Annotated in this window: 117 protein-coding genes, 2 tRNA genes, 1 other RNA gene and 2 pseudogenes (2 of these 122 running past the window's edge); 46 read left to right on the top strand and 76 right to left on the bottom strand. The window is 64.6% G+C overall.

Annotated features, from left to right (window positions below):
* The 4 genes from OM960_RS02195 to OM960_RS02175 form a co-directional block, all read right to left on the bottom strand.
* Positions 1–1154, bottom strand: the 5' portion of a protein-coding gene (locus OM960_RS02195) for a 2-oxo acid dehydrogenase subunit E2 (RefSeq protein ID WP_354003536.1). Its footprint begins 523 nt before the window's first position; the window shows 1154 of its 1677 coding nt (coding positions 1–1154); the start codon lies at positions 1152–1154; its stop codon lies beyond the left edge, outside the window.
* Positions 1155–2168 (bottom strand): alpha-ketoacid dehydrogenase subunit beta, encoded by a 1014-nt coding sequence (locus OM960_RS02185; RefSeq protein WP_263332660.1) that lies wholly within the window; start codon positions 2166–2168, stop codon positions 1155–1157. It abuts the gene before it with no gap.
* A 2-nt stretch (positions 2169–2170) separates the two neighbouring features.
* Positions 2171–3403 (bottom strand): 3-methyl-2-oxobutanoate dehydrogenase (2-methylpropanoyl-transferring) subunit alpha, encoded by a 1233-nt coding sequence (locus OM960_RS02180; RefSeq protein ID WP_263332658.1) that lies wholly within the window; start codon positions 3401–3403, stop codon positions 2171–2173.
* 450 nt (positions 3404–3853) lie between these two features.
* Positions 3854–4324 carry an Lrp/AsnC family transcriptional regulator gene (locus tag OM960_RS02175; protein WP_263332656.1) on the bottom strand — a complete coding sequence of 157 codons (471 nt, stop codon included), beginning with the start codon at positions 4322–4324 and terminating at the stop codon, positions 3854–3856.
* A 194-nt stretch (positions 4325–4518) separates the two neighbouring features.
* Here OM960_RS02175 and OM960_RS02170 point away from each other — a divergent pair, with 194 nt between their 5' ends.
* The gene (locus OM960_RS02170) at positions 4519–5322 is read left to right on the top strand and encodes a Glu/Leu/Phe/Val dehydrogenase dimerization domain-containing protein (protein ID WP_264770943.1); all 804 of its coding nucleotides are present in this window, start codon (positions 4519–4521) and stop codon (positions 5320–5322) included.
* Here the strand turns inward: OM960_RS02170 and OM960_RS02165 are convergent.
* Entirely contained in the window at positions 5304–6011 is a 708-nt protein-coding gene (locus OM960_RS02165; protein WP_264770942.1) for an IS6 family transposase, read from the bottom strand. The genes OM960_RS02170 and OM960_RS02165 overlap by 19 nt on opposite strands.
* A gap of 57 nt (positions 6012–6068) precedes the next feature.
* On the opposite strand from OM960_RS02165, the pseudogene OM960_RS02160 reads away from it, so the two are divergent.
* From OM960_RS02160 to OM960_RS02150, 3 genes and pseudogenes are all read left to right on the top strand, one after another.
* Positions 6069–6191 (top strand): annotated as a pseudogene (locus OM960_RS02160) (IS481 family transposase); the annotation flags it as partial.
* A gap of 45 nt (positions 6192–6236) precedes the next feature.
* Positions 6237–6719 (top strand): annotated as a pseudogene (locus OM960_RS02155) (integrase core domain-containing protein); the annotation flags it as partial.
* A gap of 36 nt (positions 6720–6755) precedes the next feature.
* The gene (locus OM960_RS02150) at positions 6756–8597 is read left to right on the top strand and encodes an SLC13 family permease (RefSeq protein ID WP_264770954.1); all 1842 of its coding nucleotides are present in this window, start codon (positions 6756–6758) and stop codon (positions 8595–8597) included.
* A 14-nt stretch (positions 8598–8611) separates the two neighbouring features.
* Here OM960_RS02150 and nhaA read toward each other — a convergent pair whose 3' ends face one another.
* The 5 genes from nhaA to OM960_RS02125 form a co-directional block, all read right to left on the bottom strand.
* Positions 8612–9949 carry a Na+/H+ antiporter NhaA gene (gene nhaA, locus OM960_RS02145; protein ID WP_264770941.1) on the bottom strand — a complete coding sequence of 446 codons (1338 nt, stop codon included), beginning with the start codon at positions 9947–9949 and terminating at the stop codon, positions 8612–8614.
* A gap of 267 nt (positions 9950–10216) precedes the next feature.
* A complete protein-coding gene (locus OM960_RS02140) occupies positions 10217–10354 on the bottom strand; it encodes a hypothetical protein (protein ID WP_264770940.1) in 138 nt (45 codons plus the stop codon).
* 106 nt (positions 10355–10460) lie between these two features.
* A complete protein-coding gene (gene groL, locus OM960_RS02135) occupies positions 10461–12089 on the bottom strand; it encodes a chaperonin GroEL (RefSeq protein ID WP_264770953.1) in 1629 nt (542 codons plus the stop codon).
* Between the two features lie 44 nt (positions 12090–12133).
* The gene (locus tag OM960_RS02130) at positions 12134–12421 is read right to left on the bottom strand and encodes a co-chaperone GroES (RefSeq protein WP_264770939.1); all 288 of its coding nucleotides are present in this window, start codon (positions 12419–12421) and stop codon (positions 12134–12136) included.
* Between the two features lie 133 nt (positions 12422–12554).
* A complete protein-coding gene (locus OM960_RS02125; protein ID WP_264770938.1) occupies positions 12555–12791 on the bottom strand; it encodes a hypothetical protein in 237 nt (78 codons plus the stop codon).
* 149 nt (positions 12792–12940) lie between these two features.
* Here OM960_RS02125 and OM960_RS02120 point away from each other — a divergent pair, with 149 nt between their 5' ends.
* Positions 12941–13675 carry a Crp/Fnr family transcriptional regulator gene (locus tag OM960_RS02120; RefSeq protein ID WP_264770937.1) on the top strand — a complete coding sequence of 245 codons (735 nt, stop codon included), beginning with the start codon at positions 12941–12943 and terminating at the stop codon, positions 13673–13675.
* A gap of 58 nt (positions 13676–13733) precedes the next feature.
* On the opposite strand, the gene OM960_RS02115 is transcribed toward OM960_RS02120, so the two are convergent.
* The 3 genes from OM960_RS02115 to OM960_RS02105 all read right to left on the bottom strand — a co-directional run bounded on the left by OM960_RS02115 (position 13734) and on the right by OM960_RS02105 (position 14970).
* On the bottom strand, positions 13734–13922 hold the full coding sequence (locus OM960_RS02115; RefSeq protein WP_264770936.1) for a hypothetical protein: 189 nt from the start codon (positions 13920–13922) through the stop codon (positions 13734–13736).
* 212 nt (positions 13923–14134) lie between these two features.
* Positions 14135–14548: a hypothetical protein gene (locus OM960_RS02110; protein ID WP_264770935.1), complete on the bottom strand. Its 414-nt coding sequence runs from the start codon at positions 14546–14548 to the stop codon at positions 14135–14137.
* Positions 14545–14970 carry a hypothetical protein gene (locus OM960_RS02105; protein ID WP_264770934.1) on the bottom strand — a complete coding sequence of 142 codons (426 nt, stop codon included), beginning with the start codon at positions 14968–14970 and terminating at the stop codon, positions 14545–14547. Before OM960_RS02105 ends, OM960_RS02110 begins: the two co-directional genes overlap by 4 nt.
* Positions 14971–15243: 273 nt before the next feature.
* Between OM960_RS02105 and OM960_RS02100 the strand changes: the two genes are divergently transcribed.
* From OM960_RS02100 to OM960_RS02075, 6 genes are all read left to right on the top strand, one after another.
* The gene (locus OM960_RS02100; protein WP_263336927.1) at positions 15244–15558 is read left to right on the top strand and encodes a hypothetical protein; all 315 of its coding nucleotides are present in this window, start codon (positions 15244–15246) and stop codon (positions 15556–15558) included.
* Positions 15555–15941, top strand: a complete 387-nt coding sequence (locus tag OM960_RS02095; RefSeq protein WP_264770933.1) for a hypothetical protein — start codon at positions 15555–15557, stop codon at positions 15939–15941. Before OM960_RS02100 ends, OM960_RS02095 begins: the two co-directional genes overlap by 4 nt.
* Entirely contained in the window at positions 15938–16411 is a 474-nt protein-coding gene (locus tag OM960_RS02090; RefSeq protein ID WP_263336936.1) for a hypothetical protein, read from the top strand. The genes OM960_RS02095 and OM960_RS02090 overlap by 4 nt, the downstream gene beginning before the upstream one ends.
* Before the next feature lie 197 nt (positions 16412–16608).
* Entirely contained in the window at positions 16609–17412 is an 804-nt protein-coding gene (locus tag OM960_RS02085; RefSeq protein WP_264770932.1) for a hypothetical protein, read from the top strand.
* A 34-nt stretch (positions 17413–17446) separates the two neighbouring features.
* Positions 17447–18253, top strand: a complete 807-nt coding sequence (locus OM960_RS02080; protein WP_432759504.1) for a transglutaminase-like domain-containing protein — start codon at positions 17447–17449, stop codon at positions 18251–18253.
* Positions 18254–18385: 132 nt separating this feature from the next.
* Complete coding sequence (locus tag OM960_RS02075; protein ID WP_264770930.1) at positions 18386–18523, top strand: hypothetical protein; 138 nt, start codon at positions 18386–18388, stop codon at positions 18521–18523.
* Positions 18524–18643: 120 nt separating this feature from the next.
* Here OM960_RS02075 and OM960_RS02070 read toward each other — a convergent pair whose 3' ends face one another.
* Genes OM960_RS02070 through OM960_RS02060 form a run of 3 tightly spaced genes read right to left on the bottom strand, consistent with a single transcriptional unit; the run spans position 18644 to position 21044 of the window.
* Positions 18644–19210, bottom strand: coding sequence for a DUF5681 domain-containing protein (locus OM960_RS02070; protein ID WP_264770929.1), 567 nt, complete (start codon positions 19208–19210; stop codon positions 18644–18646).
* Entirely contained in the window at positions 19207–19770 is a 564-nt protein-coding gene (locus OM960_RS02065; protein WP_264770928.1) for a DUF5681 domain-containing protein, read from the bottom strand. The genes OM960_RS02070 and OM960_RS02065 overlap by 4 nt, the downstream gene beginning before the upstream one ends.
* On the bottom strand, positions 19767–21044 hold the full coding sequence (locus OM960_RS02060) for a site-specific DNA-methyltransferase (RefSeq protein WP_264770927.1): 1278 nt from the start codon (positions 21042–21044) through the stop codon (positions 19767–19769). Before OM960_RS02060 ends, OM960_RS02065 begins: the two co-directional genes overlap by 4 nt.
* Positions 21045–21235: 191 nt before the next feature.
* Here OM960_RS02060 and OM960_RS02055 point away from each other — a divergent pair, with 191 nt between their 5' ends.
* Genes OM960_RS02055 through OM960_RS02045 form a run of 3 tightly spaced genes read left to right on the top strand, consistent with a single transcriptional unit; the run spans position 21236 to position 23480 of the window.
* On the top strand, positions 21236–21475 hold the full coding sequence (locus OM960_RS02055; protein ID WP_264770926.1) for a DUF3489 domain-containing protein: 240 nt from the start codon (positions 21236–21238) through the stop codon (positions 21473–21475).
* Positions 21472–21888 carry a DUF2924 domain-containing protein gene (locus OM960_RS02050; protein ID WP_264770925.1) on the top strand — a complete coding sequence of 139 codons (417 nt, stop codon included), beginning with the start codon at positions 21472–21474 and terminating at the stop codon, positions 21886–21888. Before OM960_RS02055 ends, OM960_RS02050 begins: the two co-directional genes overlap by 4 nt.
* A complete protein-coding gene (locus OM960_RS02045) occupies positions 21885–23480 on the top strand; it encodes a recombinase family protein (RefSeq protein ID WP_264770924.1) in 1596 nt (531 codons plus the stop codon). The genes OM960_RS02050 and OM960_RS02045 overlap by 4 nt, the downstream gene beginning before the upstream one ends.
* A 487-nt stretch (positions 23481–23967) precedes the next feature.
* Here OM960_RS02045 and OM960_RS02040 read toward each other — a convergent pair whose 3' ends face one another.
* Complete coding sequence (locus OM960_RS02040) at positions 23968–24378, bottom strand: hypothetical protein (RefSeq protein WP_264770923.1); 411 nt, start codon at positions 24376–24378, stop codon at positions 23968–23970.
* A gap of 145 nt (positions 24379–24523) precedes the next feature.
* On the opposite strand from OM960_RS02040, the gene OM960_RS02035 reads away from it, so the two are divergent.
* The 9 genes from OM960_RS02035 to OM960_RS01995 all read left to right on the top strand — a co-directional run bounded on the left by OM960_RS02035 (position 24524) and on the right by OM960_RS01995 (position 38505).
* Positions 24524–26047, top strand: a complete 1524-nt coding sequence (locus OM960_RS02035) for a recombinase family protein (RefSeq protein ID WP_264770922.1) — start codon at positions 24524–24526, stop codon at positions 26045–26047.
* Positions 26047–26955, top strand: coding sequence for a plasmid partitioning protein RepB C-terminal domain-containing protein (locus OM960_RS02030; RefSeq protein ID WP_264770921.1), 909 nt, complete (start codon positions 26047–26049; stop codon positions 26953–26955). Before OM960_RS02035 ends, OM960_RS02030 begins: the two co-directional genes overlap by 1 nt.
* Positions 26952–27869, top strand: a complete 918-nt coding sequence (locus OM960_RS02025) for a plasmid partitioning protein RepB C-terminal domain-containing protein (protein WP_264770920.1) — start codon at positions 26952–26954, stop codon at positions 27867–27869. The genes OM960_RS02030 and OM960_RS02025 overlap by 4 nt, the downstream gene beginning before the upstream one ends.
* A gap of 341 nt (positions 27870–28210) precedes the next feature.
* Positions 28211–28423 carry a helix-turn-helix domain-containing protein gene (locus OM960_RS02020; protein WP_101754046.1) on the top strand — a complete coding sequence of 71 codons (213 nt, stop codon included), beginning with the start codon at positions 28211–28213 and terminating at the stop codon, positions 28421–28423.
* Positions 28420–30552, top strand: coding sequence for a type I restriction-modification system subunit M (locus OM960_RS02015; RefSeq protein ID WP_264770919.1), 2133 nt, complete (start codon positions 28420–28422; stop codon positions 30550–30552). The genes OM960_RS02020 and OM960_RS02015 overlap by 4 nt, the downstream gene beginning before the upstream one ends.
* 2 nt (positions 30553–30554) lie before the next feature.
* Positions 30555–32351 carry a GmrSD restriction endonuclease domain-containing protein gene (locus OM960_RS02010; protein ID WP_264770918.1) on the top strand — a complete coding sequence of 599 codons (1797 nt, stop codon included), beginning with the start codon at positions 30555–30557 and terminating at the stop codon, positions 32349–32351.
* Between the two features lie 40 nt (positions 32352–32391).
* Positions 32392–33438, top strand: a complete 1047-nt coding sequence (locus tag OM960_RS02005) for a phosphoribosyltransferase-like anti-phage protein (protein WP_264770917.1) — start codon at positions 32392–32394, stop codon at positions 33436–33438.
* Positions 33438–35543, top strand: coding sequence for an NADAR family anti-phage protein (locus tag OM960_RS02000; RefSeq protein WP_264770916.1), 2106 nt, complete (start codon positions 33438–33440; stop codon positions 35541–35543). The genes OM960_RS02005 and OM960_RS02000 overlap by 1 nt, the downstream gene beginning before the upstream one ends.
* Positions 35530–38505 (top strand): type I restriction endonuclease subunit R, encoded by a 2976-nt coding sequence (locus tag OM960_RS01995; protein WP_264770915.1) that lies wholly within the window; start codon positions 35530–35532, stop codon positions 38503–38505. Before OM960_RS02000 ends, OM960_RS01995 begins: the two co-directional genes overlap by 14 nt.
* 310 nt (positions 38506–38815) lie before the next feature.
* On the opposite strand, the gene OM960_RS01990 is transcribed toward OM960_RS01995, so the two are convergent.
* The 15 genes from OM960_RS01990 to OM960_RS01920 form a co-directional block, all read right to left on the bottom strand.
* Positions 38816–40741, bottom strand: a complete 1926-nt coding sequence (locus tag OM960_RS01990; RefSeq protein WP_264770914.1) for a DUF2793 domain-containing protein — start codon at positions 40739–40741, stop codon at positions 38816–38818.
* Positions 40742–40751: 10 nt separating this feature from the next.
* Positions 40752–44717, bottom strand: coding sequence for a baseplate multidomain protein megatron (locus tag OM960_RS01985; RefSeq protein ID WP_264770913.1), 3966 nt, complete (start codon positions 44715–44717; stop codon positions 40752–40754).
* A gap of 9 nt (positions 44718–44726) precedes the next feature.
* Positions 44727–45161: an NlpC/P60 family protein gene (locus OM960_RS01980; protein ID WP_264770912.1), complete on the bottom strand. Its 435-nt coding sequence runs from the start codon at positions 45159–45161 to the stop codon at positions 44727–44729.
* On the bottom strand, positions 45158–46042 hold the full coding sequence (locus tag OM960_RS01975) for a DUF2163 domain-containing protein (protein WP_264770911.1): 885 nt from the start codon (positions 46040–46042) through the stop codon (positions 45158–45160). Before OM960_RS01975 ends, OM960_RS01980 begins: the two co-directional genes overlap by 4 nt.
* A 126-nt stretch (positions 46043–46168) precedes the next feature.
* A complete protein-coding gene (locus tag OM960_RS01970) occupies positions 46169–46399 on the bottom strand; it encodes a hypothetical protein (protein ID WP_264770910.1) in 231 nt (76 codons plus the stop codon).
* 86 nt (positions 46400–46485) lie between these two features.
* Positions 46486–46716: a hypothetical protein gene (locus tag OM960_RS01965; protein ID WP_264770909.1), complete on the bottom strand. Its 231-nt coding sequence runs from the start codon at positions 46714–46716 to the stop codon at positions 46486–46488.
* A 3-nt stretch (positions 46717–46719) separates the two neighbouring features.
* Positions 46720–47385 carry a lysozyme gene (locus OM960_RS01960; protein WP_264770908.1) on the bottom strand — a complete coding sequence of 222 codons (666 nt, stop codon included), beginning with the start codon at positions 47383–47385 and terminating at the stop codon, positions 46720–46722.
* Between the two features lie 5 nt (positions 47386–47390).
* A complete protein-coding gene (locus tag OM960_RS01955) occupies positions 47391–47522 on the bottom strand; it encodes a hypothetical protein (protein WP_264770907.1) in 132 nt (43 codons plus the stop codon).
* Positions 47515–47865, bottom strand: a complete 351-nt coding sequence (locus OM960_RS01950) for a hypothetical protein (protein ID WP_264770906.1) — start codon at positions 47863–47865, stop codon at positions 47515–47517. The genes OM960_RS01955 and OM960_RS01950 overlap by 8 nt, the downstream gene beginning before the upstream one ends.
* Positions 47862–48488, bottom strand: coding sequence for a DUF2460 domain-containing protein (locus OM960_RS01945; protein ID WP_264770905.1), 627 nt, complete (start codon positions 48486–48488; stop codon positions 47862–47864). Before OM960_RS01945 ends, OM960_RS01950 begins: the two co-directional genes overlap by 4 nt.
* A gap of 3 nt (positions 48489–48491) precedes the next feature.
* Positions 48492–50927 (bottom strand): phage tail tape measure C-terminal domain-containing protein, encoded by a 2436-nt coding sequence (locus OM960_RS01940; RefSeq protein ID WP_264770904.1) that lies wholly within the window; start codon positions 50925–50927, stop codon positions 48492–48494.
* Positions 50920–51048, bottom strand: coding sequence for a DUF7697 family protein (locus tag OM960_RS01935; protein ID WP_264770903.1), 129 nt, complete (start codon positions 51046–51048; stop codon positions 50920–50922). Before OM960_RS01935 ends, OM960_RS01940 begins: the two co-directional genes overlap by 8 nt.
* A gap of 98 nt (positions 51049–51146) precedes the next feature.
* A complete protein-coding gene (locus tag OM960_RS01930) occupies positions 51147–51584 on the bottom strand; it encodes a phage-derived protein YdaY family protein (protein WP_264770902.1) in 438 nt (145 codons plus the stop codon).
* A 2-nt stretch (positions 51585–51586) separates the two neighbouring features.
* The gene (locus tag OM960_RS01925) at positions 51587–52525 is read right to left on the bottom strand and encodes a phage tail tube protein (protein ID WP_264770901.1); all 939 of its coding nucleotides are present in this window, start codon (positions 52523–52525) and stop codon (positions 51587–51589) included.
* 24 nt (positions 52526–52549) lie between these two features.
* Positions 52550–52969: an acyl-CoA transferase gene (locus OM960_RS01920; RefSeq protein ID WP_264770900.1), complete on the bottom strand. Its 420-nt coding sequence runs from the start codon at positions 52967–52969 to the stop codon at positions 52550–52552.
* Positions 52970–53091: 122 nt separating this feature from the next.
* On the opposite strand from OM960_RS01920, the gene OM960_RS01915 reads away from it, so the two are divergent.
* Positions 53092–53622, top strand: coding sequence for a hypothetical protein (locus OM960_RS01915; RefSeq protein ID WP_264770899.1), 531 nt, complete (start codon positions 53092–53094; stop codon positions 53620–53622).
* A gap of 1 nt (position 53623) precedes the next feature.
* Here OM960_RS01915 and OM960_RS01910 read toward each other — a convergent pair whose 3' ends face one another.
* From OM960_RS01910 to OM960_RS01875, 8 genes are all read right to left on the bottom strand, one after another.
* Entirely contained in the window at positions 53624–54256 is a 633-nt protein-coding gene (locus tag OM960_RS01910) for a DUF6441 family protein (protein WP_264770898.1), read from the bottom strand.
* Positions 54253–54564: a head-tail joining protein gene (locus OM960_RS01905; RefSeq protein WP_264770897.1), complete on the bottom strand. Its 312-nt coding sequence runs from the start codon at positions 54562–54564 to the stop codon at positions 54253–54255. The genes OM960_RS01910 and OM960_RS01905 overlap by 4 nt, the downstream gene beginning before the upstream one ends.
* A complete protein-coding gene (locus OM960_RS01900) occupies positions 54564–54899 on the bottom strand; it encodes a DUF2190 family protein (RefSeq protein ID WP_264770896.1) in 336 nt (111 codons plus the stop codon). Before OM960_RS01900 ends, OM960_RS01905 begins: the two co-directional genes overlap by 1 nt.
* A 74-nt stretch (positions 54900–54973) precedes the next feature.
* Complete coding sequence (locus tag OM960_RS01895; RefSeq protein WP_264770895.1) at positions 54974–57010, bottom strand: prohead protease/major capsid protein fusion protein; 2037 nt, start codon at positions 57008–57010, stop codon at positions 54974–54976.
* Positions 57011–57014: 4 nt separating this feature from the next.
* Positions 57015–58481, bottom strand: coding sequence for a phage portal protein (locus OM960_RS01890; RefSeq protein ID WP_264770894.1), 1467 nt, complete (start codon positions 58479–58481; stop codon positions 57015–57017).
* Positions 58482–58543: 62 nt separating this feature from the next.
* Positions 58544–58753 carry a phage head-tail joining protein gene (locus OM960_RS01885; protein ID WP_092763720.1) on the bottom strand — a complete coding sequence of 70 codons (210 nt, stop codon included), beginning with the start codon at positions 58751–58753 and terminating at the stop codon, positions 58544–58546.
* Positions 58754–58755: 2 nt separating this feature from the next.
* Positions 58756–60651, bottom strand: a complete 1896-nt coding sequence (locus tag OM960_RS01880; RefSeq protein WP_354003537.1) for a phage terminase large subunit family protein — start codon at positions 60649–60651, stop codon at positions 58756–58758.
* Positions 60584–61048, bottom strand: a complete 465-nt coding sequence (locus OM960_RS01875) for a terminase small subunit, Nu1 (RefSeq protein WP_264770893.1) — start codon at positions 61046–61048, stop codon at positions 60584–60586. Before OM960_RS01875 ends, OM960_RS01880 begins: the two co-directional genes overlap by 68 nt.
* A gap of 247 nt (positions 61049–61295) precedes the next feature.
* Between OM960_RS01875 and OM960_RS01870 the strand changes: the two genes are divergently transcribed.
* From OM960_RS01870 to OM960_RS01860, 3 genes are all read left to right on the top strand, one after another.
* Positions 61296–61478 carry a hypothetical protein gene (locus OM960_RS01870; protein WP_264770892.1) on the top strand — a complete coding sequence of 61 codons (183 nt, stop codon included), beginning with the start codon at positions 61296–61298 and terminating at the stop codon, positions 61476–61478.
* Between the two features lie 11 nt (positions 61479–61489).
* A complete protein-coding gene (locus OM960_RS01865) occupies positions 61490–61738 on the top strand; it encodes a hypothetical protein (protein ID WP_432759503.1) in 249 nt (82 codons plus the stop codon).
* A gap of 94 nt (positions 61739–61832) precedes the next feature.
* Positions 61833–62345, top strand: coding sequence for a DUF3489 domain-containing protein (locus OM960_RS01860; protein ID WP_264770890.1), 513 nt, complete (start codon positions 61833–61835; stop codon positions 62343–62345).
* Between the two features lie 52 nt (positions 62346–62397).
* Here OM960_RS01860 and OM960_RS01855 read toward each other — a convergent pair whose 3' ends face one another.
* The 17 genes from OM960_RS01855 to OM960_RS01775 form a co-directional block, all read right to left on the bottom strand.
* On the bottom strand, positions 62398–62622 hold the full coding sequence (locus OM960_RS01855; protein WP_264770889.1) for a DUF7220 family protein: 225 nt from the start codon (positions 62620–62622) through the stop codon (positions 62398–62400).
* Between the two features lie 9 nt (positions 62623–62631).
* On the bottom strand, positions 62632–63813 hold the full coding sequence (locus tag OM960_RS01850; protein WP_264770888.1) for a DNA cytosine methyltransferase: 1182 nt from the start codon (positions 63811–63813) through the stop codon (positions 62632–62634).
* 3 nt (positions 63814–63816) lie between these two features.
* Positions 63817–65043, bottom strand: coding sequence for a DNA modification methylase (locus tag OM960_RS01845; RefSeq protein WP_264770887.1), 1227 nt, complete (start codon positions 65041–65043; stop codon positions 63817–63819).
* Between the two features lie 370 nt (positions 65044–65413).
* A complete protein-coding gene (locus tag OM960_RS01840; protein ID WP_264770886.1) occupies positions 65414–65800 on the bottom strand; it encodes a DUF6362 family protein in 387 nt (128 codons plus the stop codon).
* The gene (locus tag OM960_RS01835) at positions 65793–65990 is read right to left on the bottom strand and encodes a hypothetical protein (RefSeq protein ID WP_154491262.1); all 198 of its coding nucleotides are present in this window, start codon (positions 65988–65990) and stop codon (positions 65793–65795) included. Before OM960_RS01835 ends, OM960_RS01840 begins: the two co-directional genes overlap by 8 nt.
* Complete coding sequence (locus OM960_RS01830) at positions 65987–66475, bottom strand: crossover junction endodeoxyribonuclease RuvC (RefSeq protein WP_264770885.1); 489 nt, start codon at positions 66473–66475, stop codon at positions 65987–65989. The genes OM960_RS01835 and OM960_RS01830 overlap by 4 nt, the downstream gene beginning before the upstream one ends.
* 390 nt (positions 66476–66865) lie before the next feature.
* A complete protein-coding gene (locus OM960_RS01825) occupies positions 66866–69139 on the bottom strand; it encodes a PriCT-2 domain-containing protein (RefSeq protein WP_264770884.1) in 2274 nt (757 codons plus the stop codon).
* Complete coding sequence (locus OM960_RS01820; protein WP_264770883.1) at positions 69139–69363, bottom strand: DUF6511 domain-containing protein; 225 nt, start codon at positions 69361–69363, stop codon at positions 69139–69141. Before OM960_RS01820 ends, OM960_RS01825 begins: the two co-directional genes overlap by 1 nt.
* Positions 69360–71096, bottom strand: a complete 1737-nt coding sequence (locus tag OM960_RS01815) for a DEAD/DEAH box helicase (RefSeq protein ID WP_264770882.1) — start codon at positions 71094–71096, stop codon at positions 69360–69362. The genes OM960_RS01820 and OM960_RS01815 overlap by 4 nt, the downstream gene beginning before the upstream one ends.
* Positions 71090–72034 carry a PD-(D/E)XK nuclease family protein gene (locus OM960_RS01810; protein WP_264770881.1) on the bottom strand — a complete coding sequence of 315 codons (945 nt, stop codon included), beginning with the start codon at positions 72032–72034 and terminating at the stop codon, positions 71090–71092. Before OM960_RS01810 ends, OM960_RS01815 begins: the two co-directional genes overlap by 7 nt.
* The gene (locus OM960_RS01805; protein ID WP_264770880.1) at positions 72034–72396 is read right to left on the bottom strand and encodes a hypothetical protein; all 363 of its coding nucleotides are present in this window, start codon (positions 72394–72396) and stop codon (positions 72034–72036) included. Before OM960_RS01805 ends, OM960_RS01810 begins: the two co-directional genes overlap by 1 nt.
* A gap of 64 nt (positions 72397–72460) precedes the next feature.
* A complete protein-coding gene (locus OM960_RS01800; protein WP_164612602.1) occupies positions 72461–72961 on the bottom strand; it encodes a DUF669 domain-containing protein in 501 nt (166 codons plus the stop codon).
* 19 nt (positions 72962–72980) lie between these two features.
* On the bottom strand, positions 72981–73727 hold the full coding sequence (locus tag OM960_RS01795; protein WP_264770879.1) for an ATP-binding protein: 747 nt from the start codon (positions 73725–73727) through the stop codon (positions 72981–72983).
* Entirely contained in the window at positions 73727–74212 is a 486-nt protein-coding gene (locus OM960_RS01790; RefSeq protein WP_264770878.1) for a hypothetical protein, read from the bottom strand. The genes OM960_RS01795 and OM960_RS01790 overlap by 1 nt, the downstream gene beginning before the upstream one ends.
* Before the next feature lie 11 nt (positions 74213–74223).
* Complete coding sequence (locus OM960_RS01785) at positions 74224–74433, bottom strand: helix-turn-helix transcriptional regulator (RefSeq protein WP_264770877.1); 210 nt, start codon at positions 74431–74433, stop codon at positions 74224–74226.
* A gap of 159 nt (positions 74434–74592) precedes the next feature.
* Positions 74593–75522: a hypothetical protein gene (locus tag OM960_RS01780; protein WP_264770876.1), complete on the bottom strand. Its 930-nt coding sequence runs from the start codon at positions 75520–75522 to the stop codon at positions 74593–74595.
* Positions 75515–76741: a hypothetical protein gene (locus tag OM960_RS01775; RefSeq protein WP_264770875.1), complete on the bottom strand. Its 1227-nt coding sequence runs from the start codon at positions 76739–76741 to the stop codon at positions 75515–75517. The genes OM960_RS01780 and OM960_RS01775 overlap by 8 nt, the downstream gene beginning before the upstream one ends.
* Before the next feature lie 161 nt (positions 76742–76902).
* Between OM960_RS01775 and OM960_RS01770 the strand changes: the two genes are divergently transcribed.
* From OM960_RS01770 to OM960_RS01745, 6 genes are all read left to right on the top strand, one after another.
* The gene (locus OM960_RS01770; protein WP_264770874.1) at positions 76903–77223 is read left to right on the top strand and encodes a helix-turn-helix domain-containing protein; all 321 of its coding nucleotides are present in this window, start codon (positions 76903–76905) and stop codon (positions 77221–77223) included.
* Positions 77220–78140, top strand: coding sequence for an ImmA/IrrE family metallo-endopeptidase (locus OM960_RS01765; protein WP_264770873.1), 921 nt, complete (start codon positions 77220–77222; stop codon positions 78138–78140). Before OM960_RS01770 ends, OM960_RS01765 begins: the two co-directional genes overlap by 4 nt.
* A gap of 359 nt (positions 78141–78499) precedes the next feature.
* Positions 78500–79036 carry a DUF2924 domain-containing protein gene (locus OM960_RS01760; protein WP_264770872.1) on the top strand — a complete coding sequence of 179 codons (537 nt, stop codon included), beginning with the start codon at positions 78500–78502 and terminating at the stop codon, positions 79034–79036.
* Between the two features lie 2 nt (positions 79037–79038).
* On the top strand, positions 79039–80370 hold the full coding sequence (locus OM960_RS01755) for a recombinase family protein (protein WP_264770871.1): 1332 nt from the start codon (positions 79039–79041) through the stop codon (positions 80368–80370).
* The gene (locus OM960_RS01750) at positions 80367–80759 is read left to right on the top strand and encodes a hypothetical protein (RefSeq protein WP_264770870.1); all 393 of its coding nucleotides are present in this window, start codon (positions 80367–80369) and stop codon (positions 80757–80759) included. The genes OM960_RS01755 and OM960_RS01750 overlap by 4 nt, the downstream gene beginning before the upstream one ends.
* Before the next feature lie 230 nt (positions 80760–80989).
* The gene (locus OM960_RS01745) at positions 80990–82045 is read left to right on the top strand and encodes a hypothetical protein (protein ID WP_147304509.1); all 1056 of its coding nucleotides are present in this window, start codon (positions 80990–80992) and stop codon (positions 82043–82045) included.
* 354 nt (positions 82046–82399) lie between these two features.
* On the opposite strand, the gene OM960_RS01740 is transcribed toward OM960_RS01745, so the two are convergent.
* From OM960_RS01740 to OM960_RS01685, 11 genes are all read right to left on the bottom strand, one after another.
* Positions 82400–83236: a protein NO VEIN domain-containing protein gene (locus tag OM960_RS01740; protein WP_264770869.1), complete on the bottom strand. Its 837-nt coding sequence runs from the start codon at positions 83234–83236 to the stop codon at positions 82400–82402.
* A 349-nt stretch (positions 83237–83585) separates the two neighbouring features.
* Positions 83586–83675: transfer RNA gene (locus OM960_RS01735), tRNA-Ser, on the bottom strand.
* Between the two features lie 56 nt (positions 83676–83731).
* A complete protein-coding gene (locus OM960_RS01730) occupies positions 83732–85669 on the bottom strand; it encodes a potassium transporter Kup (protein ID WP_264770868.1) in 1938 nt (645 codons plus the stop codon).
* A 220-nt stretch (positions 85670–85889) separates the two neighbouring features.
* Positions 85890–86612: an alanyl-tRNA editing protein gene (locus OM960_RS01725; protein WP_264770867.1), complete on the bottom strand. Its 723-nt coding sequence runs from the start codon at positions 86610–86612 to the stop codon at positions 85890–85892.
* Positions 86609–89053, bottom strand: a complete 2445-nt coding sequence (locus tag OM960_RS01720; RefSeq protein WP_264770866.1) for a DUF3772 domain-containing protein — start codon at positions 89051–89053, stop codon at positions 86609–86611. Before OM960_RS01720 ends, OM960_RS01725 begins: the two co-directional genes overlap by 4 nt.
* The gene (locus tag OM960_RS01715) at positions 89053–90084 is read right to left on the bottom strand and encodes a cysteine synthase A (RefSeq protein WP_264770865.1); all 1032 of its coding nucleotides are present in this window, start codon (positions 90082–90084) and stop codon (positions 89053–89055) included. The genes OM960_RS01720 and OM960_RS01715 overlap by 1 nt, the downstream gene beginning before the upstream one ends.
* 51 nt (positions 90085–90135) lie before the next feature.
* Positions 90136–91263, bottom strand: coding sequence for a gamma-glutamylcyclotransferase (locus OM960_RS01710; RefSeq protein ID WP_354003535.1), 1128 nt, complete (start codon positions 91261–91263; stop codon positions 90136–90138).
* A 5-nt stretch (positions 91264–91268) separates the two neighbouring features.
* Positions 91269–91709 (bottom strand): TrgA family protein, encoded by a 441-nt coding sequence (locus OM960_RS01700; RefSeq protein ID WP_263332572.1) that lies wholly within the window; start codon positions 91707–91709, stop codon positions 91269–91271.
* On the bottom strand, positions 91710–92924 hold the full coding sequence (locus tag OM960_RS01695; RefSeq protein ID WP_263332570.1) for an SAM-dependent methyltransferase: 1215 nt from the start codon (positions 92922–92924) through the stop codon (positions 91710–91712).
* A gap of 52 nt (positions 92925–92976) precedes the next feature.
* On the bottom strand, positions 92977–94401 hold the full coding sequence (locus OM960_RS01690; RefSeq protein ID WP_264770864.1) for a cryptochrome/photolyase family protein: 1425 nt from the start codon (positions 94399–94401) through the stop codon (positions 92977–92979).
* A 58-nt stretch (positions 94402–94459) separates the two neighbouring features.
* The gene (locus OM960_RS01685; protein ID WP_264770863.1) at positions 94460–95686 is read right to left on the bottom strand and encodes an aminotransferase class V-fold PLP-dependent enzyme; all 1227 of its coding nucleotides are present in this window, start codon (positions 95684–95686) and stop codon (positions 94460–94462) included.
* A gap of 285 nt (positions 95687–95971) precedes the next feature.
* Between OM960_RS01685 and OM960_RS01680 the strand changes: the two genes are divergently transcribed.
* Positions 95972–97807: a BCCT family transporter gene (locus OM960_RS01680; RefSeq protein WP_264770862.1), complete on the top strand. Its 1836-nt coding sequence runs from the start codon at positions 95972–95974 to the stop codon at positions 97805–97807.
* Positions 97808–97856: 49 nt separating this feature from the next.
* On the opposite strand, the gene OM960_RS01675 is transcribed toward OM960_RS01680, so the two are convergent.
* Positions 97857–98789, bottom strand: coding sequence for a DMT family transporter (locus tag OM960_RS01675; protein ID WP_264770861.1), 933 nt, complete (start codon positions 98787–98789; stop codon positions 97857–97859).
* A 190-nt stretch (positions 98790–98979) separates the two neighbouring features.
* Here OM960_RS01675 and ssrA point away from each other — a divergent pair.
* The 9 genes from ssrA (at position 98980) to OM960_RS01630 (ending at position 105186) form a co-directional block, all read left to right on the top strand.
* Positions 98980–99331, top strand: a transfer-messenger RNA (tmRNA) gene (gene ssrA / locus OM960_RS01670).
* An 81-nt stretch (positions 99332–99412) separates the two neighbouring features.
* Positions 99413–99838: an ester cyclase gene (locus OM960_RS01665; protein ID WP_263332562.1), complete on the top strand. Its 426-nt coding sequence runs from the start codon at positions 99413–99415 to the stop codon at positions 99836–99838.
* A gap of 96 nt (positions 99839–99934) precedes the next feature.
* Positions 99935–100567: a DUF1194 domain-containing protein gene (locus OM960_RS01660; protein ID WP_264770860.1), complete on the top strand. Its 633-nt coding sequence runs from the start codon at positions 99935–99937 to the stop codon at positions 100565–100567.
* 117 nt (positions 100568–100684) lie between these two features.
* Positions 100685–101485: a chromate resistance protein ChrB domain-containing protein gene (locus OM960_RS01655; protein WP_264770859.1), complete on the top strand. Its 801-nt coding sequence runs from the start codon at positions 100685–100687 to the stop codon at positions 101483–101485.
* Positions 101461–102720 carry a chromate efflux transporter gene (gene chrA / locus OM960_RS01650; RefSeq protein WP_264770858.1) on the top strand — a complete coding sequence of 420 codons (1260 nt, stop codon included), beginning with the start codon at positions 101461–101463 and terminating at the stop codon, positions 102718–102720. The genes OM960_RS01655 and chrA overlap by 25 nt, the downstream gene beginning before the upstream one ends.
* Positions 102721–102809: 89 nt before the next feature.
* Positions 102810–103268 (top strand): SspB family protein, encoded by a 459-nt coding sequence (locus OM960_RS01645; protein ID WP_263332554.1) that lies wholly within the window; start codon positions 102810–102812, stop codon positions 103266–103268.
* A 99-nt stretch (positions 103269–103367) separates the two neighbouring features.
* Positions 103368–104762: a class II fumarate hydratase gene (gene fumC, locus OM960_RS01640; protein WP_264770857.1), complete on the top strand. Its 1395-nt coding sequence runs from the start codon at positions 103368–103370 to the stop codon at positions 104760–104762.
* Between the two features lie 5 nt (positions 104763–104767).
* Entirely contained in the window at positions 104768–104953 is a 186-nt protein-coding gene (locus OM960_RS01635; protein ID WP_263332551.1) for a DUF4169 family protein, read from the top strand.
* Positions 104950–105186, top strand: a complete 237-nt coding sequence (locus OM960_RS01630; RefSeq protein WP_263332549.1) for a ribbon-helix-helix domain-containing protein — start codon at positions 104950–104952, stop codon at positions 105184–105186. Before OM960_RS01635 ends, OM960_RS01630 begins: the two co-directional genes overlap by 4 nt.
* Before the next feature lie 2 nt (positions 105187–105188).
* On the opposite strand, the gene OM960_RS01625 is transcribed toward OM960_RS01630, so the two are convergent.
* The 4 genes from OM960_RS01625 to OM960_RS01610 all read right to left on the bottom strand — a co-directional run bounded on the left by OM960_RS01625 (position 105189) and on the right by OM960_RS01610 (position 109155).
* Positions 105189–105458 carry a hypothetical protein gene (locus tag OM960_RS01625; protein ID WP_263332547.1) on the bottom strand — a complete coding sequence of 90 codons (270 nt, stop codon included), beginning with the start codon at positions 105456–105458 and terminating at the stop codon, positions 105189–105191.
* Positions 105459–105663: 205 nt separating this feature from the next.
* Positions 105664–107028, bottom strand: coding sequence for a cytochrome P450 (locus tag OM960_RS01620; RefSeq protein WP_264770856.1), 1365 nt, complete (start codon positions 107026–107028; stop codon positions 105664–105666).
* Entirely contained in the window at positions 107025–108248 is a 1224-nt protein-coding gene (locus OM960_RS01615; protein ID WP_264770855.1) for a hypothetical protein, read from the bottom strand. Before OM960_RS01615 ends, OM960_RS01620 begins: the two co-directional genes overlap by 4 nt.
* A gap of 76 nt (positions 108249–108324) precedes the next feature.
* The gene (locus OM960_RS01610; protein ID WP_264770854.1) at positions 108325–109155 is read right to left on the bottom strand and encodes a DUF2059 domain-containing protein; all 831 of its coding nucleotides are present in this window, start codon (positions 109153–109155) and stop codon (positions 108325–108327) included.
* 171 nt (positions 109156–109326) lie between these two features.
* On the opposite strand from OM960_RS01610, the gene OM960_RS01605 reads away from it, so the two are divergent.
* Positions 109327–109416: transfer RNA gene (locus OM960_RS01605), tRNA-Ser, on the top strand.
* A 92-nt stretch (positions 109417–109508) separates the two neighbouring features.
* Here the strand turns inward: OM960_RS01605 and OM960_RS01600 are convergent.
* Entirely contained in the window at positions 109509–109706 is a 198-nt protein-coding gene (locus tag OM960_RS01600; protein WP_264770853.1) for a hypothetical protein, read from the bottom strand.
* A complete protein-coding gene (locus OM960_RS01595) occupies positions 109703–109981 on the bottom strand; it encodes a hypothetical protein (RefSeq protein ID WP_264770852.1) in 279 nt (92 codons plus the stop codon). Before OM960_RS01595 ends, OM960_RS01600 begins: the two co-directional genes overlap by 4 nt.
* Positions 109982–110066: 85 nt before the next feature.
* Here OM960_RS01595 and OM960_RS01590 point away from each other — a divergent pair, with 85 nt between their 5' ends.
* Both OM960_RS01590 and OM960_RS01585 read left to right on the top strand, forming a co-directional pair.
* Positions 110067–110291 carry a helix-turn-helix domain-containing protein gene (locus OM960_RS01590; protein ID WP_264770851.1) on the top strand — a complete coding sequence of 75 codons (225 nt, stop codon included), beginning with the start codon at positions 110067–110069 and terminating at the stop codon, positions 110289–110291.
* Entirely contained in the window at positions 110288–110770 is a 483-nt protein-coding gene (locus tag OM960_RS01585) for a hypothetical protein (protein ID WP_264770850.1), read from the top strand. The genes OM960_RS01590 and OM960_RS01585 overlap by 4 nt, the downstream gene beginning before the upstream one ends.
* Positions 110771–110773: 3 nt before the next feature.
* On the opposite strand, the gene OM960_RS01580 is transcribed toward OM960_RS01585, so the two are convergent.
* Positions 110774–111453: the 3' portion of a hypothetical protein gene (locus tag OM960_RS01580; protein WP_264770849.1), read on the bottom strand. 130 nt of this gene lie beyond the right edge of the window; 680 of the gene's 810 nt are visible here — the last part of the coding sequence; the start codon falls outside the window, past its right edge; its stop codon occupies positions 110774–110776.

Raw genomic sequence — 111453 nt, 5'->3', positions numbered from 1 at the left:
ATGGTCAGCTTGCCCTTGGTTTCGGCCCTAGCCCGGTTCAACTGGCCGCGCAGCGCTTCAAGCTCGGTGACATCGACCTCTTCGACGATGGTGATGTGGGGGATGCGGGACTTCGACAGCGCCATGCGCTCTGCGATCTTGCGGCGCAGGCCGATCACCCTTTCCTCGGTTTCACCGCTCCGCTGCGGACGTTTGGCGACGCTTGCAGCGACCTGCCCGCCGGTCTGGTGGAAATGGGTCAGATCCTCATGGGTGATCCGCCCGGCCGGACCGCTGCCCATGACCCGACGCAGGTCGACGCCAAGCTCCCGCGCGCGCTTGCGCACGGATGGCGTCGTCAAGGGTCTTTCGCCTTCGGCGCGGCGTTGTGCGCCGGCTGGAGCGGTTGCCGCCTTCGGCGCCGGCCTAGGCGCCGAGGCCTCCGGTCTCGGCTTGGGCACGGGTTTTGACGGGATCGACGGAGCCGGCGCGGCGGCCGTGGCAGGCGCGGTCGAAGCCAGTCTCTTCGCGACATCCTCGACCGTCGTGTTTCCCGCGCCGTCCACTTCGAGCAGGATCAGCGTGCTGCCGATGGCCAGCGTGTCTCCAACGCTGCCGCCGAGATAAAGCACCTTGCCCGACGCATTGGACGGGATCTCGACCGCGGCCTTTTCGGTCATCACCTCGGCGATGATGTCGTCTTCCTTGATCTGAGCCCCGACCGAGACGCTCCAGCCCGTCAGCTCGGCCTCGGCAATGCCCTCGCCGACATCAGGGACCTTGATCTCAAAAAGCCCCTTGCCGTCTGCCACCTTCAAGTCGAACCTGGGCGCTGGGGGCGCCTCCGCAGGTCTTGCGGCGGCCGGGGCAGGCGCTTTGACGGCGGATGCCGCATCCGACGCGGCGGCCTCATCGGGGCTTGTGTTACCCTCGCCCTCGACTTCCAGCCGGATCAGATCGGCCCCGATGGCCATGGTGTCACCGGCCGCGCCGCCCAGCCAGACGACCCTGCCCGACACGGCCGAAGGGATCTCGACGGCGGCCTTGTCGGTCATCACCTCGGCCAGAGGATCGTCTTCCTTGACGACATCCCCGACCGCGACATGCCAGGCGCAGAGTTCTGCCTCTGCGATGCCTTCGCCGACATCGGGCAGCTTCATGGTGTAGAGCCCCATTTACGCCTCCATCAGTTTTAGCATGTTGCGCCCCACCCGGTCGGGCCCTGGAAAATAGGCCCATTCCTGCGCATGCGGATAGGGCGTGTCCCAACCCGCCACCCGCAGCACGGGCGCTTCGAGGTGATAGAAACATTCCGCCTGGATCTGCGCGGCAAGCTCGGCACCGAAACCCGAGGTTAGTGTCGCCTCGTGCAGGACCAGGCAGCGCCCGGTTTTCTGGACCGAGGCCATCACCGTTTCGGTGTCGAGCGGGATCAGTGTGCGCAGGTCGATGACTTCGGCGTCGATGCCCGTTTCCTCAGCCGCCGCGATCGCCACATGGACCATGGTGCCGTAAGTGACGATGCTCAACTCCTGGCCCGCGCGAACCACGGCAGCCTTGCCAAGCGGCACCTCGTAATAGCCGGGATCGACCTCGCCCAGCGGGTGGGTTTTCCAGGGCCGGACAGGACGGTCATGGTGGCCATCGAACGGGCCATTGTAGAGCCGCTTCGGTTCGAGAAAGATCACCGGGTCGGGATCGGCTATCGCTGCCAGCAAAAGCCCCTTGGCATCCTGCGGGTTCGACGGGATGACGGTCTTGAGCCCGGCGACATGGGTAAAGAGCGCCTCGGGGCTCTGGCTGTGGGTCTGTCCGCCCCAGATGCCGCCACCCGTCGGCATGCGCACGACGATCGGGCAGGTGAACTCACCGCCCGATCGGTAGCGCAGGCGTGCCGCCTCGGAAACGATCTGGTCATAGGCGGGGTACATGTAGTCGGCGAACTGCACCTCGACGACGGGTTTGAGCCCGTATGCCGCCATGCCGATTCCGGCACCGACAATCCCCAGCTCGCTGATCGGCGCGTCGAAACAACGCGAGCTGCCGTACTTTTGTTGTAGCCCCGCGGTGCAGCGGAACACGCCGCCGAAATAACCGACATCCTCGCCAAAAACGACAACATTCTCGTCACGCGCCATGGCCAGGTCATGGGCGTTCTGGATCGCCGCGATCATCGTCATCTGAGTCATGATCAATACCCCACTTCGTGGCGTTGCCGGACCAAATGCGGTGGCATCTCGGCGTAGACGTCTTCGAACATGTCGCGGGGCGACGGCACATGGCCCGAGTTAAGCGTGCCGATGGCCTCGGCGCGCTTCTGGCACTCGATCACCCTGTCGGTGATCTCGGCCTCGGCCTGCTTGTGGCGTTCCTCCGTCCAGACGCCTTTCCCGATCAGGTATTTCTTGACCCGGTCGATGGGATCGCCCAGCGGCCATGCCTCGCTCTCGGATTTCGGGCGATAAGCGCTGGGGTCATCCGACGTGGAATGCCCGCCGGCGCGATACGTCACGTGCTCGATCAACGTCGGCCCGAGATTGCGCCGTGCCCGCTCGACCGCCCATTTCGCCACCGCATGCACCGCGAGATAGTCGTTGCCGTCGACCCGCAGCGACGGGATGCCAAAGCCGTGACCGCGGGAGGCGAACGTGTGGGCGCCGCCGCGGGCGATCCCTTGAAATGTGGATATGGCCCACTGGTTGTTGACGACGTTCAGAACCACCGGCGCGGTGTAGGTGGACGCAAAGACTAGGGCGGCGTGGAAATCGTTCTCGGAGGTCGATCCGTCGCCGATCCAGGACGCCGCGATCTTGGTATCGCCCTTGATGGCCGAAGCCATGCTCCAGCCGACCGCCTGGATATACTGGGTCGCAAGATTGCCCGAGATGGTGAAGTAGCCGTGCTCCTTGGACGAATACATGACCGGCAGCTGACGCCCGTGAAGCGGGTCCGCTTCGTTGGAAAACACCTGGCACATCATGGTTTCCATCGGATAGCCCGATGCGATCAGCAAACCGGCCTGCCGATAGGTGGGAAAGTTCATGTCCCCCTTCTGCAGGGCCCGCTGAAACGCGCAGCTGATTGCCTCTTCGCCGAGGTGCTGCATGTAGAACGAGGTCTTGCCCTGGCGCTGCGCTGTCATCATGCGGTTGTCATAGATGCGAAGGGTCATCATGTCCCGCAGGCCTTGGGCGATCTCGTCATCGGTGAGACTGCCGGCCCAATCGCCTTGCGCCGCACCCTCGTCGTCCATCACGCGGATGATGGTGAAGGCCAGATCCCGCATCGCTTCGGCTTGTTCGTCGACCGCCGGCCGCCGCACGGTCCCCGCCGCGGGAATCTCGATGCCGGAAAAGTCCGGCGTGTCGCCGGGTCTGCATTCAGGCTGTGGAACCTTCAGCGAAAGCGGGGGCGTATCAGTCATGACGTCCTCGATCTGAGTGGGATTGCGGGAACAACGGCCTCACCAACTAAGTTGCAGTTGCGAACGGGCGGATGCGTGGAGCCCGGCCCGAGTTCGGGATGCCCGCGTCCGACCGCATTGACCGCGGCGAAAAAGCTGCCCGGTCCGGCGATGCCAATGCCGGTGGTTCGGCGGCCCGGCCTCCTGGCACCGCGAACCTGTGATTGCGGGCGAACGCCGTTTCGCGCCGGTATCCGCGTTCGCCGTGCAAACAGTAAGCCATCGCCCCCCTGCCTTCCAGCTGCGCAACGCGTGCTGCCTCGGCTGCAACATCATGGAGACGTATTATCCGTTTCGGCATCAAATTTCTGCCCGTTCTTCGAAGGCAACCGCCGAGAACGCGCGCAGATATTTTGCCTGGCGAGCAAAAACTAAAATATTCGTTCGATCGTTTTTTGCCGGCAATCAGCACTACAACATGTCGGGCACGAATCCGGTCTCGTTCTTGAAGCATTTCAGAGAAAAGGATGACCGGGAGTTGCGCACACCCTTGATGCGGTACAGTTTCTTGTTGAGGAAGTTCTCGTATCCCCGCGTCCCGTCGACGGCGACCTTGATGAAGCAGTCGTATTCGCCGGAGGTCAGGTGCACTTCCAGCACCTCGGGTATCTTGCTGAGTTCTTCACAGAGCTCGGCGATGCGCGTGACTTCATCGCGCGCCGCCGAAATCTCGACCAGGACGATATCGGAATAGCCGAGCAGGCGGTGGTTGATCACCGCGTTGTATCCTTCGATGTAGCCGTCGCGCTGCAGGCGCTGCACGCGCTGCCAGCATTGGCTGGTCGAGAGGGCAACGAGCTCCGACAGCTTCGTGTTCGGGATATTGCCTTCCCTCAGCAGGGTGCGAAGGATTCGGATATCTGTCGAGTCCAGAGGTTTCACGAATTTTCTTTCGTCATGTCGCGGTCTGGCGAAACCAGGTTTTGAATGTGCGCGATACTCTTTGTAAATTCCAACAGTCATTCTGGCAATGCGGAGGTAGAACAAGCGGCATCCGGTCGGAAGAGAAAGTCGCAACTTAGGCGTGCGGCAACACGGCTTTCACCGTTCCGTCCTTGCCACATGAGGGTCAACACATGAACCAGGTCGTCACCAAGCCGAATTTCGCCATCCGTGAACTCGAGCCCCGCGAGGGGTACGAAAGACTGGTCGAGGCGCGGGACGAGCAGACCGGGTTGCACGCCCTGGTGTCCATCCATTCGCTGCGCCGCGGGCCCGCGGCCGGCGGCTGCCGGATGTTCAACTACGCCAGGATCGAGGACGCAATCTACGATGTCGAGCGTCTGTCGCGGGGCATGACCTACAAGAACGCTGCGGCCGATCTGCCGCTCGGCGGCGGGAAATCGGTGATCATCGGCGATCCCAAGACGCAAAAGACGCCGGAACTGATGCGCGCCTTCGGTACGTTGATAGAATGTCTGGCAGGTGATTACTACACCGCCGAGGATGTCGGCGTGTCTCCGCAGGACATGGCGTATGTGGCGGAAAGAACCTCCTATGTCGCGGGTCTTGAAGGCGGCGAGTTCGCCAGCGGCGATCCGTCGCCGGTCACCGCGCGCGGTGTGTTCCTGTGCCTGAAGCAGACCCTGAAACATCGCCTTGGCTCTGACGATCTGACCGGCAAGACGGTCGCAGTTCAGGGGCTTGGCCATGTCGGCATGAGCCTGGCAGGAATGCTGCACGCGGCCGGGGCCAAGCTGATCGTGAGCGACATCAACGATGCGGCCGTGCGCGCGGCGGAAGTCGATTTCGATGCCATGGTTGTTTCGCCGGACGACATCTTGCGCCAGGACGTCGATGTCTTTGCCGGAGCTGTCAGACAGATTCGAACTCGTCTCCACAAGGACAGGATCGCTGCCCCTTACGCCGCGCCGAGTTGACGCCACTCGGCGAGAGCAGCGGCGCGGTTCTTCTTGAAATTTGCCCTCGAGTAGAAGCTGCGCTCCGAGTTGAAATGGTTGAAGACCGAGGCGTGGACGGCGGCGAACATCTGCAGACTTCGCATCCGCCGGAACCGTTGCATCGCCCGCTCCCGTCGTCGGAAAGGAAGGTGCGAATTCTCCGCTCGGTTGTTGAGCCAGCGGCCCGTTTCCTGCCGGTCCGCCGCGCCGACTTCTCTCAGCGCAGCACCGTAGGAGCGAAGCTTGTCCGTTACCAAGATGTGCGGCCGACCGTAGCGCTTCATTGTTTTCTTGAGGAATTTCAATGCAGCTTTCTTGTCCCGCGTTTTCGTCACGAAGCTTTCGAGGACCTCGCCTTCCTGGTCGATGGCCCGCCACAAGTAGTGTCGCTCACCGTTGATCTTCACGAACATCTCGTCGAGGTGCCATTGCCACTGCGGCCCGGAACGCAGCCGCTCAGCCCGTTTCTTGCGTATCTCGGCGGCGAACATCGGGCCGAAACGCTGCCACCAGAACCGCACCGACTCGTGGCTGATCTCGATCCCGCGCTCGTGAAGCAGGTCCTCGACGTTCCGAAGCGACAGCGGGAACCGGACATAGAGCATCACTGCAAGGCGGATGATCTCCGGGCTGCTGTGGAAATACTTGAAAGGGTCGCGTTTCGTCATGGCCGGACGCTACGAGGCCGACCTGCCAGTCTCAACCGGATTCCTTCTGACAGCGCCGCTCGCAGGCTCAAGACCCTCAGCGGCCTCACGCCCTACGAATATATCTGCAAAGTCTGGACTTCAGAGCCGGACAGATTCATCGTCGATCCGATCCACCAGATGCCGGGACTGAACACCTAGTCGGCGCCCTGCCTCGCCGCAAGCCAGGTTCCTCTGACACCGCCGAGCTATGATTTCGTCCATTGCCGCACCGATGACGGGAAGGCATTCCGCACGCTGAACATCCTCGACGAGTTCAGCCGGGAATGCCTGGCGATCCGGGTCAGGCGGAAGCTGAGTTCGGTCGACGTCATCGATGCTCTCACCGATATGTTCATCCTGCGCGGAACACCCACCTACATCAGATCCGACAACGGCCCCGAGTTCGTCGCGCAGGCGGTCCGGGACTGGATTGCCGCCGTCGGTGCCAGGACGGCCTACATCGAACCAGGGTCACCCTGGGAGAACGGATACTGCGAGAGCTTCAACGCCAGGTTCCGGGACGAGCTGCTCAACGGCGAGGTCTTTTACAGCCTCCGAGAGGCCAAGATCCTCATCGAGCAATGGAGGAAACACTACAACACGAAACGCCCCCACAGTGCTCTGGGCTATCGCCCGCCGGCCCCTGAATCCGTCATCCCGATGGACCAGAGGCAAGTCATGCACTAACAATCAAATCGGACCACTCAGGTGGGGCTGATCAGGATGGTTTGTTCCTCCGAAAGACCATCTGTGGCGAACCTATATAGCCCGGAGGATGGGTTGATCAATCTCACGAACGGCTATGAACCCTACATTGCGCTGGCAATTGTTCTTCTCTTGTTTGCGGCATTTATTTCCGAGCGCTTCGAGCCGGACGTAACCGCTGCGGGGGCTGCCGCAGTGTTTATTATCTTCGGGTTTGTCCCCACGAATGAAGTTCTGGCGGCATTCGCCAACCCTGCACCCCTCACGATCGCCGCGATGTTCGTAATCAGCGGCGCTTTGGTCCGAACCGGGCTTCTCGACGCACTCGCGAACCGGGTTGTCGCCGCGGCGAGAAAACGTCCGATTGCGGGCACAGCGGCGTTTCTCATCGTGACGCTTGTCGCCTCGGGCTTGATGAATAACACGCCGGTCGTCATTGTCTTGATACCGGTGGCCATCCGTTTGGCGCAGAGCCTCGACTTTGCTGCGACGCGCCTGTTGATCCCGCTATCCTACATGGCGGTCCTGGGCGGGACTTGTACTCTGATCGGCACGTCGACCAACCTCCTAGTTGACGGCGTGTCCCAGGCGTCTGGCTTGGAACCATTTTCAATTTTCGAGATCACGCCCGTCGGCGTGGTCGCCGCGACCACAGGCGGCCTGGCGCTCCTCCTGCTGGGTCCAGTCCTGCTTCCGAACCGAAAGGATCTTGCAGGACAGGGCTCCGACGATGAAGCAACTTTTTTGACAGAAGTACGCCCGCGAGAGGACTACCCGAGCATTGGTCGACCTATTCATGAAATCGCTTCCTTCAATCGACGAGGTATTGAGATCATAGGCATCCGCGCGCGGTCTGGGGTAAAGCGCGACGGATTGAGTGAACATGTACTCGAACCTGGCGACAGGATAATCGCCAAGGTGGCCACATCGGAATTGCTCACTCTGAGGAAAGTTCCAGGCATCGAAGTCGGGTTGCGCCAAGGGCCAACGGCGGAAAACATCCCCGAATTGATCGTCGCCGAAGCAATCGTGACGCTGTCGCGCCGAAGCCGCGGGGTACGAATTGCGCAGCTTGCCATTGGACACCGCTACGGAATGCGGGTGCTCGGTGCCCACCGACATGGCGAACTGCTTGGACCCGACCTTTCCACCGCACTTTTGCGCCCTGCAGACACGCTGCTACTGGAAGGAACTCCTGAAGGATTTGCCCGTCTGACCGAGGCGGGCGATCTTGCCGCGATCACAGCCGCGGGTGGGCGCGCGTTCCGCCGCGGGAAAGCGCCGCTTGCTCTGTTCGCACTTTTCTCGGTTGTGGTGCTCGCCGCCGCCGGGATCGCCGAGATAAGCGTGCTTTCCCTTGTCGCGGTCGCTGCCATCCTCGTGCTCCGGTGCATCGACAACGATGAGGCCTGGGCCTCCATTGACGCTAGCGTCCTTGTGCTGATCTTTTCCATGCTGATCGTCGGTACCGGAATGCAGAATGTAGGGGCTGTCAGCTTGATCGTGGAGACATTGGCTCCGGCACTCGTGGACTGGCCGCCAATTGTCACGCTCGCAGCGATCTACATACTGTCTTCGGCGCTTACCGAGGCGGTCACCAACAACGCTGTGGCTGTCGTGGTTACACCGCTCGCAATCGGTGTTGCGGCAGAACTTGGTGCCGACCCAAGGCCGTTCGTCGTCGCCGTGATGTTTGGTGCAAGCGCGAGCTTTGCGACCCCGGTTGGCTATCAGACCAACACACTGGTGTATGGCGCAGGAAACTACAGATTTGGCGATTTCCTCAGAATCGGTATTCCGATGAACATTATCGTCGGCGGATCGGTGGTGGGGGCGATCCCGATCTTCTTCCCATTCTAGATTTTCTGAACTTTCTACCCAGCTGCCGTGGCGCTTCCTGCTCGGGCTACGAGAAGCGTAAGGAGTAGCAGCATGAGGATCCCAATTGCCGCAGAGATGGCTGATCCTGCGAGAATGCCCAACTTCGCCGCATTCAGGACGGAACGGTCGAATGCGAGGCCCGCGATGAACAGTGACATCGTGAAACCAATCCCGGTCAGAAACGACCCGGCCAGAATGAACGGCCACGACAAGCCCGGCACGAGTGCCGCCAGGCCGGATCGGACGGCAATCCAGCTGAACCCGAAGACACCGATCGGTTTTCCCAACACCAGGCCGACAATGATCGCAAGCGAGATCGGTTGTGCGAAATCGACACCCTGAATCGTGATGCCGGCATTTGCCAGCGCGAAGATCGGCATGATTGCAAAGCCGACCCAAGGGTGCAGAATCAACTCGAGCCGTTCGACTGGTGAGAGCGACTCAGTGACCGCTCTGCCGGCTTGACGCAGGTCGCGGTGGCTTGCGGCATCTCGTTGTCGATGATCGCCGGCCCGAACCGCGAGTACCCGCCCAAGGATTGCACGCAGGCGGGCATCGCTCACCCATATGCGCGTTGGCGTCATCAGGCCCAGAATGACACCTGCAATGGTCGCGTGGACGCCGGAAGCATCGAAGCATAGCCAGACTGCCGCTCCCAGAAGGAAATAGACCGGTACGCTTCTGATCCCGACTCGCGAGGCGCCTGCGACGATACCAATCCCCAGAAAGCCCAATCCGAGAACTGACCAGTTCAACGCCTCACCGTAACCGAAGGCGACCACGAGGATCGCACCGACATCGTCAAAGATGGCCAGAGACAGCAGGAACAATCGCAAGGTGGGCGGGATCCGGCGTCCGAAGAGCGCCAGGCACCCGATCACGAAGGCCGTATCGGTTGCCATCACAGTTCCCCAGCCGTGCATGCCCGGCTGGCCGGACATCAACACAAGATACAGAGAGACCGGCACGATCATGCCACCCAAGGCGCCGGCGAACGGCAGGGCGGCCTGTCGAGGGTTTCGCAATTCGCCCAAAACCAACTCGCGCTTCAGTTCCAGAGAAAGCACGAAAAAGAAAAGGGTCATCAGACCGTCGTTGATCCAGTGCCGCAGAGAGCGCGTGAAGTCCAACGAGCCGAATGTTAGACCGATGGGGGTCTCCCAGAAACCAAGAAAGCCTGCTTGCCACGGCGAGTTGGCCAGCCCCAAAGCCAGCAGAACAGCCAGCAGCAGGAGCCCACCAGCTGCCGCTTCGATCTTCAGGAAGCATGCGAATGGTTTCGTGATGCTGTCGGCGACCTCATGGGGCAGGCCTTGATGAGTATCGATCACGGAAGAAGCATACCTTTTCGGGTCGTGAGAGGCTATGCCATCGCAACGCGGATGCGTTGACCACGAGAAGCAGTTGCCGGCGCCTCAGCCGCGTCCCGGACGGCTCAGGTAGCAAGCGTCCGGGCCTCCGCGAATGAAAGAAGTCTCCGGTGCTTCTCGTCTCATAAGTGCAGCCTTGCGCAGCGGAAGCTCTGCCAAAGTGTTATGCGCGTCGTCTCCCGCCGCCATCAGGCTATGTATTCAGTGATAGACAACTACTTGGCCCTCTCAATATTTTTTCTTGTGCTCGCCAAGATTGGTGAAGGCTTTGCCCTTCGTGAAGTCGGCTGTTGCAACGACCTTTTCCTTCACCTTCTTAGGTTTCTTCGCTTCACGGTTGCCGCGTTGCTTGTTACCTTTGGTCATTCCCGGGTCTCCTGATTATGAATTATTATGCTGACTAGATCGGCGTTCATATCCATCAAGAATGTGATTTCTCGTCCCGAGACTCCTGATGAAAGGGCGCGTCCATTCACATCATTCCACCCATGTCGGACGTTTCGCTACCGGCACCAGCCTCCTTGGGCTTTTGCGCGACCATCGCTTCGGTCGTGATCAATAGCCCGGCAATGGAAGCGGCGTTTTCCAGGGCGATCCGGACGACTTTTGTCGGATCGATGACGCCGGTCTTCAGCATGTCGACGTACTCCTCGGCTTGCGCGTCGAAACCGAAACTCGGGCTGTCGTTCTCGATCACCTTGCTAACAACGACCGATCCGTCGACCCCGGCATTTCCGGCAATCTGGCGCAGCGGTGCCTGGATCGCGCGGCGGACGATTTTGATGCCAGCATCCTGATCGCTGTTCTCGCCCTTCAGCGTTGCCAGCACCTTGCCGGCATGAACCAGGGCCACGCCGCCGCCGGGCACGACACCTTCCTGGACCGCAGCGCGGGTGGCATTCAGCGCATCGTTGACGCGGTCCTTGCGCTCCTTCACCTCGATCTCGGTTGCACCGCCGACCCGGATCACGGCAATGCCGCTGGCAAGCTTGGCCTGCCGTTCCTGCAGCTTCTCCTTGTCGTAGTCCGAAGTGGTCTCCTCGATCTGCGCCCGGATCTGGGTGACGCGCGCCGCGATCGCGTCCTTGTCGCCAGCACCGTCGATGATCGTCGTGTCATCCTTGGTGATCGTGACCTTTCTGGCGGACCCGAGCATGTCCATTGTGACATTCTCCAGCTTGGTGCCCATTTCTACGGAAATCACCTGACCGCCCGTCAGCACAGCAATATCTTCCATCATCGCCTTGCGGCGGTCTCCGAAGCCGGGCGCCTTGACGGCCGCGACCTTCAGCCCGCCGCGCAGCTTGTTGACGACCAGCGTCGCCAGCGCCTCGCCCTCGATGTCCTCGGCCACGATCAGCAATTGCTTGTCGGCCTGAATCACAGCCTCCAGCAGCGGCACCATGGATATGAGAGAAGTCAGCTTCTTCTCGTGAAGCAGGACGACGCAGTCATCCAGCTCGACGACCATCTTCTGAGCATTCGTGATGAAATAGGGGCTCAGATAGCCGCGGTCGAACCGCATGCCTTCGACCACTTCGGTCTCGGTCTCCAACCCTTTGTTTTCCTCGACGGTGATCACGCCTTCCTTGCCGACCTTGGCCATCGCGTCGGCAATCTGCCGACCGATCTCGACTTCTCCGTTGGCCGAAATGGACCCGACCCTGGCGATCTCGTGGCTATCACCGACCGGCCTGGACATGGTCTTGATCTCGGCCACGATTGCGGCCACGGCCCTGTCGATTCCGCGTTTCAGATCCATCGGGTTCATGCCGGCGGCGACGGCCTTCATGCCCTCCTTGACGATGGCTTGGGCCAATACGGTCGCGGTCGTGGTGCCGTCGCCAGCCTCGTCGTTTGTGCGGGACGCCACCTCCTTCACAATCTGCGCGCCCATGTTTTCGAAATGGTCCGAAAGCTCGATCTCCTTGGCGACGGTCACACCGTCCTTGGTGATGCGGGGCGCACCCCAGGATTTATCGAGAATGACGTTTCGGCCCTTCGGGCCGAGGGTAATCTTGACGGCATTTGCCAGCGTGTTGATGCCTTTCAGCATTCGGTCGCGGGCATCGGTACTGAAGCGAACTTCCTTGACGGACATGGTGTGAGTTCCTGAGACTGGGGTTGATGTGAAAGGATTCGAGCTCAGGCGATCACGCCGAGAATGTCGCTCTCCTTCATGATAAGAAGGTCTTCGCCATCGAGCTTGATCTCTGAGCCGGACCATTTTCCAAACAGGATCCGGTCGCCGGATTTGACGTCCATGGGGATGCGCTCGCCATTCTCGCGCCTTCCCCCGGCACCAACGGAGACAACTTCGCCTTCTTGAGGCTTTTCCTTGGCGGTATCGGGAATGATGAGGCCGCCCTTGGTCGTCTCGTCGCCTTCAATGCGGCGAACGAGAACCCGGTCGTGGAGGGGAGTGAATGACATCGACGTGCTCCTTGTCGAGGATTGTCAGGCGGACCTACCTTGGTCGAATGCCCCGCTTTGATGCGCGCAAGGCGGCGATACCCTGTTCGGGTTCTTCTTCGAGATTGCGGATCAAAACCGCCGTAGCATTGCATCACGGGCGTCGAACAGAGTTCCCGCCAGCGATAATTGCGTTGATCAAATCCGCGACCGAACGGTGCTGTGCCATTTCGAGTTCCGTGCCGAAGGCGTTCTGATGGGACGCCGCGGCGTCGCGAAGAACGCCCACGATCTCGTGCTCCGGCAGCAGTCCGCGATCGTTCATGGCAAGCAGGAGCGCCTCGCAGATCGATAGGGCGGCCTGGCCTGCATGTTCGCTTGCGGTGGACATCCGGGTTTCCTTCCTTGGCATTGTGAACCGGTGGAAGGTGAGGCTCAAATGCATCCGTACTTCTCGCAGGAAGTGTTCTATGCTGTACTGATTCAGAGCAGTGTCCGGGCCGATTTCCGCTCTTGGGTCGCGACTCGCCGGGAGGCCCCGTGACATCAGTTGAACACAGCCCGCTGACCCGCAAACTCTCGGCCTTCGTCGCCCTGTCGGAGGTCGAACTGGCCGTTCTTGAGCGACTGCACCAGCGTCGCCGCTCCTTTGTCGCGGGGCGGGACATGGTGCATCAGGGCCAGTCGGCTCAGGCCGCGTACATTCTGTCGTCGGGTTGGGTCTGTTCCTACAAGCTCCAGGCCGACGGGACGCGGCAGATCGTTGATTTCCAGGTGCCAGGGGATTTTCTGGGCTTGCGGAGCGTCCTCTTGCGCACGTCGGACCACAGCTTCGAACCCATCGTCGACATCGAGGCCGCCGAAGTGCTGACGAGCGATCTTCTCGATGCATTCGTGCAGACGCCGCGCCTTGCGACCGCCATCCTTTGGGCAGCGTCAAGGGACGAAGCGATGGTCGTGGAGCATCTCGTCGGGATCGGTCGGCGTGATGCGGACGCCCGCATGGCGCATTTCCTGCTGGAGCTGGGGTCGAGGCTTGCGCTGGTCGGCATAGGCAGCAGGGAAGGTTTCGACTGCCCTCTGACGCAATACCACCTCGCCGATACGCTGGGGTTGAGCGCGGTCCATGTGAACCGCGTCCTGCGGCAGCTTCGCGAGAGTGGACTGGTCACCTTTCGGGACGGCCACGTTACGTTTCATGACTATGTTGGGCTGGTGGAACTTGCCGAGTTCGATCCGGAATATCTGGACCAGACAGGGCCGCTCCTGAAATGAGAGGGCCGCCCTCTCTTGCTCGACAGGCAGCCCCAGTGTTCACGTCAGACGCCGGAGGTTACGCGAGGGCGTGGGTCGCCGCATCGAGTTCCTTGTTAGTCTCGGCGTCGTTCTTCGCGGTGTTGGCCTTCTCGGCTGCCTGGCAGTGTTTCAGCGCCGCATCCTTCTTCGGGCCAGCGGGCGCCTTGTCCCATGCGGCCTTCACGGAGGTCATCTTCTCGGCAGTCTTGTTCTGTTCGGGAGTCATTGGGATTGTCCTTTCCTGGACGCTCCGAGAATAAGAAGCGTGTCGACATGCCGTCCTTTGGGGATCGACACGCCCACACGCTTCTCGGGTACTCGGAAAGCTGCGCCACCAAACATTCGGCGGGCACGTCTCACCTAGCCGAAGTCAGCGCCACGCCGCACTGACGCAGGTTAGTCCCGGCGCCTGCGGCAGGTCGATTGCCTATGCGGTTCTCAAGTCACCGCAGTTTGCTGGTGGGAAATCCTCAGCCAGCTGTCGTCATCTTTGAGGTACGTCGAGGCGCAGAGGGCATTGTAGATCGGCACGTCGGCCTTCTCCGCCGAGACACGGTAGGTGAGAATAGCCATGTCACGACACCGCGTGACGCGCCGTTCGACCATGACAACGGAGCGCCAGCCGGTCCTTTCACGAAGATGGGTCCAGATCTGGTCACCCTGGAGGATGCCGGGCGGATAGGGGAAGACCATGACTGCGTTGGTCGCTGTCGTTGCCCGCGCGTTGTCGGCGCCACTGATCCAGAAGTGTTCCTCCATGTCCCAGAGTATGCCCTGTTCGTGTGGAGAGAGCGTACCGGACTTGTGCGCTGCATGTGTCGGTCTGCTCGCGGTCGCGATTGAGACGGTCATTCGCCTGACCCCGACCCGCCAACCATGAACATCTGATACAGCACAAAGATGATCGCGAGCACTGCCCAGATCGCGCCGCGTGTTCCCGGGCGGCCATCGGCTACCGTCGAGGCAGTGCGCTGCAGGGCACCTGACGTCCGGCCTTCAGGAAGTAGCTGGCTCAAGTCTCGTGCGACCCTGCCATGATCGCTTGCGAGCGAGGGAACATCCTGAAACTGGGCAAGCAGCGTTCCCAACCGCGCTCGCGCGCCGTCGTGTCCTAGCGTGACCAGTTCAGCGGTTTCCTTCCATGGATCGAGTCCGAGCCGCGCGAGCGTGGAGAGGACCGTCACGGCATAGCCGTTCCGGTCCTCGCCGACCGAGGCATAGAGAAACCGATCGAACTCGGGCGGGTGCGGGTTGAGAAAATTGGGGTCGGCCATCGCCAATCCTTTCAAGGGTTGCAGGAATGCAGATCATCCCTGTTTCCCAAAGGATACGCGCAGGTCGGTCTCGCCGCCCTTACACAGGTCAGTGGGGGGCGACTGCCCTCAGGGAGGTCGCAACCGGTTCGGGGCCCGAGACTAACATGCGTCAGCGCCAGTCGGACGATCTCGACGTACAAGAGAATAAATCGTTCGACTGGTCCGTCCCGGACTCCACGGGGCCGTCAACAGTGGTGAGCGACGGATCTGCCAACATCGCGGAGACCAGAGATGAACATGCGGTCGACCAGATCGACAGTGACGTTTTCAAACCCGTTTATCTTGCCGGGATACCCGGGCGATTTGCCCGCCGGCGACTACGAAGTTCTTGTCGAAGAGGAGCTCCTCCAGGGCCTCAGCTTCGAGGCCTATAGACGGACGGCGACGTACCTGACGGTGCGCGGCAAGGGTGCTCATGCGGGAAGAACTGAACTCCGGGTGACAACCGAGAGCGACCTGAAAGAGGCGCTGAGCCGGGATGCGACCACAAATGGAACGAACAATCACAGCGAGGCGGCGCTTTCCCCGCAGGAGGCATTGAAATGAACACTCCCGAATGGCTCAAACCCGGCATCTATGGCGCGCTGATCGGTGCGGTCTGTGTCGGTGTCGTCGGCTTCACCTGGGGCGGCTGGGTGACAGGCGGAATCGCGGCTGGTAGGGCCGTGACCATGGCCCGTGACGATGTGGTCGCGGCTCTGGTGCCGGTCTGTCTCAACATCGCTCGGAACGACCCGGAGCGCGCAGAAATGTTGGCTACAATCCGAGGATCTTCGAGCTACCAGAGGCGCGGTGCCGTCATGGCGGCAGGCTGGGCGACCATGCCGGGAACCGATGCCTCGAACCGGGATATCGCGCAAGCTTGCCTGTCAGCCCTCGATGTCGATGGATCACCGGAGCGCGCGGAAAGCGCGGTCGAAGGAGGATGAACCGCGCCATGCCAATAGCGTCACCCGAGACCACCGATCTGGAACGGCGTGTGCTCGCCCATGAAAAGGTGCTTCAAGCCCTGATCGCTTTCATGGCCCGCGCGGAGCCACGTTTCATCGAGCACCTGAAAGAACGGTTCGTCGAACCGATGAGTATGGCCCGGCACGAGCACGACCACCGCCAAACCGACGATTATGCGGAAGAATTCATCCGGGCCGTGATGCTGCTTGGGGAAGTCCGGACGCCTGGTCCCAAGGAAACCAACGTGATTGATGAGCAAAGCGGATCACGCAAAGGCCAAGAGAGAAAAGGATCTCTCATGGAGCACCCCGCGAAGTTTGATCGGGTTCAAGTGCGCGACAGAAATGGCATCTGGGAAGTGAAGGTCGACGGAAAGTTCAGCGGCGATTACCATCAGAAAGAGCAAGCAGTTGCGGCGGCAGCCTTACTCAAGTTGTCCCTGCGATGACCGATCGCACTCCCCCGACAGTAACGCAGGAATTCTCGATCCAGGTGGCCGAAAACGAGGGCATGCCCTCGAGACCGAATTCCAAGGGCTCCACCCCATCGGTCGTGCGCACCCGACGGCTGACCGGAACGCTCACGCTTGGGCCATCGAAGACACGGGCGGCAACGGACGGACTCTGGTCGGCAAAGGAAGCGAAAATGAGACACCTCAAAGAACCGGCGAGGCACCCGCTGGCAAGACTGATCTCGAGGATGGCAGTCGTGGCCGGTGTGATCGCGTCCATGGCCTTCCCCATCCTTGCGCAGGATGGCACCGGTCCGATGCCTCAGAGCGCTCAGGCGCGCAGCTATGGTGGCGGATGGGTCTGCGATCTTGGCTTCCGGGTGGAGGGCGCCGAGTGCCTGGCTCTCGATATCCCTGAGCATGCCTATGCAACCGGGCGCTCCTATGGGACGGGCTGGGAGTGCGGCCGCGGGTATGAGGAGGTGGACGGGACGTCCTGCAATCCCATCCCGGTGCCCGCCAATGCCTTCCTCCGGTCTTCCGGCTACAATTGGCAATGCAAACGCGGGTTCCGGCAGGAGGACGAGGCATGCGTAGCCATTGTTCTTCCCGAGCGTGCCTACTTGACAGAAGACAGCTCGGGCACGGGATGGACCTGCGATCGTAGCTATGAGGCCGTTGCAGGAACATGTACGCCGATTGCCGTGCCAGAGAACGCATATCTCACCAACGCAGACTATGGCGCCGCCTGGGCTTGCGAGAGAGGCTTCGTCAAGATCGACGACCGATGCGACGCCATTATCTTGCCTGCGAACGCCTATCTTGACCAGGCATCCTATGGACCGGGCTGGAGCTGTGAGCGTGGATACGAGCCGCTGAGCGGCGCCTGCGTCGCCATCGATCTGCCGGAGAACGCCTATCTCGACCGATCCGGCAACCGGTGGAGCTGCAATCGAGGCTTCCAGCTCTCCGACGGGGCGTGCATCCTTGCAAGATGATGGTGACAAGACGACGCGCGGCCGTGTGTCCGGCATGCGCGTCAGCATAGGGTGTCGTCTGCGATACAGCTTCCCTCAGCCGACGCCGCTGATCGCGCTGCTGAACGTGCACTACTCGCGGTTTGGCGATCTGGAGTGCGCCGATTATCTCGTGACGTCGCCGAGTGTGCCACTCGAAAGCTACCGGGATGGCTTCGGCAACTGGTGTACGCGCGTCCTGGCTCCGGCGGGCGACTTCTGCCTGTCGACGGATGGCATCTTCCGCGACACGGGCCGACCCGATCCCGTCTCTCGCGGTGCACAGCAGCACGCCGTTCAAGATCTACCGTTCGAAACTCTCGTGTTTCTGCTGGGCAGCCGGTATTGCGATACAGACCTCCTCTCGGAAGAGGCCTGGCGTCGCTTTGAGACCACCGAACCCGGATGGTCACGCGTTCAGGCGATCTGCGATTTCGTGCACGGGCATGTCCGCTTCGACTACATGCAGGCGAAATCGACGCGCACCGCATCGCAGACCCTGGCCGAGCGGCAGGGCGTCTGCCGCGACTTCGCCCATCTCGCCATCGCCCTGTGTCGCTGCATGAACATTCCGGCCCGCTACTGCACCGGATATCTGAGCGACATCGGTGAACCTCTGCCTCATCCGCCCGGGGATTTTGCCGCGTGGATGGAGGTATTCCTTGCTGGAGAATGGCACATGTTCGACCCGCGGAACAACAAGCCGCGGTATGCGAGAATCCTGATCGCGCGCGGCCGCGATGCCGCCGATGTCCCTCTGACCCAGACCTTCGGCCAGAACACTTTGGCGGAATTAAAGGTCTGGACTGATGAATTGGCCTGACTGTCGTTGGCTTCCTTCTCGACGCGCCATCGTAAATCGGGTCGCCAGCCCCCATATATGTAGTATCGATGCCAGGCATCCCGGTCCGACATGGATAAGGAGTTGGCGCCGGCCAATCAAAGGATCGATGACATGTCCTTCAAGGACCTGACCGCCAGGGCTGCGGCCGCAATGAAGCCGAAGCCTGCGGAGACCGCCACGACCCCTGTCAAGGAGAAAGAGGCGAAGGCCGCCGGCACGGAAGCACCAGCGAAATCTAGGACATCTTGAGATGTGCACCGGCCACGCGCCTCATTCTTTACGGGCGCGCGGACCACCCACAGCAACAAGGGAGAGGATCACGCCGACGGAAGAACTGACGAGCATGAGCCGTGGGGTCCGGCGGTTGCACTATTCCGGCAGTTCGGTCCACCACTCTGGCCAGTTGACCTTGCGGGGCGTGCGCGTCGCCTTCACCACCGTTCGCTGTTCCTCCCGGGTGAGCCAACGGCTGCCAAGCCGTGCGAGCGCGGTCTCGACGATCCAGGGCTCGAGCGCCATGCGCGCCGTCGGACGTTGGCGATCGAGCTTGCGTGCCATCCGCAAGGGCTCGAGCGCGGGGGTCACGCTGCCGGGTGCGACACAACTCCGGACGATGGTCATTATGGGCATGTCGTCCCGGAGCACCTGCTTCGCCCGCGCGTGCTCGATCGAGGCCAGGGCCTGGCGCGAGGCGGCGCCATCGCCTTCAAGCCCTTTCTTGGCGAGTTGCAGGAGGAACGCCTCGGCCGCCGTGACGCGTCGATCCCGCCCGTTCTCGCGGATCGTGACCGTCTGGCCGAGAACGGCGTCATAGGGAATGCCCGTCTTCCGCCCCCGGGGGCGGCCACGCGGATTGCCGCTCTGGCCTTTGGCGAACCGCGTCGCGCGCGGAGGCTTGCCGTAGCCGGTGTCGTCTTCGCCCGAGTTGCCGCTCATGCGCGCGTGCCTCGCGGCCATCGCAGGCTGTCGGGGTCCCGCGTGCAGCGCCGGATCTCGCCGATCTCCTCGTCGGTGAGCCTCGCACCACCGCGGCGTCGGCCGAGGGCGGCCTGCACGGCCCAGGGCTCGAGCAGGAGGCGCTGGTAGTTGTCGCTCGGCCCGTAGTCCCGGGTGTTCTCGCTGGCGATGCCCAGGATCAGCAGCGCGGCATTGGCATTGTCCGGGTCTTCCTCGGTCCGTTGTTTGACCTGCACCGAGGGTGCAGGCGCCATCTTCGCCAGGACCTGTTCGCGCTTCGCGATCATTTTCAGCACGTCGCGGCGCGCGGAGCGATTCCCGGCAATCGCGTCCTGGTAGGTCCGGTGCTGCAGGGCCTCCTCGACGCTCACCTCCTGCGGCACCCCGCTGCGGGTGATGGTCAGGGTCTTGTCGACGATGATGTCGAAGGCAGAGGTCGATCCGGCGCCGGCCCTCTTCTTCGGACGCCCGTTCGGATTGCCGCTCTGTCCCTTGCGGAACCGGCCGTGCTTCGGCGGCGCTGACCTTGATCCCGTCATCCCGCACCTCCGTCCCGCACGAGCTCGGGCTCCTGGCCGGTCATCGCCGACCAGCGGGCAAGGGCGACGTCGACATAAGCCGGATCAATGTCGACACCGCGGAAGTGGCGGTCGGTGCGCTCCGCCGCGATGAGCGTGGTCCCGGACCCAAGGAAGATGTCGAGGACGAGGTCCCCGCGCCGGGTGACGTCGCAGATCGCGTCGGCGACGAGGCCAACGGGCTTCACGGTCGGGTGCAGATCGAGATCGGCGCGACGGCTGCCCTTGAACGAGTTCACCGAGGCGTAGTCCCAGACATTGGTCCGGTTCCGGCCGTGCCGGCCCAGCTCCACCATGTTGGCGTGCGGCGCCCGGCCGACGCGGTAGACGAAGATCAGCTCGTGCTTCGAGCGGTAAAGCGACCCCATCCCGGCATTCGACTTGTTCCAGATGCAGAGGTTCAGGAGCTCGCCGTAGACCTTGTTCCCGACGACCGACACGTCCTCCATGTGGCGCCAGTCCATGCAGACGAAGTGCACCGCCCCGTCCCGCGAGACCGCCGTCGCCGCACCGAGGGTCGCGCCCAGGAAGGCCCTGAACTCATCCTCCGTCATCTCTCCCGAGGCCATGGCAAACTCGCGGTGCCGGCCCCGGGCATTGGCATGCCCGTTGATCCGCACATTGTAGGGCGGGTCAAGGAAGGCGGCGTCGATCCGGCCATCGCCGATGACCGCGGCCAGGAACGCCGGATCGCGGCTGTCACCGCAGCCGATCCGATGCGGCCCGAGCGCCCAGATGTCGCCGGGCTTCGTGCGCGGCGTCGTCGGTACCGCGGGGACCGCCTCGTCATCGGGATCGGGAGGCGCCCCGAGCAGCACGTCGAGCTCGCCCGTCGAGAAGCCGGTCAGCGTCAGGTCAAGCTCCACGTCGAGGCCCGCCAGCTCGCCGAGCTCCATCTTGAGGAGATCGAGGTCCCACCCGGCATTCAGCGCGATCTTGTTGTCCGCGATCCTCAGGGCGCGTATTTGGGTCTCGGAGAGGCCCGACAGCGTGATCGTCGGGACCTCGGCAAGCCCCAGCTCCTTCGCCGCGCGAAGACGGCCATGCCCGGCGATGAGCGCACCCGTCTCGTCGATCAGGATCGGATTGGTGAAGCCGAAGGCCTCGATCGCGGATTTCAGCTGGGCGATCTGGCTCTTTGGATGCGTCCGCGCGTTGCGCGGATCGGGCCGCAGGGTCTCGATCGCGCGGTACGCCACCGACAATGGCTTCGACGGGTGATTGCCTGCGTCCATGCGCCCCACAAATAGTTGTTATCACATCACTGTACCCAATATGCGGGGGTTCGAATGCGTATTCAAGAGACGAAGGTTTCAAACTGGACTTGCCGCGCCAGCAGAGCGTTTCTGTCCGCACGCCCGGCCCGCTCCCCGGGCGCGTCGCGGTAGCGGCGGAAGGTCCGTCGCCTCAGCCACGGAGACCTGTCATGGCCCGCAAATCCAAGTCCACAGCGGCGACCACCCCGCCGCCAAGCAAGACCGCCATCCTGGTGGCGCTGCTCTCCCGCCCCGAGGGGGCAACGCTCGACGATCTCGTCAGGGCAACGAAATGGCAGGCCCACTCGGTTCGGGGCGCGCTGGCCGGGAGCCTCCGGAAGAGGGGTCACCTTGTCGTCTCCGAGAAGACCGAGGGCGTCCGGCGCTACCGGATCGCGGCCGCAGGATGAGGGGGCCGGAGCGCCTTGGGCCGGAGATCGCGGCGCTGGAGCCGCTCGATCTCGACGGGCTGCGCGCCGCCTGGCGCGCCGCCTATGGCCCGCCGCCGAAGCTGCGTTCGGTCGAGCTCCTGCGGCTGGTGCTGGCCTGGCGCCTGCAGGCCGATGCCCAGGGCGGCCTCGACCGCGAGACGCGGCGCAGGCTCGCGCGCAAGGGACCGGTGCAGGCCGAAGGCCTCGATCTCGGCGCCGGCACCGTGCTGACCCGCGAGTGGCTGGGGCGGGTGGTCGAGGTCGTCGTCGAGCCGGGCGGCTTTCGCCACGAGGGCCAGCTCTATCCGAGCCTGTCCGCCGCGGCCACGGCAATCGCGGGCTCCCGCTGGAACGGTCCGCGTTTCTTCGGCCTGCGCAGGGGCGCGACATGACCCGGGCCCGGATTCGCGCCGCGATCTATACCCGCAAGTCGAGCGAGGAGGGCCTCGACCAGGAGTTCAACAGTCTCGACGCGCAGCGCGAGGCCTGCGAGGCCTATGTCAGGAGCCAGGCCGGCGAGGGCTGGCACAGCTTGCGCGACCGCTACGACGACGGCGGCGTCTCGGGCGGCACCATGGAGCGGCCGGCGTTGAAGCGTCTGCTCGCCGACATCATGCGTGGCCGCGTCGACGTGGTGGTCGTCTACAAGATCGACCGGCTGACCCGCTCGCTCGCCGATTTCGCGCGTATGGTCGAGATCTTCGAGCGCCACGCCGTCAGCTTCGTCTCCGTGACCCAGGCCTTCAACACCACCAGCTCGATGGGCCGGCTCACCCTCAATGTGCTCCTGTCCTTCGCGCAGTTCGAGCGCGAGGTGACCGGCGAGCGCATCCGCGACAAGATCGCCGCCTCCAAGGCCAGGGGCATGTGGATGGGCGGGACCCCGCCCCTCGGCTACGACCCGCCGCGCGATAGCAGCCGGGCCCTCGTCGTGAACAAGGACGAGGCAAGGGCGGTGCGCACCATCTTCCGGGCCTATCTCGAGCTTGGCTCCGTGAACGACCTCCAGCGCTGGCTCGCCTCACGCGGGATCGGCTCGAAGGATCGGAACGGCAAGGCTGGGGCGGCCGCCGGCGGCAAGCCCTTCAGCCGCGGCGCGCTCATCCACCTCCTGCGCAACCCGGTCTATCTCGGCCTCATCCGCCACAAGGACGCGTTGCATCAAGGCCTCCACGAGCCCGTCCTCGACCGCGCGCTCTTCGATGCGGTTCAGGAGCACCTTGCCGCGCACCGGACCCGCGGTGCGCGCGGGACTGGCTCCGGGCTGCCCCGCGCCCCGCTGACCGGACGGATCTTCGACGCGGCGGGCGAGCGGATGTCGCCGACCTTCGCCGTGGGGGCCCGCGGCCGCCGCTACCGCTATTACGTGTCCGCCTCGCTGCAACAGGGGCGACGGAGACCGGATGACACAATCCTGCGCCGCGTGCCGGCCGGCGTCCTCGAGCAGGCGATTGCCGAGCGTTTGCGCAGGATCGCCGGAATCGACGGCGCAGCCCCCCTTCGCACCGTCATGAGGGTCGATGTGCACCGCGACCACGTCGCCCTCACCCTGCCCAGAGACCTGCGCCGGGCGCTGAGGGCCGACCTTGCCCCCGCCGAAGACCTCTGCGAGGAGCCGTCCGACGGCCAGCAGCTTCGGCTGATCTTGCCGGTCAGATTTCCGCGCCAGGGTGGTGCGGCGTCCATCACCCCGGCACAAGTCGCCGGCCCGCAGCCGGACGCCACCCTTATCCGGGCACTGCGCGCCGCCCACGCGATGCTCGAACCCGATGCCACGGGCCGGCCGGGCCTCGCCGCGAGCCCGACCTCTCCCCACCGCCGGCGGCTGGTCAGGCTCGCCTTTCTCGCGCCAGCCCTCCAGGCCGCCATCCTCTCGGGGCACCAGCCGCCTGGCCTGACCCTGGCGCGATTGCTCGCGGCCGACATGCCGATCGACTGGAACGATCAAATGACGTATTTCGGGGCGTGCCGGCGGACAGGTTGAACTCCCCTGTTTTGCGGAAGAAACTGCCTGTTCTGCGTGACAGATCGCCCTGTTCTGCGCTTCTTGCCCCCTGTTTTGCAGAATAACAGGAAAGTGGTCCGAGAAATTCGCAAGCGATTGTAATTACATGCTTTATTGCATCACGCCACTCATCCCGTGTGCCTGAGCCCCTGTTTTTAGCAGGATTCTAAAAAAAATTCCCTGTTCCTGTCGAAACTCACCCAACCATCGGGCCGCCAGAGACCGGCCAGACAAACCGCCCCACACGGCGCCGATCAGGTCTTAAAGAATCGAGGGCAGATCCGGAAGGCGGCAGAAAACAGCGCCTGTTTCCGGGGCTTGCGAGCCCAATCCACGGGCGGAGAAAGGTGTGAGGACTGGGTGGCGGAGGAAGTGTAACAAATACCGAACTCTCTCCCGTGTCGATGGCTTCAGCGCGGGATCGCAGCGAAAATCTGCGCATCAACGAGGGACAGAAACTCGGTCTTTAGCCAGAAGAGACGCTCGGCCCGCCCTGACCATCATCCGCTCCCAACTGGCGAACGGCCACCAGAAGCTCCTCAATTGCGTGCTCTGCGGCCGCAAGCTTCACAGCCACCATCAGATCCTGTCGTCCCGCCAGCGCAAGGAATGTTCCCAGCACTTCGTCGGAGTGTCGGGCCAGCGAGACCAAGTGGTTACCGCTCGGACCGTACCGTCCGGCAAACCAATTCTTCACTGTCTTCTCGTTCGCTCCGGTCCAGGACGCCACGACCTTCGCCCCCGCCCTGCTGTCGCCGAGTGATCTGCGCAGCGCCGCTGCGATTTCGTCGGCGAACCCGTGCTCGGATTGCTGCCGATCGTTTCCACCATACCCGTTTTCTTTCGGAAAGAACTTGCCCTTTTTCGGAAACGACATTCCGGCCTCCCTCGCTTTACATGGACCGGAGGGATTCAGCCCTGGATTCAGGCGGTTCGGATGGATTTGCCAGCAATACCGAGGAGATGCATGTGTGAGCGGTCGATCTTCGACCATTTCCGGCAAGAGCGACGGTGCGCCAGAGATGGACGTCCCAGCAGTCGCCTATGTGCGGATGTCGACCGATCACCAGAAATACTCGACCGAGAACCAGCTGGACGTCATCCGCAACTACGCCGCTGCGCGGGGCTTGCAGATCCTGCGCGTGTTCGAGGACTCCGGGCGATCCGGGCTGCGACTCGACGGCCGGGAGGCGCTGCAGAACCTGATGGCCGAGGTCCAGTCCGGCCAGGCCGACTTCAAGGCAATCCTCGTCTACGACGTCAGCCGCTGGGGCCGATTTCAGGATGCCGATGAAGGCGCCTATCACGAGCATGTCTGTTCTCGCGCAGGGATCCGGGTGCATTACTGCGGCGAGCAGTTCGAGAACGACGGCAGCATCGGCTCGAACCTCTTGAAGACCGTGAAGCGCGTGATGGCCGGCGAGTACAGCCGCGAGCTGTCGGTGAAGGTCTTCGCCGGCCAGTGCCGCCTGGTGGAACTCGGCTATCGCCAGGGCGGCGCGGCCGGATACGGGCTGCGGCGCGTGCTGATCGACGAGCACGGCAACCCCAAGGGCGAACTGTCACGTGGCGAGCAGAAGAGCCTGCAGACCGACCGCGTCATCCTGGTCCCCGGCCCCGAGGAGGAGCAGCGGGTCGTCCAGCGCATGTACGAGATGTTCGTGAACAATGGGCGTGCCGAGCGGGAGATCGCGGAGGTCCTGAACGCCGAAGGACTTCGCACCGATCTCGGCAGGCTGTGGACTCGAGCAACCGTGCATCAGGTGCTGACGAATGAAAAATACATCGGGAACAATGTCTTCGCGAAGGTGTCGTTCAAGCTGAAGCAGCGCCGCGTGGTGAACCCGCGCGAGATGTGGATCCGGGCCGAGGGTGCGTATCCCGCCATCGTCGATCAGGCGCTGTTCCTGCGTGCGCGGGAGATCGTGGATGCCCGGAGCCGCCATTTCTCGGACGAGGAACTGCTCGACGCGCTGCGCGCAATCCTTCAGCGACAGGGTATGTTGTCGGGCCTGATCATCGACGAGGAGGACGACCTTCCGTCTTCCAGCGCCTATCGCAGCCGCTTCGGCAGCCTCCTACGCGCCTACCGGCTGATCGGCTACGAGCCGGACCGCGACTACAGCTACATCGAGATCAACCGCGTTCTGCGACAGGCCCATCCGCAGGTGGTGGCCCAGATCATCGCCGGGGTCACGCGGCACGGCGGGTCGGCCGTGCAGGACCTGGATACCGACCTGCTGCGCGTCAATGACGAGTTCACGATTTCCATCGTTCTGGCCCGTTGCTCTGCGACGGCAGCCGGGTCGCTGCGCTGGCGCATCCGTCTCGACACCGGACTGGCTCCCGACATCACGATCGCCGTGCGCATGGACGAGGTGAACGAGGCGCCGCGCGACTATTACGTGCTGCCCAGCATCGACATGACATTCGGGAAACTGAAATTCGCCGAGCAGAACGGGCTCGCGCTCGATGCGTACCGGTTCGACACGCTCGATTTCTTCTACGCGCTCGCCTCGCGGGCCAGGATCCCGGAGGTGGCGTGATGCCCGACGACATGGAGCCGACCAGCCAGAAGCAGGTGACCCTGATCCCGACCGAACGGATCCGGGTTCTCAATCCCCGCGTCCGCAACCGTCGCACCTTCGAGGAGATGGTGGAGAACATAGCACGGATCGGCCTGAAGCGCCCGATCACCGTGGCGCCGCGCGCCGGGACAGATCCGCAGGAATACGACCTTGTCTGCGGACAGGGTCGACTCGAGGCCTTCATCGAACTGAAGCAGGACCGGATCCCGGCCATCGTGATCGAGGCCGACGAAAGCGATTGCCTCGTCATGAGCCTCGTCGAGAACTGTGCGCGGCGGCAGCACAACCCCATCGACCTGATGCGCGAGATCGGCGCACTCCGCCAGCGCGGCTACAACGACCGCCAGATCGGCGAGAAGATTGGCGTGTCCACCGAGTATGTGAATATGATCGCTGGTCTGTTGGAGAAAGGCGAAGAGCGCCTGGTCTCGGCCGTGGAGACCGGCGTCCTCCCGCTGAACCTCGCCATCCAGATATCCAAGACGGACGCGAAGGGCGCGCAGAAGGCGCTGATGGACGCCTATACCCAGAACAAGCTGCGGGGCCGGAAGCTGGCGCTCGTGCGCCGCCTGATCCAGCAGCGCGAACTGCGCGGTCCGCAACTCCACAGCAACCCGCTCGGGCGCAAGCCTCCAAAACGTGCCCTGACGAGCGAGGGGCTTGTCCGGGCGTATCAGCAGGAAGCCACGCGCCAGAAGCTTCTGATCAAAAAGGCAGAGCTCACCCAGAGCCGGCTTATGTTCGTGCGCGAGGCCTTCCGAAAGCTCTGCGCGGATGCGCATTTCATGACCCTGCTCCGGGCGGAGGGGCTTGAGACGATGCCCGCCGATCTCGCGCGGTCCGTGACTGAGGGGACACTGGCATGAAGCGCGACGCTCGCGACACCACGAAGCGCGTCACGCTCGGGTTCGAGGACGACTGCGTGACCCTCCCCATCGACGCGATATTGCCGCTTCGCGCCTTGGGCAAGACCGCGAAGTCTAGCCGGAAATACCGTCAGATAGTGGCCTCCATCGCGCAGATCGGGATCGTCGAGCCGCCCGTCGTGGTTCGGAACCCGGACAAGTCGGCCACCTGGTTGCTGCTGGACGGCCACCTGCGGATCGAGGCGCTGAAAGACGCAGGCGAAAGCGAGGTGGAATGTCTCGTTTCCACAGACGACGAGGCTTTCACCTACAATCGGCAGGTCAGCCGCCTCGCGCCGATCCAGGAACACAAGATGATCCGCAAGGCGATCGAGCGCGGCGTGCCTGAAGAGAAGATCGCGCTCGCGCTCGATCTCAACATGAGCAGCATCCGGCGTAAGGCGCGCCTGCTTGACGGCATCTGCGAAGAAGCCGTCGCGATCCTGAAAGACAAGCCGTGCACGAACGCCGTGTTCGATGCGCTTCGCAAGATGAAGACCATGCGGCAGATCGAGGCGGCAGAGCTTCTGGTCAACGCGAACAACTATTCCGTCGCCTACGTGAACGCGATCCTCGCGGGAACGCCGCAGGCCCAACTGGTCGAGTCCTCCAAGCCGAAGAAGGTCAAGGGCATCACCCCCGAGGCCATGGCGCGCATGGAGCAGGAACTGGCCCGTCTGCAGGAGGGGATCGCCTCGATCCAGGACACCTACGGCCAGGACCACCTGCATCTGACCGTGATCAAGGGCTATGTCGGCAAGCTGCTCGGGAACGCCCGGGTCGTACGCTACCTGGCGCAGAACCATCCCGAGTTCCTCGGCGAGTTCCAGACGATCACCGAGATCACGCCGACCGAGGCCGCCGACGCCGAGTAGCCGTTCGCGGCGAATGAAGGGGACCCGGACCCGATAAGCGCGGGGACCGCGGGAGACGCCGGACTGTGGGCCGGATCGAGCGCGGCGGTGGGGATGGCGGCGAACCCGCACGGAGCCCACCAGGCTGGCTCGAGTTTTCGCCGGCCGCGCGGCCGCGCTTGCGGTTGTGTCAAACTTCGGGCGTGTCGAGTCGTTGCTCGGCTCGGCACGCTCGTTTCTGATTGAGGATTGACCTGTATTGATTGGGCTAGACCTGTAGTCTTCGACCAGCGGTAGCCAGCATTGGACTGGCTTACCCTAGCTTGCCCTGATATGTTCAGAGAAACATTGAGGGCGTTGTGATGGCGGATGCGGCTGACCAAGCCATGACCGTGCGGGATGTGGCTGGCTACCTGAACGTCGACGAAAAGACGGTTTATCGGCTCGCAAAGCGCGGCGATCTGCCGGGTTTCAAAGTGGCCGGCGCATGGCGCTTCAAGAGGTCGGACCTCGATGGCTGGATCGATCTGCAGAAAAAAGCTGCGAAAAAAGAGAGTTTGAGGGGGCCCGAGTGAGCGATCTGAACATCAGCAATTTTATCTGGAACATCGCCGATGATGTTCTGCGCGATGTCTATGTTCGCGGCAAATACCGGGACGTCATTCTGCCGATGACCGTCATTCGTCGGCTCGACGCCGTGCTTGAACCGACCAAGGACGCGGTCTTGGCCATGAAGGCGCAGCTGGACAAGGCAGGAATCGCCAACCAGCACGCGGCTCTTTGCCAGGCGTCGGGCGAAGCCTTCTACAACACATCGCAGTTCCGGCTTCGCGACCTCACGTCTCGCGCGCGCCGCCAGCAGCTGAAGTCGGACTTCGAGGCCTACCTCGACGGCTTCTCGCCGAACGTTCAGGAAGTGCTCGACAAGTTCAAGTTCCGCAATCAGATCCCAACGCTTGTCGAAGCGGACGCGCTCGGGTTCCTGATCGAAAAGTTCCTCGACCCATCGGTCAATCTCAGCCCCAAGCCCGTGTTGCACCAGGACGGAAGTGTGCGTCTGCCGGGGCTCGACAACCACTCCATGGGAACAATTTTTGAGGAACTAATCAGGCGATTCAACGAAGAAAACAACGAAGAGGCCGGAGAGCACTTCACGCCGCGCGACGTGGTGGAGCTCATGGCGTACCTGATCTTCATGCCGATCGCGGATGAAATTCAGTCCGGCACCTATCTCGTCTACGACGGCGCCTGCGGCACGGGCGGCATGCTGACAGTGGCGGAAGAGACGCTGGTCAAGCTGGCTGCAGACCATCGCAAGGAAGTGTCCGTCCACCTCTACGGACAGGAGGTCAACCCAGAGACCTTCGCCATCAGCAAGGCGGACCTCATCCTCAAGGGTGAAGGCGCCGAAGCCGAGAACATGAAGTACGGCTCCACGCTCTCCAGCGATGCATTCCCATCGCGCGAGTTCGATTTCATGCTTTCGAACCCACCCTACGGCAAGAGCTGGAAATCCGATCTCGACCGGCTCGGCGGCAAAAAGGACATCACTGACCCCCGCTTCGTGATCGAGCACGGTGGCGATCCCGAGTACAGCCTGATCACGCGCTCCAGCGACGGCCAGATGGTGTTTCTGGCCAATATGCTGAGCAAGATGAAGAAGGCCACCAAGGTCGGCAGCCGGATCGCCGAGGTCCACAACGGCTCGTCACTGTTCACCGGCGATGCGGGTTCAGGCGAAAGCAATGTGCGACGCTGGGTCATCGAGAATGATTGGCTTGAGGCAATCATCGCGCTGCCGCTGAATATCTTCTACAACACCGGTATCGCGACGTACATTTGGGTGCTCAGCAATCGCAAGGCAGAGTCCCGCAAGGGCAAGGTCCAGCTGATTGACGCGACGGCGTGGTTCAAACCTCTGCGAAAAAACCTCGGAAAGAAGAATTGCATTCTCGGGACGGATGACATCAAGCGCATCTGCGACAGCTTCCTAAACAGCGAGGAAAGCGAGCAGTCGAAGATCTTCCCGAACGCGGCGTTCGGTTACTGGAAGGTGACGGTCGAGCGGCCCTTGCGCTTGAAGGTCGGACTGTCCGCGAGCGCGCAGCGTCGCTTCGCGAAGACGTGCACGGAGGCTGCTGAAGAGCCCCTCATTGGCGTCGTGGAAGCAGTAACCGAGCGACTTGGCGAAGGCCCCCATCTCGATTTCAACCGCTTCCTTGAAGAAGCCGAAGCTGTGGCGGGCAAGCGCGGCGTCCGTATGACGGCCAAGCGCCAGAAGCTCCTGATGGCAGGGTTGGGCATCAAGGATCCCGGAGCGGAACCGGTCATCAAGAAGGTGTCCAAGATCAAGCCGGGCGCCGATGCTGAATCTGATGCGCTCTACGGCAACTATCATCGGACCGTCGGTGGCAAACCAGCGATCGTCGAATTTGAGCCGGACACGGAGTTGAGGGACACCGAACAGGTGCCGTTCTTGGAAGACGGCGGTATCGAGGCGTTCTTCCGTCGCGAGGTTCTGCCTCATGCGGCCGACGCCTGGATCGATCCGTCCAAGACGGTCATCGGCTATGAAATCTCTTTCACACGGCACTTCTACAAGCCGCAGCCGCTGCGGACGCTCCAGGAGATCGAGGCCGACATCCGGGCTCTGGAGCAGGAAACCGAAGGCCTTCTTGAAGACGTGCTGACGGGAGGCCGCTGAACATGGCCACCCAACGGTACTCGGTCACCCCCCATCCGATCGAAACCCTGCTCACCTGGGTAAAGTCCGGCGAGATCGCGATACCGGAAATCCAGCGGCCCTTCGTATGGGATGCGACCAAGGTCCGGAACCTTCTGGATTCCCTCTATCAGGGCTATCCGGTCGGCTATCTGATCGCCTGGCGTAACCCGTCGGTCCGGCTGAAAGACGGCTCCACATCCTCGGGCAAACGCATCCTGATCGACGGGCAGCAGCGCGTCACAGCGCTCATGGCCGCGTTGCTCGGCCAGGAGGTGCTGACCAAGGATTACGAGACCGTACGCATCCGGATCGCGTTCCACCCGGTCGAGGAGCGCTTCGAGGTTTCGAACCCGGCCATCCAGAAGGACGCCTCATGGATTGCGGACCTGGCGACGGTCTTTGCGCCTGACGCGAGCCTGACCAAACTCACGCGTGAATATGCAGCGCGCAATCCAGAGACTGATCAGGACCAGATTTCATTGGTGCTGGAGAAAGTTCGCAAGATCATCAACAACCAGGTCGGCATTATCGAGCTGGCCGAAGACCTCGACATCGAGACGGTCACCGAAATCTTCATCCGGGTGAATTCGGCCGGGGCATCGCTCAGCCAAGCTGATTTCGCCATGTCGAAAATCGCGGCGAACGAGACCTATGGCGGCAACATGCTGCGCAAGGCGATCGACTATTTCTGTCACCTCGCCGTCGCGCCCGAATTCCTGCCTCGCATCGAGAAGGGCGACAAGGCATTCGCCACTTCCGAGTTCCTGCCGAAGATGCGCTGGCTAAAGGACGTGAACGACGACCTCTACGACCCGTCCTACACCGACATGCTGCGCGTGGCGTTCACGTCGGAGTTCCGCAGGGGCAAGCTGCAGGATTTGGTCGCCCTGCTGTCGGGACGTAACTTCGAGACGAAGCAGTACGAGGAAGCGGTCGCCGAGGAGGCCTTCGACAAGCTGAAGACCGGTGTCCTCAACTTCATCAACAAGACCCATTTCGACAGGCTGACGATGATCCTGCGCTCGGCCGGGTTCGTCACCTCGGGCCTGATCCGTAGTCAGAACGCAATCAACTTCGCGTACATCCTCTACCTTCGTGGCCGCGCCGAAGGCATACCGGCCGCCGACATCGAGCGTCTCGTGCGGCGCTGGTATGTCATGTCGCTTCTGCGCGGGCGCTATTCGGGCAGCCCCGAGACGGCTTTCGACTTCGATATCCGCCAGATCGAGTCCCGCGGTCTTGCGGTCTATACGGACGCGGTGATCGACGCGGAGCTGCCTGAAAGCTTCTGGAACACTCTGCTACCACAGGAGATGGACACCTCCTCCGCCTCGAGCCCCTATTTCCTTGTCTATCGGGCAGCGCAGGTGAAGCTCGGCGACCTCGGCTTCCTGTCGCGGGACATCACCGTGCGTGACCTGCTGCTGAACCGCAGCGACGTGCACCATGTCTATCCGCGCAATCACCTCAAGGGCCAAGGTCTCACACGCGGCCGCTACAACCAGATCGCCAACTTCGTCCTGGCCCAGAGCGAGATCAACATTGGCATCGGTGACCGCGATCCGAAGGTCTACTTTAGCGAGCTGGCGGACCAGTGCAACGGCGGCGCCAAGAAGTATGGTGGCATCACGACGATTGAGGAGATGCGGGCAAATCTTCGAATGAGCTGCTTGCCAGAGTGCATGCTGGACGGGGAGATCCCCGCCTTTGACGACTTCTTGGAGGAGCGGCGCAAGCTGATGGCGCAGAAGATCAAGACATATTTCGAAGGACTTTAGATTGTACGCTGAATACACTGCCAGAATTGGGGAATGGTGAATGGCTGAACGGGAAGATCTTCTGGCTTCTATTGCGGCGACAACCGCCGACTATCGTGAGGGCGACCTGCCTGCGCCAACCCCGGCGCATGTTGAGCGCTGGATCAACCAGTTCGACGCTGCGGTGCAAATCCCGATCCTGCGCGAGATGGATCACGTCCTCAAGAAGACATACTTTTCCCGCGCAAGGACTGCGAAATTCCTGGCGGGCCTGTTTCAGACCAAGAAGCTGGTTGGCGATGACCCGTGTGCATTTTGGAAGGGCGTAAAGTTCCTCGACATTCAGGGCGGTGGAGCAAGCCAAACGCAGATGATCGCGCTATTCAGCAAGCTGCTTGAGGCCAACTGCGGTTTCGAGGCCTCCGAGTGCGGGAAAAACGCGGAAGTCTTCCTTTACATTGATGACGCGACATTCACCGGAAACAGAGTAAAGCAAGATATCGAGAAGTGGATCGCCGGGGACGCGCCTGCGAAAGCCACAGTGCATATAGTAATGATCGCCATGCACACAGGTGCCCGATATTATGCTGAACAGCACAACAAGGGGAATATACTGAAGGCAGCGAAAGACGCTGGGAAGGATATCACCTTTCATTGGTGGTGCGAGCTAGATCTCGAAAATCAGAGAGCTCACACAGATTCCTCAGACGTATTGCGGCCGGTTCGCATCCCGGATGATCCGGCGGTCGCGGAATACGTCGGAGCAATGACCTACAAGCCACACTTGCGAACGCCAGGACAGGTCGGTGGAAAGGGGATTTTTTCAAGCGACGAGGCGCGCCAGCTTCTGGAAGAAGAATTTCTGAAAGCTGGCGTGCGCATTCGGCAGATGTGCCCGAACCTGAATAAGTACCAGCGTCCGTTGGGAAACATGCTCCTTGAGACCCTTGGCTTCGGCTCGCTGATCGTCACCTTCAGGAACTGTCCGAACAACGCGCCGCTGGCGTTGTGGGCGGGCGATCCTTGGCACCCCCTGTTCCCGCGGACGACCAACAGCGACACGTCGATGAAGCGCTTCATGGCGATGTTGGCGAAGGACGTGTTCTGATGTCTCAGGCCAGCCAGGTTCGCACATATCACCGTGCCGCCAGCGTCGTCTTTCTCAAGACGAACGAGCGGTTTGGTGGTCTGTCGAACATGGCGCCGGGCTTTCCATTGCGGGTGAACGGCGTTCGCATCCGCACGTCGGAAGCTCTCTATCAGGCATGTCGCTTCCCGCACATGCCCGAGGTGCAGCAGCTCATCATCGGCGAGAACAGCCCGATGACGGCAAAGATGCGCAGCAAGCCGTACCGGCGGGTGTCCCGCCACGACTGGGACTTTGTGCGGGTCAAGATCATGCGATGGTGCCTGCGCGTGAAGCTGGCGCAGAACTGGCGTGAGTTCGGCAGGCTGCTCTTGGCGACCGGGGACCGCCCCATCGTCGAGCAATCCAGGAAGGATGATTTCTGGGGCGCGAAGGTTGCCGACGATGGCACGCTCGTCGGTATGAACGTGCTCGGGCGGCTGCTGATGGAACTGCGCGAGCAGCTGAAAGGCGACGAGGCGGAGAGCTTGCGGTTCATCGAGCCGCTGGCGATCTCCGAGTTCCTGCTGTTCGGTCAGCCCATCGAGGCGGTCCAGGCCGCGCCCAATGCCGAGATCCCCGGCTGGACCACTCGGCGGCCATCCCACGCCGATACCGCGCCACCGCAGCCCAGTGATCCCCAGCCTTCCCTATTTGAGCAGCCAATGATTACCGAGACCAAGCCCGCAGATTCCAATCCTCACATCGAAGCTGCGAGCGGCCGGAATGCCCCGGCGCGTTTTCCTCAGTATCGGGAGAGTGGTCTTCCTTGGCTGGGCGAGATCCCTGCGCATTGGGATGTCCGTCGCAATGGCCGCCTGTTTGCTGAGCGCGTCGAAACCGGCTTCGAGGAATTGCCGATCCTCGAGGTTTCTCTGCGAACGGGCGTTCGCGTTCGCGACATGGAGAACGGCACGCGCAAGCAGCAGATGGCGGATCGCAGCAAGTATAAGCGGGCCGCCAAGGGCGACATCGCCTACAACATGATGCGGATGTGGCAAGGCGCAGTGGGCGTCGCTCCCACGGATGGCCTCATCAGCCCCGCCTATGTTGTCGCTCGTCCATTCCCTGAGGTCGAGCCGCGCTACTACGCGTACCTGTTCAGAACCGATGCCTATAAGCGCGAGGTGAATAAGTTCTCGCGGGGCATCGTGTCGGACCGCAACCGGCTCTATTGGGATGAGTTCAAACAGATGCCGTCTTCTTTTCCTCCGACAGAGGAACAGTCGCTGATTGCCGATTTCCTTGATGCCCATGGCCGTCTAACGGCACGCCTGATCCGCAACAAGCGGCGGCTGATCGGGCTGTTGAATGAGCAGAAGCAGGCGATCATCAACCGGGCCGTCACGCGCGGCCTGAACCCCGACGCCCCGATGAAGCCCACTGGCATCGACTGGATGCCCGAGGTTCCGGCGCATTGGGAGGTCATTCCGCTACGTCATCTTTCCACGTGTCTGGACGGTCGGCGCGTTCCGCTTGAGGCGTCAGCCCGCGAAAAGATGCTGGGCGACATTCCCTATTGGGGTGCCAACCAGATCATTGATCACTTGAACGACTTTCTGTTCGACGAAGACTTGATCCTTCTGGGTGAGGATGGCGCTCCATTCTTTGACCGCAACAAGCCAGTCGCGTTCTTCTCACAAGGGAAGGTTTGGCCGAACAATCACATCCACGTCCTTCGGCCAAAGCCCGGAAATCGACCTGAGTTCATTGTGCACGCGCTGAACTGCGCGGACTATACGAACTACGTCGGGGGCGCGACGCGTGACAAGCTCACCCAAAGCTACATGAAAGCCATACCCATTCCTGTCCCCCCAAAGGACGAACAGGACGTCATACTGGATCGTCTAACGCAGGAATGTACGCCACTGGAGACGACCGCAGAGCGCGCGGCGCGCGAGATTGGCTTTATTCAAGAATATCGCGAACGCCTGATCGCAGATGTTGTCACCGGTAAACTCGATGTTCGGCACATCGAGATTGCGGCTCCCGCGGATGAGCCAACGGCCGACGAGGACGACGCGTTGGAGGAGGATCTGGAGGGCGACGACGCCGAGGTGATGGAGGGGGCCGATGCCGACGACTGACACCAGCGAAAAAGGCCTCGAAGCCCTCATCGTCCGGTCGCTGATCGACGAGGCCGGTTACGTCGCTGGCGACTCGAAGGATTTTGACCGGGACCACGCCGTCGACCTGGCCAAGCTGTTCGACTTCCTTAACGCCACGCAGCCGGAGGCCGTCGAAGCCTTGGGCATCGGTGAAGATGGGCCGAAGCGCCTGCAATTCCTTCACCGGCTGCAAGGCGAGATCGCCAAGCGCGGTGTCATCGACGTTCTGCGCAACGGCGTGAAGCATGGCCCTGGATCGGTCGAGCTGTTCTTTGGCACGCCGACCCCAGGCAACGCGAAGGCCGAAGAGCTGTTCGCCGCCAACGTGTTCAGCGTCACCCGGCAGCTGCACTATTCCAAGGATGCGACCAAGCTGTCGCTCGACGCGGCGCTGTTCATCAACGGCCTGCCGGTCGCCACCTTCGAGTTGAAGAACAGCCTGACCAAGCAGACGGTCGAGGACGCGATCGAGCAGTACAAGCGCGACCGCGATCCCAAGGAGCTGTTGTTCCAGTTCGGCCGCTGCGTCGTCCACTTCGCGGTGGACGACCACGAAGTGCGGATGTGCAGCCATCTGAAGGGCAAGGCGTCCTGGTTCCTGCCCTTCAACAAGGGCTGGAATGACGGCGCGGGTAACCCGCCGAACCCGCATGGCCTGAAGACCGACTACCTTTGGAAGCAGATCCTGACCAAGCGCAACCTCACCGACATCCTGGAGAACTACGCGCAGGTGGTCGAGGAGACGGACGAGCGCGGAAAGAAGAAGCCGCCGAAGCAGATTTTCCCGCGCTTTCACCAGCTTGACGTGGTGCGCAAGCTGCTGGCTGACGCCGAGGCCTCCGGCGCCGGCCGACGGTACCTGATCCAGCACTCGGCAGGTTCGGGCAAGAGCAACTCGATTGCCTGGCTCGGCCACCAGTTGATCGGGCTGGAGACCGGCGGGAAGCCGACCTTCGACACCGTCATCGTTGTCACCGACAGGCGCAATCTCGACAAACAGATCCGCGACACGATCAAGCAGTTCGCGCAGGTATCGTCTATCGTCGGCGCGGTCACAGAGGGGTCGCAACAGCTTCGGACGTTCCTTCAGCAGGGCAAGAAGATCATCATCACCACGGTGCAGAAGTTCCCGTTCATCCTGGACGAAATCGGGGATGGCCATCGCGGACGAACCTTCGCCATCATCATCGACGAGGCGCATTCCAGCCAGGGCGGCCGGACGTCAGCCAAGATGAACATCGCGCTTGCCGCGAATGGCGCCGAGGAGGAAGACGAAACCGTCGAGGACACCATCAACCGGCTGATGGAAGCGCGGAAGGTGCTGCCGAATGCGAGTTACTTCGCCTTCACTGCCACGCCCAAGAACAAGACGCTGGAGATTTTCGGCACGGCGGTCCCCGAGGGTGGGAAAGTCAGGCACGTCCCCTTCCACAATTATTCGATGAAGCAGGCCATCGAAGAGGGCTTCATCCTCGACGTGCTCAAGCACTACACGCCAGTCGAGAGCTACTACCGGCTCATGAAGACGGTGGAGGACGACCCGCAGTTCGACGCCAAGCGGGCGCAAAAGAAGCTCCGGCGCTATGTCGAATCCCATGACCATGCCATCCGCAAGAAAGCTGAGATCATGGTCGACCACTTCCACGACCAGGTGATGGCTCACCGCAAGATCGGCGGCGCGGCGCGCTCGATGGTGGTGACCAGCGGAATTCACCGGGCCATCCAGTATTTTCACGCGTTCGGGGAGTATCTGAAGGAGCGCAAGAGCCCCTATCAGGCCATCGTCGCCTTCTCGGGCGAGCACGAATATGGCGGTCAGAAGGTGACCGAGGCGTCGCTCAACGGCTTTCCTAGCAACAAGATCGAAGAGTTGATCCAGAAGGACCCGTACCGGTTCCTCATCGTCGCCGACAAGTTCCAGACCGGCTATGACGAGCCGCTTCTGCACACGATGTACGTGGACAAGACTTTGTCCGGCATCAAGGCTGTCCAAACGTTGTCGCGCCTAAACCGGGCGCATCCTCAGAAGCACGACACCTTCGTGCTGGATTTCATGAACGATGTGGATGGCATCAAGGCGTCGTTCGAGGACTATTACCGCACGACGATCCTGAGCGAGGAGACCGACCCGAACAAGCTGCACGACCTGAAAGCGCGGCTCGACGGCTACCAGGTCTATTCCTGGGAGCAGGTGGAGGACCTCGTGGCGCTGTATCTCGGTGGCGCCGACCGGGACCAGCTCGACCCCGTCCTCGACGCGTGCGTCGCGGTCTACAAAGCCGATCTCGATGAGGATGGGCAGGTCGACTTCAAGGGTAAGGCAAAGGCTTTCACGCGCACCTACGGATTCCTCGCGGCCATCCTGCCCTACACGAATGCGGAGTGGGAGAAGCTCTCAATTTTCCTGAACTTCCTAACGCCGAAATTGCCGGCGCCCGAGGAGCAGGACCTGTCGAAGGGCATTCTGGAGGCCATCGACATGGACAGCTACCGGGTCGAGGCGCAGGCGACGATGGCGATTGCGCTTCCCGATGCTGACGCGGAAATCGGCCCTGTGCCGTTGGGCGGAGGCGGTCGCAAGCCTGAGCCGGAACTGGACCTGCTCAGTAACATCCTCAAGACGTTCAACGAGATGTTCGGCAACATCGACTGGAAGGACGCCGACAAGATCGGGAAGGTGATAGCTGAGGAGTTGCCCACGAAGGTCGCGGCCGACAAGGCCTATCAAAACGCGATGCAGAATTCGGACAAGCAGAACGCCCGCATCGAGCACGACAAGGCACTGGAGCGCGCGGTCATCGAACTGCTATCTGACCATACCGAGCTATTCAAACAGTTCAGCGACAATCCATCGTTCAAGAAATGGCTTTCGGAGACGATCTTCGCGGCGACCTATGCCGAGAAGGCGGCACCGACCGGTTCGGCCGCTACTCGCAGCTGAACCAGCGCATGGCGATTTGGATCAGATGGTCATGATCCCCGCATGTGGCCTCTTGGTAGAACGCGTCGATCTCAAGCTGCGAGAGCCCCGCTTCTTTTGCGGCCCGTCCGCACAAGCCGAGGATCAAGAAGGCATTACTGTCATGTCCAGTCAGTTGGACTGTTATGTTTGGATACTTGGGGGGCATTAACGGCTCCTACAGCGCAGTAGACACATTCCCTAGAGCGCTAATTTTTCATTCTATATCAACATGATAAATGGATTACGTTTCGCGCGAGACCGAAAGAGACGCCGTCGCCTGTGTTGTGTCTCAGTAATCCGTCTCGACATAGACCCCCGAGCAATCGTAGGCGACCGCCGCCGCCGTGGCGCCGTTGTTCATGAAGTTGCGCGGGCTCAGGAGTTGCGTGGCGGCCGGGATGTCGGTGTCGAACATCACCTCGACCACCGCCCCGCTAACCTCTTCGACTACCCGGACGCCGATCTCGCTGCTGTTCGGGGCGGCGAGAAGCGTGAGGGTCAGGACGTTCGTCGTGCTCGCCACCGGGAAACTCGCCCCGAGATCGGTGAGCGTCGGCGCGCCGGAGGCATCGTTCTGGACCAGCTGCCAGTTCGTGTGGGTGCCGCGCTGGAAACCGATGCCGATGCAGTTGACGACGGCCGACAACGTCAGGGTCGTCGCCAGCGCTGTCGTCGATCCATAGAGGCCGAAGAACCCCATGCCGGTCGTCTGCAACGTCACCAGCGAGAGCCGGTTCACATAGGTGAAGCCGCCCAGCCCGTGCGCATTGCCGCGCCAGCAGACCCAGCCGGCCGAGCGTTCTTCGGCCGCCGCATCGGCGGTGGCGGCACTGGTCACGCGCCAGCGGCGCATCGAGGTCGAGAGGTTGGTGGTGGCGAGCGTCGGCGTGGAAACCGTGCCGACGGCGGTACGTGGCATGCCGTTGGTGTTGACGGTCGTGCCGGTGGACGGCGCCCAGGTCGCGATGCGGTTCACCCCGAAATGAGGCTGCAGCGGGAAGAACCGCCCCGAGGGGCGCTGAACGTCGAGCCAACCGGCCCCGGCGCGGTCGTGGGCATAGAGGGCGAGCTTGCCGGTCGGCGGCGGCGCGGGCACGGCGCTCACCGCCGGGAGCACTACGGGTTCGGGCATCTCGACCCGACCGGAGCTGCGGTCGATCCGGATCGCCTCGTAGAAGGCCGAGCCGTCCGGGCTGACCTTGAAGCTGAAATCGTCGCTGCCGAGAAGGCCGATCAGGGCGCGTGCCGACCAGTTGGTCTTGAAGGCGAAGGAAGCATCGTTGGCGGGCGCAGCCTTGTTGACGGTCGCCTCGATCCCGGCGCCCGCGTTGTTCAAGAGGACTGCGGGCGTGTTGACCGAGAGCCGGTTGTAACTGTCGGCCGTCGCCCCGCCGAGGCCCAGAAGCTGCGCGGTCAGGTTCGCCTGGGGCATGCCGACCTGCGTCACGGCATTGGCGAAGGTGACCGTCGGCGTGTTGACCACCGTGGTGCCGTTCGCGCCCGAGGTCGCGGGGCCGATGTTGACGACCGTGTTCGACCCCGACGCGCCGCCGGTGCCGAGGTTCACGGTCTTGCTGAGGCCGGTGGTCGTTGCGCCGGTGCCCATTCCGTAGGTCGCGGTGCCTGTCGCCGTGCCGATGGTGGCCGTCGCGGCCGAGACCGTGAAGGAGCCGGAGGCGGTCAGCGTGCCGGAGAAGGTCTTGTTGCCGGTGAAGGTCTGGGTGCCCGCCAGGATCGCCAGTTCCGAGGACGTGTTCGGCAGCGTGTAGCTGCGGGTCGTGCCGGTGCTGATACCGGAGAGCGCGAAGACCGCCTTCTTCGTGGGATCGGCGTCGTTCACGAGGCTGAAGACGGCATCCGAGATGTCGCTCGGTTCGCCCACGATCTCCCAATCAGCACCGGTCCAGACGAGAAGCACGGCCTCGTCCTCGACCCATGCCCGCCAGCCGGTCCGGGGCGGCAGACGCAGCCAGGCGCCGTCGGTCCAGACGGCGATGTTCAGGTCCCACCCCGCCCAGTCGCCGGTGGCGCCGGAAGCGACGACGTAGCGGTCGCCATCGGCGGGGCTTCCCGGCGGCGCGGTCAGGTCCCGGTCAATAACGGAAAGCTGGACCAGCCCGTCCAGGATCCGCAGCGCCTCGTTATGGGTGACGTGCTTCTGGGCCTGCGCCGCCAGGATGTAGGGCAGTAGAAGATGGGTCGTGGCGTCGGACATGGGATGGCCTTCAGAAAGTCAGCGTGACGGGTTTCGGCGCGCCCCGCCCGACGAGGGAGGAGAGCTGGTAGATGCGAATATCGAGCGTGTCGCCTGGGCCGAGTAGCGCGCCCCAGTCGGCGGTCTGCTGGGCGGCGGTGTAGATCGCGCTGGTGGTGGCAGTGCTCAACATCCGCTTCACGTTGGCGCCGTTGAGGATCTCGACCTCGTAGGCCTCCAGTTCCTCGCCGAGCGGCACTTCAAGCCCGCCCCAGCTGTCGGCCGCCAGCGCGCGGGAGCGGCGCGTCCAGCGGATCGTCAGATCGCCGGGTGTGCGCGGCCTGCGCCAAGGCTGCTCGACATGGGCGACAGAGAACGGCCGCAGCCCAACGCCCTCGGGCGTGAAGGCCTGCGCGACATAGGTCTCGTTGTTGACTGGGCGGTTCGCCGGGCCGATCCGCCAGTTCCATGGGATGCCAAGATCGGCCTCGGCGATCGGCAGCGATGCCAGCGCTGCGTCGATCACCACGACGCGCGCACCTGTGGGCACCGGATTGCCGATTGCGCCCTCTGTCCCCCGCTGGCCGCGTAGGAGTCGGGTAAGGCGATACCGGCTGGGGGCAATCAGTTCGGCCGCGCCCGCCTGCACGACCTCCCAGACACCGGGCGCGCTCTCGATGGCGATGGCATTGGCACCGCCGAACAAGGTCAGGTCCGTGACGCTTTCCAGCGTGCCGGTCAGCAGATCGACCACCAGCGCATTGCCGAGATCGAAGCGCGAGGTCGGCCCCGCGAAGAAGTCGGTGACCAGCGCACCGATCCGGGCGCGACTGCCGAACGTGGTCAGCAGCTCGAAGCCATCGGTCGCGGGGCTGCGGAACACCGCGATCTCGCCGGGCCACGGCACGGCATGCGCCGCTGCGAAGGAGCGATGCGCGGGCTGGTCCTCTGTCAGCTGCGGCAGGTCCATCAGCACCGCATCCGGCGCGCCGAACACCACGGCCCGCGTCAGCGACGCCGCGCGCGGATCGCCGGGCGGCAGGTCGTAGGCCTCCCGATCCTGACGCACGGCCTCGATGCCGCGCGCGTCGGCGTCGGCAATCGAGATGAGTCGCATCTGGATGGACCGGCCGTCATGGGCGAGCATCACCACATCAGCCGGGTCGAGCGCCAGCCGCGAGGGCGGCAGGCGAAACACCGCGCTCTCGCGGCCGGTCCATGCTTCCATCAGCGCGCGGCGGCAACGGCGCTCGGCTTCCTCGGGCGGCACCGCCATGGGGAAGCTTTCGGAGGCGATGCGCGTGGTGTCGACGGTGATGCGCCGGGCCTCGACCTGTGCCGCATCGTAATCCTCGTCCGCGCGGGCCACCTGCCATTTCAGGGCCTGGGGCAGCTCGGTCTCCTGGCCGCGCGTCAGTTCCAGCACGTCGCCCTCGCGCACGGCGACCAGGTCGTCCGGTGTGACGCTCGCCACCGCCGCCCGCCCGCGCATGACGAAGCGGATCACACCCTCAGTCTCGACGGCATCGAATCCGAAGTGGCGAGCCAGCGTCGTGATCGAGGCGCGCGGGCTTTCCAAGGCACCGATGGCGTAGCCCTCGACCGCGCCCCAGAGGCCGGTGACGTCGATCCGGGACTCGGGCAGCCCCGCGCGCAGGCAGAGGTGCCGAACGAGGGCCGCCAGCGACACCGCCCCGAGCCGTCCGGTGAGCCAGTGCCCGAGCCGCCAGTTGGGGCCGTCGGTCCAGACATCCGTCAGTTCAGGGAAGAACGGGTACGGCCGTGCGTCCCAGGTCCAGGCTGCGCACTCCGGCACATCGACCATCCGGCCGCCGTAGACCGAGGACACCGGGTTGTTCGCGGCCTCGCCCCAGAACAGGTAGGTCGCCTCGAGATAGGCGCGCTGGATGGTGTCGTCGCGCCAGCCCCGCGAGAAATACGGTGTGAAGCTCTCCGACGACTTCGGGTCGAAGAAGACGTTGGGCTGGTTGGTGCCCCGGTCGATGGCCGGGCAGCCGAGTTCGGTGAAGCGGATGGGCTTTGATTGCGGCACCCATGCTGTCGGCGTGCCGCTCTCTACCCCACCCGGACGGTTGTAATGCGGGTTGCTCCACCAGCTATGAAGATCCTTGTAGCGAAAGACCCATGGCTTGCCCGCAGCACCATCGTTGATCGGCGTGCGCACCTGCGCGGAGCGGTCGGCCGACGATGCATAGAACCAGTCGAAGCCTTCGCGGCCCGCGATGTTCGCCTGCAGATAGGCCCTGTCGTAGATCGCGGGCCAGCCCTCGGCCGCGTCGGCATGCTCGAACCCGTCCCGCCAGTCCGACAGCGGCATGTAGTTGTCGATGCCGATGAAGTCGGTGTTCGTGTCGGCCCAGAGCGGATCGAGATGGAAGAACACGTCGCTGCTGCCGTCGCCCGGCTGGTGACCGAAGTATTCCGACCAGTCGGCCGCATAGCCGATTTCCGTCCCAGCCCCGAGAATGGCGCGCACGTCGGCGGCGAGCGCCTTGAACGCGGTGACAGCGGGATAGCTGCTGGCGCCCGAGCGGATGGTGGTCAGGCCGCGCATTTCCGAGCCGATCAGGAAGGCGTCGACCCCGCCTGCCACGGCGCAGAGATGAGCGTAGTGCAGCATCATCCGGCGCAGACCCCAGTCGCCGGACGGGCCCGTCCAGGAGACGGTCTCGCCTGAGATCGCGAAGTCGGAGGGGCTGGCGCTGCCGAAGAAGGCCGCGACCTGGCTCGACGCCGTGGCCGTCTTGTCCACGCTCCCGGCATGGCCCGCCGCGGGCGAACAGGTGATCCGGCCGCGCCAGGGGAATGTGGGCTGGCCGGTCTCGGCGGCATTGTCGGAATACGGGTTCGGCAGCGTATTGCCGGGCGGGACGTCCATCAGGAGGAAGGGATAAAAGGTCACGCGCAAGCCGCGCGCCTTCATCTCCCGGATCGCCTGCACAACAGCGAAATCGGCGGGCGTGCCGCCATAGACCGGGCGGTCCTCGGCGTCGCGGCTGACGAGGAAGGCATTGGCGCGGCTGACGCCATTGACCGACCAGCCGACTGGCGTCGTGGATTTCGCCGAGACCTCGACGCCCGGGCGCAGCTTGCAGGAGCCCGCGCGCAGGTCGTCACCGAACCAGGCGACGACGAGGCTGACGCTTTCGACGGCCGGCGCCATGGCCTGCAGCCGGTCCAGCGCCACGACCATGTCGGCGGTGTCGGGCAGCGCGTTCAGGTTTTCGGCCTGCGTGGCACCTCCGGAGGATTTTCGGATGGCCTGGGTGGCGTAGGTGAACTCGCCCGAGGCAGGGATCAGCGTGACGGCGCGGGTCAGCCCCTCGGCGGTGTCCGGGTCGGCCAGCGGGCGGAACACCTCGAAGGAAAGCTGCGGCAGGCGGTTGCCGTAGCTCGACAGCGGCAGTTCCTCGAAGACGACATAGGCGGTGCCGCGATAAGCCGGCGTGTTGGCCGCGCCCATCTTGGCCGAAATGAACGGATCGGCCGCCTGCGCCTCGTCGCCTGGATACCAGCGCCAGGTGACGCCGGAGAGGTCCATCGGCTTGCCATCGGCCCAGACGCGCCCGATGCCGGTGATCGGCCCCTCACAGAGAGCGACGGCGAAGGAGGCGTAATACAGATACTCGGTCGTCTTGACCTTGCCGCCCCCGCCGCCCTTGCCGCCACCCTGCGTGGTGGTTTTCGTCTCCTCGCGAAAGTCGGTCGCCCAGATGATGTTGCCGCCAACGCGCATCCGGCCGTAGAGCCGAGGGATCACGGCCCCCTCGGTGGAGGAGGTGATGCGCAAGCTGTCGAGCCGCGCCCCTTCGATCCTCTGCGTCGGCGCTAGCGAGGACACGATCCAGCTGTCGACGACCGAGCCGATGGTGGAGCCGATGAAGCCCCCGATGGTCGCCGCGCTGACACCGAGGATCGCGCCACCGATCGAGCCGCCGATGGCGGCACCGGCGGCGCCGAGAATGAGGGTGGCCATGTCGGGATCTCAGCGTTGCGGAAAAAGGAAAGCGAAGGCAATGCGCCGCCGCCAAGCTGCCGTGAGCGGCTCTTCGATAACGCCGAGCCGCTCATAGGCGTGGAGGAAGGTGTCGGTCCCGGTGAGGATCCCGACATGTTTGGCGATGGCGCGCGGTTTCATCCGAAAGAGGACCAGCGCGCCGGGACCGGCATCGGCCGGAGCGATCTCGGGCATCATGTGGCGCGCGCCTTCGGCCAGCACCTCGCGCGGGCCCGTCTCGCCCCAGTCCCTGCTGTAGGGCGGGATCGGGAATGGCTCGGGGCCGACAACCTCGCGCCAGATGCCCCGGGCGAGCCCGAGGCAGTCGCAGCCGACGCCCTTGAGGCTCGCTTGGTCGTGGTACGGCGTTCCGAGCCATGACCGCGCTGCCGCGATAACCTTGTCGGGATGGGCGGCGTTCACAGTACGCCTCCATCATGGCCACCATCCTTCGTCGCGTAGCGCAGCACGGCGTCCTGGCCGGGGATATGCGGGAAGCCGCGGAAGTTGGCGGTGTTGGCGAACTTGGCCCCGCAGGTCTCGATCCGCTTGTCGCAGCCGGCGCGGATGGTGAAGGCGTCGCCCTCGGCGATGGCCCGCACCGGTGCCTCGAGCAGGGTCAGTACAGCGATGCCGTCCGTAAGGTCATGGCCCAGCACCTCGGTGCGCCGCCCAGCGTTCGCGCCGGAGGTCCATTCGATTGTGCCGAAGGTGAACCAGCTCAGCTCGAAGCCGCCGAGACCGGAGGCGGTGAATGCGCGGTCACGCAAAAGGTCGACCACAGCACCTGCGCCCTTGTAGGCCGGGTCCTCCAGATCGACGCCGCAGCGCGCATCGCCGAGCGCCGCATCGCAACTCGCCTGGAAGGTTCGCCCGACCGTCTGGCCGAGGACATGGGCCAGCGAGCGCACCTCCGCGACGAAGGCCAGCTGCCCGCGCCGGATCTGGCCAATGGCTCCGCGCCGCATCAGAACGCGCTGCGCGGTGTCGGCCCAGTTCACGCGCCAGACCTCCACCGCCGCATTGTCCCAGCGGCCGTCGAGGATGTCAGTCTCGGTAATCCGGTCCGAAGTCAGCACGCCTTCGGCGTCCTGCGCATCGACCGACAGGTCAGAGCCAGAGCGCACCTCGGAGGCGGTCAGCCCGCTTTCCGGCTCGAAGTCCGTGCCGTCGAAGCTCAGCGTCTTGTCGTGGTCGGTGAAGCCGAAGGTCACACCGTCAGCCCGGGCGATCCGCCAGCACCAGGCGAGCGTGGTCGTGCCTTCGTCGAGATGGGCCTGCAGGGCGGGCGAGAGAGATTTCATCGGCAGGTTCCCGTCATGCGGTCGTCGAGATCGGCGATCCAGGTCGCCCATTCCGGGGGCACGGCGGCGACCGCAGAGGCAGGCAGCCGGGCCAATCGCGCCTCCGCATAGGAAGTGCAGCCCGCGTCACCAGTGCCCATCGTTGCGGCGCAGCCGGTCAGCAGGATCGCTAGCACCGCGGCCGTCGCGAACCGAGTCCCGCCCGCGCTCGACGCGTCTGAGTGTCTCTTCCCTGGCATCGCTTTCCGCCTCCCGTTTTCCCGCTCGTTCGCCTTCCACACGTCCCCAGACCCGGCCGAGGACGACACCTCCGACCGCGCCCAGAGCCGCGACCAGCCAGATCAGGAACTCAGCCATCGTCTCGCTCCCCGCGCGCGGAGGCGACGCAAAGGGCGACAACGAAGACCCCGAGGCAACCGCCCACGACCAGACCTGCGAGAAACTCAAGCATCGCCGCGGAACCCGCGCTCGATCCGGTCACGCAGGCCAATCAGGCCAAGCCCGAGGAACATCAGCCCCGCGGGCGAGGCATCGCCCGAGCCTGCGAGCAGCGCGACGAAGCGGGAGAGTTCGCTAAGCGGCCCGGTGGCGGGCAGCGCGAGCGAGGCAATGCCGGTGAGCATGGCGAGGCACCCCGCCCACCAGGTGAGCGAGGTCAGTCGGATGTAGCGCATGTATTAGGCCTTCCGGATCAGGGTGGAGAAGAACGCGCTCAGCCGGGCAAGCCAACCGATGGCAGGTTCAGGCGTGACAGCAGGCACGGATGGTCTCGGTATCGGCACGCTTGCCGGGCGCAGCAGCGCCAGCGCCTCGCCCTCGGTCAGACGCCGGATCGGTTTCGAGAAATCGACCCGGCCGTTGCGGTCCACCGACCAGACGGGGATCGTTCCGGCGGGATAGTGGCCCGTCGCGAAGAGATCGCGCTCGGCCTCGCGGCGTTGGCGGATCGCGACGGGCTTGAGCCAGCCCATGAAGGCCGCTGCCGCTGCAGCCCGGTCGCCCGCGTTCAGGTGCCGGGTCAGCGCCGCCTTGGCGATGCCGCCCGTGTTGTAGTGAAACGAGACCAGCGCATCGAACTCATGTGGCTCGAGCGGTACCTTCACGGCGCGCAGGACCGCGGCTTCGTAGCGTGCGAGGTCGGTGCGGAAGACCCGGAACGCCTCGCGGATCCCGGCATCGAGATCGGCGGGCATGCCGCGCGGCATCGTGGCGGGATCGGGTCCCCCAGCAGCGGCCGTGTGGCCGATGCCGAACGTCCAGACCTGTTTCACATCGAAATAGAGTCCGGGCACAATGCCTTCGTGCCGGACGAGGGCCAGCAGACCCCGGTCAGTCATGTGCATGGATGTCACCCCAGAAGCGAGAGGATCAGGATCAACACGGCGACGGCGATGCCGACGCCCAGGCGGTGGCGGAAGGCCTGGCCGGGATCGGACGGGTCGCAGCGCAGGGAGCGCGCGAGGCGGAGAAGGTCATGCATCGCCATCGCCTTTCCCGGCATGGCGCAGACGGGCGAGCAGCACCTCGATGAAGGCCGGTCCGAAGACGCCGACGAGATAGGCGGCCGATCCGGCCGCGCCCCCGGCCGGGATCGCCTCGGGCGGCAGCCCGAGCCAACGGGTGATGACCGCCATCGACAGGCTCCCCATCCCGGCTGCGATCAGACCGCCAAGCAGGATGTGGCGCAGCGCGTCGCGCAGCCGCATTTTCGTGGTCAGCGCGTTGGTCGCGCCGCCGAGCGCGCCCCAGGCGGCAAGGATCACCGCCGTGGAGGCGAGCAGTTCCTTCAGCGCCGCCGCCAGAAATCCGGCTTCGTCGTTCATCGTCGGATCTCCAGAAGCGGGATGGAGGTGATCGAGCCCAGCCGCTCGAGGTCGAGCGTCACGTCGAGCACGTCGGTGTCGAAGCGGACCGGGACATCGAACTCGAAGCCTGCGGTGACCGCGACGCCAGCGCCCGGCGCGATGGTGAAGGTGATGACGCCGGTCGTGGTATCGACGGACCAGCCGGAGGCCTGCGGGGTGCCATTCAGGGCGACGGCGACCGAGCCCGCGACCGGCTTGGCAATGTTCCGCACCCACGACTGGCTGCCCGAGGCGTAGCGCTTCACCAACTGGAAGGTAGTCGTCGCGCCGTCGCCGGTGCCGATCGCTTGGTCGGTCGGCGATGGCGTGCCCGAAGGCAGGCAGGACTTGTGGTCGCCCCAGTCCTTGAAGCGGAACCCGTGGAGCCTGCCGTTACGGGCCTCGAAGAAGGCGACGACCGCCGCCAGATCGTCCGAGCGGCGGATGCCGTAGGCGACATCGTAGCGGCGGCGCGAATTGGCCCAGCTGGCGTTGCGCTCCTCGTCGCCCGAGGCAAGCTCGACGATCTGGGTGCGCCGCTCCGGCCCGCCCCGCGCGCCACGGCTGATGTTGTCCGGGAACCGGACCTCATGGAACGCCATGGCTTACATCCCCCTCCGCCCGAGCGAGACCGCCCGTGCGATGTCCGCCGCGACCTGCGTCCGGGATTGCCTGAAACTCTCGGCGTCGCGGGCCATGATGGTGACGTTGACCCCGCCGCCCGCGCCGTAGCTCTGCGCCTCCCGGCGCGAGAGCACCCGCTCGCCCCGTTGCAGGATTGCAGGCACCTCGTCATGGCGAAGGCCGACAGCGCCGCCAGAATGCATCCGGGGCGCGGCGGCGAAGGCCATGGCCGGGACCATCCGTGAAGGCCCGGACGAGCCGACCATGCCGCCCGCGTGCAGGATGTTGGCGAAGATCCCTCCCGCGCCGCCGAGCGCGCCCGAGAGCGCGTTGGCGATGGGGCCGAGGATGAACCGCCGCGCCGCCAGCTTCGCCAGATCGGCAATGAGCGAGGTCACCAGATCACGGAAGTTCAGCTTGCCGGTCTTCACGAACTCCCCGACCGCGTCCTCGGCCGACTGAAACGCGCCGACGAGGCTCTGGCCGATATCGCCGCCGATCTCCCGCGCCCGGCTGGCATAGTCCGAGAGCGCCGCCGTCACCGCCTGCCAGCCGGTCAGCGCACGCTCCGCCCCGTCGCCAGCGGCGGTTCCGGCATCGCGGGCAGCACCTCCGGCACCATTGGCCGCGGCAGTGGTGTCGTCGAGCCCGGCCGCCAGTGCATCGGCGGAGGTCGCGGCGTCTGTCAGCGCGGTCTCGGCCTCCGTGCCGGATCCGGTCACGGCATCCTTAAGCGCCTGCCAGGCGGCAAGCGGCCGGGTCGCGGCATCGGTCAGCATCCCCGCAGCCTCGCGATAGGCATCGGCCCGGGCGCGCGCGTCCTCCGCCATCGCGCCGAGCCCGAGGTCCGGCAGGGTGATATAGGTTCGGGCAAGCGCCGCCGAAAACGCATCGGCCGCTGCCGTACCGGCCGCCGTCGCGGCCCCCTCGAACGGGTTGTCGATCCGGCTCAGGTCGACAGCGTCGAGCGTGCCGATCCGCACGCCACCTTCGCCTGTCGCCCATTCCGGCAGCAGGGCCAGCGCGGCGTTCAGCGTCTCGATGAAGCTGTTGATGCGGGTGACGACGCCGTTCAGCATCGCCTCGACCCCGCCGATCAGCCCGTTCGCGGCCTGGTAGGCGAAATCGCCGATGGCGCCCGGCAGGCTGCCCCAGATCGCCACCGCGCCGTCATAGGCCCCCTGGAAGATCGCGACAGTGCGGTCCCCGAACCCCACGACGCCCGCGACGGTGCCGTCGAGCGCCGAGAGCGCGGCGGCCTTCAGCCCCTCCCATCCGGCCGCCATGCGGGCGAGCGCGGCGTCGAGCGCGAGCCCGACCCGCGACCAGACCTCGGAGGCCAGATCGGAGAGCAGGCGGAAGGCCTCGCCGATCCCACCGACGCGGGCAACGAATTGGGAAAGCTGATAGATCAGCTCGCCGACGCCGACGATCAGCGCACCGATGCCGGTGCGGATCAGCGCCCCGCGCAGGACCACCAGCGCGGTGGCGAACCCACGGACCGAGAGCGCGGCAGCGGCCAGCCCGGCGACCCAGCGGCCCGCGAGGAAGGTCGCGAAGGTCACGGCATAGGTGGTCAGGCGGCCGATATTGTCGAAGAGACCGCGAATGACGATGCCGAGCGGACCGGTGCGGCTGGCAATGGCGGCCATCGCGTTGGCGACCGCTTCGAGCGCCGGGGCTGCGGCGACGGCCAGCTGGTTAGAGAGCCCTCGCCAAATGAGGCCTAGGCGCGAGATTGCGTCGTTCGTGCGCTCGATCTGGTCGGCGTCCTGTTCGGAGACGACGACCCCGAAGGCGAGGACATCCTCCGTCGCCTGGCGCAACGTCGCCGTGTCGATGCGCGACATGGCGATGGAGCCTTCCTCGCCGAAGAGCTGACCCGCGACGGCCGCACGCTCGGCGGCGGGCACGAAGTTCTCGATTGCGGCGTTGATAGCACCCACACGCTGGTCCAGCGGCAGCGCGATCAGGTCAGAGGCCGAAAGACCCAGCCGGTCGAGCGCGTCGGCAACCGGGCCTGTCCCGGCCGCTGCCTGGCTGAGACGGCGCGTCAGATCCTTGGTGGCCTGTTCAATGCCGGACATCGACACGCCCGCCAGCTCGCCCGCACGCTCGAGGGTCTGGATCGAGGCGACTGTGGTGCCGAGCGACTGCGCGAGCTTCGCCTGCGCATCGACGGTCTGGAGGCCCGAGCGGATCATCGCCACGCCAGCGGCGGCGGCGGCGGCCACAGCGGCTGCGGCGGCCACGCGCACCCTTCGCGAGAAGGCCGCAAGCCGGGTATTCGCCGCCTCCATCTCGCGGCTGAGCCGTCCGAAGCCTCGGGCGCCGGCTTCGCCGACGCCTTCCAGTTCGGCGCGTACCTGCCGACCACCGACCGCCGCAAGGCGGACGCTGACGCGTTTTTCAGCCATTCGGGCGTTCCATCTGTTCGTTGAGTTTCGCCACCATCACCGCTTCGATGACTGGCAGCAGTTCGGCCGCGACGGTGGGCGGCACGCCGAGGGCGTCGCCGAGCGCTAGCGCCGCCGACATGTCCCAGCCAATCACCGCGCCGGGCAGAACCCTGAGTTGGCCGCCGAGACGACCGACGAGGTCCCAGACCTGCCAGCTTTCATGCGTCAGCGGTCGGTTCAGCCGCGCCGGGCAGCCTTCGCACGCCGTTTGGCAGGCGTCGCAATATCGGTCGCCCCCGCCGAAGGACCATTCGGCGAGAGCGCGGAGGCGTTTTTTTCCTGTTCCAAGAGCAGGCCCTTGGAGACATAGGTCAGTTGGAAGGCCTCGAAGATCGGCCAGACATCGAACAGCGCGTCGATGGCCTCGGGGCTCGGGTCGATGGGGTTGCTGTCCGCGTCGCCGATGCCGTCCCAGTCGAGCACCGCGCGGCGTGCCAGCGCCTTGGCGAAGGCGACGGCGCGTTCCTCGTCGGAGGCCTCCTCCGGCACCGCCTCCACGGCAGGATCGCTGCGCGTCGCCACCATCAGCGCGGTGGTCAGCGGGCGCAGTTGCACCCGCACTCCCGGGGCGAGGTCGTGCCAACGGGGCGCGTTGGTCAGGTCGAGCGTCAGCATTCTCAGTACACCTCGATGTCGTTGATCAGGGTTGCCGTGCACATCCGGCCGACCAAGCTGTCGCGGGCGGCCTGCCAGTCGAAGGTCGCCTGCACGCCCTGCGGCCCTGAAATCTCGATCCGGGGGCGCGGCAGATAGACGGCGTGCACGGTGAAGGTAAAGCTCTCGCCCGAGGGCAGCGCGTAGCCGAACTCAAGCTCGCACGGATCGCCGTTGATCGCCTGCGTCACCAGTGTGCTGTCGGCGAACCGAACCTCGATGGAGCCCGTCAGCGCCGCGATAGACGGGTCCGCGCCGTCGATCCGACCATCTGAGCGGATGGTCTCGATCCGGTCGAGATTGTTGGCATAGGTGATGTCGGCCGATACCACATTGCCGAGAGCCGAGCCGTTCCGCGTGATCGACCCGTTGAAATGGCCGAAGCGCTTCAGCTCCAGCGCGGCGGGCGTGCCGGCGCTCGTGGTCGTGCCTACCGTCTCTCCCTGCGCCACCAGCCGGGCGGTCGCGGTCAGCAGACCCGAGCGCTGCATCTGCCAGGTGATCTGGTCGAGCACGCAGCCGGAATACATGGCGTAGCGCGGCACCTCCGACATGCCGGTCTCGATCGACAGGCTCGGCAGGGTCCAGGCGCCGGACTGGAACTCGTGCGTCCACGGGCCGGTGCCGGTCGTCGTCGGCGCTCCGAAGGCCGCCTTCAGCCAGAAGCCGAAAGCCTCGGCGTCGAGCGGCACGACGACATCGCCGTCCGCTGTCACCGCGTCCTTGATCGGTGCCAGCGGATCGCGCCCGTAGCCAAGCAGCTCGGAGTTCAAGAGCGGCTGCTCCGCGCCGAGCGTGGTGCTGGCAAACGGCATCTTCGTGAAGCCGCCTGCGGGCGGCGTGCCGTAGACGGTCTCAAACGCAAGCGCCATCTGCGCCCGCGCCCCTTGGGCTCGTGCCATGGTGATCTCCTGTTGTCGTTTGGGTCAGGCCAGCGGGTCGGCCGTGGAATAGTGCAGCACGACCGGGATCACGGCGGCCTTCAGGCTCGCCGCGCCCTCGACCGGCAGATCGACCGGCCTCGGCGCTTCCGCCTCGACCCAGTCGCAGAGCCCGCCCAATGTCCGGTCGGCGGTGAGCGCCGTGGCAATGCTGGCGGTCAGCGTGTCGAAGGTCGTGTCACGGGAGGTGCCTTGCACGACCGCCTCGATTTCGGCGCGATGCTGGTAGTGGTACGTGAGAGGTGACAGCGTTACCTCCGGTTCCCCCGGGTCGCCATCGCGAAGGATAAGGAGCCCCGCCGCCGGCACACGCTCGGGTAGCACCTCGCCACGCAAGACCTCGTTGCCGGACCCTTGCAAAACTGTCGCAAGAGCCCGAATTATCATTTCCCGGGCACTCGGCATCGGATTCCACGATTGTTCAGTTCAGCCAGTCGCCCAGCGGTGGACAAGAGTATTTCACAATGGCAACTACAGATTACACCGACGTATCCAGTCCATGCCCCTGCGGACAAGGCACCATAACCGTGACGCAGGCGTCCCCTGATCATCCTTGGGTCAAGGCAAGCCAGATCACCTATTCTGCGGAGATCGACTGCGAGGTGTGTCGCCAAGTCTATTCGGTGCAACACGACTACGGGGCTTTTCCGCACTTGGTCCGCAAGGCGGACCTGCAAGCATTTCAAGCCGCAAGGCAGAAACGACAAACCGCAGAGCGAGAAATCGAAGCGTCAAGAGAAGCCGGAGATCTTCGGGGCAGGATTGCTGCGAGAGTGGACGCGGAATCGTCCATGGCCGCGAAGCACCGGCAACTTCAAGGGCTTGGATTGGCATATGAGTCCTTGGGCACCTATCGAAAGCGACCCTACAGCGGAGCAGACGCCGCCAAGCGGGCCGGCGGAAACAGTCTGGCGCGGATTGGCTGCATCGATGAACTTGGAGCTGGCGACTTGGACTTCTTTCGAGAAGCGAAAGAAAAACTTGAACATCTTGAAGCAGAAGAACGGCGGCTCAAACCGCAACCGGTGAAGACTGGAGCGAGATGGCTTCAAAAGTAGGCTATCCAAACCTCCCCTCCACCCAGTTCGCCTCGATCAGCCCCGGCACGCTGTCCAACGCCCGGTCGGCGTCCCGTCCCAGATCCAGCCGCTTCGGCAACTTCACCTGCGGCACCAGCAGGAAGATCGGGGCGGTGACCTTTCCCCGCCCGGTCTTCGAGCGGGACACCACTGCCTGACCCTTCGTGTTCAGCCGCGCCTCGGCCACCAGCAGGCTCGGGCCGGTGCGGCGATAGATGAAGCGCAGACGCAGGCCGCGGCGGCGCTCCCATTCGCCTGGGGTAATCCGGCCGCCGCGCAGGGATTTTCCTGCAGCGGGCAGCGGGATCGCCAGCCAGAACCCGTCTTTGGAGCGGATCAGCGGTCCGGTATCATGCGCGCCGACGATGACCGGCGCTTGCGACCAGACCAACGCGGCGGCGTCGAGGCTCTCGCCCGACTTCGGAAACGTCTGGCTGCGGATCGTGTTGGCGAGCCGCGCGCCGAGCCCTGCGCCGGTGACCTGCAAGCGCCACGCTGCCTTCAGCCCGGTTCCGGCCTCGCGAATGGCAGCGGTCACGGCACGTTCTCCCGCCGCCACCTCGGCCTGCATCATCGCGACAATGTCGGGATCGATGTCGAGCTTCAGGTTCATGCGGGCCTCAGATCCACGGTCCAGACCAGCCGCTCGCGGTCGCGGACGGGTTCTCCCTGAATGAGGAAGGCGTCGCCGTCGATCTCGATGCGATCGCCGGGTCGCGGGTTCGCCACCTCGGCGACACGTAAGTCGATCCGAGTGGTCTCGGACCAGAGCCGCGCGTCGCCGAAGTCGGTGATGGCATCCGCGCGCCGGGCGACGACGCGCACCAGAACGGGCGCGCCGCCCTCGGGCGTGTAGACCGCATCCCTGCCGATATTCGGATCGGCGAAGAGCGCGCTGACGGCGGCAGCGAAAGCGCTCATCAGAACGCGCCGTTCAACCGCACCCGGCCGACGGTGTCACCAGCGCCGCCCGCGACCGCCTCGGTGGCGACGCCGATCAGCGTGTTCGAGGTGGCCACGTTGGTGGTGCGCTTGTTGGTATCGTCCCAGTAGATCCTGGCACCCGCGGTCCAGGCCTGCGAGCCGATCTTGGTGACGTCGAAGACGCCGGTGAGCGCGACCTCGACGCCCTCGCTGAGGGCGGCGTTGCCTGCCGCCACGCCGAAGATGGAGCCGACGAGCAGGCCATCGCCGGAGGCGACGGCATAGGGCGCGGTCAGGGTGATGGTATTGCCGGGCTGGACGTAGTTTTTCATGGGGAGGATCCTCGTGGAAAGACGAAGGGCGGCCCGTCAGGACCGCCCGCGTTTCAGGGTTCAGGATTCGTGCCTTACGCGCCCGGGTTCTTGTAGAGGCCGCGCCAGTCGATGGCCTTGGCGCCGAAGTCGAGGCGGCACTTGATCTCGACGCCATCGACATCGAAGCCGTTGCGGGTCTCGATATAGGCGCCCTGCTGGCCCTCGAGATAGGCGTATTCGATGGTGTCGATCTGGTTCGGGCTCGCCGCCAGATACCAGGCGGTGGCGCTGGCGGCATCGAGGCGCGGCTCGCTGATCGGCGAGAGCGTGCGGATCGATTGCGGCACCACGCTGGAGGTGGCGGCAGGCACGAGGTTCTGCGCGACCAGCTGCTCGGCCTTCAGCTCCAGCGCGGCGGGCACGATCAGGAAAGCGGGACGGATGTTCAGCACCGTCTTCTTGTCGAGGCCGGTCTGCAGCGCCATCGCGGCACGCGCCGCGCCAACCGCATCGACCGCCAGCGCCGCGCCGGTGCCCGCGAGGTTCTTGTGGTTGGCGTGGAACAGCGCCGTGCCATCGGCCATCGCCGGGTTCGCGGTGATGATGCCCCAGACGACGTCACTCTCCAGCTGGGCGATGGAGTTGCCGTACATCGCCGGGATGCGCGTGAAGGCGTCGAGATCGTCGTTGATCAGCACCTGCCGGGTGATCGCGACCACCCGGCCATAGGTCTTGACCTTGTAGCTCTCCTTGCTCTCGCCCAGCGTGCCGCGCTTGAACTCGCCGCTTTCGCCCACTTCCAGAAGCTGCGGCGCCTCGCCGAGCTGGACCCGGTGCATGGATTTGAAGTCGGTCGCCAGCACCTGGCGGCAGAAGAGCGCGAAGGTGCGGGGATAGGCGTCATAGGCCTGCCGCAGGGTCTTGTTGGTGACGGCCGCGAGGATCTCGGGGAAATCCGATGTGGAATGCAACGCACGCGTGGCCACCTCGTCGCGCGACAGGCCGCGGGTGTTCACGCCCGCATTGCCGAGGCTTTCGCGGGCCAGCTCCAGCAGGGTCATGCCGCGATACTGGCGCGCGGCGTCTTCCAGCGGGAACAGCGTCGGGCTGTAGCGGTGCAAGAGCGCGTTCGCCACCGCGTCGCGGCGGGTGATGCGCTCGTCCCGTCCGCCGAGGGGGACGGAGACATGCGGGAAGGTCCGGGTCTCGTCGGATTTCGCGGCGACCTGATCGAGGATCAGGCGGCGGGACTCGTCGACGCTGACGCCGCGCTTGACCAGATCCTCGGCGAAGCCGCGTTCGAGATTAAGGCGGCCCGCCAGATCATAGATCGTGGAAACGCGGTCGCGCTCGGCCTCGCGGGCGCGGGTCGCGATGGCATCGGTATCCGGGGCCTCGGGCTTGGGGGCCTTGGGCTGGCTGCGCGTCTCAGCCGCGCGCGTCTGCGCCTCAGTCGCGCCGGTCTTGTCGTCGGGCATGGTGATCTCCTCGGTCGCTGCCGTGTCGGTTGTGTCGTCGGCCGGGGCGGCCGGGGTCGTCCTGTCGGTCATCGGGGATGCTCCTTCGCTGGTTTCGGCGTCCCGGCGATGGAGGACGCAGTCGTAGTGTTCGCCCTTGGCACGGAAGCCCGCGGCGGGGTCGGCGCCGACCGGCACGGCCGAAATCTCGAACGGGGTCCAATCGACCGCCCGCCAAAGCTCGCGCCCGCTATCGGGTTTCGAGATGTCGAAGCGGTGGACCTGGTAGCCGATCGAGACCGCCCGGATGTGCCCGGCCTGGATGTCGCGCCAGATCGGCTCGACGTCGGCACGCTCGCTGATCCGCACCTGCGCGATGCCGCGGCCGTTCTCGATCCGGGCTGAACCCGGCACGACCGAGCCGATGACGGCGTCGAGCGTGTCGATCTCGTGCACCTTCAGGAACGGCGCGCCCGCGTTCAGCCGGTCGAGCCGGACATGGGCGGGATCGAGGCTGAGTTCCTCGTCATAGGGCTCGCCGAAGAAGCTGGAGCGACGAACGCGGGCCCCCGCCGACCAGACCACCTCGACGGTGCGGCTGTCGGCATCTGCCGTGTTCGGAGCGAGCTCCGCCGACCGGCGCATGGCCGGCAATTCGATCATCGTGTCCATGAGGTCAGTCCTGTTGGTCGGCCTGCGCCGGTTTGGTTTCCGTTTCGGCGGCCGGGTCGTCGTTCACCGGATCGCTGGTCTGCACGCTGCCAGTCTTGGTGACGCGGCGTGGGTCGCTGTCGAGCACGAGGCCGAGGTCGTCGAGCTTCGCGTTGGTCGCAGCTATCTCCGCCAGCACGGCGTCGGGGTTGCGGCCCTGCCGGGCGATGGCCTGCGCCAGCGTCATGGTGCCAGAGCGGATCGCCAGCAGGTCCGCCATCGCATCCTTCTGCGGATCGACCGCCTCGAACTTCGGCGGCTGCCATTCGACCGGAATATCCGGCGTGGGGATCTGGCCAGCCGCCCATGCGGCTTCAGTGAACCAGCGCCAAACCGGCGCGCAGAACATCGGAATGAAGAGCTGCCATTGGACGGCGTCGATCTGGCGGCGGAACTCCACCAGACCTGCGCGGATCGAGGAATAGTTGACCTGGCTGAGATCGCCGGTCAGCAGCTCGTATGGCACGCGGAACCCGGCCGAGATCGTGTGCAGGCTGGCTCTTTTGTACTCGCCGTAGCCGCCGGTGGCCGAGGGCTGGTTGAACCGGATGTCCTTGCCGCCGCGGGCATAGGCGATCAGCCCCGGCTCGAACTGTTCGACCCGGTTGCCGTCGGCATCGACCACGGCGGGCGCGATGCCCTGCTGCGCCTCGTCTTCGCCAAAGACGATGGCGGTGACGCAGGCCTCGGTCTTCTTGCGGACCAGTTCGGCCACCTCGTAGTCGTCGAGATCGCGCAAGGACCGGATCACCGGCGCGCCCCAAGGAACGCCACGCGCCTGCGTGCGCTGCTTCTCGTAGACATGGGCGATCTCGGTCGCCGGCACCGGGCGCGATCCGAGCCCACCGTTCAGCGCGCCCCAAGCATCGCCGGGGTGCTCGGCATGGAGCCAGTAGGCCCGGCGCTTCCCGACCGGGTCGAACTCGATCCCCTGCACGAGGCGTCCCGCGCCGAGCGCGCCGGATTTCGAGGCATCGAGGAAGTCGGCCTCCAGCACCTGCAACTGCAGCGGCACCGGCAGACCATCCGAGGATCGCCGCAGGCGGCGGCGCACCAGGACTTCGCCCGCCTCGACCATCTCGCGGCAGATCAGCGTTTGCAGGCCATAGAAGTCGAGTTGGCCGTCGGCGTCGCAGTCCGCTGTCCAGCGCTCGAAGAGATCATCGACCTTGCGGTCCAATGCCTCGTTACCACTCGCGGCGCGCGGCATGATCCCCGCGCCGATGATGTTGTTGACCAGCACCGCGACCGCTTTCGCCGCATGCGGGTTGTTGCGTACGAGATCGCGCATCCGGTCGCGCAAGAGTGCCCCGGCCACACCGATCTCCGTGTCAGCCGAGGATCCCGGCGCGCGCCAACCGTCCGTCCGTCGCCCTTTCGCGGCCCCGTCATAGCCGCGCGTCAGGGTCTCGAAGGCCAGACGGGCCAGCACGCGCCTGGCGGCGGCCCGAGGGGCAACGGAGGCAATGGCCCTATCGAACCAATTTGCCGACATCACCGGTCCCCGCGCGAGAAGCCCGCGAGCCCGGCCACCGGCAACGGCCGGGTTGTGCCCACGATGGCGCGTTCGATGGTGCGGATGCGGGCCAGAAGGTCTTCGGCCGAGCCATAGTCCACCGACTTGCCGTCATAGCTGACCCGGGTCGTGCCGCTGGCATAGGCCCGGCGCAGCGCCGAGAGTTCGGTTTCGGTCCAGTCGGTCATGCTCAAAACCATCCTTCCCGCCGTCCAAGCCAGTCGGAGCGGCGCTTGCCCTGCGGGGCTTGTCCCGGCCGGTGAATTTGCCCGGCCGGATCGGTGTCACCGTAAGGCGCGGCTCCGAGCTGATCCTCGAGGTCACGCCATTTCTCCTCAGTCCAGCGATCCGCGCCCGCGATCCAGGCGGCGGCGCGGGCATAGACCCGGCAGTCCAGCGCCTCGTTGCGTTCGCGGAGCTTCTGCCATTCGAGCTTGGCGAAGCCACGTTTCGTGCGGAGGGTGACCAGTTGCTCGGCCACGACCTGCTTCAGCCACTCACTTTCCACCCAAGTCGGCAGGTGGATGGTGCCGGGCGCAAAGGCCGCGCCCTCGGCGCGTTCTTCCTCAGTCGGCCGTTCCAGCCGCAGAAACCGGTAGGTCTCGGCCTTGAAGGTCGAGACCGCCACGGTCCAGAGCCGTGCCCCGCGCCGCAGACGTTTCCCACCCTCGGTCGCATCGACAAACGTTGGCCCCGAAACCGGGCTCGAGCGGTTGAACCCCTCGACGCCCTTGACCGGCGACACCTGCGCAGCGCCTTGCGCCCTGGACCAGGAATAGACCGCAGCGGCCTCGTAACCCGTGTCGATGGCGAGCCGGGCGATGCGCAGATGCGCCCCGCGTTCATGCGGCCAGGACCGATCCAACAGCGCGGTCAGCTCCGACCAGGCGTCATGCCGATCCGGCCCGCCTTCGATCACGACATGATCAACGAGCCAGCTTTCGAGCCCGCGCCCCCAGGCCCAGACATCGACCTCGATCCGGTCCTTCTGTACGTCGGCCCCGGCGGTCAAGAACAGCCCGCCCGCGGGCACGGTGCCCGGTTTCCACGCCTCGCGCCGGTCGTAGAGCCGTTGCCAATCGGGGGCTTCGCCGGTCTCAACCCATGTCTCGCCCAGCGACGTGTTGACGAAGGTCTTCATCGTCTCGTCCCCGCCGGAGCGAGCCGAGAGAAAGGCCCGCACCATCGCCTCCAACCGGACCCATGGCGAGTAGATCTCGTTCAGGTGGAAGCCCGCCACGCCCGCGAAGGGCTGCTCCGCCACCCAATGTCCCTTTGAGACGGCCGCCCAGCGGGTCTCGTCCCGCCAAGCCGCATCGCATTCCACGCAGTGGTAGCGCGCAGTTTCGGGCCGGTGGTCGCCCTCGGGCTCTTTGCTCCAGCGCACCTGTGTCCAGGTCAGCACCTGTTCCGCCCAGCAGTCCGGGCACGGCACCCAGAACCGGCGCTGATCGCTTTCCTCGAAGGCCGCCTCGATCCGGCTGGTGCCCTTGTTTGTGGGCGTCGACACCAACACGATCTTGCGATTCCAGAAGGTCACCGTGCGTTTCCTGGCGAGGTTGACAGGATCACCCTCGGCGCCGGCGCTGAACGGGTAGCGGTCCACCTCGTCGCACAGCAGCAGGCGGATCGGGCGGCTGGCCAGACCCGAGGGCGCGTTCGCGCCGACGATGGTCAGATGCCCGCCTGGAAACCGCTTGTGCAGGATCTTGTTGTTGCCGTCGCGCGAGCGCGGATCGGCGATCTTGCCCTGCAGACAGGGCGTGTCGCGGGCCATCGGCGAGAAGCGATCCTTCGACCAAGTTTCCGCGTCGCGCTCGGTCGGCATCACCACCATGATCGGCGCGGGATCCTGATCGATGTGATAGCCGCAGGCGTTGTTCAGAACCTCGGTCTTGCCGACCTGGGCGGAGGACATGATGATTACTGTTTCGGTCGAGGCGTCCGAGATCGCCTCCATGATCCCGCGCTGATATTCGGCCCGGCTCGTCCGCCATTGCCCGGGTTCGGCGCTGGCCTCAGAGCTCAGCCGTCGGTTCTGATCCGCCCAATCGCTGATCGTCAGTTCCGGCGGCGGGCGCAGCACCTTCAGCGCCGTCTCCACCGTCCGCTTCAGGATCGGGGAGCCCGTCAATGTCAGCGCTGGCTTCGAGTTGGACATCTGGCTGCGCGAGATCATCGAGCACCTCGCGGATGGTCATTCGGATCAGGTTCCGGGTGTATCCGACGGTTGATTGTTCAAAAACCTGCGGCGCCAACCGGTCCGGCAGCGCGAGCAAGCGGGTGCGCAGAAGCGCCAGAACGGCGATCCAGGCGGCCTCGATCTCTTCGGCCGCAATCAGCGCGCCACGCTTTTCCTCGGCTTCCATCTCGGCGAGATCAGCCCGCGCCCGAATGAAGCGCGCCCGCTCGGCCGCGTAATCCGGCGTACCGGCCTGCGCCTTCGTGGCCTGATCGCGCAGATAGCGGACATAGCCGCGCACCGATCCGATCAGGTCGTACTGGCCGCGCTCGGCCTTTGGGATAACGCCCTCGCGGCTCAGCTGCTGGACGCGGCGCTCCGAGAGATCGAGGAGCCGCGCGATAACGCCGATGGGTTGCGTGGCTGACGACATGAGATGATCCGCGCGCTCCGATTAAAGTCATGTAATTGCTGCGATTATACTGGATGACGCGCCCCGGCAGAGCGAAGCTGATCCTACGAAAACGATGCACCCCACGGAGCCTGCCATGACCCTCGCCGAACGCTACAACCTTCAAGCCGTCCGCCTGCTGCCGCACATGGCCGCCGACCTTCAGGTCGATCCCGCCATCACCCGCGCGACCGAGATCGACGAGATCGTCTTCCGGCGCGGCGAGTTTCTGGGCGGCATGGCCTGCGCGATCCTCGCGATGATCGAGCAGAAGAACTGAGGGGCAAGATGATGACCGACCGCCACCAACTCCGCGCCGAAAAGGCCCGCCGGAACCAAGAAGCCGCACTGGCGGCCTTCATTGAAAAGAAGGCCGAGATCGACGCGATGCTCGCCCGCCTGCAGGGGCTGAGCGATGACCATTTCAACGCCCATCCCGACGAGATCAATTGGGGCCAGGTCGGCACCCTCGAACACTACGCGAGCCTTTTGAAGCGCATCACTGACAGTGCGTTTGGCGAAGGCGAATTTGCAGACTGACCTCCGGCTTATCCGGAACCTCCGCCGCGCGCGGGCGCGGCTTAGGGTCGTAGAAGGGACCGCATGATGCGGGCCCGAGCACGGAGACGACCCCATGATCGAGCTTTCCGATACCCAAGCCATCATTCTCAGCGCCGCCGCACAGCGGCCCGAGCACATCGCCCTGCCGCTGCCCGAGAGCCTGCGGGGCGGCGCCGCCGCCAAGGTGGTTGGCGCGATGCTCGCCAAGGGCTTCCTCGAGGAGGTCGAGGCGAACATGCGCAAAGGCGAACCTGTCTGGCGCGAGACCGGCGACGGCCACGGCGTCACACTGGTTGCCACCGACGCAGGCCTTGCCGCCATCGGCATCGAACCGGACACCGCCGCTGCCCCCGAACCCGCGCCCAAGACGCGCACGCCGCGCGAAGGCACCAAGCAAGCGACCCTCATCGCCATGCTGCGCGCGCCGGACGGCGCGACCATCGAAGAGATCATGGCGGCAACGGGCTGGCAGTCGCACACGGTGCGCGGCGCGATGGCCGGGGCGCTGAAGAAGAAACTCGGGCTCGAGGTGACCTCGGAAAAGGTCGAGGATCGGGGGCGCGTGTACAAACTTCCTGCCGCCTGACGCAACGACCCCGACAAGTCGATGGCCGCCGTCCCGCCGGGGCGGCGGTCGATCATTTGGCGCTCCGCACCCGTATTGCCTCGAACAGCCGCCGCAGGACGTAGGACCGCGCAATGCTCACCACCGTGAACACCGCGCCCATCTTCAGGTTTTGCGCCAGCGTCGTGTGCAGCCCGAAGAACGGGAAGATCAGGATCTGTGTGACGACCGCAACGCCGTAGCCCACGATCACGTTGGCGACGGCCTCGACCAGCGACATGAGGTGCGACTGTTTCATGCCGCTGCCTCATCCATCGGCCAGCAGTTCAGCTGCCAGAGTTCGAAGCGCATGCGCCGCAACCAGGGGGACCACGCCGTTGCCACAGAGGCGAAGCCGGTCCACCCGGTGGGCCAGCCCATCAGCGCCTCGACGAACAGCGGGTTCAAGGTTCGGCGCGGCTCGGAGGTATCGCTCCCAGCCATCGGCGTCACCAGGACCTGGCGGCCAAGCAGGCCGTTCACGGGCGTATTCGCCAGCGTCGTCGCGCCATCCTTGTGATCCCGTGCCGTCGGCGTCATCCACATCTGACTGGCATGGGTGAGGTCCGCCGTCCGGCGGTTGCCGGCGCTCGGCTTGTTTCCGTCCGTTGCCATCGGCGTCGGCCAATCCCGTGCCATCCTGTCCAGACCCTTTTCGTCGCGCCTGTCGCCGCCCCGGCTCCGAAAGCTGTCCGTCTGTGGCGTCGGCCACATCGCGGCCGTTGTCGCGAGATTCATGCCGTGCTGACCCGCTGCCTGCGAGGGCGTCGGCTTCGTCTGTCGGTTTTCGTTCGCACTGGCCCTCGGCGTCGGCCACAAGCGCAGCAGTTCCGTCCGGTTCCCGCCACTCGACCGGGTCCCAGAGCAGGCGCGCGGGGTCGGCCAGCTCGTCGTCTTCGCGGATGGCGAGGATGAAGAGCCGCTCGCGCTTGTGGGGCGCGCCGACTTCCGCCGCCGTGAAGAGGCCTGCCGCAAGGCGGTAGCCCATGCCGACCAGTCCGCTGGCGACTTCGGGGAAGCCGAGGCGGAGATGATGGGCGACATTCTCAAGGAAGACGAAGGGCGGTTCGACCTCGCCGATGATGCGGGCGACATGCGGCCAGAGATGGCGCGGGTCGTCCGCGCCCCGGCGTTTGCCCGCGACGGAAAACGGCTGGCACGGATAGCCCGCAGTGACGATGTCCACCGCGCCGCGCCACGGGCGGCCGTCGAAGGTTCCAACGTCGTCCCAGACAGGTGCGTGATCCAGGGACGAGTCTTCCATCCGCGCCACGAGAGTGGATGCGGCGAAGGTTTCCCGTTCGACATGGCCCACAGTTCGATATCCGGGCAAGGCGATGGTGAGGCCGAGGTCGAGACCGCCAGCGCCGGAGCAGAGCGAGAGGCCGAACAGGCATGCGTCGCCTGTTCCGCCAGGCAGGCCTGCGGAAGGTAAAGCCAGGTCATCCATCCCTCAGCGGTCTTTGGTCTTGATGTCGTCGTAGGGCGTTCCATCCCCATCGAGGACGGCCTGCTTCCCGGTGAATTTCTGCCAGCGCTGGACGGCCACATCGACATAGGCCGGGTTCAGCTCGATGCCGAGGCAGACGCGGCCCGTGGTCTCGGCCGCGATCAGCGTGGTGCCCGATCCCATGAAGGGCTCGTAGATCGCCTGACCCGGGCTCGAATTGTTGAGGATCGGCCGACGCATGCATTCCACAGGCTTCTGTGTGCCGTGGACGGTCTTTTCGTCCTGATCCTTGCCCGAGATGTGCCAGAGCGTCGTCTGCTTGCGGTCGCCCGCCCAATGGCCCTTGCCGGACTTACGCACGGCGTACCACGCGGGTTCGTGCTGCCAGTGATAATCGCCCCGGCTCAGAACCAGCCGCTCCTTGGCCCAGATGATCTGGGACCGGATGGTGAAGCCCGCGACCTCGAGGCTTTCCGCCACGGTCGCCGCGTGCAGCGCGCCGTGCCAGACATAGGCCACATCGCCCGGGAACAGTGCCCAGGCCTCACGCCAGTCGGCGCGGTCGTCGTTCAGCACCTTGCCAGTGCGCTTGGTCTTGGCCGCCCCCGCCTGGTTGCGCCAGCCCGGGTCGTATTCCACGCCGTAAGGCGGATCGGTGACCATCAGCAGCGGCTTCACCGGGCCGAGCAGCCGCTCGACATCGGTGGCGACCGTGCTGTCACCACAGAGAAGCCGGTGGTGCCCCAGAAGCCAGAGATCGCCGGGGCGGCTGACGGGATCTTCCGGGGTTTCCGGGATCTCGTCTTCGCCTTCCTGCGGACCAGTGCCCGCATCGAGGCTCGACATCAGCGCGTTCACCTCGTCCTCGGTGAAGCCGGTCAGTCCGAGGTCGAAATCCGCCTCCAGCAGGTCCGCCAGTTCGAGGTTCAAGAGGTCCTTGTCCCATTCGGCATTCTCGCCCGAGCGGTTGTCCATGATCCGGAAGGCGCGGGCCTGCGACGCGGTCAGCCCCTTGGCGACATGCACCGGCGCGGTCTTGAAGCCGAGCTTGCGCGCCGCCTCCAGCCTTGTGTGTCCGGCCAGTACGACCATCGCCTCGTCCACGACGATGGGCTGACGCCACCCGAACTCCTGGATCGAGGCCGCGACCGTGGCGACGGCCTGCTCGTTGCGTCGGGGATTGCGCGCATAGGGAATGATCTGCTCGAGCGGCAGGTCGACGACGTCCATGGGAATGTCCTTGGGGTGCCGGGCAGCGAAATGGGGGCCGGAACCGAAATGACCCCGCGGGGCCGTTTCGGTTCAGCAATGGGGTTTCCGGCGGTCAGACCCTGTGCTCGTTGCCGCAGTGGCCCAAGCGAAACGAAACGCGTATTTTCCGGGGTGTCACTGGGAAACCCTCGCGCTTCGCCCGCCCGTATAGGATGGACGCCGGGAAGGACCCGCCGATTTCAGGGAAATGCGCATCGCGTCGGCCCTGCTGTCGCCGGTCCGCGCGAATGGAAACGGGGAGAGCCGTCTTCCGACGTACTCTCCCCATCATATCCTTCAGATAGCACGGATGTGTTGCAGCTGTCGAAGATCAAAGTGTTGCAACACTTCATGCAGCCGCAGCATTCAGCCGCGCGGCAATCTTGGTGAGCGCGAGCTTGTGCTGCCGCCATGCGGTGCTGCGGTCGACGCCCAGCTCATGGGTGATCTGCTTCCACGGCCGCCGGGCGGCACGCCACCAGATCAGGCGGCGTTCACTCTCGCCGAGCCAGAGCACCCAGTCGAAGGTCTGCTCGAGCCGCGAGATCGCAGCGGCCGAGGGCCAGACCCGCATCGGTTCGGGCTCCATCGCGAGGATCTCGCGCTCGGTGCGGATGACCTGCGGCCAGGCGTTGAAATAGCCCTGCACCTTCACCGGCGGCAGCTTGCGCAGGGTTCGGAACGCCTCCTCGAAATGATCGGCGACGTCCTCGGCGGTCCAGTTGTGCTCAGCCATGGCGCAGATCCTCGACCGGGCGCGGACCATAGAGCCGCGTGCCCAGCTGCTCGACGAGTTCGCGCTCGGGCCAGGTCAGGCGCTGGTCATCCACGCTGACAGCCAGCAGGCCCTGTTCGCGCCAACCGTCGCGCTTCACCTCATCAGGCGACCGACGCTGGCCGCCATAGCCCTTGGGATGGAACCTCATGCCGCACCTCCCCGGGCCTCGAGGGCCCAGAGCAGGATGGCGATGGCATCGGCCTCGTTGTCGTCTTCGGGGCTGAAGCCCTTTGCGCGGGCCGCATCGATCATGGCCTGCTTCGGGGCGTTGCCCTTGCCGGTGGCGTGCCGCTTGATCGTGCCCACCGGCACGCCTCCGTAGGGGATGCCCCGCAGCTCGCCCCAGCTGGTGAGCGAGGCCATCAGCCCGCCATAGACATGGGCCGCGTCGGTTCCGGCATGGCGGCGGACCTCCTCGAACCAGATAGCCGCGATGGGCCCAGACAGCCGGTCCAGTTCGGTAAGCCAGTTGGTGAAGCGGAGATAGCGCATGCCACCGCCGTCATAGCGCCCGGGCCGGAAGCTGGCGGTGCCGCTGGTGATCAGCCCACCGTGGCTGCGTAGCGCCCAGCCGGTGGTGGTGCCGAGATCGAGCGCAAGGATGCAGCGCGGGTGTTCGTGGGATTGGGTCATGAGAGACCTCCTCTTCGCGTTTGTGAGCGAGGCGAGCGGGCTGGCCGGTGAAGGCTGCGGTCTCGCCAGGCCCCGAAGGGTGGTCTGGTCAGTTCATGGGCTGGGCAGCTGGGCCGCCCGGCAAATCCTTCAGAACCTTCATAGGGGCGTCTTGAAGGATTTCCGCCCCTAAGTGGTTGTCCTGTATGTGTAATATATAATCTTTCAATTATTCAATATTTCAATGGGTACCTCTCTCCCAATGTTAAACCGCGCGCGTACACGTATAGGGAAAAGGGGTCCTCTTGAAAGATTGAAGGATTTGAAGGATTCGGTTTTTCCCTTTCGTTTCTGCTGCTTGGCGGTAGTTCGGCTTCAAGGGCCGCTTCAGGCGGCTTGAAGGATCTCCGGTCACCCGCCCCACCGCGCCATCCGGTAGACCATGGCCTGCTTGGTCGAGGAGCCGCGCATGCCCGTGGTGATGTCGCCGCTCTCGATCAGCGTCAGCAGGATTTCGTCGCGGTCGCGCGATTTCAGCCATTGGGAAGCCCGGGTGATCTCGGATTTGGTGATCCCCTTGGGCCCGGCGGCGCGGACGATCTCCTTCAGCCGCTTCAGATGCGCCTCGGTCTCGGTATCCGCCACATGGCGCTCGACCGCCTCCATGGTGCGCCGCGCGTAATGGCGCACGAAGCCGATGGCCCAGTCCGCAGCAGTGATATCGATCTCGGGGCGCACAGGATCGCGACCAACAGCGACGATCAGCGCCAACTTCAACGCGTTCTCTCCGATCCGGGCGAGAATGGCCGTGAAGGCCGTACCGGCCGCTGCCCGTAGTTCCTCGGTCAGGACGTCGCTGAGATCGGCGAACCGGGCGCGCGCCGCGTCGGACATCGGCACGGTCATCGGGTTCACGGCGGTGTTCTGATCGGCGGTCTTGCCGGTCAGGTTGCCCTTCGCGGATCCGCCGCCCTTGGCGACCAGCTGGAGCGCCTGGATCAGCGCGGGAGGGGCTTGCCGGATGCCGACGGCGAGGTTCTCGTCCGGATAGTGTTCATCGCTCGGCAAGATCAGAAAGCGCGCGAGCGAGCCATCGACCACGTTTGCCCCCTGCAGCGCGCCCCAGAAATGCAGAGGCGTCGTGGTGCCATAGACGCAAAGGCAGGGCTGGTTGATGTCGCGCCGCTCATTGGTGCCGTCGCGATTCGCATATTCCGCCCCGAGGAAGATCCCGCCTGCGGCCGTGAAGAGTTCGGTCATGTTGTCGAGGATCTCAGTGATGTGGCGCGGGCTGCGCTTGCGGTCAGCGGCGGCCGACAGGAACATCCCGAATTCGTCGATCTGGAACAGGATCGCCGGCTGGCGGTGGAGCGCGGTCAAAAGCCCCGCGCCGGAGGCGATCTTGTTGCCGCCGAGATAGTGGGCGAGACCCGTCTCGAAGAACACCTCGTTGATGATCTCGCGGGCGTGGTTCTTGCCCGAGCCGCTGTCGGCGATCCCCACGACATAGAGGTTCGAGCGAAGGTTGCTGGTGGTGCGATACCGCCGCCCCATCAGCGCGCCGATGGCGCAGAGGCTGGCCCCGAGCGACAGAAGCGGCTGTGGGCGGCGCGCTGTGGCCAGCATGTAGCCGGTCAGATCCCCGACGAGACCATCGGGGATGGTCAGGCTGAAGGCGGGTTTTTCCGGATCGGCGACGGTCGGCGCGCTCCCCTCCAGCCGGGCCAGCAGATCGGCGGCCGGATGCGGGCCGTCCGGATCGAGACTGCCATCGAGGCGTAAGGCGGCGTCGGGCTGCCAGCCACGCTCCATGGCGAGGTGGTAGATCGTGCCCGCGCCGATCCGGTCGGGCTTGAAGCTCGCCCAGGCGCGAGCCGTTGTCGCGGGCACATCCTTGGCGGCCTGGGCCGACCAGGTGGCAAAGACCTCGCCGCCCTCATCGCCAAGCGCACCTTTCAGCGCCATGCCGATGCGCATCCAGCTGTCGTAGTCGAGCTCGTCATTCGGCAGCCAGTCGAGCGCCGACCGGATGGCGGGCAAGGTGCCGATCTGCCCGTGGTTGCGCAGCAAGGTGGCCGGTGCTGCCGAGCGCAGCCCACGCTGGCGCAGGGCCTCGGGCAGGATCGCGTAGGCCTCGTCGAGAAAGGTCGCCGCCGCTTCCGCCGTGATTTCCGGAAGATCGCTGATATCGAGATCGGCCAGACCCTCGTCGGGCCAGACATAGGGCGCGCCGGTGTCGGGGTGATTGGCATAGGCCAGAAACTGCTGCCCGAGGCAGAGAACCTCGAGCGGATGGCGTTTGATGCCCCGAAACGGTGCGGCCGTGCGATAGACCAGCATGCGCTTAGGGGCGCGGCCGATGCGCAGTGCGGGCGTGTCGCCGAGGCGCGCCCGGGCCAGCGCCTCGATCTGCAATGCCAGTTGGGCGTCCGTCGCGATGTCGATATCGACCGCCGCCACCGCACCGCCGACGATGCCGATGCCGCAATCGGGCCAAGTGGCCCAGGTCGCGACCTCGACCTCCGTGGTCGGGCGTTCGGCATGGCGATTCCATTCGGGGTAATCGGCCCAGCCGCCGCGTTGGAACCGGCCGGGCTTCTTGGTGCCCGGGCCGATCGGCAAGATGGCATAGCCATTGGTGACGAGCCGCGCGCCGAAGCGCGCCATCCAGGACGTGTCGGCCATCAGAACGGCACCTCCGGCGCCATCGCGTCGAGCCGGTTGCGATCCTTCGCCGCCAGCGCGCGCAGGTGGTCGCAATAGCCGGTGACGACCGCATCGAGAAACCGGGCCCATTCCTCCTCGGACAGGGTCGCGAGGTCGGACTTGCCGATTCTCTCAAGATATTCGCCGCCCATCTGGCCGCCTTTGGCCATGGCCTTGGTCTCATTCGGGGTCGGATCGATCATGCCCTTCCTCCCATGGCAGAGGTCCTGACAGGCACGGCTGCAGAGCCGCTTGCGGCTGGCGTCGCGCCGCGGGTCGGTGCGGCAGAACCCCGGTTCGAACCAACCAAACCCGCGAGGTTCCCGGTGGCAGACGGCGCAGAGGCCGGGGTCGGATGGGCGCATGGGGCGAACCTGTAACCGGAGATTTCAAGATAGCGGCCCGAGGGGCGGACCGAGATGTCGCTGGGGCGCGCAAGGCGGCTCGTCTGCGCGAGGGCCTCGGCCACGCTCCGCGGCACAGGGCAGCCGGGCGCGCGCTTGCGCCACCACTCGGCCGCCTTCTGGCGGGCATAGCCCTGATGCTCGAGGCAGACCCATTCGCTGTAGGTGGCAAGGCCGCAGCTATAGGTCACCTTGAGCGACGGACGCCCGCCCGCCTTGTCGTGGCGGCTGTAGGAAACGCCCGTGACCGGAAGCCATCGTTGCTTTGGCGAAAGCACCGGCAGCGTGGCGGCCGTGGGGGCGATCTTCACCTCGCGCGCCGGGAAGACATAGCCGCAATCCGGGCATTCCGTCGCCGAGAGCGCGATGATGCTGTCACAGTCCGGGCAGACCTTGGTCGGCGCCTCGCCCCCACCGCCATCACCGGGGCGTTTGGGGCGCACCAAGTCGATCGGCCCGTGGCGGCGGACATTGCCGGCGAAGTCCAGCACCAGGCAGTTTTCCTTGCCCGGCGCAAGGCGGGTGCCGCGCCCGACCATCTGCACATAGAGCCCGGCCGATTGCGTGGGACGCAGGAGCGCGATCAGGTCGACCCCCGGCGCGTTGAAGCCGGTGGTCAGCACGCCCATCGAGGCGAGCGCCCGGATTTCGCCGCGCTTGAAGGCGGCAAGGATCGCATCGCGCTCGTCCTTCGGCGTGTCGCCGAAGATCGTGCGGCAGCTGACACCCTGGCGGCCGAATTCCTCGGCTACGTGGCGCGCATGCTCGACGCCCGAGCAGAAGGCCAGCCAGGATTTGCGGTCGCGGCCATGCGCGATGATCTCGGTCACAGCCGCGCGGGTGATGGCGTCCTGATCGACCGCCGCCGCCAGATCGCGCGCAATGAAATCGCCCGCGCGGGTGCCCACCTTCGAGACGTCGAGCCGGGTGGCGGGCTGTTTCGAGACCAGAGGGCTCAGATACCCCGCATCGATCAGCGCGCGGACCGGGGCCTCATAGGCGATGTCGGTGAAGAGCGCATTCTGCCCCTCGTGCAGCATCCCGCAATCGAGCCGGAACGGCGTGGCGGTCAGCCCGATGACCTTGAGCGCCGGGTTGATCGCTTTCAGCGCGTCGAGGAAACGCCGATACATCGTGCTCGACTTGCCGGGGATCAGATGCGCCTCGTCGATCAGCACCAGATCGGTGTGGCCGATCTCGGCCGCGCGACGGTGGATCGACTGGATGCCCGCGAAGAGAATCCGTGCCTGAGCCTCGCGCTTTCCGAGGCCCGCCGAATAGATGCCCGCCGGGGCGTCGGGCCAGAGGCCGATCATCTCGGCATGGTTCTGCGCGATCAATTCGCGGACATGGGTCACGATCAGGATGCGCTGATCGGGCCAGGCCTTCAGCACGCCTTCGATGAAGGACGCCATGACGAGCGACTTGCCGCCCGCGGTCGGGATGACCACCAGCGGATTGCCGGTGTGGGTCTGGAAATAGCCGTAGATCGCGGTGATCGCGGCCTGTTGATAGGGGCGCAGGGTCAGCATGGCGCGGCCTCCGGGGAACGGGCGTCATTGGTCCAGGTCGTGCCATCGGCCATGCGGTAGGTGACGAGATCGTCGCCCGCATCGATAACCTCGCCCGGGATGAGATCGGGGATGAAAAGGTGACGGCCACAGGCGGCGCGTTGCTCTGCCAGGGCCAGCATCCGGTCGTGGCGGGCGCAGTGCCAACCACCCTCGACGGGTGTCGCATGCAGGCAGGACCGGCAGGTCACCGCAGCGCCACCGCCGTCATGGCAGGCCGCATGGTGATCGCAGAACCGGCATTCGAACCAGGCCGGATCCTCGCTGATCCGCGGGGGCGGATGCTGGGCGAAGATGATGCGCCCGGCCTTTTCCAGCAGGCGCTCGGCCATGGCGCGGTCCGCCTCTATGCGCTCGACATGCAGCGCGTCGGTGTCCTTGCAGACCGCGACGTAGAGGGCGCGCGTGATGCCCGTCAGGTGCATGTAGATCTGCATCTGCGCGGCGTGCTGGGGCTTGGCCAGAACGACACCCTTGGCGGTCAACTCGTTGAAGCTCTTGACCGAGTGGGTCTTGAACTCCATCACATGCCAGGTCTTCGGGGCCTCCAAGAGCCCAATGGCCACGCCATCGAGCGAGCCGCCGAAATGGCCGCCATGGGCCTCGACCCGGAACTGGCGGCCGGTCTCGGGATCGACCTCGAGCACGGTCGCCCCGGTGGCACGCAAGTTGCGCACGAGCCGGTCTTCTTCCTGCTGGCCCGTCTCAAAGAGGCGCAGCAGGCGGCCGGAATGGCGCGCGGGCGTGATCCAGCGGAAGTCGTACCAGAGCGCCCGGGCGCAGGATTTGCCGATAATCGAGGCGCCGAGATGGTCGCGGAAACCATCGCCCTGGCGGGCCTCATAATCGGCATAGATCGCCGTCAGCGTGGGCGTGGGGGCTTCGGGAAGTTCTGCCATCACAGACCCTCCCGTTCGCTACGGGCCTGCGCCTCGGCCAGAATGCCATCCCAGGTCTCGGGGTCATGGCGTTCGCGCAGGATGCCGATCAGCGCGTCCTTGAGCTTTTCGCGGCGACGGCGGCCGGAGCCTTGGGCGAGCAGTTCCGCGCGCTCGCGGCACAGGTGGCGCAGGGCCGTACGGGCCCGGTGGAACCAGTCCGGATCGATCGGCTTCTGGCCGCGCTGGCGGGCCAGATCGGCCGTCGCGATCTGCGTCCGGATCTTGGCGATGGCATCGTCGAGCTCGATCAGTCGCCGCTGATCATCAGGCAAGCAGGAGCTGTTCACGGCCACGGGGGCCGCGTTGGTCATGTCAGTCATGGGAATTTCCTCAGATGGGGTTGCGCGCTGCCCCGTCAGTCAGGGCGCAGGGCAGCGCGGGTGCTCAGCCCTTCTTGTTCCAGGGCGCGGAGGCCATTTTCGGCGGCACCGAAGAGCCGGCCGGATCGGGCGCGGGCTTCGCCGGGCGGGCGGCCGGGGCCGAACCCCGCTCGGGCGGCAGATAGGCAATCGCGTTGCTCTCGCCGTAGCCGTTCTTCGGCGGGCGGATCTTCACCTGGATCGTCATCGGGATCAGGTGCAGCTCTTCGCTGTCGCTGACATGCATCCGGCCCGTGGCGTGGCAGATCGCCGAGAGCGTGCGCTGCGCGATCTCCACCGTGGTCGGGTTCGGGTTCACCAGGTTGAGCTGGTCGAAGATCTTCCGCCCCTTGTGCTCGCCCTCGAGGATGTCGAGCATCAGCCAGAGGAACTGGCCCATGCCGTTCTTGGTGACGCGCATCTCGCTCTCGACGATCTGGGCGCGGTATTTGCCTGCGGGCAGCAGCTCGTAGGCGGTGGTGGGCTCGACGCTGGTGGCGTCGAAGGACGTGTCGAAACGTGCCATGGTCTTGTCCTTGTTCAGTTCATTGGGATTGGGGCATGGCCGCGAGGAACTCCGACCACATCAGCGGCAGGGTGTCCGGCAGGCCGTAACGGTTCTTGGCGAGGAAGGCGGGGCGCTCTTCGGTGTGCATGACGCGCGCACCGGACCCGAGCGCCCGGGTCACCTTCTTGTTGAAGCCGACATCGGATTTCGCGACCGAGATTTGATAGTTGGCGAAGAGCACCACGTCGGAATGCTCCTGCAGCAGCGCCGAGGCGCGAGTCTGCAGCTTGATCACATAGCGGTCGTAGGGCTCGTGCTCGGGGCTGTCGAAACGCTTGATGTCGGTATGGGCGATCTGGATGACCACCATGCCTTTGCGGTCGCGCAGCGCGTTGAGCCGGTCGAGATATTCGCGCCAGATCGTCAGCGCCTCGGCATAGCCTTTCCCGAACCCCGGCGCCTCGATCGAGGCCCAGCCGTTACGCTTGCAGGCCTCGGCCCAGATCAGCGGCTCCAGCCAGTCGACGCTGTCAACGACGACCGTGCCGAAATCATGGTCCTCGTTCGAGAGCGCATCAAGCGCCTCGGCCACCTCCGCAAAGCTGGTCGCCAGCGGAAAATGCGGGACCTGCAGCTTGCCCAGCCCATCCTCGGTCATGAGGAAGACGGGCCGGTCTGCATCGGCCGCAAAGGTGGATTTGCCCACCCCGGCCACGCCGTGGATCAGGATGCGCGGCGGGGTCAGCACCGAGGTCGTGCGCAGGGACGCGAGCGAAATGGCCATCAGCGCACCTCCTCGTTCAGCACGAGGCGGAACTTCGGCTTGCCGGTGCGGACCTTGCGCGCGGGCTCGAAGCCCTTGCGCCAGCTTTCCGGCAAAGCGCCGTATTTGCGCTCGGACACCGACAGCTTGGTCTCGATGAATTCCGCCGGGTCCTCACCCGCCGAGGCGATGTTCTCGGCGATCTGCGCCAGCAACGCCTGATCCCAGTCGATGCGCTTGGGCAGTTCGGCGATCACAGTGACGCCGTCATCCGCGAACCGGATCGTGCCGGTGTCCTTGCCCGCCTCCTGGCGGGTGTCCTGGGCGCGGTCCGCGTATTTGAGGGAGATGGCGCCGTCGAGCCAGTCCGCGACCGACTTCGCCTGCGTCAGCTGCTCGTCCGCCGCGCCTTTCAGCAGCGCGAGCTGATCGGCGGGCAGCGCCGCGATCTGGCCCACCGGCATGCGGTGGATATCGGCCAGGGTGATGTGGTTGGAGATCGTCATGTTCCGCCCCCTCACGCCGACATCGGACGATGGGGTTCGTGATCCACGCCGCGGATCTGTTCGGCCTCGAAGGCCTCGACATCCTCGAGCCGGTAGATCACCCGGCCGCCGAGCTTGATGAATTTCGGGCCTTCGCCCGTCCACCGCCAGCGCTCCAGCGTGCGGTGCGAAATGTTCCAGCGAGCCGCCAGCTCGATCTGGGAAAGGTGCCTGGTCCCCATGTGAACCTCCTTGGGATTTCTGCGAACACTTGCGGGTTCAACATGGCGGAGGGCGTGGGAGGGCTTAGGGAGGGCACCGGTAGGGAAGCAGGTAGGAAAGCCACAAAAGCAAAAGGCCGCCCTGACGGACGGCCTTCGACATGGCGGTGTCTGACCGGATCAGGGCTCGATCCAACAGTTTCCGTCGGCGTATTTGATGAACGAGCGCCAGTCGTCGCGACCGCTGAACACCTTGGAGAATGAATTCGTGCCGTCCTTGTAGCCCGCTTCATACAACACGGCTTCAGTCAGGCATGTTGCAGAACCTGTTTCGTATGCATCGAACAACACGTTCAACAAGCGACGCTGCTTGGGGCTCTTGAAGGTGAGGGCTTCGCCGCGCAGCCAGACGATGCCGTAGTCGTCGGAATGATCGATCGGGAAACGACGCTGCACTTGTCCGGGGAACACCCGAGCCCCGATGACCTGTGGCGAGATCGCGAGCTTCGCCGGATCACCCGCAACATCCGCCACGTTGATGATGTGGTTGCGTTTCTGGGCGGTCGTCGGGATACGCTCGCCGGGCGTGGAGGTCAGGATGATGCGGATTTCCTGCGGCGGCTTGCGCGCGATCAGAGCCTCGAGCTGCGTCCAGATCCCCGGATCGCCAAGCCGCCGGGCAAACCAGACGGGCACCGGGGCCTTCGCTCCGGCGAGCTTGATGGTTCCAACCTCCCAGACGAGATCCGTGACCAAGGACGTCGGGCGTGAGGGCCCGGCACGCTCGAACGCCACCAGCATCTTGGCAAGGGCCAGACCGTAGTCGACCTTGCACGCCGCGATCTCCTTATTGGCGACCTTGATCCAGCGGCCGGTGCTGTCGTGATAGCCGAATGATTTCAGCTCGGCCGACCAGGTGGCCTCGAGCGGTTCATCCTCATAGTCGTCCATCCCGGCAACGATCGGCACATGCCCGCTCGGCACCAGCAGCTTGGCCGCGATCAACGCGTCGGTCGCGCTGCGGGAAACCTGGTGCAGCGCCGATGTCTGGAGCGTCATGCTGCGGGCTTCCATGGCCCGCAGCAGAAGGTCGATCGCACGCTTACTCAAGGACGTCGCCTTCGTCGTTGTCGTCCTTCAGGATGCCCCAGAGCCGCAGATACTTCTCGCCGATCAAGCGCTCTTGCGGGGTCATGTCCTTCAGGTTGCAGCCATGCGGCATGGTAACGGTCATCGACAGCGATTTACCCCGCCCGCCTTCGGGGCCCGGGTGGAACTTGATGGTAAAGCGCGCACGGGTGACCACCCATTCCGCCACGTCGCCGGTGCCACCCAAGACACGCGCGCCGCCACCGATGTCGAGGCCGATCCGGTGTTCCGCCATCTGCCAGATCGTCCGGTCGGCACCCGACATGGATTCCAGCGTGATGCGTTCCTTCGCATCGCCCAGATCCATCAGGCGCAGTTCCTTGACGGTCACGCCGGCAATCCCGTCGGCCGGGTCAGTCGGGAAGTCGAACGGCCGCAGCAGCATGCTGAGATCGTATTCGCGCAGCGGCAGCGACTGCTCTTCATCAAGGGTGATGCCCAGCAGGTCGCGCGCCATGTACCGGGTCAGATCGATCCGGTCCTCGCGCGTCTTGGCCACAACCTCGATCACGCCGGTCGCAGCCTCATAGGTCAGCGCCGCCTCGAAGACCGGCTTCACGATCCGACGCGACAGGGTGCTGTTGGCGTCGAATCCCAGCGTGTCCTCGGGACGCCCCTCCCGGTAGACCGCGACCTGGACCAATTCGCATTCCTCGCCCTCGAGGATCACCCGGTGGCGGTCGAAGATGTCGACATGGACGTTGGGCGTTTCGAACCGTTCGCGGATCGCGGCCGTAAACGCGGCGAGCGAAACCGGGTCCTTCTTCACCGCGAGATCGGGATCGACGCCGAACCCGCTCCACGACCGCCCCCGGCGGCGCTCGTCATTGTAGCGCACCTCTTCGGCCAGGCGGAACCGGTCGTTCTCGTTTAGAAAAACCCAGAGCGAGCGGTTGTTGGCCCCCTCGAGCGTATCGAAGACCGCGCGGTTCACGACGACGTTCTGCAACGCGTTCTGGCCGGGCTCATCCGCCAGCGCCGCCACGCGGGCCGCATCGAGAACGACGCGCTGCTTTTCGTCATCGGACATGGCGTCGACGGCCTTGATCAGCGACTCTACCACCTCGGGCTCGGGCTTCGGCCAATCGATGGGCGCAAGCGAGGTGAACCCGCCAGCAGTGAAGTAATCCTGCAGACGGATCACGGGGGTCTTGCGGAGGAACGCGGCGATGGCGGTCATGAGAGCCCTTTCTTTAGCCGGGGAGGAGGACAGAATCGCGAAAATGCGATACGATGTTGTTCGATATATACCGAACAAATCGCCACGTCTACTTGCGCGGCACAATTTTGTTCGGCATAGCGAACAAACGTCCTGCAACCAAGGAAACCAAGGATGATACGATGACCACGTCCCTCGGCGCGAAGATCAAGCGCCACCGTCAGGAAAAGGGATATTCCCTCGACAGGCTCGCCGAGCTGACCGACTCCAGCAAGAGCTATCTCTGGGAACTCGAGAACCGCGATACGCGAAAACCGTCGGGCGAGAAGCTGACCCGCATCGCCCAGGCTCTGGAGGTCACGACCGACTACCTGCTCGATGACAGCGAGGAGCCCAGCGACCAGGTTCTGAAAGAGGCCTTCTTCCGCAAGTTCAGCAAGCTCGACCCCGAAGACCAACAGAAAATCAACCAGATGATCGACATGTGGGGGAAGAAGGATTGAGCCTGCCGACGACGCCGAAGGGGTGGGCTATCCGCCTGACACAGATCCTGTCGATGGTCCAAGGAACGCATGGACTTCCGCGGTTCCCCATCGATGTGGCCGCGCTGGCGCAGGATTTCTCGCGACAGGTGTTTCCGGACGCGCCAATCACGATGGTGCAAGGGCTGAAACTCTCCAAGGGCGTCGAAGGCATGCTGATGCCGCATCCCAGCGGCTCCGGCGAGTGGGGCATTGTCTACAACGAGACCATCCGGTCGCCGGGGCGGCGCAACTTCACGCTGGCGCATGAGCTAGGGCACTACCTCCTGCACCGGCAGGCCAACCCGCGTGGGCTGGAATGCACCAGCCGCAACATGGCCGACTGGGATGAGGCCCGGAACAGGATCGAGGCGGAGGCGAACACATTCGCCTCCTACCTGCTGATGCCCCTCGACGATTTCCGCGAGCAGATCAAAGGCCGGATCATCGATATCGACGTGATGACCGAGCTCGCGGATCGCTATGCCGTATCGCTGACCGCCGCGATCCTGAAATGGATGACCATCACCGACAAGCGCGCGATGATAGTGGTCGGCAAGGAAGGCTTCATCGATTGGGCCTGGTCCAGCGAACCGCTGTTGAAGTCCAAGGTGTTCTACAGGGCACGGCAAGAGGTGATCGAATTGCCGCCCGCCTCGCTTGCCGCGCAAGAGGTGGACGGGGATGAAGGGCGCTACGGCTGCCACCATCCCGCTGGCATCTGGCTCGGCTCTGAACCGGTCCACGAGATGACGGTGTTCTCGCCCAGCAATGAGCAGATGACGATCTCGCTTCTGCTCTACCCCGACCGCGCCCCATCGCGATGGGAAATGGCCGATCTGGAGGAAGAGCCGGTCCTCGACAGCTTCGACAAGTTCATGGACGGCCGGACAGGTTGATTCGCCACGGCCGTTCGACCGAGAGGAGAGCGCAGGGACATATCAGCTACGCAGATTTTCGCCACGGTGCGCAGCGACCGCATGAGGCCGTAATAAACTGATTTGCTTGATATTTTTATGATTTCGCGACACATTTTGCCTATCACAACAGTCGCGAAAACCCGCCATGTACATTCCTCCCGAAGACCCGGTTTCCGGGCCCAATCCTCTATGCCCTGAACGCATGTCCCCTGATGCCCGGCTTGCCGAGTTGGGCCGCATTCTCGCCGCGGGCGTCGTTCGCCTGAATGCCGGGAAGTCCAGTTCTTTATTGCCCGCCGACGGAGACAGTTCCGTGGACTACCCGCTCCGAAAGAGCGGTGGTCGTCGCAGGAAACGCATCCGCATCGGAGGAATTGATGAAGCATCACAGTAAGATAACGCCGCCCAAGCCCGGGCAGGACGCGCGCCTGGACCAAAGTGTCCTGTCGCGCATCGCCACGCTCAAGGCCATGTCGGTGAAAGAGCTGAAGACCGAATGGGAACGGCTCCTCGGCAGCGCCGCGCCGAACAACAGCCGCGCCTTTCTCGAGGCCCGCATCGCCTATCGCCTGCAGGAACTCACCTATGGCGGCCCTGATCACGAGACCCGCCGCATGCTGGACCTGCTTGCCGACGAGGTCGAGGGCGTCTCCCGCCGCAAGAACCAGATCGCGGATCCCCGCAATCCGGTGGCAGGCACCCGGCTGATCCGGGAATGGAACGGGGTCGAGCACACCATCACCGTGTTGAAGGACGGTTTTGAGTGGCAGGGCCGCAAGTACAAATCGCTCTCGGGGATTGCCCGTGAAATCACCGGCGTGCGCTGGAACGGATATCGCTTCTTCGGGCTGCAGGTCCGACCGCGGGAGGTTTGACCATGGACATGAACACGCGCCCCGGCCGCCGCCTGCGCTGCGCCATCTACACCCGCAAGTCGAGCGAGGAAGGGCTCGACATGGAATTCAACAGCCTCGACGCTCAGCGGGAGGCCTGCGAGGCCTATATCGCCAGCCAGAAGTCCGAAGGCTGGGTTGCCACCCGCGACCGCTATGACGACGGTGGTTTCTCTGGCGGCAATCTGGACCGGCCGGGGCTGAAACAGCTGCTGGCCGACATCGACGATGGGCTGATCGACGTGGTCGTGGTCTACAAGATCGACCGGCTCAGCCGCGCCCTGATGGATTTCTCGAAGCTGGTCGAGGTGTTCGACCGCAACGGCGTGACCTTCGTCTCGGTCACGCAGTCCTTCAACACGACCACCTCGATGGGGCGGCTGACGCTGAACATCCTGCTCAGCTTTGCCCAGTTCGAACGCGAGGTCATCGGCGAACGCATCCGCGACAAGGTCGCCGCCTCGCGCAAGCGGGGAATCTGGATGGGGGGCTATGTGCCGCTTGGCTACGATGTGCTGGACCGCAAGCTGGTGATCAACGAGGCTGAGGCCGCCTCGGTGCGCCGGATTTACGAGCGGTTCGCCGAACTTGGCTCGGCCACGATTCTGGCGAAGGAGCTGCGGCGGGAGGGGTTTCGCAGCAAGCAGGGCACGCTGATCGACAAGGGCTACCTTTATCGGGTGCTCCGGAACCGCGTCTATCGCGGCGAGGCCGTCCACAAGGGCAAGGCCTATCCGGGCGAGCACGAGGCCATCGTCGCCGACAAGCTCTGGGATCAGGTCGACGCGATCCTGCAGGGCAACCGCCACGCCCGGTCCAGCAACAGCCGCATGCAGACGCCTGCGCCGCTGAAGGGCCTGATCTTCACCGACACCGGCGCGGCCATGACCCCGACCGCGACCAAGAAACGCGGCAAGCTCTACCGCTATTACGTGTCGATGGACGTGATCAAGAACCGCACGCCGGAGGACGACAGCGGTAGCGATCAAGCACCAGTCCGCCTGCCTGCGGGCATGGTCGAGGACGCCATCGTCACCGAGGTGCGGCGCATTCTGCAAACGCCCGAGGTAGTCACGCAGGTGCTGGCGGCGCTGAAGCGCGATCAGGTATCCGAGGCCGAGGCCATCGCGGCGCTGCATGATTTCGACACGCTCTGGGCGCAGCTGTTCCCGCTCGAACAGGCGCGGATCATCCAGCTTCTGGTGCGGCGCGTCACCGTCACCGCCGCCGGGCTCGAGGTCGACATCCGCCGCGAAGGCGTCGCCGGTGTCATCCGCGAAATGATCGCTCCGCGCGACATGGAGGCCGCCGAATGACCCGTAGCAATGACACGATCCGCGTGCTGATCCCCCTGAAGCTGCGCAAGAAGAACGGGCGGCCCAAGATCATGCCGCCCGCCGATTACAGCCCGAGTGAGGATCAGACGCAGGACCCCCACATCCTGCGCGCCATCGGCCGGGCATGGGGCTGGCGGCGGCGCATGGAGGCAGGCGAGTTCGCCACGATCCAGGAACTGGCCGAGGCCGTCGGTCTCGCCGAGCGCCATGTCAGCCGCCAACTGCGCCTCGCCTACCTGGCGCCGGAGGTGCTCAAACGCCTGACGTGCGGCCGCGAAGCATCGGCGGTCAGTCTTTACGACCTGTGTTTTCTGGCCGGGGAGACATGGCAGGAGCAGGCTGAGCGGGCGTTTTGTCATGGTGCGTAGCACCCAGCGCAGTCTTCTCAATGCCGTGAACAACCTCGTTCTGAGCTGGTGACTGCTGCTGGAGGACAAGTCGCAACTGGATTGCCTTGAGGACACAAATGATGAACAATCAAGGGAGCCGCGTGCGCGGCGTTTGCTTCCTGCGAAATCTTGACGTAAACGCGTAACACGCTTCCAAACGGAAATCCGTCCGAGGGAGCTGTGATCTTCTATACTTTGGGCTGTCTGCTATGGACGATAGAAACATTCGCCTGCATTTTGAAGGCCCAAAGACAATAGGGCACACCGTACCAGCACAGGTTATGGTGCGCGCCTTGGAAAACATTCAGCAAATCGTTTATCTCTTGGCAAAGCAAGAACGTGGAAACGTTATGAAGCAGCGCGCAAGGGTTTCACGGGAGATTGAAAAGACTTTCGCGATAATCTGCCAAGTCCCCGAGAACGGTGGATATGCGCTGCCGCAGGAGATTGGCGATCCTTCCGACGATTTTTTTAACGAAGACGAAATAAAATCAGTCGCGCATAAATTCAGGGTTCTCAGCGAGGCGATTGAGGCAGAGGATTCCGCGAAGGTTAGCCAAATCGTCCCTGACCACATCTATCGGTCTGCGATCCTGAAACGATACAAGGCTGCTCAGCCGCCTAAGAGATCGGGGCTGGTGCTTTCCATTGAGGACTACAGGCACAATCGGCTTTTCGGCGGGAAGAACGCGCTTGATAAGATCGAACGAATTGAATCATCGGGTAAGGTTCATGAGTTTGGAGAAACCCCCGGTTACCTGACCGGGACGCTCGTGAAGATGGATTTTGTCCAAAGGTCACTATCTCTCAAACTATTGAGTGGAAATACGGTCCAAGCCGTTTACCAGGATGATTTCGAGCCGACGCTGCTGGAGAATGCCAGGGGCCTAATCCAGATTCATGGGAACATTCAGTATAATGAAAAGAATGATCCAACGCTGATTTCTGACGTTGACGACGTCACCGAACTCGACCTCTCTCCGATTGCGATCAAGCAGTTTGAAGTCGCTGGAAGCGTCATCTCGGTCGTTCCTCCACTAAACTTCGAGATCGAGCTCGATGAGGATAGCGGCATGCTTTCATCCTCGAGTGATTTCGAGATTTTGGTTTGTGCAGAAACAAGGCCTGCACTTGAAGACGAAATCGACGAAGCGCTTCGGATGCTTTGGCTTGAGTACGCCCAAGAGAATGACGATGCGCTGTCACCTAAGGCTATTGAGCTTGCAAATAATTTACGAGCGCGATTTTCAATGGACAGTGAGTAGTTGCCATGCAGAGAGATGACGTTGAATCGGCACTTCTGCGCAAGGGCTTCCAGAAGAACAATACCGATCACTCGTACTATCAATTCTTTGATAAGAACGGGAAGAAGACGATTGTAAATACCAAGACATCTTTTGGCTCAAAATATAAGACGTTAGGGTCGCCGCTTGTGGCTCAGATGGCGCGACAGTGCAAACTTACAAAGGCGCAGTTTCAGCAGCTGGTCGAATGCACGTTAAGTCACGAGAACTATGAGAAAATTATAAACGACGCCGGTCACATTTAGAAGTTTGTGTCGATGCGCGGCTATCGATGCACTGGCCAATCCCTGATGTCTCGATCATCCGCTGTGTGCTTCAATGAAAACTCGCCTGAAAGGACGTCGCGGTCAGCGAGACATGCGCGTCCAGCGGCGGATGCAATTCGAACGCCTTCGGTTCGCGCGCGAAGTTCCAGAGCCGGAACAGGGACCATTGCGAGCGCCGCTCCTCGGCCACAGCCAGCTCGTTGCGGCTGATATGAAAAGGCGTGCGCTCCCAGCCATTCGTCGTCTTCACCTCGATCAGGCGCGGACGGCCGTCCGGCGCGAAACTCGCGATATCGTAGCCGGCACCATCGCCATCCTCCTCCGACACCCACCGGACCTTGCGCGCAAGATCGTCGCGGCCCGCTGATTTCAGGGCGGCCCGTTCGTGCGCCAGCACGCGTTCCTCACCGGCACGGCCGAGGGCGCGGTTTCGTTCGTCTCTCGCCGCGACATCGAATTTGCGGGCGATGTGCAGCATCTGCTCCAGCTCCTGCGGCGGCGGCTGGTTCGACAGCGTAGGCGGCGGCCCGATCCAGATCGGCCGCGCCTCCGCGAGGCCTGTCGGCGCTCCGGCACCCGAATGGCGGCCGAGCCACACCGAGTTCAGCGCCAGCCAACGCGCCACAGCGTCCACCAGCGTCATCTGAAAATTGAAGGCAGGCTTGTAGCCCGGGATCCAGTCCTCACCCAGCCCCTTCAGCACGGCGCTGATGTTCTGGTGCTTGAACTCGACCGATCCCTCGGAGCGTCCGTTCAACAGCGGCAGAAGTCGGCGCCGGTGCTCAGCCTTGTTGTAAGAGCGACCACAGACGTCGTCGGCCAGCATCGCGAAGTAATCCGCGACGATCAGGTCGTTTTCTTGATCAGTCCAGGCCCCGTTCGACATCGCGCCAGGCTAGGGGCGCAAACTGCGTTTGTCATCACAGACTTCGCGCAAAACTCCCAAGACATACCAACGACCACGCCGCCCGTGTCGCGCCTTCATCTGTTTTGAGACAAGCCGGAACCAGCGAAATACGGGTGCAGCGCGACCTGATCAGTTCACTGAAAGATATGGGGATTTTGAATCCGTCTCGCCGAGAGCGAAAGGCGGGTAGAAAGAGACGCTGGGCGTTCGGAGACCGATCTCGCGCGGCTGGGCCGTCTCCGAAAGGCGGACGGTTCCTGCAAACCCCTTTGGCACATAAAGAAAAAGGCCCCGCGAGGGACCTGTTTTCGGGTTTGCACTGTGCAAATGGCGGAGAGAGAGGGATTCGAACCCTCGAGACGGTTCCCCGCCTACACACTTTCCAGGCGTGCGCCTTCGACCACTCGGCCACCTCTCCGTTCGGCGCTGTTTATACGCGGCGCATGGCGTTGTGCAAGGGGCCGTCGGCGAAAACTATACGGTCATCCGCGCGCCGAGTTCGACCACCCGGTCCCGCGGGAGGCGATAGAAATCTGACGGATCCGCGGCGACACGCGTGAGGGCGATGTAGATCCTGTCAAGCAGGCGCAATACCCCGGCACGGGCGCCTAGAACCACCTTGCGGCGGCCGAGGAAGAACGAGGTCTCCATGACGACGAACTTCAATCCTTCGCGGCGGGCCTGGCCGAGCGCGCGGGTCACGTTCGGCGTCTCCATGAAGCCGAAGCGAAGCCTTAGCCGGGCGAAGCGTTCGTTGATTTCCTGGTACTCCGCGCGTTCCTCGTCGCCGACATGCGGCACCCGCGCCGTCTCGACGGTCACGATGATGTTACGCGCATGCATGACCCGGTTGTGTTTGAGATTGTGCAGGAGTGCCGGCGGGACCGAGCTCGCGTTCGAGGTGAAGAACATTGCCACCCCTGGCACGACCTGGGCCGAACTCGTGAGCATCGACGTGGCAAAGCTCTCAAGATCCACCTTCTGTTTCTGGCTCAGCGCGAGGGACAGTTGCGTACCGCGCCACCAGCTTGCCATCACGAGGCCGAGACCAGATGCGATCAGGACGGGCACGTAACCGCCATCAAATATCTTGAGCAGGTTGGACCCGAAAAACGCCGTCTCCAGCACCAGGAACGGGACCGCCACGAGGATCGAAACGAAAAGCGGGATACGCCATCCGCGACTTGCAAAGACCACGGCCAGCACGGTGTCCACCAGCATCGCGCCGGTGACCGCGATGCCATAGGCCGAAGCGAGCGCCTCGGACGTGCCGAAGCCGAACACGAACGACAGCACCCCGATCAGCAGGAGCGCGTTGACGGCGGGCAGATAGATCTGCCCGCTTTGCGATTCCGACGTGTGCCGGATCGTCAGGCGCGGCAGCAGGCCAAGCTGGATGGCGGCGCGCGCCATGGAGAACGCGCCGGTGATCACCGCCTGGGCGGCGATGACGGTCGCGGCGGTGGCAAGTGCGACGAGCGCAGGCAGGAGAGCGGGCGGCACCAGGTGGAAGAACGGGTTCGCAAGTGCGGAAGGGTCGCGCAGGACCAGCGCCCCCTGACCGAGGTAGTTGAGAACCAGCGCCGGGAACACAAGCGCGAACCAAGCGAGCATGATCGGCCGGCGTCCGAAATGGCCGAGATCGGCGTAAAGCGCCTCGGCCCCGGTCACGGCCAGGAAGATCGCGCCCAGCACCACGAAGGCGAGCAGACGGTGCTCGATCAGGAAGCTGATGGCAAAGCGGGGATCGAAAGCCGCGAGGACGCCGGGTTCGGCCGCGAGCTGCAGCGCCCCGGTGATGCCCATCGTCAGAAACCAGACCACGGTGATCGGGCCGAAGGCAAAGGCGATTGCGCCGGTACCGTAGCTCTGGATCCCAAAGAGCGCGATCAGGATACCGATCGTGACCGGCAGAACGAAGGATTGGAAATGTGGAGCGACAAGGCCGATCTCCTCGACGGCCGACAGCACCGAGATCGCGGGCGTGATCACCGCGTCGCCGAAGAAGAGGGCCGCACCGAGAATGCCGAGCACGAGGACGGAAATCGAGCGCCGTCCGATCGCCAGCCGTGCGAGCGTGTAGAGCGCGAGAATGCCGCCCTCGCCCTGGTTATCCGCGCGCAGCAGGATCAGGACGTACTTGACCGTGACGATGATGATCAGCGCCCAGATCAGGAGCGAGATCACGCCGATGACCTCGGATCGCACTAGCCCGTCCTGAGCCACCGGCCGCAATACCTCGCGCAGCGCGTAGAGCGGCGAGGTGCCGATGTCGCCATAGACGACGCCGATCGCGCCGAGCGTCAGGGTGGCCAGGCTCCTGCTGGGCTCGTGATGTCCATCGCTCACGACGTCGCGCGGCGCCGCATGGGCGCTGGCCCCGGTGATCGGGGCAAGTACGGACTGGGGCATTTGCTGTTTTGCTCCGCCGGCATGCCGTTACCGGACATCGCCAAGCAGCTGTTCGGACAGGTTGGGTGCCAGGGCACCGCGGGGCTCCGAATAATCGCGTCAGGCAGGAGACGCTCTGTGGGAAGACCGGTCACGTCAGGCAGAACGACTCGATGCGATATACCCGTCGGCGGAGTATGCCGCGTTGCAGAAATTCGTCAAGCGGCCTTGGCGGCGGCGTTCAATCCGACAGGAAGACGCTGACACGTCGATTCTGCCGGCCCTTCTTCTCGAGCTTGCCAATCGTCACGTGCCCGATCTCGCCCGTGCGTCCGACATGGGTGCCGCCGCAGGGTTGCAGGTCCACCTGGTCGGCGCCCGCTCCGATCCGGATCAGCCTGACCCGCCCCTGCCCCACCGGCGGCGCGACGGACATGGTCTTGACGAGACCCGGATTGGCGGCAAGTTCAGCGTCGGTGATCCAGTCCTCGCCCACCTTCAGATCGCGGGCCACCAGCGCGTTCAGTTGCTCTTCCAGTGCCGCCACGTCTTCGGGTGGCTCCGGCATGTCGAAGTCGAGCCGGCCCTTCCGATCGCCGACCTGGCCGCCGGTCACCGGCAGCGGGATCACGACCGACAGAAGATGCAACCCGGTATGCACCCGCATGTGCCGGTAACGACGCTCCCAGTCGAGCCGTTGCAGCACCGACGCACCTGCCGGCGGCAGCGCCCCCGGCGTTTCGGGGACGAGGACCACGGCACCGCCCTCCCCCTTGATCGCGGTGGATATGGCGACCTCTCCGCCGTCCCAGTCGAGCCATCCCGCGTCCCCCGGCTGACCGCCGCCGGTCGGATAGAAGAGGCTCGCGTCGACCACGATCCCGCCCTCGGGGGTCAGACCCGTGACGCGGGCCGGTGCCTTGCGCAGATAAGGATCGTCACGAAAGAGAAGGTGCGAAGTCATAGGTCGTCACCGTCGCCGCCATCACCATCAGGATCGTTGTGAACGAGAAAGCTGTCGGCCGGACCTTGTGATGACGGCTTCGCCTCAGCCTGCTTCGGTCCGCTCCGTCGGGGCACCGACTGGCTCCCGACGAGCGCCTCGGGATTGCGGATCCAGAGGTCGCGCTGCGCGAAGGGAATCTCGATCCCCTCTGCAGCGAAGCGTTCGGTGACCTCGTGCAGGATCTCGGTCTGCACGTCGAGCTTGTAGTTCACGTCCGACAGGATTGCCCGGATCTCGAAGTTCAAACTATCCGCGCCGAGCGCCACGAACTGCACCGAGGGCGCGGGATCGACCATCACCAGCGGCTGCGCTTCTGCTATCTCCAACAGGATCGCCTGCACCCTGCGGGTGTCGCTGCCATAGGCGACGCCGACCGGAACGATCAGCCGCCCGGTGAGGTTGCCACGCGTGAGGTTCGTCACCACGCCCGAAACGAGATCGGCGTTCGGCACGATCACGTCGGTCCGGTCGAAAGTCTCGATCCAGGTGGAGCGAACAGAGATCCCCTTCACGGTGCCGAACTGCCCGTTGACGTCGATCATGTCGCCTTCCGAGATCGGCCGCTCGATCAGCAGGATGATGCCCGCGACGAAATTCGAGACGATGTTCTGCAGGCCAAAGCCGATACCGACCGAGAGCGCACCGGCAACGATGGCAAGCGACGACAGGTCGATGCCGGCGCCGGTGATCGCGACCAGCGCGGCGAGGAAGATCCCGACATAGCCGATCCCGGAGATGAGCGCGTTCTGCACGCCCTTGTCGAGCCGGGTGCGCGGCAGCACCGCCGCCTTGAGCGCCGCCTGCGTCATCCGCGTGATCATGAAGCCGATCAGGAAGATCAGCAGGAAGGTGATCATGACCGTCGGCGACAGCCGGATTCCTCCCATCGTGATGCCCTGGCTGAACCGGGTCCAGGCTTCGGACAGGTCCGCGACCCGCGCCCCCCAGATCAGCGCGAAGACCGGCAGCGCCAGCAGCGTCAACGCAAATCCGGTGAGGACCGGGAACAGCGCCTCGCGCCCCTCCTCGCCACGGCCGGTGACAACGAGATAGACGTCGGATACGAAGCGTTGCAGCAGAAGGATCAGGCCCATAAGGCCGAGCGATTTGGCCGTCGGCCAGATTAGCGCGTTTGCCGCCGCGACATAGCCGATGAGCGCCAGCGCCGGCGCCAGCACCGACACGACGATCACCGCCGTGCCGACGAGGCGCAGGATCCGCTTGCGGAATTCCACTCCGCCGTCGGTCACCGCAATCATGCCTGATCGCGGGCGGATGAGCTGGCCGAGCCGGAACAGGAACACCGCGACGATACAGACGAACGGCGCCGCCCAGACCGCCTGCGCGGCCATCGACAAGGGCGGTCGAACCTCGGTGATGAACGCGGTGCGCAACGCCTCCAGCGCCAGCATCAGCGCGATCATGTTCACATGGAACCGCGCCTCCAGCGGGCGTTCCGTCAGAAACGCACCTCCCTCGACGCGAAAGAGCCAGCTTCCGATCCAGCGGGTCGTGAAGAAGAGGAAAGCCGCCCGGGGCAACGCGCCGACCAGCGCCCCGCTGCGCGTTCCGGTCATACTGGTGTTCTCGATCGCGAGCACGAGCAGCACCATGCCGCCGACCGGAACCACCACCTGGCCGAGCGACAGGATCGCCGCAGCGATATTGCGCCGGCGGATCGAATCGCCGGTTGCAATCCGCGTGACCAGCCGCTCCATGAACTGCGGCCCGCGCAGCATGAGGACGCCGGCGATCGCGAGGTACAACAGGATCACCGGCAGGTTGTTCTGCAGTTCGGTCCGCCGCACCGGGTTCTGCCAAGCCTCGCGGGTCTCCGACAAAAGCGTCTTGAGCCCTTCGGTCAGCACCGCGAACCCGGCCGGCCAGTTGCCCGGATTGACCGGCGTTGGTGACAGCCGCAGAAGCTCCGAGGCCTGCCGGGCGCGGATCACCGCGTCGATCTGGCGGATCAGGCCGTCGGCACGACTGCGCGCCTCCTCTGCCTCCAGCCCCGGCGCCTGCAGCTGCGAGAGCTGGTCGTTCAGCGCCTTGCGACGGGTGGCAATCTCGGGCGCGTCCGGCTTTTCCTCACTCGGCGCCGGGCCAAGCGCAGCGATCTGGTCCTTCACCGTGTCGATCTGGGCGGCATTGGCGCTTTGAGCGGCGGAAAACTTCGCCCGCCAGCCGACGAGCTTCTCGCGCAAAATCTCGAAAGCCTGATTGCTCGCCGCCTTCGCGGCCAGGGCCGCTTCCGCGAGTTTCGCGTCGGTCTCCCAGTCATCGTAATCGGGCTCTTCGACCGCCTGTTGCGCCGCGGCCGCCACGGGAAGCAGCGTGAGTACGGCCGCAGGCGCCGCGCCGAGAACCAGCGCCAGCAGGAGGAGCCGGAACCAGCGCATCAGTCTTCGAACACGCTCGGCAGCGCGCGCGCCGCCTTGTCGAGCCAGTGAGGCACCGGCAGCCCCTTCGCCCGCAGGAAATCGGGATTGAAGAGCTTCGACTGGTACCGCTGGCCATAGTCGCAAAGCGGCGTGACGATGGTGTGACCCGGCCCCATTTCGCGGGCCATGCGGATCGCGCCGGCAACGTTGATCCCGGTCGAGCCGCCCATGCAGAGCCCTTCCTCTTCGAGCAGGTCGAAGACGATCGGCAGCGCCTCGGAATCGGGGATGTTGAAGGACATGTCGGGGCGGAAGCCCTCAAGGTTGGCGGTGATCCGCCCCTGCCCGATCCCCTCGGTGATCGAGGAGCCCTCGGCCTTCAGTTCTCCGGTCGTGTAATAGCTGTGCAGCGCCGCGCCGTCAGGATCGGCGAGCGCGATCTTCACGCCCTTCGGCTGCAGCGCCATCGCCACCCCGGCGAGCGTGCCGCCCGAACCGACCGCCGAGACGAAGCCGTCGATCCGGCCGCCGGTCTGCTCCCAGATCTCCGGCCCGGTCGTTTCGACATGGGCCTGGCGGTTGGCGACGTTGTCGAACTGGTTGGCCCAGATCGCGCCGTTCGGCTCGGTCTCGGCAAGCTTCGCGGCAAGCCGGCCCGAATAGCGCACATAGTTGTTGGGGTTCTTATACGGCGCGGCCGGAACCTGGACCAGTTCGGCACCCGCGAGCCGGATCATGTCCTTCTTCTCCTGGCTCTGGGTCTCGGGGATCACGATGACGGTGCGGAATCCCATTGAGGCACCGACCAGCGCGAGCCCGATCCCGGTGTTGCCGGCGGTGCCCTCGACGATCGTGCCGCCGGGCTTCAGGAGCCCCTTCGCCACCGCGTCGCGGATGATGTAGAGCGCGGCGCGGTCCTTCACCGACTGGCCGGGATTGAGGAACTCCGCCTTGCCGAGGATCTCGCACCCCGTCAGTTCGCTTACCTTGCGGAGCCGGATCAGGGGGGTGTTGCCCACCGCAGCGGCGAGATCGCTGTAAACACGCATGGCCAAACCTCCTGTCGCGTGCCCCATACCTAGGCCGGGCGACAGCGGACCTCAAGCCCCGCCGGCATCCTCGCGCAGCGCCGGCCGGCGGGCGGCGAGCCAGTGCGCCAGCAGCACCAACGGACCGGCGGTGATCTCGCCGCTCGCGACCAGATCCATCAGCATGTCGAACGGCACGACATGGGCCCGGATATCCTCGTTCTCGCCCTGCGCGCCGCCGATCCCCGCGATGCCGTCGGGCAGGTTGGCAAGGCCGACATAGGTGTAGAGGAACTCGGCCTTGGCGCCCGGCGAGGGATAGAAATGCGCCGCCGGCAGGAGGTCACGCAGCTCGAGCCCCGCCTCCTCCCGCGCCTCGCGCCGGGCGGCATCCTCGGGTGTCTCTGCCCCGTCGATCCGGCCGGCGATCGCTTCGAGGAGCCAGGGCTGCGGGTCGCCGCGCCCGTAAGGCCCCATCCGGAACTGCTCGATCAGGAGCACGCGGTCGCGGAAGGGGTCGTAGGGAAGCACCACCGCCGCGTCGCCGGACATGAAAACTGCGCGGTTGAGGGTCGGGCTCATCGTGCCGTCGAAGCGGCGGAACCGCAGGTCGTATTCCTCGACCGAGAAGAAGTTCGAATAGACCTCGGCGGCGCAATCCTCCTCGACGTCTCCCGGCTCGGCCCGGCGCCGGAGCCGGGTCGGACTGCCCTCGCGCTGCGCCCTGAGACGCGAGTCTCCGCGCACCAGCATCATCGGGTACCGCGCGAGGATCGCCGCGGCATCGGCACGGCCGATATGCCGCATGACGTCGCCTGCCGTCGTGACGACGACGTCGCCCCAGCGCGCCACCCAGTCATCGAGACTCCAGGGCGCGCCCTCCTGCCACAGGTCGGGCTCGGGATAGTAGACCCGCGCGGTCGCCGCACCGGACGCGGTCTCGACCGTGACCTCGCGGGTTCCATAGGCAAAACCGCACTCGTAGAAATCGAGCCGTGCCACATCCGCCGCGTCCAGGTCTCGAACATAGATGCCGTCAGCCGCCCCCTCGGCCTCGACGAGCATCGGGAAGGACCTTCCCTCGGCCCAGAAGACCGCATGGCCCGCCAGGCGTGCCGGCTGCACGGTTACATCGCGCCCAAGCACCGCGCGCAGGAGTGGCAGGTGACACAGCGTCCCGTAGAAGAAGAATGCACTCACAGGTCTCAGTTCCAGCGCCGGGCCGCCCATTCGGAAAGAAGTCCCGCCAGTGCGCCGCCGACGACGAGAACCATGATCACGTCCCAGGCAATCAGCGAGACCGAGAACTCCACCGCGAGGTCGAAGATCCCGACAATCGCCTCCATCGGGGACTTGTAGGCCGGCCGGAAGGCCAGGCGCAGCATCTCGTAGGTCGAGAAGATCAGAAGCGCGAGTCCGACAGCGCAGGCCGAGGTCTTGATCCCCGAGTTCACCGCCATCCAGTTGCCGCGCCCGGCATCCGGCCCCATAACCCGCCAGCCGGCCACCACGCCGATCAGCGCGGAAACGAACGAGAAATACCCGAACTGGGTACCCTCGGGCATGTGCGGCTTGAAGACCTCCGCGGCGAAGAACGCCACGACCGCGAAGGCGAAGGCGGCAAAGAGCTTAGCTGCTGTGGGCATCTAGACTGCTGGCCTCGAGATTGTGATCTGCGTCACGTCGCAGTTTCCGCCGTGAAACGCCCCCGCGCAAGAGGCGAGGTAGAAATTCCACATGCGCTGAAACCGGGTATCGAATCCCATTCCGGCGATTTCATCCCAATGCGCGTTGAAAACCTCGTACCAGCGGCGCAGCGTCTGGCTGTAGCTTTCACCGAATTCGACCGACCCGACCAGCGCCAGCCCGGCATCGCGAATTTCCCGCTGAAGCGCGCTCCGCGACGGCAGCATCCCGCCCGGGAATATGTATTTCTGAATGAAGTCAACGCCTTTCCGGTAGATCTCGAAGCGCTTCTCCTGAAGCGTGATGATCTGCAGCGTGGCGTTTCGCCCCGGCTTCAGGCGCTCGCGGAGCGTGTCGAAATAGACCGGCCAGTACTTTTCGCCCACCGCCTCGAACATCTCGATCGAGGCAATACCATCGAACGTGCCGCGTTCGTCCCTGTAATCTTGAAGCCTCACGTCAACCCTGTCCTGAAGCCCCGCGCGGGCGATCCGCGCCCGCGCGTATTCAAGCTGGGCCTGCGAGATCGTGAGCCCCGTGACCCGCAGCCCCCGCTCCCGCGCCGCGTATTCGGCGAACCCGCCCCAACCGCAGCCGATCTCGAGGATGTGGTCGCCCGGCTTCGCGCCCATGCCGTCGACGAGCGAGGCGTATTTCTGCTTCTGCGCCGCCTCGAGGCTCTCCTGCCCGGTTTTGAACAAAGCGGAGGAATAGGTCATGCTCCGGTCGAGCCATTTCTCATAGAACTCGTTGCCGAGGTCGTAATGGTAGGCGATGTTGCGCTTCGCCTGCCGGCGTGAATTGGACCGCAGATGGTGCCGCATGCGCTCGTAGGCCCGCAACACTCCCATTCCGGGAAAGCCGTCGTAGATCTCGTCATTGTCGCAATGGACGAGATCCATGAACGCCATGAGATCCGGCGTCGACCAGCCGCCATCGAGATAGGCGTCGGAAAAGCCCAGATCGCCCTCGCGGATCAGCCGCGCGAAGATGTCATCGTCATGGACATGGATCTCGGCGACCGGGCCGGGATTCGCGCCGTTGGCGCGGAACCTGCGGCCATCGGCGAGCACGAAATCGAGCCGGCCATTGCGCATGCCCTGCGCAATCCGGAAGACCTGCGCGAAATACCGCGGCAGACCAGACTGTCCTTCGGTGGTCGTCAACGCTTCCATCGGGACCTCCCTGATTACAAATATATCCTTGAAATCAAACACGACAACCGGGTTATCTCGCAGGCGCAGCATCCATCCCGCGATAGGCATCGAGAGCGCGTGCCCGGCTCGCCGCGAGGTCGGTCAGCGGAGTCGGGTAGCGATCGCCCGGCGAGAGGTTCCAACTTCGCGGAGCGGCTTTGAAATACTCAAGCGCCGTCCGGGGCGGCTCGGCCTGCCCCTCCGCGATGAATGCCGCCCGGTAGCCGCCGTCCCGATCGAAGCGTTCGGCCTGCAGGCGCGGATTGAAGATCCGGAAGAAGGGCGCGGAGTCCGGCCCCGATCCGGCGACCCATTGCCATCCCATCGCGTTCGCGGCCGGGTCCCAGTCGGTGAGACACTCCGCGAACCAGCCGAGCCCGACGCGCCAATCGGTCAGGAGGTTCTTGGTCAGATAGGAGGCCGCAATCATCCGCGCCCGATTGTGCATCCGGCCGGTCACGAACATCTCGCGCATCGCCGCATCGACGAAGGGCTCGCCCGTCATCCCGCGCCGCCATCGCTCGGCATCCGCGTTGTCGCCGCGCCAGGGAAAGGAATCCCATCCCGCTCGCCAGTTCGCGCGGTCAAGGTCCGGCGCGTGGTACATCAGGTGCCAGGCGAATTCGCGCCAGCCAAGTTCGGAGAGGAATTTCTCCGCCCCCGGCCGTCCGGCCTGCCAATCCCCGAGCGCCGCCAGCCAGACGGCACGTGGCGATATCTCACCCGAGGCAAGGTTCTCCGACAGGCCCGACGTGCATTGTCGCGCCGGATGATCCCGCCCTTCGGCATAGTGCTCGAGTCGCTCGGCGCGGAACCTTTCCAGACGGTCGCGGGCCGCCGCCTCGCCGACCACGGCATGTCGCGCGAGGATTTTCGCGCCGCGATCCAACGCCGCGCCCATGTTCCAGCCCCTCAACGACTCCGAGGCGGGCCAGCTCTCCGGAGCGACAAGCGATGCCGGCAGCGGCAATGCCTCGCCCGGATTCCGCCCGCGGATCGCTCGCCAGAAAGGGGTGAACACCTTGTAGGCCGCACCCGATCCTGTCGAGACGTCCCAGGGTTCGAATACAGTCGCGCCGGCGAAGCTTCGCGCCTCGATCCCCGCGACCTTCAGCGCGGTTTTCACCGTGCGGTCCCGCGTGATGCCGTCGCGGTCGTAGACCCTCTGCCAGAATACCGCACTCGCCCCGACCTCGACTACGGTCGCGCGCAGCACATCCAGCGCCGTCCCCCTTCGCAGGATCAGGCGCGAGCCGGTCGCCTCCAGGGCCCCGACGAAGACGCGCAGCCCCTCGCCGAGCCGCCATTTCGCGGCCGCCCCGAGCGTCTCGACGGTTTCATCATGGATGAACAGTGGCACGACCGGCCGTCCGCTCGCCGCTGCGGCGCAAAGCGCCTCATGGTCGGATAGGCGCAGGTCGCGGCGGAACCAGAGGATGACCGGAGCTCTTCCCATTTCGCCTCCCTCGCGGTGTGACGCTCCCGGCGGCACCAGCGGCGCAGCGGCGCGGCGCTTACAGGACCCTGTCCAGGGCCGCGATCAAGCGCGCGACCTCGTCGGAGGACGTGTAGTGGACCATCGACAGACGCAGCACGCCCTCGTCCAGATCGACCCCCATCGCGGTCAGGGGCCGGACGGCGTAGAAGTCTCCGGCCCAGCAGTTGATCCCGTGGTCGGCTAGCGCCGCCGAGACCGGCTCGGCAGCCCGGTCCAGCGCCACGGCGACGGTCGGCGCCCGCCCCGCCGCGTTGCGCGGACCAATGAGCCGTACATCGTTGCGCGCCCCGAGGTAATCGAGGAGCGGCTGGCAGGCGGCAATCTCCTGCGCTCGCATCAGGTCATGCACCGCCCCGGCGCGCTTTGCCGCGTCGGGCTCGGGGGCGAAATGGTGATCGTGGAGCGCATCGAAATAGTCCGCGATCCCGGCCGAGGCCGCAATCTGCGCGTGATCCGGCCCGGCCGGCGTGAACCGCTTGTAGAGCACATCACCGTTGAAATAGTGCCCCTGGTTGGGCAGGCGCATCCCGAGATCCTCGCGGATCGCCATGATCCCCTGATGCGGCCCGTAGACCTTGTAGGCCGAGAAGAGGTAGATGTCGGCGCCGAGCGCCGCGACGTTCGGAATGCCGTGCGGCGCGTAGCTCACCCCGTCGACGCAGGTGACCGCGCCCGCCGCATGCGCGAGGGCGACGATCTCAGCGACCGGGTTGATCTCTGCCACCACGTTCGAGCAATGCGGAAAGCAGACGAGCCGAACCTTTCCGTCCGCCAGCAGCGGGACAAGACGCGCGGGATCGAGATGCCCGGTCTCCGGGTCAATCTTCCATTCGCGGATCTCCACCCCCTCCTCGCCGAGCCGCCGCCAGGGACCGGAATTGGCCTCGTGATCCTGATCGGTGACGACGATGGCCTCGCCGGGCTTCAGGTGGCGCCGGAAGGCCTGGGCCAGCACGTAGGTGTTTTGCGTCGTCGAGGGGCCGAAGCTTAGCTCATGAGTCTTGATCCCCATCATCGCGGCGAGGCGCGCCCGCGCCTCGTCCATCTCCTCCCCGCCCGCGGCCGAGGCGGCATATGGGCCGTAGGGCTGCACCTTGCGTTCCCGGTAAAACCGCGTCAGCCGGTCGATCACCGGCTGGCAGGCATAGGAGCCGCCCGCATTCTCGAAGAACGCGCGATCCCTCAACGCGGGCTCCGAGAAGGCCGGAAACTGGCGGCGGACGAAGTCAAGATCGAGCGGCATGGTCCCTCCCGGAGCCGATTCCCGAACCGAACCCTGCCCGCTGGCGATCCGGCTTGCAATGCCGCCCTCCGCGGCGCCGAAGCCGGGACTCGATGACAGTTTTATGACGAACATGGCTGTATTGGTCGCAATCCGACTGGTGAATCGTCGCTTTGGTGCCAACCCTGCGGGAGGCCTTCCGACATATCCGGTCGCGCAGGGGGGAAAGGCCGGTTCCGGGCCAGGGGAGAGGCACCGGATCAGCGGACCGGACCGTTCTGTGGATCATTCCACACGGACAGGGACATGAATATCAAACCACCATTCACGGATATCGAAATCCGCAAGGCCGCGTCGGGCTTCTACGAAGGCTACAGCGTGCCGATCGCACTCATCTCGAAAGTTTCGATGACGCTTCTCGTGATCTGGGCGCTGGTCTGGCCGGCCAACGCCAACGGCGTGCTTGGCAGCCTCAACTGGCGCATCCTAGAGGATTTCAACGCCTTCTACATCCTCATCGTCGGCTTCTTCGCCTTCTTCCTTCTCGTCATCGCGGTCCTGCCGCGGACCGGGCGGCGGGTGATGGGCAAGGCCGGTGAGAAGCCGGAGTTCTCCGATTTTTCCTGGTTCTCGATGATGTTCGGCGCCGGTCTCGGCGTCGGCCTCATGGTCTTCGCCACCGCCGAGCCGCTCGGCCTCTGGGGCTCCAACCCCCTCGTCGTCGCGGGCGCGGTCGCGGGCAACACGCCCGAGGCGCTGGAATCGGGTTACCGCTACACCTTCCTGCACTACGGCTTCCATGCCTGGGCGATCTATGTCGTCACCGGGCTCAGCCTTGCCTACTACGCCTATACGCGTGACATGCCGCTGACGATCCGCTCGGCGCTGACGCCGCTGTTCGGGCGGTTCGTGAACGGCATCTTCGGCCATCTCGTCGACGTGCTCGGCGTCGTGGCGACCATTCTCGGCGTCTCCGTGACGATCGGCTTCGGCGTCAGCCAGTTCATCGACGGCATGTACGCGATCACCGGCATGGAGTGGATGATGGACATGGGCGGCGAGACCCCTGCCCCCGGCACCGTCGGGCTCATCGCCGGGCTCGTTGTGATCATGGCCATGTCCGTCCTGTCGGCGGTCTCGGGCGTCGGGCGTGGGGTCAAGTACCTCTCGAACCTCAACCTCGTCCTGTCGATCCTGCTGCTGCTGGTCTTCGTCGCCTTCGGCTCCTTCGCCTTCGCGATGACGACATACGGCGCGGCCTTCATCGACTACATCCAGCACTTCGCCCAACTCAGCTTCGGCCCGCATCTGCCGCTCTCCGAAGCAGAATTCGCCGCGAAACTCCCGGCCGAGGCCGCGCCGCTGGCGGGCGACCTCTATGCCGGCGCGACCAATGCCTGGGGCTCGCTCGACGGCTTCAAGGGCGATCTGACCGGCGCCGCGGCGGCACTTCCGGCCGCGACGCAGGACGCGGCCTACGCGGCCGGGACCGAAGGCCGGCTCTTCGGCTGGCAAGCCGGCTGGACGACCTTCTACTGGGCCTGGTGGATCGCGTTCTCGCCCTTCGTCGGCCTCTTCCTCGCCCGCATCTCGCGCGGCCGGACCGTGCGCGAGTTCATCGTCGGCTGCATCTTCGCGCCCGCGCTCGTCTGCTTCGCCTGGATGACCATCCTCGGCGGAACCGCGATCGACCTCGAACTGTCGGGCGTGGCGCAAGGCTCGATCCTCGCGGCCTCGAACACCGCGAAGCTCTTCGTGACGCTCGGCCACATGCTCTCGGGGACGTTCCTGAACGTCATCACCGTGATGTGCGTCGTGCTGATCCTGACCTTCCTCGTGACCTCGGCGGACTCCGGCATCCTCGTGATGAATACGATCATGTCGGGCGGCGAGCAGGAAACCGGCATCAAGCACCGTATCGTCTGGGGCGTGATCCTGACGCTGGTCATCGGCACGCTGCTGATCGCCGGCAAGAACGGCGCGGGCGCCGACCCGATGGAGGCGCTGAAGAGCGCGATGATCATTGGCGCGCTTCCGTTCACCATGGTCATGGGCCTGATGTGCGCTTCGCTGGTCAAGGCGCTCTACCGCGACGGGCTGCGCGAGAAGCATGCCGAGCGGATCGAGAATCCGGCGGAATAACCACGCTCGACGCATGCACCATGACGGCGCCGGATCTCCGGCGCCGTTTTCATTGAGGCGCGCGGCCGCCCATGGCGGTGAGCCAGCGCAGCGGCCGGCCATCTGTCACCGCGAGGCCGAGTGCGATGCAGAGGGCGCCAGGCCATACTTCCGCCCCGAGCCTCTCCCCGAGGAACGCGGCACCAAGCCCGATCGCGAAGGGCGGAATGAGCAGCGTGACCAGCAAGAGGTTCGCCGCCCCCGCCCGTGCGAGGATCGCGAAATAGAGCAGATAGGCGAGCGCGGTGGACATCACCGAAAGCGCGACCAGCGCCCCCAAGGTGGTCGTCTGCAACGCAAGTGCGGGCGGCCCGTCGACAGCGACCACGACCGGCAGCATCAGCACTGTGCTGCCGACCAGCATCCCGAGCGCATTCATGATCGGCGGCTGTCCCGACAGCATCCGCTTGGCCCAGACGCTCGCAAGGGAATAGGACAGCGCCGCGCCGATCACGGCCAGTTGCGAAAGGCTGCGCGGGTCGAGCGTCATCAACGCGTCGCGCCCCATGATGACCGCCACGCCGAGGACGCCGAGGCCGGCACCGGCGATCTTGCGCGCCGTCAGCGGTTCATCGGCCAGAAGGAGGCCCGCCACCACCGCTCCGAATACCGCCGTGGTGGCGTTCAGGATCGAGGCGAGGCCGCTCTCGATATGGGTTTGCCCCCAGAAGATGAGCGAGAAGGGAATCGCATTGTTCAGAGCTCCCATGACGAGGTAGGCCAGCCAGACCCGGGCGGATCTGGGTATCTCGATCCCATTGCCCAGCACCGCCGCGAGAAGGACCGGCACCGCCCAGAAGACGCGATGCAGCGTGATTGTCAGCGGCGGCAGTTCTCTCAAGGCGATCTCGGCGAAGAAGAAGGACCCGCCCCAGACCATGGCGAGCGCGACCAGCATCGCGCCGGACGTCACCTGCAGGGTCGGAGATACAGGTCTGGTCATTTCGGGCTCCCGGATTGCTCCCTGAATGGTTGCCATCGGGACACGGAAGTCGACCCGGTTCCTGCGCAACCGTCGGCGGGCGTCACCGCCGTACGCCGAACCACTGCAATGAAACGCGCTGAGATCTCATATTATATTTTTAATTCAATCAGATGCATCTCATTGTGAAGGCAATGGCATTACGGTTTGGAGCCTTGCGCGCGCCGCTGCCCATCCCTATATTGGGCCTGTTCGGGACTTCCCGGACTATGGACATAAACGCGCTCGTAATAAGCGGATCGGACCCGGGGGCGGTACCCGGCGGCTCCACCAAATCCCTCGTTGGGGGCATCAGGGGCCGAAACAGGATCGACGAACGTCTAAAGGGGTTTGCTTTGTCCCGGTGAGGTACCACCGTTATCGGTCCGAAAAGTACAGTTGCCAACGACAACCGTGCTCCGGTCGCTCTGGCTGCTTAAGCAGCTCGAAGACCGAAACTTAAGCCCTTGCGCCTAGCAGCGTAAGGCGGGGTTCGCAGGCACCTGGCAACAGAAGCCTGCACTTTTCCCTTAACGCTTCGTCAAGACCTCGGAGGTAGGCTCGTCTCGACCGCCATATCCCGGCAAAGGACGGAGTGTCCGGCAGTGACGAAACTGGAATTTCTGCGCGACTGGTATCATCGGGTCTGGATCGAGGCCGACCTGAACGCGATCGACCGCTATTTCGCGCCCCGTGCGGGAGCCGACGGGATCCTCCCCGACGGCCAGGTCGGAGTCGAGGATTTTAGGGCGCTGGTGCCGGCGCTGCTGTCGCTCGTGCGCGACCTTGCGATCGACATCGACCGCAGCATCGAGACCGGCGAATGGCTCTGGGCACAGATCACGGTCCGCGCCGTCACGGCCCACGGCATGGACCCGATCCGCGCCAGCGGTCAGGTGATGGTTCGGATCGAAGACGGCCACATCACCGAGGCCTATAACTGCTTCGATTTCATCACGTTCTTCGAACAGGCCGGCCTCCTGCCGAAGGACGCCTTCCTGCTACTCCTGTCAGGGGAACGGCTCGGCTGATCCCCAGGATTCCAGCGGGGCTTGCCGGGCGGCTTCGGCCGGGGGATCATCGCCTCCATGAAGGCTGCATGGGCTGTTTACATCGGATGTCTGGTCATGGCGGTGTTTCGGCCCGCCATCGCCTCGGCCTGCGACGTGGCGCTCCTGCTGTCGGTCGATGTCTCGGGGTCGATTGACCGTGGAGAATACCGGCTTCAGGTCCAGGGGATCGCCGACGCATTGCGCGATCCGGAGGTGGCCGATGCGCTGCTACTCGGCCAAGTCGCGCTGTCTGTCGTGCAGTGGTCGGGCACCGCACAGCATACCCAAGTACTGCCGTGGCGGCGGATGCTTGCCCCGAAGGATACCAATGACTTCGCCATCCGGGCGGAAAGGCTCGCACGGGCCTACTCCGGCTCGGACACCGCCGTCGGCGAAGCGATCGCCTATTCGGCCGGGCAGTTCGCCGCCGTATCCGATTGCCGCCGCAAGGTCATCGACATCTCGGGCGACGGGCCTCAGAACGCGGGCTTTCCGCTTGCCCCGGAACGCGGCGCGGCCGAGCGCGCCGGGATCGAGATCAACGCCATCGCGATCGAGGATGTCGGCCGTGCGAACCCGATCACGGAGTTCTACCGCCGCTTCGTCATCACCCGGAACGGTTTCGTGATTACCGCGCGGGGCCTGTCGGACTACCCCCGCGCGATCCGCGCCAAGATCCTGCGCGAGATCGCCAAGCCGCTCGGTTGAACTCTTGACGAACCCGGCCGCGAATGCGATTCTTGCCGCATGGGGCATCGCGACCGCGCCCCGTGAGGCCAAGGCCCAAGCGTCGCATCCTTCGTTACGTAACAGAAAGGATGCCCTATGCCCGGCTTCTCCTCGATCTCCCCCAGCCAGCTCGCCCGCCTCGTCGGCACCCCCGACTGCCCCGTCCTGATCGACATCCGGACGGAGTCCGATTTTTCCGCCGATCCGCGGCTGATCCCGGGCGCCTTCCGCCATGCCTTCGACCGCATCGAAGAGCTTGCCGGCGGGCTGACCGGCAAACGCGCCGTCGCGATCTGCCAGAAGGGCCAGAAGCTCTCCGAAGGCGCGGCGGCGCTCCTGCGCTGCCACGGCGTCGCCGCCGAAAGCCTCGAAGGCGGCGTGCTGGCCTGGGCGGCCGAAGGGCTGCCGATGCTCCCCGCCGCCACCCTGCCCGGCTCGCGGCTCTGGGTGACGCGGCACCGGCCGAAGATCGACCGCATCGCCTGCCCCTGGCTCATCCGCCGCTTCGTCGACGCGCAGGCGCGGTTCCTCTTCGTCGCGCCCTCCGAGGTTGCCGCCGTGGCGGACCGCTTCGGGGCCACGCCCTACGACGTCGAGGGCGTGCCGTTCTCGCATCGCGGCGAGCTCTGCAGCTTCGACGCCCTCCTCGACGATTTCTGCCTGCATACGGAGGCGCTCGACCGGCTCGCGCTCGTCGTGCGCGGCGCCGACACTGACCGGCACGACCTTGCGCCGCAGGCGGCCGGGCTCCTCGCGATCTCGGTCGGGCTGTCGCGGCAGTACCGCGACGACCTCGCACAGCTGGAGGCCGGAATGGCGGTCTACGATGCACTCTACCGCTGGGCGCGCGACGGGTATGAGGAGGGGCACGATTGGCCAGCGACGCGCAGGGCGTGAGCGCCACTGAACCGCTCTGGCGGGTCTTCGCGCGGATCGGTTTCCTTTCCTTCGGAGGGCCGGCGGCGCAGATCGCCCTCATGCACCGCGAACTCGTCGAGACCCGGCGCTGGCTCGGCGAGGCGGAATACCTGCGGGCGCTGTCGTTCTGCATGCTCCTGCCGGGACCCGAGGCAATGCAGCTCGCGACCTATGCCGGCTGGAAGATCGGCGGGGTCCGCGCCGGGCTTCTCGCGGGGCTGCTCTTCGTCGCCCCGGGCGCGGCGGTGATCCTCGCGCTCGCGGCGGCCTACGCCGCCTATGGTCAGGTGCCGGCAGTCGCGGCTCTGTTCGTCGGCGTCAAGGCGGCCGTCGTCGTGATCGTCGTCGAGGCGTTTCTCCGGGTCGCGCGGCGGGCGCTGAAGGGGCCGCGCGAGCGCGCGATCGCCGCGCTGTCGTTCCTCGCGATCTTTGCGCTGGGCCTGCCTTTCCCGGCCATCGTCGCGACCGCCGCCATCGCCGGCGCGACGCTCCTGCCCCGCACCGCCGCCGAAGCCACGCCCCTGCCCCGGCATCCTCGGCTCGCCGCCACGCTCGCCACAGGGCTCGGGCTCTGGTGGGCGCCCATCGGGCTTCTCGCGCTGACCGGGCAGGATTTCCTGCTCTCGCTCGGCCTTTTCTTCTCGAAGCTCGCCGTGGTGACCTTCGGCGGCGCCTATGCGGTGCTGGCCTACATGACGCAGACCGTGGTGCAGGATTACGGCTGGATTGGCACGGCCGAGATGATGGACGCGCTCGGTCTGGCCGAGACGACCCCGGGACCGCTGATCCTCGTCACCGAATTCGTCGCCTATCTCGCCGGCGCCGCGCAGGGCGGCACCGGCCTCGCGGTCGCGGCGGCGGGGCTGTCGCTCTGGGTGACGTTCACGCCCTGTTTCCTCTGGGTCTTCGCCTTCGCGCCCTATATCGAGTGGATCTCGACCCGCCCGCGGCTCGGGGCCGCGCTCGCAGGCGTCAGCGCCGCCGTCGTCGGCGTGATCGGCGCGCTCGCATTGTGGTTCGCGCTGCACCTGTTCTTCACCGAGATCACCCCCGGCCCGCTGGCGCTGCCGCTCCCCGATTTCCGCTCGTTCCAGCCGGTCCCGGCCCTGATCGCTGCATTCTGCGGCTGGCTTCTTCTGGTCCGCCACTGGGGAATCGTGCCGGTCCTCGCGATTTCGGCCGCGCTCGGAACGGTGCTGTCGCTGGCGCCGTGAACGCCAGGGAAGAGAGCCGCGCGCGCGGCTCTTTCAATCCGTTTCGAATCCCTTATGCTGGCGCTGAAACGAACCGGAAAGCGCGCCACATGTCTAAGTCCATCGACTACGGGAACCTCATGCATCGGGCCATGCGGGGTCTGATTCTCGAGGTGCTTCGGGCGGTCGAGCGTGAGGGGCTGCCCGGCCAGCACCATTTCTTCATCACCTTCGACACCCGGCATCCCGAGGCCGAACTCGCCGACTGGCTGCGCGAACGCTATCCCGAGGAAATGACGGTGGTGATGCAGCACTGGTACGAGGGGCTCGACGTCGACGAGGACGGCTTCGCGATCACGCTGAACTTCGGCGATTCGCCCGAGCCGCTCTACATTCCCTTCGACGCGATCCGCACCTTCGTCGATCCTTCGGTCGAGTTCGGCCTGCGCTTCGAGACCCAGGATCTCGACGAGGACGACGAAGAGGACGAAGACGAGGACGACGAACTCGACGAGGCGGACTCGCGCAAGGAAGCAGAGGTGGTGAGCCTCGACAAATGGCGCAAGTAGCCGGGAAGCGACTTTAGCGCCACCGTTACCGACATCGTCCTTGGCCTGCGGCGCGGAATCGCTTAGCTAGTGCGCGATCTCTGCATAAGGACGATGTCTATGCCCCAAACCCGCACCGAGACCGACAGCTTCGGCCCCCTGGAGGTTCCCGCCGACAAGTACTGGGGCGCACAGACCCAGCGCTCGATCATGAACTTCCCTATCGGCTGGGAAAAGCAGCCGGTGGCGATCGTGCGCGCGCTCGGCGTGATCAAGCAGGCCGCGGCAGAGATCAACATGGCGACCGGCAAGATCGAGCCCGAGATCGGCAAGGCGATGGTGCAGGCGGCCTCCGAGGTCGTCGCGGGCCGGTTCGACGACAACTTCCCGCTCGTCGTCTGGCAGACCGGCTCGGGCACTCAGTCGAACATGAACGCGAACGAGGTGATCTCCAACCGCGCGATCGAGATCCTCGGCGGCGAGATGGGCTCGAAGAAGCCGGTCCACCCGAACGACCACGTCAACATGGGCCAGTCCTCGAACGACACCTTCCCGACGGCGATGCATGTCGCGATCGGCATGGTGGCGCGCGACGTGCTCCTGCCGGGGCTCGAGAAGCTCCACGCGGCGCTCGCGGCGAAATCGGCCGAGTTCAAGGGCATCATCAAGATCGGTCGCACCCATACCCAGGACGCGACGCCGCTGACGCTCGGCCAGGAGTTCGGCGGCTACGCGCACCAGGTCGCCCAGGGCATCATGCGGGTGAAGAAGGTGCTGCCGGAGATCTACGAGCTGGCACAGGGCGGCACCGCCGTCGGCACCGGGCTCAACACCAAGAAGGGCTGGGACGTGGCGATCGCCGGCAAGATCGCCGAGATCACCGGCCTGCCCTTCGTCACCGCGCCGAACAAGTTCGAAGCGCTTGCCGCCCATGACGCGATGGTGATGTTCTCGGGCGCGCTGAAGACCGTCGCCGCCTCGCTCTTCAAGATCGCCAACGACATGCGCCTTCTCGGTTCCGGCCCGCGCTCGGGCCTCGGCGAACTGATCCTGCCCGAGAACGAGCCGGGCTCCTCGATCATGCCGGGCAAGGTCAACCCGACCCAGGCCGAGGCGCTGACGATGGTCTGCGCCCATGTCATGGGCAACGACGCCGCGGTGGGCTTCGCGGGCTCGCAGGGCCATTTCGAGCTCAACGTCTACAACCCGATGATGAGCTACAACGTGCTCCAGTCGATGCAGCTTCTGGGCGATGCGGCGTCGAGCTTCACCGACAACATGGTGGTCGGCACCGAGGCCAACATCGCGCGCATCGACCGGCTGATGAAGGAAAGCCTGATGCTGGTCACCGCGCTCGCGCCGACGATCGGCTACGACGCGGCCACCAAGGTCGCCAAGACCGCCCACAAGAACGGCACCACGCTGCGCGAGGAGGCGATCAACCTCGGCTTCGTCGACGGTGAGACCTTCGACCGCATCGTGCGCCCCGAGAACATGGTCGGCCCGGAGGACTGAGACCGATGGCCGAGATCGTCAACCTCCGCAACGCGCGCAAGACCCGGGACCGGGCTCGGGCCCGTGCGGAGGGAGACGAGAACGCCGTCCGTTTCGGCCGCACCAAGGCTCAGAAGCAGCGCGAAAAGGCCGAGGCCGACAAGGCCCGCGCCGAACTTGACGCCCTTCGCCGCGAGAGACCGGACGAGTGAGCCGTCCGGTCAAACGCTCGCTGACGCTGAACGGTCACCGCACCAGCGTGTCGCTGGAGGACGAGTTCTGGCTGGCTTTCCGCCGAATTGCCGATGATCGCGGTGTGCCGGTAAACGCGCTCGCGGCGGAAATCGACGCAGGCCGCGGCATAGACACGGGGCTCGCTACGGCAATCCGGCTGTTCGTGCTTGCCGCCCTGCAGGAGCGGCTCGACGCCCGTCGGGCGTGCTGAGGTCAACCGGCTGAGCAGGGATAGAGCGCATCGCGTAGCCGATCCGCGAGGTGCTGTTCCTCTTCCTCACCCGCGGTCAGATTCGCCGCGCGCGTATTTCTCGCCTTGAGCTCGCCACCGAACAGATCCTGCATCTCCTCGCGCGATACCGCCGCCGGCACGGGTTCGACGTCCGGCCGGTAATGAATGCCGATCAGACGCCAGGCCGGAACGGCTATGCGCAAACGCCCGGGCGCGGCGACCATCGACGCGGCCAAAGACTTCTTGGTCACGGTTTCCCCCAAAGGATTCTAGGCCGAACTGGCAGGTTTCAGCCGACGTCATTCAATGTTTCGGAAACGGCCAAAACGAGCGGGATTCGGCCGTAAACTCACAACGCGCACACGAATCACCGATTGGTTCGCCCAAATTGCACCAAAAAAGCCTGGTCGATCAATTCAAGGCTGTATTACAGGATTGTTTCAGATTCTTCACAAATCATGACGTAGCGTCACGCCGGGCAACGCGAATCCGGATGCCGTTCCGCGACCGCACAGTCAGATGCGCGACCGGAACCGGTTCTGCTCTCTCGACCGGGGCGAAGCGCAGGTGCTTTACCAGCAGCGCGAGAATGAGCGGGCCTTCCACCATTGCGAAGCCGGCCCCGGGGCAGACACGCGGCCCGGCCGAGAACGGCAGATACCCGTCGCGCGCCGCGTCGCGCCCCGCCCGGCTTTGCCAGCGATACGGATCGAACTTGTCCGGCTGGTCCCAGATCCGCTCGTGCCGGTGCAGATGCCAGGGCGACAGGACGATCTGCGCGCCGGGTGCGAGCGGGCGGTCGCGAAACCGCTCGGGGCAGCGATTCTCGCGCACCATCATCGGCACGGGCGGATAGAGCCGCAGCGCCTCGCGGAACACGTCCCGCGTGAAGGACAGGCCAGACAGCATTGAAAAGTCTTGCTGATCGCCAACCGCTGCCGCCTCCGCCGCGACCCGGTCCTGGGCATCGGGGCATACCGCGAGCAGGTAGAGCGCCCATGCCAGTGCGGACGCCGAGGTCTCGTGGCCCGCGAGAAAGAAGATCGCGACCTGATCGACCATTTCGGCGGTATCGAAACAGGCACCGGTCTCCGGGTCCGGCGTGGTCATGATCTTGGTGGCGAGATCATCCGGCGCCTCTCCGGCGCGGATCGCGGCCATCCGCTCCTCGGTGAGGCGCGTGATGAGCCGGCGGATCGCCCGCGCGGAGGCCCGCGTCCGGCCCCCGTGAAAGCGCGGCAGCAATGCAGGCAGCGGCAGGAAAGCGGCAAGGTTCAACAGCGGCTGGGCCCGCTGGTAGCCGCGGAACTCGCGAAAGACCTCGGCGGCGAGCCGGTTCTCGATCGGGATCGAGAAGAGCGTGCGGAAGATCACGTCGGCGGCGGCATGGCTCATCTCCTCCTCGATCTCGACCTCCGTTCCTGCGCGGGCGATGAGACGGTCCCGTGCCGCGAGTGCCGCCGCGTGCATGGCCGGGAACGTCTCCTTCAGGCGACCACGCTCGAAGGCGGGGTCGATGATCCGCCGCTGCGCCTCCCACTCAGCGCCGTTTGTGACAAAGACCGAGCGGCCGAGGAGCGGCGCGAGCCCCTCGCGCACCCGGTCGGATTTCGGGAAGTCGCCCGGCCGTTCCTTCAGCACCAGATCGACGAGGGCGGGATCGTTGCACAGATACGAGCGGAAGAAAGGGGTACGGAACTCGGCCATCCAGGCGCGGTAGAGCCGCGCCGGCTGGGCCGAGAGGATATCGGCGCGAAAGAGCCGCAGGTAGCGCCAGAGCGAGACCTTGTCGGGGCGCGCAACAGGTTTCGGCGGGATCATGCGACGTCCCGGAAGCGGTTGAGCGGCACCTCGATCCGGCTTTTCGACGGCGACCGGTCCCGGAACCGGGAGGCAAGCGTCCTCGGGCCGGCGGTGATCTGGAAGTAGTCATAGTCGCGCGGCCGGTCGAAGGCGCAGAGATACTGGAAATGCAGCCGGAAGAAGCGCCAGCGCAGCGCCCGCCAGCGCTCGGGGCTCAAGGTCTGGGTGAAGGCGGCCGAGATCACCAGCGGCCAGCGCTTGCCCTCCGGGGCCACGCCGCAGACGCTGACCGGATCGCAGAGCGCGAAGGCGCAGCCGTCGCCGGGTGCAGTGACGTCGACCCAGGTCAGCTCGTCGCGGGCCGAGAGAAAGGCGAGATCGCCGCGCAGCCGCCGCGCGCGTGGGAGGAAGGCCGCCATCGGCACGACATGACCGAGCGACAGGAAGCCGAGCGCCGGGCCGTTCGCGGCCACCCTGCCCGCCCGGATAACGTCGGCAAGGACCGAGACCGCGAGATGCGCGCCCGAGGAATGCCCGACGACCAACACCTCGTCCCAGTCCTCGGCAAGTGCCGCAGAGATGCGTTCGCCGAACTCCGCGAGCCTGACTTCCAGCGCCTCGGGCACCGCTCCGCCGTCCTGCGCGGTGAACGCGTAGTCGTGCATCAGGTAATATGCGTAGATTCGCCCGTCCGCCTTGCGAAAGCGCCAGAGCACTGCCCAGACGAGCGCCGGCATGGCGAGCCAGCCGATGCTGGCAGGCAGTCCGGCCGCCGCGAAAACCGTCGCGCAGAGCCAGGCGCCGCCCCAACCGGCGAGGAGCGCGAGCGCGAGCTGCGCGAGAAGCGCCACCACCGGGAAGAGCGCCGCGATGCTCGGACCCTTCCTCAGCCGCACGAGGCGAAAGATGGCGCCGGAGCCGACATAGGCCCGGACCGTCCGCGCCAGTTGAAGATAGGTCGCGAGGATTCCGTGGCTCATCGACTCGCGCACGATGTCGGACCAGACCAGAACCTCGATCTCCGCCGCGACCTCGTGACCCTCGGTCGTCGCCGCGACCTTCCAGCCGTGTCCTTGCCCGGCTTTCCCCGCCAGCGCGATGTCGTAACCGCTGATCGCCGCCTGGGCCGCGCTCTCGGTCCGGTAGAGCTCTCGGTAGCGCCGGGGATGAAAGGGATCATAGCCGGGTACATAGAACACCCGCCGCCGCCTCACCCGATCCGGGTCCCTGCCCTGCATGCCGCCGCCTGCCTCCTGCTCCCGCGCGATGCTAGCGAAGAACGCGGCGGGACACAAAGCCCCGCGCCCCCGGCGCTCAGAGGTCCTGGCCGGCCAGAACCGCACCCGCCGCCTGGCCGAGCTGGCGCGAGACGTCGACGAAGACGGCGTTGTATCCGGCGAACAGCGCCCGGTTCAGATCCTGCCCGGGCTTACTGCGCGAGAACGCGATATAGTCGGCCATCTCAGCGTCAGTGAGCGGCGCGTAGGCCATCGCGAGATAGGAGTGGATCCAGACGTCCGTCTCCTCCCGGATCGCGTCTTCCTGGGCCCAGACCTCCGAGATGATCTCGGCCTCGCCCATCTCGGCACCGAGCGCGCCAGCATCGCCAAGCCCGCGGTAGAAGGCGAAGTTCGCGTTCAGCCCCCCGGAGACATTAGTCTCCACGAGGTCGTTGACCTCGACGAACTCCTCGACGAGCGACAGCCGCGGATCGCGCTCGGCGCGCATCTCCTCGAGCTTGAGGCGACTCGCATCCTCGACCGCCTCATCGAGCAGCGCCCGGCGCGCTGAGATCTCGAGCGTTGTCACCCGGCGCCCGAGATCGGAGGAGAAGAAGTCCAGCATCGCGCCGATGTCGACCGGCTGGCGCGTCAGCTCGGCTTCGAAGGCGGCGTTGAAGTCGGGGAGCATGCGATCGGGCGCGTATATATTTTCGACCGCGTCCGCCCATTGCCGGCCGCCGGATCCGGGGAACATATCCTCCTCGAGGTGCCGGCCGTAGGCGTGGCCTTCGTCGCTCATCACCGCGAAGACCTCGGTGAGTCGCAGCACCTCCTCGAGGGAGGCGGCGTCTCCCTCCGACGCGACCGCCGGAGCGGCAAGCAATGCGACGGACAGAATCGGTGCGAGAAGGCGGCGGAGCATGGCGGTACCTTGGTCGGGCAATGGACAACACCTAGTCGCGATGCGTTGCGCTGCCAAGCGGTAGCAGCAGAACTTTTGATGGCGACGCGGCATCTTGGCTCGACTGAAAAAAACGGGTTGCGCATGTCGTCGCCGACAGATAAATCCCGCCTCCACGACGACCCCCGATGCGGAGAGGTGCCGGAGCGGTCGAACGGGGCGGTCTCGAAAACCGTTGTGGGTGTGAGCCCACCCAGGGTTCGAATCCCTGTCTCTCCGCCACTTTTGTTATCAAGTCATTGATAATATTGGAAAAAATGGCGAACTCCATTTCGCACCAGCCAAAGCAACTGCCAACCCCAAAATGATACCTTTCACTGGGCGCCCTTCTTCCGCTCCGCGGCGACTTCCTTGGCGAGGTTGACCATATCAGCAAGCACCACGACGTCAGGGCTTTCGGCGAGCTCCCGCAAAAGCGCACGCCGCTTCGGCCCGTGGGGCAGGTCCACTATTTTGCAGAGCTTCTGAAAGACGCGGGCGAACGGGGTGTCGGAGAAATCGTCTTCGATCATTGCTCGCCCCTCTTTTCGAATTCGTCTATCCCCTGCTTGTGCGTCATGAACGGAACGGAGACGGTGTCATTCTTGCGGAGGTCACTCTCATTTACGCGCTCGAAGTCCGCCGTCTCGAGGTTGGACGCCAGGTCGTTCGCACAATCCAGCGCAATCAGTATCAAGGCGGTGCGAGCGTCTTCACTGCCGCCCTTGGCGTCGAGAAAGTTGAGTGCGTCCATCAGGCCGGCCCGCACCACCGCATCATGAACACAGGATGTGAGTTTCACAGTCATTGCGTTTTCCTCTTCACAAGGGTTACACAAAACGTGCAACCTTGCACTATATACGCACGTTGCACTAATAGAGCAAGGTTGAAAAATGACGCCATCTCAGTGTCGGGCCGCGCGCGCCCTCGTCTCAATGTCGCAGGATCAGCTTGCGGACGCTTCCGGCGTCGCCAAGCGCACGATTGCGAGCTTCGAAATGGAACAGCGCCGACCGTATGAGCGAACACTTGACGCCATCCGCGCCGCACTAGAGGCTGCGGGCGTCGAGTTCATCCCTGAGAACGGCGGCGGCGCGGGCGTGAGGTTGCGGAAGTGACGATTTCAACCGACTGGCTCGCACTTGGCATATCGCTGGTAGCACTGGTAGCTTCAGTGTTCGCCCTCCTGCAAACGGCCAGATATCGGCGCGGAGACCGATCGGTCTACGCAAGAAGGCTTACCGGCATCCTCGGCGCAAAGATTGAATCGATTTTGGAACGGGCCGAGAAGTCAAAAAGGGACTGGCTTGCCGTCCTCAATGTGACGAGCAGTATTCATTCCGGCCAAAGGATCGAGATTGAGAACAAACTGAATCAGGCGCGGGAAGATGCCGAGTCGTTGCGGAACAGGCTGGCAACTGCCTCTGAGAATCTTTCGAATGCTTCGAACGCCGAGCTTGACCTACGCTTAGCGGAGCTTCACGCACTAGATACCGAAGTCGATAGGGTTGTGTCGCAGGTTCAAGGATCCGAGAACCGCCGCCAAGAGAAACTCGAGCGACATCAAAGCAATCTTGATTCGTTCAGGCGGCAGTAAGGTCTATTCCTCGTCGGGAAGTTCGATGACGTCTCTCACCGATTTGATACGATAGGCTACGGGCTTGCCCGACCGCATTTGAACATTCACATCAACGAAGAACCCGAGTTTGTAGATGTTCCGATCGCCGTCGAGCATCTCGGATTTGATCCGCTCCTTCGCTAATTCAGAAGCGTAAACGACAGCCAGAGGCTTTGGTGATATGTCCTCGATGATTCCCTTCTCACCTGTCTTATCGCTATCCCGCCTGTTCGACTGATAGAACGTCAAAAGCTTGTTTTCATGGTCAAAGTCCGTAACCGACGCAATTTCCTTGTATTGCGCATCAATTTCCATGATGGCTGCCTGGGCCTGACGCGTATCAAACTCCAAAGAGAACTCAGTGATCTTCTCAGTCTTTCGATAGCGGATTGCGCTGACCGTCGCTTTTCCGTCCGGGTCATTTGCAACTGCCGCGACGGTATCGACAATCTGCGTGAGTTCGGATTTTGTCGCCCCCTCTAGGCGTCCGCCTGGGCGCTGAAAGCCAGCTATCTTGTCTGAGATGGATTTGACGAAGCCAGTGATGATCTGGCTGTGGTCCATGACGGTGATCAGGGTATTGTAGGCTAGCGGGATGAGTTCCGCCTCAATAGACCCCTTGCGAACTTCTTTAACATAGATCTTGACTTCGCCCTCAAGGT

This window comes from Defluviimonas salinarum, from assembly GCF_026013545.1.
GTDB classification, from domain to species: domain Bacteria; phylum Pseudomonadota; class Alphaproteobacteria; order Rhodobacterales; family Rhodobacteraceae; genus Albidovulum; species Albidovulum salinarum.
This window is presented reverse-complemented; position numbering and strand designations above follow the sequence as displayed.

Excerpts from the sequence above, each read along its gene's own strand:
- OM960_RS02075 (WP_264770930.1), top strand. The coding sequence starts at position 18,386 with ATGTCCTTCAAGGACCTGACCGCCAGGGCTGCGGCCGCAATGAAGCCG.
- OM960_RS01795 (WP_264770879.1), bottom strand. The coding sequence starts at position 73,727 with ATGGCCATTTCGCTCGCGTCCCTGCGCACGACCTCGGTGCTGACCCCG.
- OM960_RS02180 (WP_263332658.1), bottom strand. The coding sequence starts at position 3,403 with ATGACTGATACGCCCCCGCTTTCGCTGAAGGTTCCACAGCCTGAATGC.
- OM960_RS01785 (WP_264770877.1), bottom strand. The coding sequence starts at position 74,433 with ATGGGGACCAGGCACCTTTCCCAGATCGAGCTGGCGGCTCGCTGGAAC.
- OM960_RS01800 (WP_164612602.1), bottom strand. The coding sequence starts at position 72,961 with ATGGCACGTTTCGACACGTCCTTCGACGCCACCAGCGTCGAGCCCACC.
- OM960_RS01825 (WP_264770884.1), bottom strand. The coding sequence starts at position 69,139 with ATGGCCGACACGTCCTGGATGGCGCGCTTCGGCGCGCGGCTCGTCACC.
- OM960_RS01920 (WP_264770900.1), bottom strand. The coding sequence starts at position 52,969 with ATGCCGAGTGCCCGGGAAATGATAATTCGGGCTCTTGCGACAGTTTTG.
- OM960_RS01775 (WP_264770875.1), bottom strand. The coding sequence starts at position 76,741 with ATGACCGCCATCGCCGCGTTCCTCCGCAAGACCCCCGTGATCCGTCTG.
- OM960_RS02000 (WP_264770916.1), top strand. The coding sequence starts at position 33,438 with ATGTCTCAGGCCAGCCAGGTTCGCACATATCACCGTGCCGCCAGCGTC.
- OM960_RS01635 (WP_263332551.1), top strand. The coding sequence starts at position 104,768 with ATGGCCGAGATCGTCAACCTCCGCAACGCGCGCAAGACCCGGGACCGG.
- OM960_RS02170 (WP_264770943.1), top strand. The coding sequence starts at position 4,519 with ATGAACCAGGTCGTCACCAAGCCGAATTTCGCCATCCGTGAACTCGAG.
- OM960_RS01685 (WP_264770863.1), bottom strand. The coding sequence starts at position 95,686 with ATGCCGCTCGATCTTGACTTCGTCCGCCGCCAGTTTCCGGCCTTCTCG.
- OM960_RS02080 (WP_432759504.1), top strand. The coding sequence starts at position 17,447 with ATGCGCGTCAGCATAGGGTGTCGTCTGCGATACAGCTTCCCTCAGCCG.
- OM960_RS01965 (WP_264770909.1), bottom strand. The coding sequence starts at position 46,716 with ATGCGCTACATCCGACTGACCTCGCTCACCTGGTGGGCGGGGTGCCTC.
- OM960_RS02045 (WP_264770924.1), top strand. The coding sequence starts at position 21,885 with ATGACCCGGGCCCGGATTCGCGCCGCGATCTATACCCGCAAGTCGAGC.
- OM960_RS01945 (WP_264770905.1), bottom strand. The coding sequence starts at position 48,488 with ATGGCGTTCCATGAGGTCCGGTTCCCGGACAACATCAGCCGTGGCGCG.
- OM960_RS02100 (WP_263336927.1), top strand. The coding sequence starts at position 15,244 with ATGAACATGCGGTCGACCAGATCGACAGTGACGTTTTCAAACCCGTTT.
- OM960_RS01885 (WP_092763720.1), bottom strand. The coding sequence starts at position 58,753 with ATGACCGACTGGACCGAAACCGAACTCTCGGCGCTGCGCCGGGCCTAT.
- OM960_RS02035 (WP_264770922.1), top strand. The coding sequence starts at position 24,524 with ATGGACGTCCCAGCAGTCGCCTATGTGCGGATGTCGACCGATCACCAG.
- OM960_RS01750 (WP_264770870.1), top strand. The coding sequence starts at position 80,367 with ATGACCCGTAGCAATGACACGATCCGCGTGCTGATCCCCCTGAAGCTG.
- OM960_RS02185 (WP_263332660.1), bottom strand. The coding sequence starts at position 2,168 with ATGACTCAGATGACGATGATCGCGGCGATCCAGAACGCCCATGACCTG.
- OM960_RS01660 (WP_264770860.1), top strand. The coding sequence starts at position 99,935 with ATGGCGGTGTTTCGGCCCGCCATCGCCTCGGCCTGCGACGTGGCGCTC.
- OM960_RS02025 (WP_264770920.1), top strand. The coding sequence starts at position 26,952 with ATGAAGCGCGACGCTCGCGACACCACGAAGCGCGTCACGCTCGGGTTC.
- OM960_RS01865 (WP_432759503.1), top strand. The coding sequence starts at position 61,490 with ATGACCGACCGCCACCAACTCCGCGCCGAAAAGGCCCGCCGGAACCAA.
- OM960_RS02130 (WP_264770939.1), bottom strand. The coding sequence starts at position 12,421 with ATGTCATTCACTCCCCTCCACGACCGGGTTCTCGTTCGCCGCATTGAA.
- OM960_RS02150 (WP_264770954.1), top strand. The coding sequence starts at position 6,756 with ATGGTTTGTTCCTCCGAAAGACCATCTGTGGCGAACCTATATAGCCCG.
- OM960_RS02115 (WP_264770936.1), bottom strand. The coding sequence starts at position 13,922 with ATGACTCCCGAACAGAACAAGACTGCCGAGAAGATGACCTCCGTGAAG.
- OM960_RS01995 (WP_264770915.1), top strand. The coding sequence starts at position 35,530 with ATGCCGACGACTGACACCAGCGAAAAAGGCCTCGAAGCCCTCATCGTC.
- OM960_RS01700 (WP_263332572.1), bottom strand. The coding sequence starts at position 91,709 with ATGCCCACAGCAGCTAAGCTCTTTGCCGCCTTCGCCTTCGCGGTCGTG.
- OM960_RS02060 (WP_264770927.1), bottom strand. The coding sequence starts at position 21,044 with ATGGACGCAGGCAATCACCCGTCGAAGCCATTGTCGGTGGCGTACCGC.
- OM960_RS02055 (WP_264770926.1), top strand. The coding sequence starts at position 21,236 with ATGGCCCGCAAATCCAAGTCCACAGCGGCGACCACCCCGCCGCCAAGC.
- OM960_RS01845 (WP_264770887.1), bottom strand. The coding sequence starts at position 65,043 with ATGGACGTCGTCGACCTGCCGCTCGAGCAGATCATTCCCTATGCGCGC.
- OM960_RS01790 (WP_264770878.1), bottom strand. The coding sequence starts at position 74,212 with ATGACGATCTCCAACCACATCACCCTGGCCGATATCCACCGCATGCCG.
- OM960_RS01925 (WP_264770901.1), bottom strand. The coding sequence starts at position 52,525 with ATGGCACGAGCCCAAGGGGCGCGGGCGCAGATGGCGCTTGCGTTTGAG.
- OM960_RS01610 (WP_264770854.1), bottom strand. The coding sequence starts at position 109,155 with ATGCTCCGCCGCCTTCTCGCACCGATTCTGTCCGTCGCATTGCTTGCC.
- OM960_RS01730 (WP_264770868.1), bottom strand. The coding sequence starts at position 85,669 with ATGCCCCAGTCCGTACTTGCCCCGATCACCGGGGCCAGCGCCCATGCG.
- OM960_RS01620 (WP_264770856.1), bottom strand. The coding sequence starts at position 107,028 with ATGATCCCGCCGAAACCTGTTGCGCGCCCCGACAAGGTCTCGCTCTGG.
- OM960_RS02020 (WP_101754046.1), top strand. The coding sequence starts at position 28,211 with ATGGCGGATGCGGCTGACCAAGCCATGACCGTGCGGGATGTGGCTGGC.
- OM960_RS01870 (WP_264770892.1), top strand. The coding sequence starts at position 61,296 with ATGACCCTCGCCGAACGCTACAACCTTCAAGCCGTCCGCCTGCTGCCG.
- OM960_RS02030 (WP_264770921.1), top strand. The coding sequence starts at position 26,047 with ATGCCCGACGACATGGAGCCGACCAGCCAGAAGCAGGTGACCCTGATC.
- OM960_RS01975 (WP_264770911.1), bottom strand. The coding sequence starts at position 46,042 with ATGAAATCTCTCTCGCCCGCCCTGCAGGCCCATCTCGACGAAGGCACG.
- OM960_RS01720 (WP_264770866.1), bottom strand. The coding sequence starts at position 89,053 with ATGCGCTGGTTCCGGCTCCTCCTGCTGGCGCTGGTTCTCGGCGCGGCG.
- OM960_RS01745 (WP_147304509.1), top strand. The coding sequence starts at position 80,990 with ATGGACGATAGAAACATTCGCCTGCATTTTGAAGGCCCAAAGACAATA.
- OM960_RS01940 (WP_264770904.1), bottom strand. The coding sequence starts at position 50,927 with ATGGCTGAAAAACGCGTCAGCGTCCGCCTTGCGGCGGTCGGTGGTCGG.
- OM960_RS01960 (WP_264770908.1), bottom strand. The coding sequence starts at position 47,385 with ATGCACATGACTGACCGGGGTCTGCTGGCCCTCGTCCGGCACGAAGGC.
- OM960_RS01595 (WP_264770852.1), bottom strand. The coding sequence starts at position 109,981 with ATGACTGTGAAACTCACATCCTGTGTTCATGATGCGGTGGTGCGGGCC.
- OM960_RS02095 (WP_264770933.1), top strand. The coding sequence starts at position 15,555 with ATGAACACTCCCGAATGGCTCAAACCCGGCATCTATGGCGCGCTGATC.
- OM960_RS02165 (WP_264770942.1), bottom strand. The coding sequence starts at position 6,011 with ATGACGAAACGCGACCCTTTCAAGTATTTCCACAGCAGCCCGGAGATC.
- OM960_RS01935 (WP_264770903.1), bottom strand. The coding sequence starts at position 51,048 with ATGTCGGCGGCGCTAGCGCTCGGCGACGCCCTCGGCGTGCCGCCCACC.
- OM960_RS01985 (WP_264770913.1), bottom strand. The coding sequence starts at position 44,717 with ATGGCCACCCTCATTCTCGGCGCCGCCGGTGCCGCCATCGGCGGCTCG.
- OM960_RS01805 (WP_264770880.1), bottom strand. The coding sequence starts at position 72,396 with ATGACTGACATGACCAACGCGGCCCCCGTGGCCGTGAACAGCTCCTGC.
- OM960_RS01820 (WP_264770883.1), bottom strand. The coding sequence starts at position 69,363 with ATGATCGATCCGACCCCGAATGAGACCAAGGCCATGGCCAAAGGCGGC.
- OM960_RS01600 (WP_264770853.1), bottom strand. The coding sequence starts at position 109,706 with ATGATCGAAGACGATTTCTCCGACACCCCGTTCGCCCGCGTCTTTCAG.
- OM960_RS02110 (WP_264770935.1), bottom strand. The coding sequence starts at position 14,548 with ATGACCGTCTCAATCGCGACCGCGAGCAGACCGACACATGCAGCGCAC.
- OM960_RS02085 (WP_264770932.1), top strand. The coding sequence starts at position 16,609 with ATGAGACACCTCAAAGAACCGGCGAGGCACCCGCTGGCAAGACTGATC.
- OM960_RS01895 (WP_264770895.1), bottom strand. The coding sequence starts at position 57,010 with ATGGACACGATGATCGAATTGCCGGCCATGCGCCGGTCGGCGGAGCTC.
- OM960_RS01655 (WP_264770859.1), top strand. The coding sequence starts at position 100,685 with ATGCCCGGCTTCTCCTCGATCTCCCCCAGCCAGCTCGCCCGCCTCGTC.
- OM960_RS01815 (WP_264770882.1), bottom strand. The coding sequence starts at position 71,096 with ATGCTGACCCTGCGCCCCTATCAACAGGCCGCGATCACCGCGATCTAC.
- OM960_RS01830 (WP_264770885.1), bottom strand. The coding sequence starts at position 66,475 with ATGACCCAATCCCACGAACACCCGCGCTGCATCCTTGCGCTCGATCTC.
- OM960_RS02125 (WP_264770938.1), bottom strand. The coding sequence starts at position 12,791 with ATGTCCACCGCAAGCGAACATGCAGGCCAGGCCGCCCTATCGATCTGC.
- groL (WP_264770953.1), bottom strand. The coding sequence starts at position 12,089 with ATGTCCGTCAAGGAAGTTCGCTTCAGTACCGATGCCCGCGACCGAATG.
- fumC (WP_264770857.1), top strand. The coding sequence starts at position 103,368 with ATGCCCCAAACCCGCACCGAGACCGACAGCTTCGGCCCCCTGGAGGTT.
- OM960_RS01675 (WP_264770861.1), bottom strand. The coding sequence starts at position 98,789 with ATGACCAGACCTGTATCTCCGACCCTGCAGGTGACGTCCGGCGCGATG.
- OM960_RS02005 (WP_264770917.1), top strand. The coding sequence starts at position 32,392 with ATGGCTGAACGGGAAGATCTTCTGGCTTCTATTGCGGCGACAACCGCC.
- OM960_RS01810 (WP_264770881.1), bottom strand. The coding sequence starts at position 72,034 with ATGGCAGAACTTCCCGAAGCCCCCACGCCCACGCTGACGGCGATCTAT.
- OM960_RS01645 (WP_263332554.1), top strand. The coding sequence starts at position 102,810 with ATGTCTAAGTCCATCGACTACGGGAACCTCATGCATCGGGCCATGCGG.
- OM960_RS01680 (WP_264770862.1), top strand. The coding sequence starts at position 95,972 with ATGAATATCAAACCACCATTCACGGATATCGAAATCCGCAAGGCCGCG.
- OM960_RS01930 (WP_264770902.1), bottom strand. The coding sequence starts at position 51,584 with ATGCTGACGCTCGACCTGACCAACGCGCCCCGTTGGCACGACCTCGCC.
- OM960_RS01725 (WP_264770867.1), bottom strand. The coding sequence starts at position 86,612 with ATGACTTCGCACCTTCTCTTTCGTGACGATCCTTATCTGCGCAAGGCA.
- OM960_RS01900 (WP_264770896.1), bottom strand. The coding sequence starts at position 54,899 with ATGAAAAACTACGTCCAGCCCGGCAATACCATCACCCTGACCGCGCCC.
- OM960_RS01690 (WP_264770864.1), bottom strand. The coding sequence starts at position 94,401 with ATGGGAAGAGCTCCGGTCATCCTCTGGTTCCGCCGCGACCTGCGCCTA.
- OM960_RS01740 (WP_264770869.1), bottom strand. The coding sequence starts at position 83,236 with ATGTCGAACGGGGCCTGGACTGATCAAGAAAACGACCTGATCGTCGCG.
- OM960_RS01955 (WP_264770907.1), bottom strand. The coding sequence starts at position 47,522 with ATGCATGACCTTCTCCGCCTCGCGCGCTCCCTGCGCTGCGACCCGTCC.
- OM960_RS02010 (WP_264770918.1), top strand. The coding sequence starts at position 30,555 with ATGGCCACCCAACGGTACTCGGTCACCCCCCATCCGATCGAAACCCTG.
- OM960_RS01910 (WP_264770898.1), bottom strand. The coding sequence starts at position 54,256 with ATGAACCTGAAGCTCGACATCGATCCCGACATTGTCGCGATGATGCAG.
- OM960_RS02040 (WP_264770923.1), bottom strand. The coding sequence starts at position 24,378 with ATGTCGTTTCCGAAAAAGGGCAAGTTCTTTCCGAAAGAAAACGGGTAT.
- OM960_RS01850 (WP_264770888.1), bottom strand. The coding sequence starts at position 63,813 with ATGGATGACCTGGCTTTACCTTCCGCAGGCCTGCCTGGCGGAACAGGC.
- OM960_RS02050 (WP_264770925.1), top strand. The coding sequence starts at position 21,472 with ATGAGGGGGCCGGAGCGCCTTGGGCCGGAGATCGCGGCGCTGGAGCCG.
- OM960_RS01990 (WP_264770914.1), bottom strand. The coding sequence starts at position 40,741 with ATGTCCGACGCCACGACCCATCTTCTACTGCCCTACATCCTGGCGGCG.
- OM960_RS01615 (WP_264770855.1), bottom strand. The coding sequence starts at position 108,248 with ATGCAGGGCAGGGACCCGGATCGGGTGAGGCGGCGGCGGGTGTTCTAT.
- OM960_RS01695 (WP_263332570.1), bottom strand. The coding sequence starts at position 92,924 with ATGGAAGCGTTGACGACCACCGAAGGACAGTCTGGTCTGCCGCGGTAT.
- OM960_RS01835 (WP_154491262.1), bottom strand. The coding sequence starts at position 65,990 with ATGAGGTTCCATCCCAAGGGCTATGGCGGCCAGCGTCGGTCGCCTGAT.
- OM960_RS02090 (WP_263336936.1), top strand. The coding sequence starts at position 15,938 with ATGAACCGCGCCATGCCAATAGCGTCACCCGAGACCACCGATCTGGAA.
- OM960_RS01970 (WP_264770910.1), bottom strand. The coding sequence starts at position 46,399 with ATGGCTGAGTTCCTGATCTGGCTGGTCGCGGCTCTGGGCGCGGTCGGA.
- OM960_RS01950 (WP_264770906.1), bottom strand. The coding sequence starts at position 47,865 with ATGAACGACGAAGCCGGATTTCTGGCGGCGGCGCTGAAGGAACTGCTC.
- OM960_RS01860 (WP_264770890.1), top strand. The coding sequence starts at position 61,833 with ATGATCGAGCTTTCCGATACCCAAGCCATCATTCTCAGCGCCGCCGCA.
- OM960_RS02065 (WP_264770928.1), bottom strand. The coding sequence starts at position 19,770 with ATGACGGGATCAAGGTCAGCGCCGCCGAAGCACGGCCGGTTCCGCAAG.
- OM960_RS02140 (WP_264770940.1), bottom strand. The coding sequence starts at position 10,354 with ATGACCAAAGGTAACAAGCAACGCGGCAACCGTGAAGCGAAGAAACCT.
- OM960_RS01770 (WP_264770874.1), top strand. The coding sequence starts at position 76,903 with ATGACCACGTCCCTCGGCGCGAAGATCAAGCGCCACCGTCAGGAAAAG.
- OM960_RS02105 (WP_264770934.1), bottom strand. The coding sequence starts at position 14,970 with ATGGCCGACCCCAATTTTCTCAACCCGCACCCGCCCGAGTTCGATCGG.
- OM960_RS01755 (WP_264770871.1), top strand. The coding sequence starts at position 79,039 with ATGGACATGAACACGCGCCCCGGCCGCCGCCTGCGCTGCGCCATCTAC.
- OM960_RS02070 (WP_264770929.1), bottom strand. The coding sequence starts at position 19,210 with ATGAGCGGCAACTCGGGCGAAGACGACACCGGCTACGGCAAGCCTCCG.
- OM960_RS01905 (WP_264770897.1), bottom strand. The coding sequence starts at position 54,564 with ATGAGCGCTTTCGCTGCCGCCGTCAGCGCGCTCTTCGCCGATCCGAAT.
- OM960_RS01855 (WP_264770889.1), bottom strand. The coding sequence starts at position 62,622 with ATGAAACAGTCGCACCTCATGTCGCTGGTCGAGGCCGTCGCCAACGTG.
- OM960_RS01715 (WP_264770865.1), bottom strand. The coding sequence starts at position 90,084 with ATGCGTGTTTACAGCGATCTCGCCGCTGCGGTGGGCAACACCCCCCTG.
- OM960_RS01590 (WP_264770851.1), top strand. The coding sequence starts at position 110,067 with ATGACGCCATCTCAGTGTCGGGCCGCGCGCGCCCTCGTCTCAATGTCG.
- OM960_RS01840 (WP_264770886.1), bottom strand. The coding sequence starts at position 65,800 with ATGGCTGAGCACAACTGGACCGCCGAGGACGTCGCCGATCATTTCGAG.